Origin of the sequence: Acinetobacter sp. ACIN00229, assembly GCF_016106645.1 — a bacterium.
Classification (GTDB): Bacteria; Pseudomonadota; Gammaproteobacteria; order Pseudomonadales; family Moraxellaceae; genus Acinetobacter; species Acinetobacter oleivorans.
On sequence record NZ_JADWOM010000010.1, the window covers coordinates 1 to 115343 of the forward strand.

Below are 115343 nucleotides of genomic sequence, written 5' to 3' on the forward strand. Positions count from 1 at the left end.
TTTGGTGAGTGTTTTAATCAATTTTTAGGACGTGGATTTACGTTAAAGCAAATGCTACACTTGTGATTGATTCAGAAAGCTTAATATAAATAAAATTTTATAATTAAGGGAAATAATCAGATTTTAACTAATAGATATATTTTATTGGTGGTTAAATGTTCGATAGTTATTTGTTTTGATAGTTAAAATTAGAAATATATGAGTTAAAAGTTAGATCTTATTTTTTATTAATGGTTTGTATAAAAATGATTGACTAATTTAAATTTTATGAAAATTTTTTGTGTTAAATAAAAAGGTTAATATCATCAAAAATAGGATTAACTACTATAGAAATTATTATTGGAGAGAAAGCTGAATGAAATAAGTGAAATTTATTTATAAAGTAATATTGAAAATTTAAATAAAGGCTTAAAAATAAGTCTAATTTAAAAGTTTGTGAATGTATAAAGGAAATAAGGGTTTTTGTTGTGGTACAAATTTTAAATAATGATTTAATGTTAGCTGAGCAGATCGTAAAATTAATTTTTCATAAGCGACGTTTATTAGCAAATGACTCAGAGCAAGAGAACTTTCAAGAAGAAGCTTTTTTACATATTCAAAAAGTATTGAATTTTGTCAAAAATAAACAACCTATTCATATGATTTTACCTGCTTTTCCAGCTAAATCACCAAATAGGAAAAAAACTTTAGATATTTTTCCTGATAAAGGTGAGGAATTAGCTTTAGCAACATTGAATAAATTATGTGAAAAAATAAAAAATATTTATGCACCTGGAGCAAAGTTAACTATTTGTTCTGATGGAAGGGTTTTTGCTGAACTAGTACGAATCCCGGATGAGGCCATATCTTCTTATAAATATGATCTTATAGAGAGAGTGGGAAAACCTTATGCAGATAATATTGATTACTTTGATTTAGATGATGTTTTTCAAGATATACCAGAATATAGCACACTGCGTGAAGAGTTGATGGTTCAATATGGAGAGTCATTACTAAGCTTAAAACACCGATGTAAGCAAGAAAAACCAGCAGCTGAAATGTACCGCGGGATTTGTCGCTTTTTGACTGAGGATTTTTCAGGTCTTAATGAATTCAAAGGCTGGTCAAAAAACCAGATATTGAATGTAGCTCGTATGAATGCTTACCGGGTAATTCAAAGAAGTAATGCATGGACTAATTTATTGAAGGAGCAATTCCCAAATTCGGTTCGTCTTAGTATTCATCCACAACCTCGAGTTTCAGAAAAAATTGGAATATTTTTGATGGACTCGGATGACAATTGGCGTACACCTTGGCATTCGGTCGTTATACAAGATGATGATGGATTTACTTTAGTTCCACGACATAAAGCCGAAGAAGAAAATGCTTTATTAATCTTTAAAAACGGAAAAGCTAGCCATTATTTGCGTAATAACCAACAAGAAATGTAAGTAAATATGGTTTTATATGTAGAGATTTGAATAATGTTTAGTGTAAAAGATTTATCTCCATTTGGAGCATTAATAACGGCATCTGGTGATCATGACAATATTAATGAGATCGGTGCCGAGGTTTTAAATAACTTGTTGTCTCAATATAAAGTTTTAGTATTTCGTGGATTTAAAGCGTTACCAGATCCACAATATATTAACTTTTGTGAGTCATTGGGCAATCTGATGTATTGGGAGTTTGGTGCTTTACTCAATGTAAAAATGGAACAAGATCCTAAAAACCATATTTTCTCAAAAGGCAGAGTTGAATTGCATTGGGATGGAGCTTTTGCGAAACAAACTCCAAGAATTAATGCTTTTCAGTGTACCGTATCCTCAGAAGATGGACGAGGTGGGGAAACACTTTTTGTTGATACCACACGTATTTTGAAAGATATACCTTCTAGTCAATTAGAAGACTGGAAGAAAATTAAGCTATCTTATTCGACTGAAAAAAAAGCACATTATGGCGGCTCAATTGATGTAAACCTCATTGAAAACCATCCTCATAAAGGCCATTCAGTTATCCGGTTTATTGAAATCGAAAATGAAGATAATCAGGAAGTGAATCCTGTACAGCTCTCCATTAAAGATACAAATCATCAACCCGTAGAATCACAGGAAATTGTTCATTCAATTACAGAGATTTTATATGACCCTAAATACATGTACCAACATCAGTGGGTCAGTGGCGATTACATGTTGATTGATAATAATTCGGTATTACATGGCCGTGCAAAAGTTGAGGGTAATGTGAATCGACATTTAAAACGTGTCCATATCTTGTAACTAATCGATAGAAAACAAATCGATGGAAAATGTTAATCGATCAAGTGCTTCAGCTGAAGTTATTAGGACAGATTTTCCATTGAGTGGGTGGTGATTCTGCTTATCAGCAGAATCATTGCCTAGATTGCTCAAAGGTTTTTAGCTCAAATGGAATCACTAGGTGAAATTCTAGCCGGAATTATAATAGGACCTAGTATATAGGGACTCTTTTACCAAATGTATTTGTCTCATTTCTGAAATGATGTGTAGTAAAAAAATTAAAAATTTCCGTATGGGAGTTGCGGAAATTGAAAACTCTGTACAATCAGGTGTAGAAATTTTCTTAGCGGCTTATCTTGTCTAACACTATTTTTTCTTCTTATAAAATTTGAATAATGAGCTACTTCAAATTTACAAGTGACTCATCATTTTCCTCACTTTAGAAGTTTATAAACCATTAAAAAAGCACAAATAGAAAAATCTATTTGTGCTTTTAAGCTATAAATTTTTAGTTCTATCGAGCTAAATAAATTTAGCTTTTCACTCTAAACCAAGCGGCATAGAGTGCTGGGACAAAGAATAAAGTAAGTATCGTTGCTACTGCTAAACCCCCCATAATCGCAATTGCCATTGGGCCCCATAATGTGGAAAGTGTAAGAGGAATCATTGCTAAAATTGCTGCTAAAGCTGTCAATAGAACAGGACGAGTACGACCTACAGTGGCTTGAATAATCGCTTGTTCTGGCGTTTGACCGGTAGAAATATTTCTATCTATCTGATCAACTAAAATAACCGAATTACGCATAATCATACCAGCTAGAGCAATTACTCCTAATGTGGCCACAAAACCGAATGGTGCACGAGTAATCAATAAGGCTAGGCTTACTCCAATCATGCCAAGTGGAGCTGTTAATACCACCATAAACATGCGACTGAAGCTTTGCAGTTGTAACATCAAGAATATTGCCCAAAGTAATAACATCACCGGCATAACAGATTGAATAGCTGCATCTGCTTTAGCACTTTCTTCAATAGTTCCTCCAGTTTCAATACTGTAGCCAATGGGTAACATTTTACGAAGATCATTTAGCATCGGTTCTATTTGCTTTGAGACATCTGGTGCTTGAGCACCCGACACATCAGCACGGACGCTGAGAGTTGGTAAACGGTTACGTATCCAGATTCCTCCTTCTTCTAATACAGGTCTGAGTTCAGCGACTTGATCTAGAGGAATATTTTTTCCATTTGATGCACGAATCGTAATTTGGCCCATTTGAGCTGTATCAAGCCGATTATCTGCTTTGGCTCTTGCTACAACGTCAATTAACTCTGTGCCTTCTCGTATCTGGGTAACTGTATAACCACTTAATAACATTTGTAAGGTACGTGAAATATCTTGCGAGCTTACTCCTAAACTACGGGCACGTTCCTGATTAATGATAAATCTGATGGCTTTACTACGTTCGTTCCATTGAAAATTGACATCACGTACATTTGGATGCTGACGCATAATGTCGCGAACCTCAGCAGCAATTTCACGAACTTTTTCAGGATCTTTACCACGTACCCTAAACTGTACAGGGTAACCAACGGTGGGACCTAGCTCTAAACGATAAACCCGTGTTCGAATATGAGGAAATTGCTGAATGAGACGATTATGTAGATCAGAAGTTAATTGACTCGCTTGTTCAATATCTTTTGGATAAACAATTAACTGTGCATAATTATTTTTAGGTGTTTCTGGATCAAGAGATAGATAAAAACGAGGAGAACCACTTCCTACATAAGCTGTGTAATCTCGGACCCGTTGATCACTGGAAAGTAATTTTTCAACCTGTTTCGTTGCGTTTAACGTTGCCGTGTAACTAGCACCTTCTTCGAGCTGTACATCAATTAGAATTTCTGCACGCGGTGAATCTGGAAAGAATTGTTTAGGAACGAATTGAAATGCAACTAAAGCGAGAACAAAGCTGAGAACAGTGGTCAGTAAAACCCATTTCCTTTTTTTGACGCACCATGCAATTTTACGACTAAACCATTGAGAGAGTTTATCTCTGTATGAATTTTTCGAGGAATGAGAATGATGTGGCTGTACTTTGGGAAGTAAAATTGTGCCTAAAAAAGGAGTAAACAGTACTGCTACAAACCAAGATACAATTAAAGAAATCCCAACCACCCAAAAAATTGATCCGGTAAACTCACTTGTTGAAGATAAGGCAAAGCCAACTGGAACAAAGCCCGCCGCTGTAATTAAAGTACCAGTTAGCATAGGAAAAGCTGTATTACTCCATGCAAAACTCGCAGCTTTAAAACGGTCCAGACCTTCTTCCATTTTGACTTGCATCATTTCAACAGCAATAATCGCGTCATCGACTAACAAGCCCAAGGCAATAATAAGTGCACCTAAGGAGATTCTTTGTAAATTTATATCTAGGCGCCACATAAAGAAAAAGGTAATACCCAAAACTAGTGGAACAGATAAAGCAACCACAATCCCTGTCCGCACGCCTAAAGCAAATAAACTGACGGCAAGAACAATGCCTAAAGCTAGAATAAAGTGTCCGAGAAATTCATTAACTGAATGCTCAACGAGACTAGGTTGATCCACTACTTTTTCAATAAAAATACCCGCAGGTAAGTTTTCTTGTACCTCTTTAATACGTTGATCTAGATGTTTGCCCAAAGAAAGAATATCGCCTTTTTCTGTCATTGAAACAGCAAGACCAGTGACACGTTCACCATTTCGTCTCATAGACATTTGTGGGGGATCGATAAACCCTTTATCAATATGAGCAACATCCCCTAAATGAATATTGTGTGTTCCGACTTGAACTACGATATTTTTTAAGTCTTGTACGCTTTTTACATCTCCATCAACACGAGCATATATACGGGCATGAGGACCTTCAAAAGTTCCTGCTGGTTCGACTGCATTTTGTTTTTGTAATTCATTAACTAAGTCTAAGGGAGAAATACCCAATTGAGCTAACTTGGCATAATTGAATTCAATATAAAAGCGAGGTTCTTGAACGCCTAATAGAATGACTTTGGAAACATCAGGAACCTGAAGTAAATGGTCTCTTGTAGAAAGAAGAACCTGCTTCATTTGGACATCATCAAATCCATCAGCATGAAATGCGTAAATAGACCCAAAGGTATCTCCAAAGTCATCATTAAAAAATGGTCCTTGGATATCTTGAGGCAAATTTTGCCGTATGTCGTTTACTCGTTTACGTGCTTGATACCAACTTTCTTCAATTTGACTTTTACGTGTCCAGTCTTTCAGAACTAAAAAGATGGTTGCTTGTCCTGGGCGTACATAACTTTGTACATAATCATAATTCGGTACTTCTTGAAGTGTACGCTGAATTTTTTCAACAACCTGTTGTTCTAAATCTCGTGTAGTAGCGCCTGGCCAATTTACATCTATTGTCATGACCTTTATCGTTAAATTTGGATCTTCAGCGCGCCCTAATTTAAAATAAGCTACAGTACCTAAAAGAAGAGAAAGTAGCATCGCGAAAATAATTAATGTTCGATGCTGGAGTCCCCAACTGGATAAGTTAAATCCTTTCACGGTAACCTCCCATCCCATGCTTTTACAGCCATCTTGCTATCGAGACGATGGACGCCAGCCGTAACAATTTGTTCACCCACCTGAATACCATTGGCAACCGTAATAGTTTCAGTATTGATTTTGCTAAGTTTAACTGGACGAAGCTGAAGATTTTTTGCACCGTGGGGTAATATCCAAACGGCTGTTTGTTGTCCTTTTTGGAAGAGGGCACCAATAGGTAAAATAATCTGTTGATCTACATTCTTATTTAAAAAATGGACTGTTGCTGTCATACCTAATTTAGCTGCAGCTGGTAAATTTGATATTGAGATTCGAACACGATAAGTACGACTATTTGGATCTGCAACAGTCGCTATTTCACGTACATGACCCGTAAAAGTATGGTCAGATAAGCTAAGTAATTTGATGCTGACCGGTTGGTCTATTTTGATTTCATTAATCTGACTTTCAGGAACATCTATCTGTACTTCATTTTCACCATTTTGAGCTAATTTAAATATAGGCGTGCCAGCTGAAACAACCTGTCCACTTTCTGCTTGAACTTCTGCAATTGTTCCTACTGCTGGTGAACGTAAAGTCGTATAACTTAAATCGTTTTGTGCCCGATCAAGGCGACTTTGTGCTGCATTTACTTGTGCTTGAGTGTTTTGATATAAGTTTTCAAGACTATCGAGATCGGATCGTGAAATAGCGCCTATGTTCACCAGACTACGATTACGTTGAAGATCTCTTTGTAATCTTGTGAGAGTGCTTTGTGCTTGATGCAATTCAGCAGTTGCTTCCTGAATACTAAGTCTAAACGGAGTATCGTCTAACTGGGCCAAGGCTTGATTTTTTGTAATAGAAGCTCCTGTATCTACTAGACGTTTAATGATACGACCTGCTACCCGAAAAGAAAGTTGGCTTTCAACTCTAGGTACAATATTTCCTGAAAAAGATAAATTAGAGAGCTCACTGGCAGGATGGGCTGTGGTGAGTTGAACAGCAATAACCTTTTCTGGCTCTTCGGTTTTATTACTACAACCAACTAGGGGGAGAACACTTACAAAAAATAAAATTATAAAAATCATGTAGATATTTGTTTCTAATGATTTTAATTGATTTTTAAACTCAATTGGAGGCATTTCGTAGATCCTTAAAGGGATTTTTAAACAACTAAAGTTTTCAGAGGAATATTTTTGTACTGGTTCGCAAAATATTTGAATTTTGTACTGTTTTGTATAAAATAGTCAATAAATTTTTTATGGAGATCTCAAATGGAAATTAAATCTCGAGGCAGACCGCGCTCTTATGACCCTGAGCAAGTATTAGAGCGTGCATTACATGCATTTTGGAAAGGTGGATTTTCAGGAACTTCTCTTGATACTTTGGCATTGGCCACAGGTTTAAACCGGCCAAGTCTTTATGCTGGCTTAGGAGATAAACGCACAATTTATATTAAAGCGATGCATTATTTCCAAAAATATGCTCAAACAGAATTTGGCAAAGCATTGGAACATAAAGATACGGATAGGTCGTTTGCCGATGTTATTTTGAGATATTTGCGAACAGCTCTCGAAGTAGATGGATATCATGAAGATATCGATTTGAGTGGATGTGCAGTTATATCAACAGCCATGGCTGATGCGTTGGCTGATAATGAAATCCAAGCTGTATTAAAAGAAGTTTTAACAGAAATGAATGAACAGCTTTATCAACGCTTAAGTCTAGCTAAACAAAATCTAGAATTGCCTCATGATACGGATATTGATGCATTAGCTTTCTTAATGACTTCTGCCGCGCATAGTATTGGAATTCGTGCTAGGGCAGGTTTAGACTTACAGCAAATCGAAATATTACTACTTTCTGTGTCTAAAATTCTTTGCCCAACTTAAAGTAGAACTGTGTCTAAATTAAATAAAGCTCTCTAAAGTTTATCAATAATATTTTTAAAATTAGATAAATTGAGTTTTAAGGAGAGCTTGGATTTTGTTCCATTATCAAATTTAAATTTGCACTAGGCTTTAGGCGCTTTATTAATTAAAACAATGCCTGAAATAATGAAAATTGCACCATACAAAAATGATAAGGTCGGCTGTTCATGAATGAAAACCCAAGCCATCAGTGCAGCAAAAATAGGTTCGGAAAGTTCGGTCACTTGTACTTTTGCTGCGGGTAGATAGGTTAATGCTTTGGTTGTGCAATAAAATCCAAGAATGGTAGGCAGAACTGCCAAGCTAATTAAACCTAAAATAATATTGGAATTAAAACTAATGCTATGAAAATTAATTAAAAAGGGAACGGCAAGATAAACACTACCAAAAAGTAATAAATACTTCGTTAGGAATAAACCACCATTTAATCTGAATTTTTTAATTAATACTGAAAATAGCCCATAGCCAGTGCCTGCAATAGAGGCATTGATCAGCATTAATAAACTATTTTCACCTTTCCATGAAATTAAACTAATACCCGCTACAGCTAATAATGTTCCAGCAATAGAATGAATATAAATACTTTCTTTTAAAACTAATCTACCAAAAAATAAAGCTGAAATAGCGGCTGAAGCCATAAGTACTACAACTACATTGGCCGCAGCACCATGGTTGTAGGCAATGGTTTCGAAAAAGAATAGTGAAAAAATCCCTAAAAAAGCACATATCGCAATTTGGACAAAGACACTCAGTTTGCCTGGAGTATTGCTAATAAAAGCAATTTTTTGGCTAACAGGAACTTTAAATAAAAACACACTTAAAAAGAAGAATGCGATGACTGTTTTTAAAAAAGCAATGTCTTGTGGGCTTAAGCCACTGTGCATAAGCAGTTTACTGATCACACCAATAGAGGCATTGAGTGCAGCCGCACAAAGTGCAAATAGAGTCCCAATAATCAGATTATTCACTTTTCTAATACTTCCATATATTTAGCCATAAGGAGTCTACATTGTTTTTCTCAATATAGCCCTGTCAAATTCCTTCTTTTCCATGCAGTATAAATTATTTAAATTTTGTTGGTGATGGATATTAATTTGAATTAATCCATTTATTAAAAATTATTTGTTGTTTGATTGTTAATTGAAATATTTTATTTAATTTTAATTAGAAATTCTTAAAAATAATATTTTGTTGACATTTTTAAAAATATATTTAAACATAATATTTGATTGTTTTAAGTTTAATTAATAACAGTCTTAATTCTAGCTAAATAAGTATTTAATACTTAGATAATAATTTAAATATAATGGAGATAATTCGTGTTTTTTTCACAGGAAAGTTTGAAAAAATTAGAAAGTGCGGTTGATCATGCTATGCATAGCGAGTTTAAAAAAGATGAGATTATGCATAAATTTCATAATGAAGACTGGTTCGATGAAAATTATTATAAACGTCATATTTTAGAGTGTGTTATCCGCATTCATATGAATAATGAATTAGATGCAAATGCAGTGCGTGTTGCAGCCATCAATAATATCTCTGCCGCAAAACAGCTTTCATATTATTTATATGATGAATTTGGTCACGATGAAATGTTCGGTCAGGATTTGACTAAATATGGCTATTCTTCAGATCAGATCGTTTCAAAAAATGCATTTCCTGAAACATGGAAACTGATGGGGTACTTAAATTTCTGTGTAGAAAAATTTGGGGCATTACCAGCAGTCGTTTGGGACTGGTTCCTCGAATATTATGGTGACAAATTTAATAATTTTATTACGCAAAAAGCGGGTGTTCATATGGGGAATCAGGCTGTATCGGGTGCAGCTTCGCATGTTGCATTTGATGAAGCTGAAGACCATAGCGGCATGATGACAGAGATGCTTTCTTCTGTAATTAAAACACAAGAAGACTTTGATCTAGCAATCAAGCATATCAATAGCTTTGTTCCAATGGTGGGTGAGTATTTTCAGGCTGTACGTGCTGAAACACTTTCATAGCAATGGAATTAGAATATGCCAATGGTAAATATCCGCATTCAAGAGCATATTTACATTGCTGATTCTGAACAGCCTCTCATCGATGCGGTGCCAGATAGCGCCGTGATGAAAGGCTGTTTAAAAGGTGTGTGCCGGGTTTGTCGATGTAAGCTCAAAGGTGGAGTCGTATATGAATCAGGAAATCAGGTTGCCGTAGGACAAGAGTTCTTACCTTGTATTAGCTATGCTCATAGCGATGTCGAAATCGCACCATTGGTTAATAATTTTAGTGTGGCTCAACTTGTTGGTAGAAGTTTTCTTGCTGAAAATATTGTTGAGCTCACATTTAAAATTAAAAGGACGTTCTTTAGCTCTAAAGCAATTGTGAATATCAAACACCCATCAGAGCCTTTAATTCGAAGTTACTCTGTGGTTTCACTGGGTGTGAAAAATTATGATTTTTTTGTTTTGCACATAAAATTAAGACCAAATGGAATATTTTCTAACTTATTTGAAAAGCTAGCGATTGATGATCAATTAGAATACAACCTGAATAATCATATAGAACCTGAATACGAGAAAGATATTTCTACGCTCAATATTGTAAGCGGTGGAAGCGGCATGGGAGCTGCACTTACTCGTGGATTAGATCTCATCCGGAAAAATCCTATTTCTAAAGTAAATATCTATGCGATTAATCGGTCAGTTTTAAGTGATTATCATCAACATTGCTTCAATGTTTTTCGAGAACAAGTTGACGCTGAGGTCAATATTATAAATATCCCGTTTTGTACGTGGACGAATAATGGATTTGATTTTTCAAATTATTTGGACTCTCACGAGTTAACAGTGGGTGTTGGTTCTACCCCAATAATTAATAAAATTTTAAATCAGCCTCTGTGTGAGTTAGAAAGTTTTGGTCCCTAACGGAGACTGTAACAATGACAGTAGTAGTTATAGAACCTATTTCTTCAGGCGTCACTTATTTAAATGCCGCTCAAGAATTAGGGATAGATTTATATGTTTTTTCTACTGATGAAGGAGAGTGCAGCATTGATGGAACAATGCGCCAAAAAGCAAAAGAAATAATAAAAATAGATACCAGTGATTTTCATAGTCAACTCTCTAAAATTGTTGAGTTAAAGACCATAAAAGCCATATTACCTGGTGTTGAATATGCAGTACCTATGGCAGCACAACTCGGTAACTCATTTACCAAAAACTCACTTGAATATGTGGCAGCTCAAACAGTTCGAAATAAATTTAAATTTCGTGACAAGCTAACCAAGTCGGGTTTAAGCGATATTAAATATGCTTTGATTTCACAGGGTAAAGAAATTGACTTACCTCACGGCTTTAAATTTCCTGCTGTAGTAAAGCCAGTTGATATGGCGGGCAGTATGTCTGTTAAAAAAGTTGCAGATTTTGAGGAACTTTTGAGAACAGTTGAAGCGATCTGGAAAGCTAAGCCCAACGATATTGGTTTCTATGCAAGTGGGGATTTAATTGTTGAAGAATACATTATAGGTAAAGAATACAGTGTTGAAGGAATTATCCATACAGATGGAAAAATAACCTTTGCTTCGCTAACAGAAAAACTATTAGGGCCAGAACCTTACTTTGTCGAAATTGGGCATATTGTGGGTAATCAATATGACAGCCAATTTTCTGCACATGTTTTTGACTATGCCGAAAAAGTCATTAGAACCTTAGCGTTAAATATAGGGCCTTTTCACTTAGAACTGCGAGTTACACCTCAAGGAAAAGCAGTCGCAATTGAGTTAGCAGCACGTTTACCGGGTGACAATATTGTTGAGTTAATTAAACTGGCGACTAATTTTGACCTTGCTCAAGCGGTACTGAGTGAATACCTAGACCTGCCATATGCACCTTCAATAGAGAAGGATATGGTTTCTGCAATTGCCTTTATGCCCCAAGGTAATCACCGTCTGTTCAAAGGTTTTAGTGGTTTAGATCAACTGTTAGAAGCACCTGAATGTGTACATCATCACTTCTACTATGAAACAAACGATGAACTGGCGTGTAACCATGATTGGACCTCACGATTAGGTTACTTCATTTTCCGTTCCGAAAGCGAAGATAAGATTCGTAGTTTAGTCAAACATATACATGAGCAGGTGAAAGTCATATGAAACATGTATTAATCATCAATAGATATGACGATGAACTGTCTGATTATAATAAATATATAGATCACGATGCCGTGCATGTGTCTTATATTTCATTAACAGAAACGATGCGTTATATCACTTCTTCAAACTGTTACTGCATAGCTGGTTTAGAGCATTTACATGAAGAAGATGTTCTCGATCAGGCTAAAAAAATCTATAAGAAAAAACCTATAGATTATGTTATTGCCATCTCGGAATATGACCTCGACGCTGCCGCTCGTATTCGAACGGAATTGAATATTGTGGGTGCAACTGTCGAAGATAATTTGTTGTGCCGTAACAAGAAAAAAATGAAAGATGCTTTAGCTTACTCGACTGTGCGTTACCCTAAATATGCTGAAGTATCTTCATACCAAGATATTGAAAAGTTTTTGCTGGAAATTGGCTCAGCGATTATTTTAAAACCTCAAGTAGGCGCGGCTTCTGAAGGGGTAATTAAAATTAGTGAGTTGGCTGATATTCCCCGTTTATCTTCATATGCGGGCTATGAAGTAGAAGAATTTGTTGAAGGGGATATCTATCATGTCGATGCGATTATTTCAGACAATAAAATGCCTTATTTTAAAGTCTCAAAATATATTAATACCTGTTTAGACTTCAGAAATGGTGCGCCATTAGGTTCTGTAACGATTGATGATTCTGAATTTATTAACAAAGTAGAAAAATTTACTTTAGACGTATGTAAATTCTTAAAATTAAAAGATCAGGCGATACATCTTGAATTTATTGAATCTAAGGGCGAGTTGGTCTTTTTAGAAGTCGGTGGAAGAGTCGGCGGTGGAGAAATTCCATTCATCACATTACGCAATGAGTCTGTCGACTTATATGAAATGTGGATTAAGGCGGCCATGAAAATTCCACAAGAGCCAGTGAACACGAAAATTACGGGCTTTCTAATGATGCCTAATCCTTATAGTTCAGGCTTTTTATTTAATGGGATTAAAGAGTTAGAAAATGAAACCATTACCTATCAATTGATTCAGGAAAGTGGTGATCATAACAATTTTAGTTATGAAAATATTCCTGCCAAAATTCATTTCATGGGAGATAGCCAAATACAGGTCGAAAATGCGATTAAAAATAGTATGAAAATTTTGCAAAGCGCAATTTCTCAAAGCAGTCATTCTAATTTGAGTCTGAGTGAATCTTCTTAATTAAATTTTGGCTACATTCTAAAAATCAAAAGGCTTGGACTTAAAATGTTCAGGCCTTTTTGAATGGCGTAATAAAATTACCTAATTTAAATAGCATTGTAAGAGACTTTTGTTTCAGAGAATTGTGATTTATAAAACTTACTCATATTATATAATTAGTTAATTATTAAAGAATTTTAAAAATGATTAAATCTATTATTTCAGGTTGCGCGGTTCTCACACTTTCAGCTTTGGCGGTCACACATGCAGAGTTTTCTTTTGAACAAGAGCTACAGCAAGGTTGTAATAAAGTGAAGCAATATGCGAGCTTAGGTAAGAAAAACTACGACCAAAAACAATATAAAAAAGCACTCGAAAACTTCCAAAACCAAGCATCTTGGACTGCATTTTGTAAAGCCAATGAAGATGAAACTACAGTTAAATTTACTGATCGTGATATTGAAGTGGCAAACAATAACGTAGGCTTAGCCTATGCAAAATTAGGTCAGCCACTTTGGGCCAGAGCTTGGTTTATGCTCGATGAAAAATCAAAATCTAGTCAGTTTAATCTTAAGCAATTACCTGCACCTAAAGCCTCAAATGATTTGTCAGGTGAGTATGTACGTTATTCAGGTTTTGGTGAGTGGGATCACATCACGGTAAGCCGTGAGAAGAGCCAATATGCAATCAGCTATGCTGGTTTATATATGGGTCTTAGAAGCTTAATTTACGGCCCGAACATGGGTGAGTTCGAAACCAAAATGCCGACTAATAAAAAGCAAACAGTTTATAAAAATGAAGACTGCCGTATTCAACTCGAATTTAAAACCAACGCGAAATTAGGAAATTATATTCAAGCCAAACAAAATGAAGGTGAGTCAGGTTGTGGCTTTGGACATAATGTATATGCAGATGGCACTTATTTAAAAGTTGAGTCTGGGAAATAAAACTAAAAAATAGGGAATTGAATGATGAATATATTTGCACCTTTACTAATTCTTTCAACGGTTATTTTTTCTGCTCACATTTATGCCGAGCCAACTAGCACATGCAAAGAAGTGAAATTCCAAAAAACCGATCAGACATGGAGTGGGCACTATTATCTAAATGGTGTGATGGAAGTGGGTTCGGAGCTTTTACTTCAACCAGACGGCAAGTTTCAATGGATGCTCGCTGTTGGCGCTTTAGACCAATATGCCGAAGGCACATGGTGGAAAAATGGAGACTGTATTGGTTTAAAACCAGAGGCTAAATTTAAAAAGGATTTAAGTATATTCCCTGAAAGCCTAACAATTTCGGACAAATCATTAGACGCGATTTGGGAAGGGGGACGCCAGCAGGGAACATATAGCAAAAATTAAATTAAAAAGTCCGACACAGAGTCGGACTTTTTTATGGCTTAGATTTTAGTGATTTACCGCAGCAAGTTGCTGAGCGTTATAGCGTGCGCCCATGTTTGGATATCTCGCAATAATCGCGTCGATTTCTGCCAAATCTGCCGCTGTTAAATGAAGGTCTACAGCACCCGCATTTTCCACAAGACGTTCGATTTTACGCGTACCCGGAATTGGAATAATGTCGTCACCTTGCGCCAAAATCCAAGCCAAAGCCAGTTGAGCCGCTGTCGCATTTTTGCTTTGAGCAAAGTCGCTAAATGCTTGCGCCAAGCTTTGGTTATTTTTCCAGTTATCGCCTTGATAACGTGGTAACTGACGACGGAAATCACTTTCGTCTAGGTTGCTCACATCAAGCGTATTGGTGATTAAACCACGCGACAGCGGTGAATACGGCACAAGGCTAATACCTAACTCACGAATGGTTTGAAAGTGCGTATCTTCCAGTTCACGAGTAAGCAATGAATATTCGTGTTGAACCGCTGCAATTGGGTGAATCGCATGCGCTTTACGAATAGTTTCAGCCGACGCTTCACTGAGTCCTAAATAACGAACTTTACCTTGTTTGACCAAGTCAGCCATTGCGCCAATGGTATCTTCAACTGGAATGTTTGGGTCAATGCGGTGTGCATAATACAAATCAATCACGTCAGTATTTAAGCGTTTTAAACTGTTTTCGACCGCAACTTTAATCCACTCTGGAGAGCCGTCGATATAAGACTCTAAAGAATTTTGTGGGTTAAGGTTGTCTTCTTTATAGCGAAAGCCAAATTTGGTCGCCAAGAATACTTTGTCGCGGTGTTTTTCTAAAACTTTTGAGAGCAAAACTTCGTTTGCGCCGTTGCCGTACATGTCGGCGGTATCCCAAAAGTTAATGCCGAGGTCTAATGCCTTTTCTAGGGTTGCAATGCTTTGTGTGTCGTCTGAGGCACCATAGGCAAAGCTCATTCCCATGCAACCTAAACCAAGTGCTGATACTTTTTCGCCTGTTTGTCCTAAAGTTCTATATTTCATTTTTCACACTCTTTTTGCAAAATCACTTGAGTAGAAAAACTATAAAATGCTTTGGCTCAAACTGACGTATAACATTCAAACCAATAATTATAAAATTCAAACAATCTGTTTTTAGGTTACACAGTCTTCGCGGAATTTTTTAGGCGAAAAGCCAGTATTTTTCTTAAAGAAGTTGGTGAAATACGCTGAATATTCAAAGCCTAAGCTATAAGCAATTTCGGAAATGTTCCAACTGGTGTGTTGTAGCAATGCTTTGGCTTCTTGCGTAATACGCGAGCTAATATGCTCAGAGGTGGTTTTGCCTGTGGCTTCTTTTACAGCGCGGTTTAAATGGTTCACATGCACCGACAGGCCATAAGCATAGTCATTTGCAGTTTTGAGTTTAAGCTGAAAATGGGGTGAGTCGATGGGGAACTGGCGCTCTAATAACTCAAAGAATAAATGGCAAATCCGAACCGCAGCATTACTATGTTTTTCAAACTGTTGGGTCGGTTGTATTTTCATGGCTTCATGCACAATCAGGTGCAAATAGTTTCTTAAAACGTTGTATTTATGAATGTAGTCTGAATTTATTTCAGTCATCATCTTTTTGAAAATAAATGAAATTTCATCAACCTGCTGGTCGTTTAAAAAATACAGTGGGTCACCATCGACTTTAAACAGCGGTGAGTCTTTTAAAAAGCTTTGTCTCGATTCTTGGTTTACAAACTCTTCGGTAAATAGGCAAAACCAGCCTGCTTGTTCGGGTGAATTAATTTCCCAAGCGTAGGGAACCATTGGGTTTGAAAACAGTAAAGCAGGACGGTCGACTCGTATCCAGCGGTTAGCGTAGTGAAGTTCGCCTGTGCCTAAAACCAGTGAAATTTTATAATAATCGCGGCGGCTATAAGGTGTGAGAAACGAGCAGGCATCGCGTTGGAACACGTTAAAATGTCCAAACGAAGTTGATGGAACCGAGTAATCGCTATCTCTGGTTAAAGAAAAGCGGCGATAAAAATCATGTATGGTTTCCATGTCTTTGCCTGCATGTGTTATCAATTTATTTAAAGTTATAAAATTCAAACTTTATTTACTGTAGCTTTTATTTATAGCGCGATCAATCAGTTCATTTAAACCGTTTTGAAAATGAATGATAAATTAACAATGAAAAAATGAGCCGATAGAAATAAAAATATTTATAAATTAATAACATATGATTATTGACACTTAAAATCTTGAGAATTATTCTTTGCCTGCAAACTACTTTAGGGTAGAGCGATAAGGGGACACTTTCGGGTGTGCTGGTACTGTACCCAGTCTGCTAACCCCTTATCGATCTGCCACCATTCTACGGTAGAACGATAAGGGAACACCTTCAGGTGTGCTGGTTGCTTTTGTACCAGTCTGCTAATCCCTTTTCGTTTTGCCACCATTCTATGGTAGAGCGATAAGAGGACATCTTCGGGTGTGCTGGTTCTGTGTGTCCAGTCTGCTAACCTCTTTTCGTTCTGCCACCATTTGATATCTTTAAATTTAAGTTGAAGATCTTTTTAGCTTAAATATCTAATTGAATAAACAACAATAATTATTTAACCAATTTCTATTCAACCTTACATTGACACTCAAAAACGTGCGGATTATCCTTTGCGTGCTGGCCTACATTGCCAGTGAGCTTTTGACAGAGCTGGAACAAAAGGCGCACAACAACGTATTATTTCGTTTTGTGCGTTCTCTTAAGTCACGCCTTTATGGTGAGGCTAGGAGGGGCACGCTTGCGTGCGCTGGTTTCCTTTTGTACCAGTCTGTCAACCCTTCTAGTCTTGCCACCATTATTTGACAGTAATTGGTAAGACTCTTCTAAATCAAAAGGAGTCCGCCGTTATGCGTACTATTTCATCTCTCTCATTGGCAACCATTGCCAAAATCTTTGACTCGATACCTAACTGGTCTTTAAAACGGTTTAATCGACTCTAGGTTTTAAGCCATAGGTCATTACGACTAAAAAATCATAGCAACAATAAAACCTGAGATAGGCGAGCACACCATTTTTGTGCGGCTTTTACATGCCTGTTTTTAGCGCTCAATTTAAGAGTGACGGCATTTCTATCTCTTTTACATACAACAAAAAATTATTTTAAACGGTATAAAAATGCCAAATTTAGAAGCTTCATTTAGAGCATTAAGCGTGCTCCACACGGCAAAAGATTTATTTAATCAAAATGGGTTTTACATCGGGATAGATCGAATTATTGAGGAAGCCAAAATCCCTAAAGCCACTTTTTATAACTATTTTCACTCCAAAGAAAGGCTCATTCAGATGAGCTTAACCTTTCAAATAGATGCCTTAAAACATGAGGTATTTTCAATTATTCATTCGTACCGTGAACTCATGGCATTCGATAAACTCAAGAAAATTTATCTCTTACATGCAAACTTAGAGGGCTTTTATCGGTTGCCATTTAAAGCCATTTTTGAAATTGAAAAGATCTATCCAGCAGCATATAAGCTCGTCATTGACTATCGAAGCTGGTTCATTAAAGAAATTCTTAAACTGCTTTTAACTGTTAAAGCGACTGCTACAGTTGAAGATGCACACATGTTTTTATTTGTGATTGATGGAGCCATGGTTCAGCTTTTGGGGACCAATAACACTGATGAAAGGGATGCGTTACTTGAGTATTTTTTAAGTCGGGTTTGATGGGAGGAAGGCCCGACGAGAGTTGGGCTTTTATATTAAAAATTATATTCTTACTAAGAATTTCATATTTCTTTATCTTTAATAAAAATTATAGACTTATGTGAAATCAATAATTTTTTAATATAAATAAAATCCTTTTAAAAAGAGGAAAACATCTATGAAATTAAGTGGATTGAATCATCTAACTATTTCCGTAGAGAATGTTGATCGTAGTTTTAGTTTTTATAAAGATGTTCTAGGTTTTACTCCACGAGCTAAGTGGAATAAAGGCGCTTATTTGAGCCTTGGAGAGTTATGGCTTTGTCTATCACTTGATGAGGTGAGTATAAGTTCAGACTATACACATTACTGTTTTAGTATTGGTGAAGACTATATAGATGAATTCCGCCAGAAAATTAAATTGCTGAATATACGTGAGTGGAAAAATAATCAAAGCGAAGGTGAGTCTATATACTTTTTAGACCCTGATGGTCATAAGTTGGAGGTTCATGTAGGTAATCTATCTACTCGTTTAGAGAGCTGCAAAAAATATCCCTATGAAGGAATGGTTTTTTTTTGATGAATAGTTATTAAAGTACTTTGAGTCACTAAAATTTATAATTTCATTCGATAGTTTTGAGCTAACTCATGAGCTAAATTTAGAACATATTCTTCAGAATTATTTTTAATAAGGTCATCAAAAAGATTAAGACTGTTTTTTAGAGTTTCAGGTATTTGTGTTGTGTCAGACTGACGTTGTAGAGCTAATAAAATAGTTAGTAATTCATATGTATAGTCTGGTTGAGCGTCATATTTAAGAAGCTTTATAACATGTGAAGAAAACTTAAAAGCTTCTGCTGGTAATAGCGAATAAACATTCTCATCAATGAAAGTTGATAAATACCATTCATCCAATTCTTCTTTTGAGGCTAATTTTTCAAGCAAACTAGATAAAGCATTTATAAACATTTTTATCCTTTCTCACTTTATCTCTAGTATGAAAATTAAAGACTACCCTCTTTCAGAATAGTCTTTTCCTCTAACCTTTATTGCTCACTTAAAACCAACTGTTTAATCTTCACTGCCTTCTCGAAGTGATCTAATTTATGCTCCATAATCCACCAATGCGCTGCTTCCATCAGTAACTCAGGGTTATCATTCTTATTTTTAAAAAAAGCGTAAAAAGATAGACCGACATTGTCTCCCTTCTTTTCAATTTTATCGTCGCATCCCTTAATAAAAATTTCTCTTAATTCATTTCTCATATTTAGTATCACTTCAAGTCTATAAAACTAAGACGACTTATTACGTTCGCCCCAATCGCACATCATATCTAATAAAGGAATCAAAGACTGTCCTCTTTCTGAAAGGCGATATTCAACCTTTGGCGGAATTTGAGGATATTCCTTACGAATAATAAGCTCGTCTCTTTCTAACTCTTTAAGTGTATTGCTGAGTGTTCTAAATGAAATATTGCCAATGCAGCGTTGCATCTCATTAAAACGCATGACATTTTTTTCATACAGCCAATACATAATAATCATTTTATATTTGCCATTAATTAAAGAAAGGGTGTAGCCGAAACCTGTCTCTTCTAATGGCGTATGTGATGGAACGCATTCAGTCATTTTTAAAATCCACACTATCTTTTAGTATAGTATATAACACAAATTACCGTACTTATATTTAGGAAAGCACACTTCTATAATCGATTTATCAACTTTCCGATAAGAGTGTTTTCATAATGAAAAAGACATTAGTCATCGTTACGCATCCTCACATAGACCAATCTGTTGTAAATAACAGATGGGTAGAGGAACTAGAAAAACATCCAGATCAATTTACAGTTCACCAAATTTATCAAGCCTACCCAGACGGTGTGATTGATGTTGCCAAAGAGCAAGCACTGGTCGAAGAGCACGAAAATTTGGTATTTCAATTTCCAGTGTATTGGTTTAACTGTCCACCGCTTTTGAAACAATGGATTGATGAAGTTGTGACTTATGGTTGGGCTTACGGCTCAACAGGTGACAAGCTCAAAAATAAAAAGTTTATGTTGGCTTTGTCCGCTGGTGTAAAAGAAAAAGTTTATTCAGAGTCTGGTGAATACAAGCTTTCTTTAGAGCAGATTTTTACTCCATTTAAGCTAACGGCTTTATATGTTGGGGCGGACTATCAACCTCTTCATGCATTTTATGGTTTAGACACAAACCCTTCAGAAGACGACGATGTTCCGACTCAACAAGACATAGCGAATAATGCGGTTCAGTATGTTCAGAAGTTATTAGCGTTGTCTGAGTAAGTTAAAAAAGGGAGAGGCCTGAACGTGAGGTTTGGGTCTTTCGAAGTGAAAAATAGTTTTGATATATTTATGATTTATGAATAAATAGTTTGCAAAAATTGAATTTGTCTATAAGTTGAAAAATACAATAATACTTCTTTGGAAAAAATTATGAATATCGCGCCTTTTCCATTTCAAATTACAAACTGGGAAGAAATTGAAGTCACTGAATATAGTGGTGAAACAGGAAAAGCTTATTGGAAAACTCAATTTTTTGGTGAAGAAGGAAATAAAATTAGAGTGAGACTTGTCGAGTACTCAGCAAACTACTTGGCAGACCATTGGTGTGAAAAAGGGCACATATTATTTTGTCTAGAAGGTGAATTAGAAAGTAGATTGAAGGATGGTCGAACATTTACTTTAACTTCAGGTATGAGTTATCAAGTAGGGGATAATTCAGAACCACATCAGTCTTTTAGTCTGAATGGTGCGAAGTTACTTATTGTTGATTAAATTGATTTTATTTAAGTTAAATAAAAAGACCTAAATCAAAATGATTTAGGTCTTTTTTCAATTCTGGCGGTGAGAGAGGGAAATAACTTTTGGCATTAAAATTTTGATAATTAATAAGTAAATGAAATAGCATTTTGTGTTTTACCCCCAGTTTTACCCCCAACTGATAGGAGGTAGGTACGTGTTAACCGAGCTGTTAGGTTTTAGTTTAACATAAGTCATGTAAGAACTTATTTGCTTTTATTAGAATCATTATTTTTCTAATGAATGATCATTGCACTGTATGAATAGAACAAATTCACTATACTTTTGTTTAGATAAGCACATTCTTTAAGAACACCCTAATAGGGTGTTTTTTATGCTGTTCTTTTAGATTATATAATTTGATAGCTTATATATCTTGGAATAAGTAAGAAAAAACCATGGAATAAGTATAAAAAACCTTAGGAATTAGTGCCTTAAATGTATGGAATAAGTATACTAAAAATTAGTAATATTTTAGTTAGTAATAAGGAGTTTCACTTGGAGAAGGGTAGGGTGTATGGGGAAAAACAGTCTCAAGAATCTGAATTAAACTGGCAGAATATTAATCAGGAAGCTTCTCATGAAGAGTTAGCTAATTTGATCGTTGCAAAGTTATTAAGTAATGAAAGTATAAAGCACTTAACTTCTCTTACTAAGAAAGAAAAACATCAAACAGGCCGTGAAACCTCTAATATTTCGAACTCTGTTGAGCGCAGCAATAAGCGATTAAGTTTTTTATCTAAAGTCTCAGATGAAAAGCATTTAGTTATTTTTGAAAAAAAATTCAAATTTATCCAAAGCTATTTGGATGGAGTGGAGATAGCAAATCAAGAGCTTTATGAGGACTTTCAGTTATATGGCTTTCCTGAAAAGCGAATAATAAAAGAAGATCAAGTTGATTTAGCTCAAAAATTTTTTGATAGTTATAAAATAAGTTTGCTTAATCGTATAGAAAAATTCATGTTGGTACTAGCTTTAAAACCACTACCTGCATTTATTGAGGAAAATATAGATGAGCGGAGAGTATTGCAAGGGTTTGATAGAAGTATTACTTCTATCGGGAAAGAGTTCATTTATTTATTATCAAAATACGAAACGATTAGTAGATTTGATCATGAATATTTGACTATTAGTGTTAAAATTTTTGTCTCTTTTATTATAAATAGATTAAATCCAAAAAGTAGAAACTGTGAATTTTATTTGCATACAGATATCTCTAAAGAATCTATTTATGAATTAAATAATTTACTCTTTATGCTAAGAAAAGCTTTTATTCAAGGCCGTTATGATAGTGTTTCAGTCGGTGCTCTGAAAGGATTTTATAGGAATGGAATGGGGCCGCAATTTCGTAACTACGCGGAGCTTTATAAAAATCTTCAAAATATAGAAATTAAAGCAGAAAAGATGAGGCTAAGATTAAAACCTCACAAAACGAAGGATGTTGCAGTCTATAGATTTCAGCTAGAAATTTTCGAAAATAGCGAATCCGTTCGACATAATTTCTTTGGTGTTTTTCTTACCTCGTTAATTAAAAAAGCAAAACAGCCAAATGGTTTGATAGGATTGATTGACCATATCTACTTATGGAAAGAATTGGAGTCTTCAACATTACAATTGGACATTATTTTATTTTTTGATGCAAATGCACTGGCAGTTCATAAAGATGAATCTTATTTATTCGGCTCGATAAAAAATAATTTTGAAAAACTAATAGGCACTCTTCTTGATAAGAAAAATAGTGGTCAAGAAGCTAATGATCATATTAAGCATAATTTTAGTGTTACCCAGATTCCTATTCTGTACAAATTTTTACCAGAAAAAGTCTTATTACTGGAAAGTCGGAATCCAAGATGGAAAGAAATCGAAGGTAAGCTTATTCCCTATTTCCTTATTATGGCTGGCGTTTATGAACGAAGTTTTAAGGATAAAATTACAAATCGAATTGGTGGAGGCAGAAATATAACATAAGCTATTTTAGGCTAGAGAGAAGCATTTCCACTACATCTTAAAAAGTTTGTAGCATCGGATAACTGAACAAGCTTTAATTACTATTTTATAAGCTCGATTTGCTGATATATTGAATCTGAGCTTATAAAAAACTTCATTATCAAGAGAGGTATTCTTCCAGAAGGAGTTTTCACCTTGGTGTAATGACTAAGTTAATACAAACCAACATATTCAATATCCAATCTCTAAATCATAGCCTATATCCATAACCCTATTATCTATCTACTTAAAACCTATTAACCTCTCACCTTATTACTTAACCATGATCTTAAAACCTTTAGGTAATTAATAACACCATAGCCACTTTATGTAGTCCTAAACAACTACAGGTAAGTGAACATGAACGTAAGCCTAAACCAAAATGAAATCAACGAAGCATCATTACTGATCGAAATTGAAAGTTTTATCCAAACTAGTCTTGATGCTACAAGACAGCCAAGATCATTTTATGAAACCTTCAGAGACCTTCTCTTAGACTTTGATCAAGTTTATAACTCTGACTTTAGCTATACCTATTTAATTGATCTCTTTTGTAGTTTGCTCCATGACTACGACCTGCAATATGAAACCTCATTATCACTTTGCAATCGCTTGAAACGAACAACCTTTAAAGACTGGCAAGCTTATTTCAATCAAGCTAGAGCTGATCACCTGAATGAATTACGCCAACATCGTCATAACGAAAAATTAAATGCTGCCAAGCTTGATAACCGACTTAAAGAAATATTGAAAAGCTATTCTGCTGTGCTGGTGGTACGGGTTGATTTAGCCTATGTGGTTAGTCCAGATATTGAACAAGTGGATAATGATTTAGAAATGCTTAGAAGAAAGATCAAGCGTTCTGAATATGGAAAGGATGTATTGCTACTGGTATGGGCTTTAGAGCAGGGAGAAAAGAAAGGCTATCATTGCCATATTGCATTGATCTTTAATGAGCGTAAGCGCACGAGTGCATGGAAGATTGCTAAGGCTATAGGTGAATTATGGAAAGATATTACAGATGATGAAGGGAGTTACTTTAATTGCCATGATCGTAGGTACTTAAAGCAATATGAGGATCAAGATACTTTAGGGGTTGGCATTATCTATAGCGAGGTTGATTATCAGGTGCGAAGAATGCGTTCAACGCTATCTTATTTAGCACGACCTGAAAAAGAACAATACCTTCGAGTAAAAACAACGAGGAAGATGCGTACCTTTGGGATGTCACAGCGTTAATTGGAATCATATACAGATATGTACCATCTAGATGAGAAACATCTTCTCTTCAATGAGTTTGTTAGGTAGTGATTATCTCTAAGGCTAAGTCAAGCATAGGACTTGGGTTTAGCCTTGTAGTTCTAGAACTTTCCAATTTAGTTTTTTTATACCTAAAACCCGTCTCTTATGTAACACCCCACAAGTTAAATATAGGAGTCATAACCATGTCGAAATTGAATGAATTAAAATGGGATTTTGATGAGTTAAAGAAATGTATTAAAGGATTTGAAGACGGTTTAGAAGCTTTTGAAAATAATTTGGAGGAACAGTTAACTCTACTTCGTCAACGTCCTGCAGAATTTAAAGATGATTTGCTGGGTCTGGTGCATTTGATAGATAAATCTATTCCCCCAAATGGTGATGTTGAAATAGTAGAAGAGGAAATTATTATAACTCGGTTTTTTGAAGCTTCTTTTGAACGGGTTACTCTTATGTACGATTTGTTTAAAAAGAGTAGTGAGTTTGATCTTTCAACTTTAGTTAAAGATTTACGTAGCATAAATTCAATTATGAAGGGAGATCGATTGAATCTTGAAGAAGAACATAAAGGATGAAATCCTAATTTGAAAGAAGATCATTAATGCTTCTTTGACTATTTTTCACATATATACCATCTAGATGAGAACACATCGTTTTCAAGGGCTTACCAATATGGTAAGCCCTTTCTATTTTAGAGGTATATATTATGAACATTACTTGCCCAAACTGCCATTCAGAACATGTCATCCGTGTAGTGCAAAATAGCGGTTCGCAGACAGGTAATCAAACTTTGGCATCGTCAGCTTCGTTTGCCACGATGGGGGCAGCATTATCCAAGAGCTTGCCTATTTCACCTGTGGTGGGTGGATTAGCAGGAGCCGTAGTCGGTGGTTTGTTAGGTTCAATATTTGGGTCTGCTCCAACCCCGTCAGTGCAATCTCACTTTCAGTGTCAAAGCTGTGGAGGTGCTTTTTATTAAAGAAGAGAGAATAAGTTAGGGAGGGTAACCTCCCTTAGCGATGTATGCCACTGTAAATTACTTATGAAGCTACACATTGCACTATTTGTGGGTCAGTAATGTAGGTCTCAAAATACAATTGGTGATCATCATTCATGATAGGGGCATCTTTAGCACTAAACTGGATGCAGTCCCCTTGTTTTAACTTTTCAAGGATAAAGTTTTGAGCCACAGATGTGTACTGCATATCAAGCTTTATAGGACCTGCCTCGGTATCTAAAAATAAGGCATTATCTTTTTCTAAAACTGGATTTATTACTTTGAAAGTATAGCTGTGTTCATACTTTTCAGAAAAATGATCTGTCTGATTTTGTTCCGATGCAACATGAATAGATTCACCATTTTGAATTAGGTCTGCTGGAGTAGAATTTGATGAAGCTACATGTTGAGTATTAAGAAGCTTCTCAATTTCAGCATCAATATGGTCGCCAAAATCTACATCTTTATAATATCTGGAATCTCCCTGAAACCATCGTAAATAAAGGTTAGGGCGCTGCTTTTCGAGGTGTTCGATCTTTTGCTTCATCAAGCCAAGTAACTTTTCATATCTAGTCTGTCCAAGTTCTGATACAAACTTATTTTTTTCATCAATCATTTGTTGATATCCCATTTTGGTAGCAACGATTGCTCGTCGAACCCGAATATCATTACAACTGACAGAGTTATCGGCAGTACAAGACTGTGCTTGATAGTTTAATTTTGCAGAATTGACCTCGTTGCAGCCAGTCAACAATATGGCTAAGTAAATGGAGTAAGTAATTTTTTTCATAATCTTTCTCTACGGATATTCAGACATTAAGTTCATTTAAATTTTATTGAACCAATTGTTATGAGCCGAACTTCCAGTCTCCTTGATCTGTAGAAACGACAATCTCAATAATCTTTGCTCGACTACAATTGTTCGTATCTACGGACATTGTTTGCCCGAAGCCTAGTCGTCTTGGCGAAGTTATTTTTTGGTATAAAGGGCAATTACCACGATTGACCGTGACATTTGAAACAGATACATCATCTACAAGTGATTGAACCTTAATGATTGACATGAAAGAGTGATGTGGATTTTCTTCCACTACAACTTTTACAGGTGAGGTTTCTGGTACGTTGGAAGCTGTCTCATTTTGGTTTTGAGAATGATTGCCACGCTCAAGAATGTTAAAGCACTCGTCATTTAACGTAGATTCAATATCTTTGGTTTTCTTGTTCCATGAAAGTTGCTGGTTGTCACAGCCATAGACATCATCTGACTGATTGTCTAAGAATCGAATGCTCCATGTGTAAAGAAAAAGATCAGGAGATTGCTGGCGCAGGAATCTGACATTATCCACCGTAAAGGCTGTGTAACTGTCAGTAGATTTTTGATCAAGTAGGTACTGTAAAGTTTCTTTGCCATAGGTGGCAATGTCATTTTTGCCTTGTTCAATGAACTGTTGTGAATCAGTTGTATTGGCTTTAACTGCTTCAGTTTGAGCAGGATTTGAAGTGGCCTTGTCTGTCGATTCATTTTTGGTGCAGGCTTGCATTAAACAACTTACAAGCAAAGTAATAATGATTTTATTATTCATGATGATTCCTAAAACGTGTACTTCCATAAGCGCAGAAGTGATGGTTGTTATTGATGTGTCATGGAATGGCTTGATTACTTATGCTTTGGGTGATTCGCCATATTGATTTGCTGATGGATTACCTTCTTGGGCAGCCCAAAACAGCAGTAGTAGAACGCCTACAATGGGTACTAAGGCAATTAACATCCACCAACCTGAACGGTTAATGTCATGTAGCCGTCTTACATTGACCGCAATATTCGGAATCAATGTAATCAGCATGGCGAGTGTGGCTAAGTCTTCATTCATGAAGCTTAAAAGTAGGCTTAATAGCACACAGAATAGTTCGAAATACCAGAACTCACGTCGTCTTGCACGGCCTTTAAAATCTGCAAATTTCTTAAAGCAGGTAAATATGGCTTGTTGATAGTTGTCTTCACCTTGTTCCCATTTACTAAAAACTCCTGTGGTTTTATGTGAACTTTCGTGGGTAGTAGGAGAGGTGTATGAAGAGTTACTTTGAGCTGGTTTATTCATTGTCGCAGGAGTTGGGTTGGCTGCTATTTCAAGATAAACCCCTGTTGCTTGCCCCTCAGCATTGATTTCAAAATCAACTTCATAGCCACGGACAGGTGCTTGAGTTTCTTTCCACTCATTGCCTACAAAGTTATAGCGTTTGTGATCTTCGCCTGTAATGATTCCAGTATTGGTCTGGATTGAAAAATCAAGAATTCTACCTTTCATTGTTATGTCCTTGTTTTAGGTATTTAAGAAATTGATATAGAAGTGAAAGGTGCATTCACCTTGATTGGTTTAACCATCACTTCATGTCACAACACCAAACAGCTTTTATTTCTTGTCCAAGCTCTAGAAGAGAATTACTCTTACCCCACAAAACAAGAAGACTGGTAAGCTTCACAAGCTATTAAATCCCAACGCCTATAAGGTATAGAGAACATTTTCACAGGGCGTATTTATCCCTACTTCGTGAAGCATAAGCAGAATAAAAGTTGATTATGTTGGTGTATAAAAGTTTTGTTATTAGCCGAGTGGCTTACCTTTCAAGAGACAGGAGCGCAACGGTTTGCCATTGAATAGATCAGCAAAAGGAAGGAAAGATTTCTTAAAACAGGAATTGAAATTAGTCATGGTAACCACTCCTATATAGATAAGAAGTTCTACCAGACATGATTTAATGGTGGCAGAACGAAAGAGGGTTGACAGACCGGATTGGATTGACACCAGCACACTCGAAAGTGTCCCTCTCCCGTCCTACCGCTACGGGAGGAGACGAGATGTACCCTCAAAATTATCCCTCAGAAGGAATAACTCTGATGCAATCCAATAAAACGGCCTGTCAAAGCCGGCTGGCAATGTAGGCCAGCAGGGGAATGATAATCTGTGAAAAGGAAGGAGTCAATTTAGGTCAGGACTTATCTTTAGAGAAAATAAAAAATATTTCTGGAGCTTTTAATATCTGAATATACATGATTCTTTGTAAAAAATTTTTAATAACCATTATTAGGTTCAGAGCTAATTTATAATAGAAAAAAGTATTTGTTATTAGACCCATAAGGCTAAAAGCTTGTTTATTTTATTAAATAATAATTAATTATGATATAAAATTAATTAACAATTACCAAGAATTAAGATTGAGGGCTTATGACTGAATTAGTAGACAAGAATCATTCTAGTAATAAAGTAGCAGAGTTAAACTTTAATTCAGTCCAGTCAGTAGATTTGGAAAATAAAATAAAAGTAGATACAAAAAGCTTACCTCTATTCAATCAGCTTCTTCAATTTGCTCCTGAAATTGCTATAGCGAAAGAAATTTCTACTAATACATATATGCGAGTAATCGCTAATGGAAATTTAATTAATGCGAAAGACGGTAGTGGAAAACTTGGATTGGTACTAGGTGAAAAGGGAATAAACTCGCACGCGAGACTACTTGATCCTGAGCATTTGAAAAATCTGTTCACCGCTGGAGTTGCTTTTAAAGCAGTATCAATGGCAGTTGGTCAAGCACATTTAGCAGAAATATCCTCTCAATTAAAAAAAATGAATACTAAAGTTGCTGAAATTAAACAATTTTTAGATGATGAGCGGACTAGTAAAATTGCAGCAATAGACCATTATTTTGATGAATATTTTCTTTCAGCTAATAATTCATTTAACTTGTCATCTGTACGTAGAATTCAAATAGAGCAGGATAGTAGAGAAGTTGATGCGATCTTATTGCATTTAACAAAAGAAATTAAACATTCAATAAATGCATTGGAAAACTTTATTGATGATTCAATGTTTGGTAGCGATAAATGTTTTGAGGCTTTATCAAATAAGTTGGATTCACATTTAACCATTCTCGGGCAATGGTTCATGGTAGCTAGAGTTAAAGCTAAAGCGATACAAACTTTATTGCTTAGCAATGAATTTGATCTATTTAGCCAAAGAAAAAACGATTTTATAAATCAAATTAATAATCTTAATAAGTCTGAAATATCAGAATTGAGAGAAATTTGGATTAAAAGAATAAACTCTTTTGATGCAAAGTTTAGTTCTGACAAAGAATTAGCTTTAAAAAGAAACAAACTGAGAGCTAAATTAACTCTATTTTTAGAAAATATTAATGACTTCATTTCTTATATAAACTTAACAATAAATGACATGGACGGTAGTCATGATCAAGGTGAGGTTCTATTAGAAATAATTCATGGTGAAGTAGTTAATGCTTATTTACCTGAACCTAATTTAGAGTTGATGGCACAATTCAAAAATAGTTTTTTAAAGAATCTTGGTAAAAGTGATGATCAATTTGAGCTAGTTCCAGCTTCATTCAGTGACGATATTTTGGTTGAGAAAAAGGCAATTGAAGATTTAAAGGATGAACAAAGAAAAGAAGCAATTAAGAACTCTGTATCTGAGTCTTTAGAATCAACGAAAGAAATGGTAAATGATGTTGGTAATAAAATCGGTGGAGTATTAAAGAAGTTCAAATGGTAAATTGAGAAATGATTAATGAAGCCCTTTAAAAGCTAAAATCTTTCATCAGCATTTAAAGAGAATTTTTTAAAAAAGTTTGATAGATCTAAATAAATTTTAGTTATGTAACATCTATTTGAATCACCGTATTCGAAAGCAAATTAATACCTTTCTCACATCGGCCTGCTACTACAGCAGGCCTTTTTTATGCACGAAATCTGGATTGGAAAATATTCAAAACTATTCTCTATCAGGAAAACTGTATGGCACATTTAGTAGAAACAATGGCATTTGTTGGCGATACCCCGTGGCATCGATTAGGTAATTCACTCAGTCCAAATCAGCCGATAGAAGTATGGGCACAACAAGCAGGCATGGACTGGCGTATAGAGTCATCTAATGTCAGCTATATGGCAAAGAATGAGCGTGGGCAAAATATCCTTATGCCCTATGAAGAACAGCGTGTGTTATATCGCTCAGATACACACGCACCGTTATCCGTTGTAAGTCAACGTTTTCAAGAAGTACAGCCTAAAGAGATTTTAGAGTTTTATCGTGACCTGACTGAGCAATCGGGCTTTGAGCTGGAAACGGCGGGCGTACTCAAAGGTGGACGTAAATTTTGGGCATTGGCTCGTACAGGGCAATCGGCAGCACTGAAAGGCAAGGATGTCAGTAATGGCTATATTTTGTTGGCAACAGCATGTGATGGCACATTGGCAACCACGGCTCAATTTACCTCTATACGTGTGGTATGTAACAACACTTTGGCGATTGCTTTGAAAGGGCAGAACTCCAATGCAGGAGTCGTGAAAGTTCCACATAGTACCAAGTTTGATGCGGAGAAGATCAAGCAACAACTTGGTATTTCAGTGCGTGCATGGAATGAACACATGTATGAAATGAAACAACTCAGTCAACGTAAAGTTACTCAGAATGAAGCTGCTGCTTACTTCGATACGGTGTTTAATAACACGACGATGAGTGCTACAGATCAGGAGGAAAGTATTATTCAGTATTATCTTAAAGCAGCCTCTATGGATAAAAAATCAAACTCTAAATCTGAACCGAATGGACGAGCAATGTCTAAAGCTATGGAAATGTTTAACGGACAAGGGCGAGGAGCTGAGTTAGCTTCAGCTAAAGATACTGCTTATGGACTGCTTTGTTCAATAACCGAATTTGTAGATCATGAACGCCGTGCAATGAGTATTGACCACAGACTTGATTCGGCATGGTTCGGTGCAGGTGCAATGATGAAGCAACGTGGTTTAGAGCAAGCTTTACGATTGATTGCTTAAGGTCTTTAGCCTAAGGAGAGAGTGGTTTTTTACAGGAATGACCTATTGTTTGAGCGAAATGCGCTCGCTTCATTTATTAGGAGAAAAACATCATGAGTGCGTTCATAGGTCAAACTTTTCAGATGAACCAAATCATTAATATTAAGCATGTAGTTGAATTTACTGCTCTTAGTAAATCAAAAATCTACGAAATGATTAATAAGGATTCAAAATATTATGATCCTTCATTTCCTAAGCCTGTGCGATTAACAGAAATGCGTATTGGTTGGTCAGCTTGGGAAATTCATCAGTGGATTGAAACCAAATTGGAGCAGCGAAAGTAATGGGAGTTTTTGCTCCCTTATTTTTTGAGAAGGTACTCTAATTGCTCAGACCCCTTGTATATATACACTCACTATAGGTTAATATTCGTTTTAACTTTGATACTTATTTTTTTGGATTTAAAATGACCAGTACCCAACAACGTGCACTACTACAGCGCCAGATCTGGCAGATCGCCAACGAAGTCCGTGGCGCGGTTGATGGTTGGGATTTTAAACAATATGTACTAGGTACATTGTTCTACCGCTTCATCAGCGAAAACTTTGCTAATTATATTGAAGGCGGTGACGACAGCATCAAATATGCTGAGTTACCTGATAGTGTTATCACCGCAGAAATTAAAGATGATGCAATAAAAACAAAAGGCTATTTTATTGCTCCCAGTCAACTATTTAGTAATGTCGAAAAAAATGCAAATAACAATGAAAATCTAAATACAGATTTAGCAGCTATTTTTTCTGCTATTGAAAGCTCTGCAAATGGTTACCCATCTGAGAAAGATATCAAAGGTTTATTTGCTGACTTTGATACTACTAGTAACCGTTTAGGTAATACAGTTAAAGATAAAAATATACGTTTAGCTGCTGTACTTAAAGGTGTGGCTGAATTAGATTTTGGTAATGATTTTCAAGATAGCCAAATTGATTTGTTTGGTGATGCTTATGAGTTTTTGATCTCTAATTATGCCGCAAACGCGGGTAAATCAGGTGGTGAGTTCTTTACACCACAACATGTATCCAAATTGATTGCACAACTTGCGATGCATAAACAAACTAAAGTAAACAAAATTTATGACCCTGCTTGTGGTTCAGGTTCTTTACTTCTTCAAGCTAAGAAGCATTTTGACCAACATATTATTGAAGATGGTTTTTTTGGTCAAGAGATTAACCATACGACTTATAACCTAGCACGAATGAATATGTTTTTGCATAACATCAACTATGATAAGTTTAATATACAACTCGGTAATACTTTAACATCTCCGCACTTTGGTGATGATAAACCTTTTGATGCGATTGTCTCTAATCCACCTTACTCAGTGAAATGGATAGGTTCGGATGATCCAACTTTGATCAATGATGATCGCTTTGCTCCAGCGGGTATACTAGCACCTAAGTCAAAAGCAGATTTTGCTTTTGTGTTACATGCTTTAAGTTATCTTTCGAGTAAAGGTCGTGCAGCAATTGTATGCTTTCCTGGTATTTTTTACCGTGGTGGTGCTGAGCAAAAAATTCGTCAATATTTAGTTGATAATAACTATGTTGAAACAGTGATTTCACTTGCACCGAACTTGTTTTATGGCACAACTATTGCCGTGAATATTTTGGTGTTATCTAAACATAAAACTGATAATACAACTCAATTTATTGATGCTAGCAGATTATTTAAAAAAGAAACGAATAATAATATTTTGACCGACAAACATGTTGAACAGATCATGCAGGTGTTCGACAGCAAGGCGAATGTGGAGCATTTTGCCCAATCGGTATCTTTTGAGAAAATTGCTGCCAACGAATACAACCTGTCAGTCAGTAGTTACGTCGAAGCTAAGGACAACCGCGAAGTGGTGGATATTGCCAAACTTAATGCCGAGTTAAAAACTACCGTAGCAAGGATTGATCAACTTCGTAAAGAGATCGATTCAATTGTGGCGGAGATTGAAGGTGAGGAAGTAGCATGAGCTTTATAGAAAAGCTGTTAAGTGGAGTTGATGTTGAATGGAAAACTCTATGTGATGTAGCAACATTACGACGTGGCAGGGTTATGTCTAAAGAATATTTAGCTGATCATTCTGGCCAATATCCAGTATATAGTTCACAAACTACAAATGATGGTGAAATTGGTAAGATTGATACTTATGATTTTGATGGAGAATATATTACTTGGACAACTGATGGAGCGAATGCAGGTACCGTATTTTATCGAAAAGGTAAATTTTCAATTACTAATGTATGTGGTTCTATCAAAATTAATCAAGAAATTAAATTAGATCATAAGTATTTATTCTATTGGCTTACGATCGAATCGTATAAACATGTTTATTCGGGAATGGGAAATCCAAAATTGATGAGCCATCAGGTTGAAAAAATTCCTGTTCCTATCCCATGCCCAGATAACCCGAAAAAATCCCTTGAGATTCAAACGGAAATTGTTCGAATTTTAGATACTTTTAGCGCCATGACCACCGAGCTGACCGCCGAACTTAGCATAAGAAAAAAACAATACAACTATTATCGTGATCAGTTGTTGAGTTTTAAAGATGAAAAGTTTGAATGGAAAAAGTTGGAAGATGTGGCAGAGTACTCAAAAACACGGATTAGCTTTGAGTTGCTTGATAAAATGAATTATGTGGGTGTTGATAATCTCCTGCAAAATCGAGCAGGAAAAACAGAGTCAAATTACGTACCAACTTCAGGTAACTTAACTAGGTATAGTGAAGGCGATATTTTGATCGGAAATATTCGCCCCTATTTAAAAAAAATATGGCAAGCCGATCGAATTGGTGGAACAAACGGAGATGTGCTTGTGATCCGCTTAAAAGACGAAGCGGTAAATGCTCAATATCTTTATCAAATTTTAGCTGATGAGAGATTCTTCGAATACAACATGCAGTATGCCAAGGGCGCAAAAATGCCCCGAGGAAATAAAGATAAAATAATGGAATACCGCTTTCAAATTCCGAAAAATCTAGATGAACAAGCCCGTATTGTTTCAATTCTTGATAAATTTGAGAAATTAACAAATTCTCTTACCGAAGGCTTGCCTCGTGAGATTGAATTACGCCAAAAACAATATGAATATTATCGTGATTTGTTATACAGTTTTTCTAAGCCTGAAGAGGTAGAGGCTTAACATGGGTAAAACACTAACTGAGATAGCTCAACAACTCAAAGATTCTCAAAAAAAAGTACAATTGATTTATGCTTTTAATGGTACTGGAAAAACACGTCTATCACGTGAATTTAAAGAGCTGATTTCGCCGAAAGCTGATACTGAAGAAGCGCAACCTTATTCAGAATTAGGGCAAAAAAAGATTCTTTATTATAGTGCATTTACTGAAGATTTGTTTTATTGGAATAATGATTTAGCACTTGATACAGATCACACTCTAAAGATCCATTCAAACTCTTTTACTAAATGGGTGCTTGAAGAACAAGGACAAGATCAAAACATCACTGCAACTTTTCAGCACTATACGAATGAAAAATTAACACCACATTTTAATACGGATTTTTCTGAAGTTAGCTTTTCTTTCGAAAGGGGTAATGATCAACATGAGTCGAATATTAAAATATCAAGAGGTGAAGAAAGTAATTTTGTCTGGAGTATTTTTAACTCATTAATTGAGCTCTTGATTTCCGAATTAAATATTGTTGATGTAGCAGATCGATCTACAAATGTTTTTAATAATTTGGAATATATTTTTATAGATGATCCAGTGAGTTCTTTAGATGAAAATCATTTAATTGAACTAGCGGTGAACTTAGCAGCACTTATAAAATCAAGTCAGTCTCAAAGTCTTAAATTTATTATTTCAACACATAATCCACTGTTTTATAATGTAATTTATAATGAGTTAAAGCATAAAGAATGTTATATGCTGAGAAAATTCGATGATGGCAAATTTGATCTTGTTGATGCTTTCGGTGATTCTGATAAGAAATTTTCATACCATTTATATCTAAAGGAAACTATTGAGCAGGCAATCTTAGATAATAATGTTCAAAAATATCATTTCACTTTATTGCGTAATTTGTACGAAAAAACTGCAAATTTTTTAGGTTATCCTAAATGGTCTGATTTATTGCCTGATGATAAGCAAGCTTATTTAAGTCGTATCATTCAATTTACGAGTCATTCAACATTATCAAATTCAGTGGTCTCTGAACCAAGTGATGCAGAAAAGAACACGGTAGGATTGTTACTTAATCACTTAGTAAGCAATTATGGCTATTGGCAACAAGGGGAAACAAATGGTTAATAATACTAAACCCATCGTTGAATCAAACAATTTTATTGTTTTAGATAAATACAGCAAAGATTGGCAGGTAGTAGATAGCTACCAAAGTGAAAGCGATTTAGAGTGTGAACTGATTCAAGATTTAGTGAACCAAGGTTACGACTTTCAACCTGCATTAAACAATGCTAATGCAATGTTGGCTAATGTGCGTGTACAGTTGCAAACACTCAATAACGTACAATTTTCTGACGATGAATGGTCACGTTTTGTTGAAACTTATTTAGATAAACCAAGCGATAGTATTGTAGAAAAAACAAGAAAAATTCACGATGACTATATCCATGATTTTGTCTTTGACGATGGGCGTATTCAAAATATCTATTTATTAGACAAGAAAAATATTGCTCGAAATAAAGTACAGGTAATCAAACAATTTGAACAGAAAGGCAGTCATGCCAATCGTTACGATGTCACTATTTTGGTTAATGGCTTGCCTTTAGTACAGATTGAACTAAAAAAGCGTGGTATCGCGATACGTGAAGCCTTTAATCAGGTGCATCGTTACAGTAAAGAAAGCTTTAATAGCGAAAACTCCCTATATAAGTACTTACAGTTATTCGTCATTTCTAATGGTACAGATACACGATATTTTGCCAATACAACTGCACGTAATAAAAATACCTTTGATTTTACGATGAATTGGGCGAAGTCAGATAACAACCTAATCAAAGATTTAAAGGACTTTACAGCCACTTTTTTCCAAAGAAATACTCTGCTTAATGTATTGCTCAATTATTCTGTATTTGATGTAAGCGATACTTTACTCGTAATGCGCCCTTATCAGATTGCAGCGACTGAACGTATTTTATGGAAAATCAAAAGCTCGTTTGAAACTAAAAATTGGAGCAAGACTGAAAGTGGTGGCTTTATTTGGCATACCACAGGTTCAGGTAAAACCTTGACTAGCTTCAAAGCCGCGCGTTTGGCAACTGAGCTGGATTATATTGATAAAGTATTCTTTGTAGTAGATCGTAAAGATCTCGACTATCAGACTATGAAAGAGTATCAACGTTTTTCGCCTGATAGTGTTAATGGTTCTGACAGTACCGCAGGCTTAAAACGAAATTTAGATAAAGACGATAATAAAATTATTGTTACTACTATCCAAAAACTAAACAATTTGATGAAAACAGAAAGTGACTTGCCGATCTACAACAAACAAGTGGTGTTTATTTTTGATGAATGTCATCGTAGTCAGTTTGGTGAGGCACAGAAAAACTTAAAGAAAAAATTCAAAAAGTTTTATCAATTTGGTTTTACTGGCACTCCGATTTTTGCAGGAAAGAATGCCTTAGGTGCAGAAGATACGGCAAGTGTATTTGGTCGTGAATTACATTCGTATGTGATTACAGATGCAATTAGAGATGAGAAAGTATTAAAGTTTAAGGTGGACTATAATGATGTGCGTCCGCAATTTAAATCCATTGAAACTGAACAGGATGAGAAAAAGCTTAGTGCGTATGAAAATAAACAGGCTTTACTACATCCAGAACGTATTCGTGAGATTAGTCAGTACATCTTAAATAATTTTCGCCAAAAAACGCATCGTCTACAAGTGAGTAGTAAGGGCTTTAATGCCATGTTTGCGGTGAGTAGTGTTGATGCTGCAAAGCTGTATTATGAATCACTTAAAAAATTGCAGAAAAATACTGATAAGCCTTTAAAGATAGCGACTATTTTTTCATTTACTGCCAATGAGGAACAGGATGGTGTAGGTGATATTCAGGACGAAAGTTTTGATGTTTCAGCCATGAATAGCAGTGCTAAAGAGTTTTTAAGTTCGGCAATTGCAGACTATAACGCATTATTTAAAACCAACTTTAGTGTTGATAGTAAGGGTTTTCAAAACTATTACCGTGATCTTGCAAAGCAAGTGAAAGCAAAAGAAATTGATTTATTGATAGTGGTTGGTATGTTCTTAACAGGATTTGATGCCCCAACATTAAATACTTTATTTGTAGATAAAAATCTACGCTATCATGGGCTAATGCAGGCTTATTCACGTACTAATCGTATTTATGATGCGACTAAAACATTTGGTAATATTGTTACTTTTCGTGATTTAGAGCAAGCGACGATTAATGCTATTACTTTATTTGGTAATAGTAATACTAAGAATGTTGTGTTAGAAAAAAGCTATAAAGAATATATGGAGGGCTTTACCGATGTACTGACTGGTGAGGCACGACGTGGCTTTGTAGAGGTTGTGACGGAGTTGGAACAACGCTTTCCAAATCCTGATGAGATTTTTAAAGAATCAGATAAAAAAGCTTTTGCTAAATTATTTGGTGAATATTTACGTGTAGAAAATGTACTGCAAAACTACGATGAGTTTGCAAGTTTAAAAGAACTACAAACGGTGGATATGGATGATGCTGAGGCAGTTGAAGCATTTAAAAATAAGCATTATTTGAGTGATGAAGATTTAGTTAATTTGCAAACGATTCATATGCCAGCCGAGCGGAAAATCCAAGATTATCGCTCTAGCTACAATGATGTTCGTGATTGGTTGCGTAGAGAAAAATCGGCTGAACAAAAAGAGCAATCAACAATTGATTGGGATGATGTGGTTTTTGAAGTTGACTTATTGAAATCACAAGAGATTAATCTAGATTACATTTTAGAGCTAATTTTTGAAAATAATAAAAAAGTGAAAGATAAGGCAACCTTAGTTGAAGATATGCGACGAGTGATTCGTGCTAGCCTAGGCAATCGAGCTAAAGAAAGTTTAATCGTTGATTTTATTAATCAAACTGATCTGGATCAGATCGAGGATAAAGCGAGTTTGATTGATGCGTTCTTTACTTTTGCACAATCAGAACAACAGCGCGAAGTGCAGGAGTTAATAATTGATGAAAATTTGAATGAGGATGCAGCGAAACGCTACATTATGAACTCTTTGAAGAGAGAATTTGCCAGTGAAAATGGTACTGAGCTTAATGCAGTTCTGCCAAAAATGAGCCCATTAAATCCGCAGTACTTGACAAAGAAACAAAGTGTTTTTCAAAAAATTGCGATATTAGTTGAAAAATTTAAAGGTGTAGGTGGGAATATTTAAATTTCACATAGTTTTCTACTTAGTATCAAAATAAAAGATTCTGTAGATTGAAAATTCTACAGAATCTTTTATTATTAATAACTTATTTTTAATTGCAAGTTTTTTAAAGCAATAAATGAGTATGGAGTAAAAGGTTTGGATGATTTACAGAATTTAATTTTTAATGTTTTGTCAAAACATCCGAATTTAACGGGACGTGAGATTGCAAAAGAACTTGGTAAAGAGAAGCGTGAAATAAATTCATTTCTTGATAAGAATAAAGATAAATTTCATCAAGATGAAAATTTTAGATGGAGTAATTTAGAGCGAAACACAGTTATTATATTTCCATCAGGTTGGATCAATGCTGAAAAGTTTGAGAGTGTTCTAAAAGAACACTCTGATTTATTTAAATCTAAAAATACAGTTAAATTTGTATTTGAGAAAAAAACTAAATTTTTATTGGAATCAATAGCAAGATTTCTCGCATTATCTAATCAGCTTGTTAATAAAGGGATTAGAGTAATTATAGATCTCGGGAGCTGTAAAGATTCAATTGGATATTTAAATAGAGCTGGTTTCTTTGATCTATTACTAAATGAAATAAAAGTATTACCAGAAAAACCGGAGTCTTCAACTGCTGCTTTGTTTAAAGGAAATACATCCTCATTGGTAGAATTCGGTTCTATATCGCCAACTAGTAAAAATAAACATTTAATATTAAATCTTCATTCAAGCTTTGTTAGTAGAACTTCCAATGACTATGATTTAGCTGCTCTGACAATCTTTTCTGAGTTTATTGGTAATGTCAGTGAGCATAGTGAATCAAATTTGGATGGTTTCGCAGCTCTTCAAATTTATAAGCCAATGCATAGACCAAAACATATACAAACAGTCATTTCGGATAGTGGTCTTGGTGTGGTTAAAACATTAAGGCAAACATTAGAAAAAAACTATCCAAAGCTTCATTCAAAATTTCCAGATGATGGTGAAGACAGTGATATTGGTCTAGTCTTTGAAGTTTTTTCAAAAGGTAATATTACAAGGCATGGTAAGCAAAGTGGTAGAGGATTGGGGTTTAAGAGCAGTAGAGAGCAAGCAGCGAAATTTGATGCAGACCTAAGTATTCGTTTAGAAACATTTAATATTCAGTTAATGTACAGAGATGGTTTACTCGTAGATCATACGATTTCTAAAGGCTTAACCCTTGTGCAAGGTACCCATATATGCTTCGATTTTTTTATTGACTGATTCTGGTTAATTAGGTTAAATTTAACAGATGAATAAATCCAATTTAATTAAACTCAGAGATTTTCTTGAGGAGCCTATAGCTATAGGTAATCAAGAAGGCCGAGAAGTTTACCAAGCCCTGTTGAATGATATTGATAAAAATCCTCAAATATCAATATTTGAAATATCTCTAGCTGGTGTTGAGGCTACGGATGCTTCTTTCCCAAGAGAAAGTATTGTATCTCTAGCGAAAAATTTACGTGGAGAAAAAGCTTTTTATTTAACAAATTTTAAGAATAAGGATTTGATAGATAATTGGCAATACGGTGCAGAGGCTAAAGAGCAACCTTTATTAATTCACCATGAAAGTAAGAAGTTCTGGATTGGTCCAAAGGTTAATTCTGCAACACAGGAATTGTTGGATTTTATCTATGAACAACAGAAAGTTACAACTTCTTTGATTGCTAATCATTTTGATATTTCTATTCCTAATGCAAGTATGAAGCTAAAAAAACTGTTTAATCAAGGCTATATCTTAGGTGAAAAAGAAACAGCATCTTCTGGTGGATATGAGTTTGTTTATAGACCAATAAAAGATTAAATAAATCTGATTAAACTGGTTGACTTAATCAGATTTATTGGGCTATAGTACTCAAAAGGGCGGAACGCCCTTTTTGAAACACTCTGATTAATCAGGTTAACTTAAACAGAAAAGGAGGTTAGCTATGGCTACAAATCCTCCATCAGGTGATGGACATCGTAATGGAATGGTTAAAGGCCGTTCTCAGACTCAAACTCCAAGTGGTCATTGGGTTAAGCGTGACACAGATACGGGGCGTTTTATGGATGTTAAGACATCTGAAAAAACTCCTTTTAAAGGTGTACGTAAAGAAAAGTAAAAATAATCCTTCCCTGATCAATGGCTTTTCGAAGCCATTGATTGTTCCATTAATTTTTTAATTTTGAGACTTTTAAAATGGCGCGTAATCGTACGGTAAACTATGCTGTTGTTGATATTAAATTACTTCGAGAAGGTACAACAGTTGAAACTTATATTGAGCTTTTTGAAGAGCTTCGGAAGAATCCTCGACAGATCCCATTGGAACGTAATAATTATTTAAAATTTCGATTTATAAAGCCATTAAACGAAGATAATCTACTTAATGGTTTTAGTGGAGAAGTTTTTAAAAGTAATGGAATTACGAGCGATTGGTACGATGAAGAAAAAAATGAAAGAAATCGTAATAAGAACGTAGAGGAAAATTATATTCCATCTAATTTAAAAGCTAATCCAAGATTTTTTAAATTTATATTTTTTCCTTTACACCAGAAGCTAGTCTGTGAAGTAAAAGATCCTGAGAATGAAATACAAATTGGATTACTTGAAAAGTTTTTAAAGAAGCTGATTATAACAGACAAAATGCAGGATAAGTTTGGAAGAATTATAGTTAGTACTGTTCCTGAAGTAATTTCAGCAGAAAAAATTATTAATTCTAAAACTCTAAAGCGAATTCATATTTGTATTGAAAAGCCAGAAAATGATGCTTTTTTTGAATTAGATCAAAAGATTATTGCTCATATGGTAGATACGAATACGGACTCTTATATGCAGACTTATATCGCAGGGAAAAATGATTTTTTAAGCTTAAATGATGAAGTTAAAGAGCTTATTCAGTTCGCCACAGAACATGGAATTATTGAATACAAAACTGAAAATCATGAAGGGTTAATTGAGGATAAGAGTACTGCTGAATCGAATCCTTTAATTGTTAGGGTGCAGTATGATCCTGATGTGACAGATCAGCATTATTTAATCCAATCTAAAGCATTAGAAATTGTAACTAGTATTAACTAATCGATCTTAATTGAATAGTGTGAGGAGAAAGTACATCTCACACTTTAAATTTTGTTTAATTCTGGAGATTATCTGTGGATTTAGTCTTAAAATATTTGCCTCTTATTATTTTTATTTATCCAATTTTAACTTGGTTGGATAGTAGAAAGCGTTTTACTCATAATGCAAAATTTTATGCTGATAGAGCACTATCTGTAAAAAGATATGAAGAAGAATGTAGCCGAGAAGGTATAAAGGACCATGAAAAAAGTGCCTTTGCACAAGCTTTGGCTGGTACAGATAAGTTAGGATTTAGAGACATAGATATTATCAAATCAAAATTTCCAGACAGTCTTTTTGTCATGATTAACAACCTGTTAAAAATTAGGAAGAAAATTGCTATTGATACTTTGAATGGTGAAGATGTCTTTGTAGCTAAACAAACTTTGAAGACGTTACAATTAAGACCTATTTGGTATACTATTTTATACTTTTCTTCAATGCCTATTATTATTTCAAATACTTTATTAGTAATGTTATTTAATAACTTAGGTTGGAATTTAATACTGCTTGATGACAATACATTTTTGTTTACACAAGGGGCTTCAGTAATTATTGGAATTGCAGTAGCTGTAGTTGCAGCAATAAAATTTATTAACAATGAAGTGTTAGTTTCTTTGATCAAAGATAAAAAAATAGTAATAAGTAAAGATGAATTTGAAAATAGTTTTACCTCACATTATCTAGAATATGAAATTTAAAAAAAGTATTTAAAATCAATAACTTTTTTAATTTTAACTTTAAAACTGCTGGTGAGTGAAAAAGTTTTATTTTTATAATAATTTATCGACTACGTTTTCTTATCTCTTAAACTGTCAATAAAGTCAGACCATTCTTGCATCATCTTAATTCGATAATCTAAATGTTGGGCATGGTTGTATGCTTGTGATACTCCATTTCCAACTCTATGAGCTAATTGGATTTCAATCGCATCATGCATATAACCCTGCTCATGCAGAGTGGTGGATGCAAGTCCGCGGAATCCATGTCCAGTCATTTTACCGTTGTAGCCCATTGTACGAATTGCACATAAAAGAGCATTGCTACTAATTGGTTTAGCTGTACTGTAATTATAGAAAACATAAGGTTTTATGCCTGTGATTGGTTGTATTTTTTTCAGTATTTCTAAAGTCTGCTTTGATAATGGCACAATATGAGGCATAGCCATCTTCATTTTATGCGCTGGAATCCTCCATAAATGATTTTCATAATCAATCTCATTCCATTCCATCATTCTAAGTTCTGCTGTTCTGACAAAAGTGAGAGTCATCAATTGTAATGCTGATCGAATGATTAGATTTCCATGGTAACGATCCATACGTTCAAGAAAAGCAGGAAATTCGGAAATATCCAGTCGAGCCATATTTTTTACTTTACGTGGTTTAAGAGCTTCACCTAAGTGTGGGGTGGGATCATTCTCTATAATGCCTTTTCGAATCGCAAAGCGAAAAATACGGCCAGCTAAAGGAATAGAGCGTTTTGCCATTTCCAACGCTCCACGCTCTTCAATTCTCTTAGCGCAAGCGAGTACGTCTTTCCCTTTAATTTGATCAATTGGCATATTGCCTAGAGTAGGAAATAGGTCTTTTTCAAATACCGATAAATCACGTAAATAAGTCGTTCCTTTAATGACTGCTTTACGGTCTTGCATCCATTCCATTGCAAGTGCTCTGAAAAGTGTATTTTCATCGATCTGCAATTTTTTTTGTTTCTTCGCTTCGTTTGGATTAATTCCATCTTTTAAGTTTAAGCGTGCTTCATCACGAATTCTTCTTGCTTGGGCAAGTGTGGTGTCAGGATATGAACCAATACTAAAAATATTTTCTTTGCCATTGAAGCGAAATTTCATACGCCAGTGCATACCACCTGATGGCGTGACTTCCAGATACATGCCTTTTTCATCAGAATATTTGGTTTTCTTATCTAATGGTTTGATTTTTCTGACCTGAGCATCTGTAAGCATTATAATGGTTTCCGTAGAAATTTGGGGGTATAAAATATAGGTAATTTATTTATACCCCCAGTTATACCCCCAACTATCTCAGGATTCAATAGGGGGAATTGGAAAACATAAGGCAATAAAAAAAGCTTAAACCCTTTGGGTTTAAGCTTTTAGGACTCTATGAGATATCATAGAAAGTAAACTTGGCGGTGAGAGAGGGATTCGAACCCTCGATACGCGCAAACGTATACACACTTTCCAGGCGTGCTCCTTAAGCCACTCGGACACCTCACCAAGGCGTGCGATAGTAACTAAAAAATCGAGTCCTGCCAAGATTTAAGATGAGCATTACAGAAAAAAAATAATAGAGGTGATAAGATTGCGATAAAAATCATATTGGTTTAATTACACAATGCAAAATACGGCCAAAAAAGCAACCTTGCCTGCCACGGCTTTGGCAGCTCTTGGGGTAGTCTTTGGAGATATTGGAACAAGTCCACTCTACGCCTTAAAAGAGTCCTTCCATGCAGCGCATGGGTTGGGAATTCAGCCTGAAAACGTATTAGGAATTTTATCCATTATTTTTTGGTGCTTAATGCTGATCATCAGCATCAAGTATGTCGCTATTGTCATGCGTGCTGACAACAATGGCGAAGGCGGAATCATGGCCTTACTCGCATTGAACTTGCGTAAAGCCAAAATTGCCGATAACAAAAAAATCTACATGATTGCGATTGGTTTTATTGGCGCATCGCTATTTTTTGGTGATGGCATTATTACCCCTGCGATTTCGGTACTTTCGGCAGTAGAAGGCTTGTCTATTGCAACCGATGTATTTGACCCGTTCATCATGCCAATTGCGATCACCATTATCATCGCGTTATTTTTGGTGCAAAAACATGGCACGGCCTTTGTCGGTAAGTTTTTTGGCCCGATCACGATGGTGTGGTTCTTATCGTTAGGATTATTAGGCCTTCACAGCGTCATTCAGACTCCTGTGGTGTTGGGTATGTTTAGTCCACATTGGGCGATTCAGTTTATCTATCACCACCCCGTAATGACCTTTTTTGTTATGGGTGCTGTCGTTTTAACAGTCACTGGTGGTGAAGCACTGTATGCCGATATGGGACATTTTGGACCAGTTCCAATTCGTCTAGCATGGTTCTTTGTGGTGTTGCCGTGCTTGGTTTTAAACTACGCAGGACAGGGTGCATTACTATTAAGAGATCCAGCGGCGATTCAAAACCCATTCTATTTATTGGTTCCACAGTGGGCACTTTACCCAATGATTATTATGGCGACCATGGCAACCGTGATTGCTTCTCAAGCCGTAATTTCTGGAGTATTTTCACTTGCTCGCCAAGCGATTCAATTGGGTTATTTACCACGTTTAAGCATTAAACATACCTCTGAGTCTGAAGAGGGTCAGATCTATGTTCCTTTCTTAAACTGGTTACTTTTAATCGCAATTATTATCTTAATTTTGATTTTCAAAACCAGTTCAAACTTGGCAAGTGCGTATGGCCTAGCTGTAACTTTAACCATGCTGTGTGACACGATTTTGGTTGCTGTGTTCATCTATTCAGCTTGGAAATGGAGCATGCCAAAAGTGCTGCTCCTGATTATTCCATTCTTTATTTTAGAGTCGGTTTTAGTCGCAGCAACTTCACTTAAAATCTTGTCGGGCGGTTGGGTACCATTATTAATTGGTGCGATTGCAGTGACCATCTTAATGACATGGAAACGTGGTCGTGAGCTTACTTTTGCCAAGCTCGAACACGATACGTTATCGCTAGATTTGTTTGTGAAAAGTATTGGTAATAGTGTGCACTGGGTGCCGGGTGATGCTGTCTTTATGACGGGTACGCCGAACGTTGTGCCGCATGCTATGCTGCATAACATCAAGCACAATAAAGTGCTGCATCAGCGCAATATTTTGGTAACGGTAGTTATTGAAGATGTGCCATTTGTTGCACCAGAAGAACGTATTTCAACAGAAACCTTAGCTGAACATTTCTTCCGTATTAAAATCTTCTACGGCTTTAAAGATGAAATGAATGTACCAAAAGCGCTTATGCAAGCTTATGAGCAGTTAGGTCTTGAATATGACTTGATGCACATCAGCTTCTTTATTTCGCGCGATCGTATTGTTCATTCGGTGGGCGATGGTATGTCTCCATGGAGAGAAAAACTATTTATCTCTATGCAGCGTAACACCAGTCCGGTGAGTGACTTCTACCAAATCCCAACTAACCGTGTGGTTGAGTTAGGTAGCCAAATCGAAATCTAAAAATTTGATGTAAAAAAAACCAAGACAGATGTCTTGGTTTTTTTATGGCTCTGATTACTGAGCTTGCATAGGTGCATCTGCTGGCAAGCCACCATCTTTTGCCATCGGGTCTGCCGACTGAGTTGGATCTGCCGGAGGCGGTGGAGTGTTCGGATCTTGTGGCGCTGGAGGCGCTTGGTTTGGTGCAGGTGGTACTGCATCAGTTGGTGCAGCTGGAGGAGCTAATTCACCGCCTGCTGGAGGTGCTGGTGGAACATCTGCCGGAATAGGAGCACCAGTAGGCGCTGCATTTGTCGGTGCAGCAGAAACTTGCTGTACTTGTCCGCTATTGACTAAATCGCTAATTGAACCAGGTTGGCCATTTACCGTTGTCGTAACTTTCACTTTAGACAAACTTTCTAAAGTATCTCCTGGCTGGACTGCTGGCTCAGCCAAAGCGGCCATACTACATAATCCCGTGATTACGCCAATACCAATAATCTTTGAATGGATCATTAAGTGGACTCCGATTATATTTTTATCCAAATTTGTGGAGCTAACCATGTCATAAGCAATCAGTGTTTTTCAACGAAAGATACGCAATTGGCGTAATTCAATAGCCAAAGCATCTCATAATTCCAACAGATTGTTACGTAAGGGGAATTGGAGTTACAAAAAAGATGACCATGTTTTAACCATTTGAAAGATAAGAGATATACTTAAAAAAGCAGGATTGTTAAGCTGCGTGTGGACAGTGGTATTGATAGAAACATGGCAAGTAAAAAACGTAGTAAAGGTACAAACTCATTCTCTCTAAGTGAGCATTTTGGCAAGATTATTCTTGCTTGTATTGCTGCGGGAAGTTTTGCGATTGCATTTGGTAGTGAAAAGATTTCGCAGTGGTTTTCACCTTTAAGTACTAACTCAACTTGCCTTAATCAGTTCTATCGTGAAGTTCCCCCTGCTTTAAATAAAGATAGCTTAAAAAAAGATAGTTATCCGCTGTGTTTTAATGGCTTTAATGTCTTGTATTCAGGCATTTCTAAAACGCCGTTATGGTCGGCTGAGCATTTAAATGCAGAACGTTTGAGTGTCAAAATTAAGCGTGAAGACAACTTCCATGAAGAAACCCGTATTGATCAAAAGCATCGAGCATTATTAAGTGATTATCGTGGTTCAGGCTATGACCGTGGTCATATGGCACCGAATGGCGATATGCCAAATAAAAGCTCACAGTCTGATAGCTTTTCGTTAAGTAATATGGTGCCGCAAGCGCCTAAAAATAATCAGGAAGTTTGGCGTAAACTTGAAGAAGCTACGCGTGCTATCGCGACTAAGCAAAAACAAGATGTCTATGTAGTTACAGGCCCTGTTTTTGAGGGTAAACGCCTTAAAACGATTGGAAAGGGTGTGATTGTTCCTACCGCAGTTTATAAAGCGGTCTATATGCCAAAAACTGGCGCTATTGGGGCTTACTACGCACCAAACAATAACTCTCTACAAGTGAAAGTGGTGAGTGTTTGCTACCTTGAAGAGCGCTTAGGCGTTAACCTGTTCCCACAGTTAACTGAGCAACAAAAGCGTAATGTCTATCGCTTACCTTTAACAGCGAGTCAAGTTAAGCCAAATCAGAAGCTAGACTATTTACATTGGGATGGTGAGAGCCAATGTGAGCAGGATTTAAATGCCGATCAAATTAAAGCGCTACAAGACCAGTTTAAAAAACAAAAAAGCGGTTCATCAGAACCAATGGAAGCAAAAGTTCCAACGATTGACGAAGAAACACGCCAAGCGATTGTGAAGCAACTGGTCGAAGCATTGGTGAACTATTTCTTGCAAATAATGAAATAAGCAGCTTTTTGATTGTTATTGCAAAAGCGTAAATGTTTAAAATAGAATCCATAGACAGATCTGTCTATGGATTCTATTTTAATAAGGACAATAACAATGTTTGCCTCGATGTTTCTTTTTTCATTTGCAATGTCTATTACCCCCGGTCCAGTGAATACCGTCATTTTATCGACCAGTTTAAATCATGGTTTAAAAAGATCGCTTCCCTATATTTCAGGCGCAACCATTGGTTTTACCTTGCTTTTAATTTTTATGGCATTTGGTCTTCAGAGTTTATTAACTCAGTTTCCTGTTGTATTAAAGATTCTTGCGATTTGTGGAACGCTATTTGTTTGTTATATCGGCATAAAAATTATTCTTTCTGCTGCCAACATTTCTATTTCAAATGCTCCCGTAGACCAAATTATTATTCCCAATTTTAAAGATGGTTTTTTGCTACAGTGGCTTAACCCTAAAGCGTGGTTGGCTTGTGTGTCGGGCATTACCATGTTTACAAGCATTGAGAATCCGCAGTCATTGCCGATCTTTATCGTTATTTATTTCTTCACTTGCTATGTGTGTTTGTTCTTTTGGGGGTTCTGTGGTGATAAATTTTCAGTGGTGCTGAATCAGGGCAACCGTTTGAAATATTTTAATATATTGATGGGAGCATTCTTAATTTTATCGGCTCTTTTAATTTTGATCGATTTTTTTTAAATTGGTCGTATTACACTGTGAAGATATAACAACGAGACAAGACCTATGTTTAAGCCATTTGAAAAGGGTACAGAGTCTTCATCAATTGAAGATTTAACATTAGAAAATGATGTCGATTGCGTCAGCATTTATGGCAACTTGCAAATCACCAAAGACAAAATCGGATTAGAACAAGCGAAGGCTTTACAGAGCTTTTTAAACGAAGTGGTTGCGGCTTTGGAAAAAGAAGAATTGCCTGAGAAAATTGAACGTTCGGCTGAACAAGAAATTAATAATCCGTTTTTGTAATTTATGCATCCTATGTGTGATGTTTAGCATAGTCATGCTGCCATACAGTCTTTAGTACCACGTTAGGTCTTATTGAGTTTGTATAGACATTTCTTACTTTTGAAAGACCAAAAGTAAGCAAAAGTCTTTTGTTGATCAGAGGGTACTTCCGTGTACCCCTGCTCAACAGGTGACATCCATGTCACCCACCGCGATAGCAGATTAAGGCTATATATAAAGAATTAATCCTTCTCCCCAGCAACTACCTTATAAATAATCGCCCCAATCACAGCCCCTAAAATCGGCGCTACCCAGAACAACCACAACTGACTTAAAGCAGCAGTTTCAGCAAAGAATGCAACACCTGTACTACGTGCAGGGTTCACCGAAGTGTTGGTTACTGGAATACTGATTAAGTGAATAAGCGTTAAGCCTAAACCAATCGCAATAGGAGCGAAGCCAGCAGGTGCGCGGCGGTCAGTTGCACCTAAAATAATGATTAAGAAGAAAGCTGTAAGAACGACTTCAATAATGAAAGCTGAACCTAAGCCAAACTTGTTTGGTGATAAATCACCGAAACCATTCGAAGCAAAACCACCAACACCGCTAAAGCCCGCTTGGCCTTGAGCAATAATGTAGAGAACAAATGCAGCAGCAGTCGCACCGACCACTTGAGCAACAATATAGGGAATTAAATCTTTAACATCGAAGCGGCCGCCGACCCAAAGGCCAACACTTACCGCAGGATTAAAATGTCCACCTGAGATATGCCCTAGAGCATAGGCGCCTGTCAGTACGGTTAAACCAAAGGCAAGGGCTACACCTGCAAAGCCAATACCAAGTTCAGGGAAAGCTGCGGCTAATACTGCGCTACCACAACCACCAAAGACTAGCCAAAACGTACCTAGAAATTCAGCAAAATATTTATTCATTCTGATTACTCATTTATTTAATCTATTTTAATTAATGTGAATTGCGTCACATAAATTTGAAGCATGTGACTATATGAAATTTTTGTTTTCAGTGTTGTTTTAATCAAGAAAAGATTTGTAAGTTTTGGTTGGTTATTCTTTGTCTAAAAAATGATCCCTCCATTGCTGTGGTGTTTGATTGGTCCAATGCTTAAAAGCTCTTTGAAAAGCACTTTGTTCCGAGTAACAAAGCAGAAGGGCTATCTCTTGTAAACTTAAATGCGGGTCTTTTAGATACTCGGTTGCGAGCATAAATCGTACTTGCTGAACGCGTTCCTGAAAGGTGGTGTTTTGTTGTTGTAAGTGTCTTTGGAGTTGCCGCACGGACAGACCTAATTGAGCAGCAATATATTCAATTTGATATTGATTCTTTTGCAGTCCAGTCAAAATTGAATGCTGTAAACGCTGATCAAGTTGGGTCGAATTTGGTAATTGTTCTAACAGCGCTTGTGCTTGCTGAACTAATAGCTGCTGTAGGGTGTGGTCGGCACTGCTAAGCGGCTTATGAATTTCCGTAATTGGAATGAGCAACTCTGTACGCGGCTGGCTAAAACGAACGGGACATTGGAAGTATTGTTCATAAACCCTGATATTTTTAGGGGCAGTATTTAAGAAATGTACTTCATGTAAATGCACATCTTCATGAGACATAAAAAGACGTAAAAACTGAATGACCAGTGCAATCGCGATTTCATCAGTAAGCTGGGTAGGGTGTAACTCAGTCGCTTCCCAGCGAATAGAGCCATATCTTCCTTGTAGTTCAACGACTAAAGGGCTACCGTCATAAATCAGACGATGAAAATCATGATAGCGAATTAAAGCTTCCCCTAAGTTATCGCAAGAGAGCGCTAGGTAGGCAATAATCCCTAGATGTTTGGGTTGCACATATTTGGCAATTTCCAGACCTAATCCCGGCTTCGGGTCCAGTTTATAAATCACTTCTAATAGATCACGCCAAACGACGTAGTCAAAGCGTTCCAGATTTTGAATTTGCTCTAATTGTTCAGGAATAGCTAATTCGTTAGCTTCACAGTAAGCCTTTAATAGATGTCCCAGTCCTCCATATACTGAGCCTGTATAATTTTTTAGTTGTGGCATCCTTAACCACCTCTTTCTTGTCGTGATTTGTCAATGAAACCATAAATTCTGGTCAATATCTAGCATAACGAATTTTATATTCTGAATAAAAAGAAAAAGGAGTTAGGTGATGTTAAAAGGGTTCATTGCAGGAATTGCGGTTGCAAATGCATTTGAATGGGTGGCGCATAAATATATATTGCATGGTGTACACCGTGCCGGAAAACCGCGCTATAGCCCCGTACCAAAAAGCATGGAGTCTCATTGGGCACATCATCGTGAAGTCCGTAAACAGCAATTTCATGATGATTGCTATGTGGAAGGTGTTGGTAACTGGCGAACTAAAAATGAGTTAATTTCGCTTGCTGTGGTGGCAACTGTTTCAAGCGCAATTTTTTACCCGTTTTCAAAAGGTATGGCTCTCGCAGCTTGGTACAGTGCTGGTAATTATTATTATATTCATCGCCGTGCGCATTTAGAGCCCGACTGGGCAAAGCGTAAAATTCCGTGGCATTACGATCACCACATGAACTCTAATCAAGACGCCAATTGGTGTGTGACCAAACCTTGGTTTGATTATGTAATGGGAACACGGGTTGTTTCTTCGGCAGATTTAAAAGAGCAAAACCCTTTGGGGATACGGTTACCTACTACGCTTGCTAGATCGCTGTCTCAAGCTGTAGAAAAAATCTTTCCTGCAAAATGGGTCGAGAAAAAAGAAAAGCCTGAGCTTACTAGTGTGGTGAATGCTGTAGATGGCGCTGCATAAAAATAAAGGGGCATATCGCCCCTTTAAATATCAATAAACTTACAAGCGCATTTCGATGCCTTGATCAGCTAAATATTGTTTAGCTTCTGGAATCGTATATTGGCCAAAGTGGAAAATACTTGCTGCCAATACTGCGTCTGCACCACCTTGTAAAATACCGTCTGCAAGATGTTGTAAGTTGCCAACACCACCCGAAGCAATGGTTGGAATGGTAACGCGGTCATTAATGGCACGCATTAAAGCAATGTCGTAACCTGCTTTAGTACCATCGGCGTCCATACTGGTAATCAGTAACTCACCCGCACCGTAGTCAGCCATTTGTACAGCCCATTCAATGGCATCAATACCCGTTGGTTTACGGCCACCGTGAGTAAAGATTTCCCATTTGTTGTCGCCAGTTTTTTTGGCATCAATTGCAACCACAATACATTGCGCGCCAAAGTGCTGTGAAGCTTCTTGAACAAATTCTGGGTTAAATACGGCAGCTGAGTTAATACTCACTTTATCTGCACCTGCATTTAATAACGCACGAATATCTTCAACCTTACGTACACCACCACCGACAGTTAATGGCACAAATACAGTCTCGGCCATACGTTCAACAGTACGGTAAGTGGTATCGCGTCCATGATGTGTAGCGGTAATGTCTAAGAAAGTAATTTCGTCTGCACCTTGTTCGTTATAGCGACGTGCCACTTCTACAGGGTCGCCAGCATCACGAATATCGAGGAATTGAACGCCTTTAACTACGCGTCCGTTATCAACGTCTAGGCAAGGAATAATACGTTTAGCAAGCATAGCTTTTTCCAAAAATAATCGCCGTTGGTGAAAGTTCCTACACAGGCGCTACACCTTCATGGAGGGAAGAGGTATTCTATCAAACTTCACAGATGTTTTTTGCAGGTTTTCCATGTCGGTTTATACTCCGTTGAGTTTAGATGAAGTTCGCACCTTTGCTGCACCTTATGGATTAGAGGTGTTGGAGCTGAACCCAATTCAGGGAGGTATTCAAAACACCAATTATTTTTTGGTTGATGTAAACCGCAAACAATATGTACTAACAGTGTTTGAAGAGTTAGATGCACAAGGGGCAGGTGAACTTATTCCTGTACTTGAACAATTGGGGACTCATGATGTACCCGTTGCAGTGCCGTTAAAACATAGCGGACAAGCGGTTCATGTGATTGCAGAAAAGCCTGCACAGATTGCACCACGTCTCATGGGCCACCATCCCATGCAAACGACAGTAGCGCAAGTTGCCGCAATTGCAGACGCACAGGCGAAGCTACATGTGGCTTTACAAGATTTTCCGCTTGAGCGTGAGTATCGACGTGATCATCAATACTGGACAGGTGTTGCAGAACAGCTTAAGCCAAATATGACACAAGAAGACCAAACGTTACTTGAGCAGGTCTATCAAGCTTTTAATGCTAAAACAGCGCAGTATTCAAACCGACCAACAGGTTTTATTCACTCAGATTTGTTCCGTGACAATACTTTGTTTGAAGGTGAGCAATTACAAGGTATTTTAGATTTTTATGAATTAAATCAAGATGAGTTGCTATTTGATATTGCGATTACCATCAATGATTTTTGTACCGAATATCCAGCAGCACATTTAAACTCAGACAAAGTGGCAGCTTACTTAGCGGCATACCAAAAGGTTCGTGTGCTTACTTCAGATGAACTTGAGTGTTTAGATGTATTCTTAGCAATGGCAGCATGCCGCTTTTGGTCAATGCGTTTGCAAGTTGCTCAAAAAAATAAAGAAGAAGGACGTACCGGCGATGACATTTTGCAAAAAGACCCGCAGGAAATGCGAGCAATGATGCAAGACCGTTTAAGTCATGTAAAAGCATAAAAGGGAATAAAGATGCGAGATCAGGGGCGATTAGTCGAATGGTTCGACGAAAAAGGTTATGGCTTTATTCAGCCAGATGATGCTGAAAAAGAACGAGTCTTTTTGTATATTAAAGATTTTGCACGCCCCGGTCCTCGGCCAATTATTGGCTGTGCACTGGAATATCTGATTATTCTCGATGAGCAGGGGCGCTTTCGTGCCCAGCAGGTCACTTATTTAAAAGCATCTCAAACTCGTAAAACATCAAAACCAGTAAAAACACAATCTTCTTTTCAAGCCAGTCCATGGTCTGCAATGCAAATGGGGATCGTGTTTTATTTCGTTTTAATGGGAATTATGAGTTTTATCCATATTTTACCAGCCTATACCTTGTTGTTTGTTTTAATGATGAATGCCTTAAGTTATTGGCTTTATTCACAAGATAAAGAGGCTGCACAACTAGGCAATCGTCGTGTGCCTGAACAAACATTGCACATTGTTAGCTTTTTAGGAGGTTGGCCTGCTGCATGGTGGGCACAACAAAAACTGAGACATAAAACACAAAAACAACCATTCCGTAAGATTTATTTTTGTACCATATTCCTTCATTTACTTTTGATTTTGTGGCTAATTTCTCCCTTAAATGTGTTGCGGGGCTCATAAAAGTAAATTGTTTTATTAAACTTGAGAGGTATAAAAATGAATAGTTCTATCGACCAAGATCCAAATCGTACTTTAACGCTTATTTTATATGTACTTTATATTGTCGCTATTTTTACAGGCGGCTTACTTGCGGTTATTGCTTTAATTATTAACTATGTAAAACGTTCTGATGTGCAAGGTTCAATTTTTGCGAGCCACTTTACATGGCAAATCCGAACATTCTGGTGGTATCTCGCTTGGAATATTATTGCCTTTCTACCGTTTATTTTCTTGTTCTTTACAGGTGAAAATACTGACCTGTTTGCAGGCGTTGCAATCTCATCGACCGTATTTTGTGTGGGTGTAATTGGTGCTGCGTGGATCTGGATTGTATATCGTGCAATTCGCGGCTTGATTGCGCTAAATGATAACCGTCCGATGTATCAATAAATCATGATTATTGAACATGTACATTTGAATATAAAGTCTGGGCAAAGTGAAGCATTTCTTGAAGCTTTCGAGCAAGCTAAACATATTGTTTATCCAATGGAGGGCTTCAATGCTGTTCAACTCATTAGACATGCAACTGACCCACATCATTATATTTTAATGATCTTTTGGGATGAGATTGAAAATCATACAGAAGGGTTTAGAAAGTCTGAGGCTTATCAGGAATGGAAAGCATTGCTCCATCCCTTTTATGATCCAATGCCAACGGTTGAGTACTATCAGCCTTGTATTTCATTGAAGAAAAAATAATAGATAAAAAAGAGAGCATTAAGCTCTCTTTTTTATTCTCGAATTCTTCTAGTTTTTTTAATGGGTAACTTAAGTTTTAACTCACTCACTAAAACACCTAATACCACTAAAGCACCACCCAAAAGAGCAATAATTGGTAAACGCTCACCCGCAATTCGACCAATAATTCCTGCCCAAACAGGTTCTCCTGCATAGATAATTGCAGCACGGGAAGGATCAACCATACGTTGAGCCCAGTTCATCACAAATTGAATAAGTGCACTGGCTAAACCTAATGCAACAGCAAGGAGTACAAGTGGCCATGAAAATGCAGGAATTGCATGTTCCCTCACCGCAGGCATAATGGCAAAGGAAACCAGAGAGGCTACGCCGAGTTGAATGACGGTGACGCGACGTAAATTTACTTTTCCAGCAAAGTAACTAATAAAAATAATTTCTAAAGCAATCGCAAGTGATCCGAGTACTGTTACAAGCTGTCCAAAATTTAGAGAGATTTGTTCGAAACCATTACCTGTCAATAAAATAAGGCCAGCAAAAGCAAGGACTGCTCCCACCCAAGTCATAATGTGTGGAACTTTTCTAAAGATGAGCCACATTAGAATAGGTACAAGCGGAACATAGAGTGCTGTTAAAAAAGCCGACTCACTACTTGGAATGGTTTGAAGACCAATCGTCTGTGTGCCATAACCTGCTGCAATTACAAGACCAATCGTGCTGCCAGCACCTAGATCTTTTAAAGTAACGCCTTTCATACTCTTGAAAGAAATAAGCAGCAAGGTAAGCGCCGCGACAGCAAAGCGGCAGCCCACAAAAAACATAGGCGATGAAAAATTCAGTGCATATTGCACGGTAAGGAATGTTCCACCCCAAATGATCGTAATCAAAACGAGTGCTAACTGAGGGGCTTTGCTTGAACTCAAAGAAATTGGTGACATATTCAAATTAGAAAGAATTGTGCAATATACTGCACATATTGCGCTATTCTTCTATTTTGTGCAATATATTGCTCACATTTTATTTGCTGCGTTAATTTATGAGCCAGTCCAGTACCGTTTTACAGCATGTCGGCACAAATATTCGTTCCTTAAGAGATGAACGAGATTTAAGCCAACAGGACTTGGCCGATCAGGCAGGGGTGAGCAGACGGACAATCGCAGCTTTGGAAACAGGGCAAGTCAATATTAGCTTAGCTAAACTCGATGCAATTGCGGCAGTGTTGGGCGTCGATTTTAGAACGATTGTGAGTGCACCTGAGCACAAAGAACAAGCTTTGGTCAATGCACTGGCTTGGCAAGGTGAAAAAGAAGAAAGCAGAGCGACTTTTTTGGCTTCAGTTCCATCGCGTTCGCAAGTTGAGCTTTGGATATGGTCGTTAGCAATAGGGGAGTCTTATGTTGCCGAAGCAGACCCAGAAGGATGGCAAGAGCTTATTTACGTATTAGAAGGTGAGTTGACCATACAATTTGCAGATAGCTCAAAAACTATCGTTGCTGGTTCTTCATTTATATATGCCAGTTCAGTGACTTACACCTATATCAATAGTGGCAACCAAGTACTTAAATTTATTCGTAATGTGGTGTATTGATTAGGAATGTATTTGTCATATCAGTAATAAAAAAGAGCCTAAACAGGCTCTTTTTTTACATCTTAAAAATTAAAGACGGTTTTCATCTAACAGAAGCTGAGCTTCACGAAGGTTTAGAGTGCCTTCATAAATTGCACGACCTGTGATTGCACCTAAAATGCCTGGTTTGCCTTTTAAGTTACGAACGTCATCAAGGTTAGTTACGCCACCTGAAGCAATCACTGGTAAGCCTGAGTATTCAGCCAAGTTTACAGTCTGCTCAACGTTTACACCTTGCATCATGCCATCACGCGCAATGTCTGTATAAACAATGCTAGACACGCCTGCATCTGCAAAACGTTTTGCTAAATCAGTTGCTTTAACGTCAGTAACGTTTGCCCAGCCGTCAGTTGCAACCATACCATTCATGGCATCAATACCAACAATGATGTGGCCAGCAAAGCGCTTACAAGCTTCTTCTACAAATTCAGGCTCTTGAACTGCTTTAGTACCAATAATGACAAAAGTCACACCAGCTTCTAAGTAGTGTTCGATAGTCTCTAGTGAGCGAATACCACCACCAATTTGAATTGGTAATTCTGGCTGAGCTTTAGCAATTGCTTCAACAACAGGCTTATGAATTGGGGTACCTGCGAAAGCGCCATTCAAATCAACCAAATGCAAACGACGTGCGCCTTCATTTACCCAATGCTGGGCAGTTGCAACTGGATCGTCAGAGAAAACGGTATCGTCTTCCATACGCCCTTGTTTTAAACGCACACATTTACCATCTTTCAGGTCAATTGCTGGAATGATTAGCATGCTTCCGCTCCTTGCTTCATCATGATTATGAAATTGTGCACATCTTAGCAAAGTATTGATCAATCGCTAAGCCTTAGAAAAGACTTTTATAACTTTACGCTTGAAGTGCGGTTTGAATCGTTTGTGAAATGTGAGCTGGTAATAGTTCTTGCTTTCTTAGCTCTTCAAATACCAATAATGCAGCATACGCATCGGCGGCAGCGTAGCTTATTTGTTGTGATGTAAGTGGCTTTCGTGCCCAATTTGAAGTTCCAACTTTTTTCGACTTTGCAAGATATTGTCCAAATAGTAGTGCAATCGCTTTTTGTACTCCCATTTGCTGGGTAAAACCAAAGTGACTAAAGCCTTTGGCTAGGTCGACACAACTTTCCAGCTCAATGCCTTTTTTATGAAAAATGTGTTTGTCATTTTTAAGGCCAAAGCCAACTTTAATTTGCTGAGAGTTAGACAAAATGGGCTGTAAAAATTTTAAAGTTGATGAATTTACATGAAATAAATAGGCTTTTTTTGCTGTGGCCAGCTGAATCAAATGTGGACCTGTTGACACTTCACCCACTCGAAAAGTCGGTTTAGATTCAGAATCAAATCCCAAAACTACAGCGTTTTTTAATTCTTCTTCAATAGTTTTGCATTGCTCAATATTTTCAATCAAGACAATATTTTGATAGTTAAGATTTTCAAAAGGAGGAAGTTGCTGAATAGAGGCTTTATCAAGGAAGGGAGAGGCTTCGGACATATTTAACAGCATACAAATGAATTGAGCTATTAGCTTTATATATAAAGCCTAGAGAACTAGGCTTTATGAATGTCTTTAAAAATTATTGAGACTGAGAAGGGGTACCAATGACCACACTTTCACTTTTTTCAACATAACCTTCATAGGTGGGAGCCATGATTGTGGCAACAATAGCAAAAACAAAAGCAAGCGGAATCAGGATAATATAAATCCAGCCTAAAATGCGTTCCCAACCAGGGGTAGGGCGTTGTGGGCCGTAATCATTATTGCCTTCTGTACCTTTTGCCGCAAAGAGATAAATCATGAAAATGAGGTTTACGACAGGGATAAGCATCAGCAATGATAACCATCCTGTATTATTGCGGTCATGTAAACGACGAATTGTAAATACAAAGCTTACATAGAGGCAAACAATATAAAGAATGGCGATAACAATCATGCCTGCTGTAGAAAGGCCAGTTAGATCCTGACTAGATGTAAATCCAAAAGTGAATGCGATGGCAACAACAATGATGCCGATGACGAGTGAAAATAAGAATGTCCAAGCAGCATAAGAGAGTCGTCCAAAACGACCATTAGCTTTAAAGGGGGAATCTTGTTGAAGTGGCTGATTTTCGAAAGGTGAATTCATTTTGTTTTCCTGATCATTTGATTTTATTTAATAGTATAAATATTCAATATTTTGTTGAATAAAACATCATTCTATAAATGATTAGTTATTATTGTAAATAAAAAAAGATCAGGCCATCTAGACCTGATCTTTTCAGTTTTAAATCAGATTAAATATTCCATTCCACAAAGTTTTTAAGTAACTGCAAACCAGCAGTATGACTTTTCTCTGGGTGGAATTGGGTCGCGAATAAATTATCTTTGTGAATTGCTGTGCAGAAGTTCACACCATACTCACAAGTCGCAGCCACAACGCTTTCATCTTTTGGTTCGACATAGTAACTATGTACAAAGTAGAAGCGAGCATCTTGTTCGATGTTATTCCACATTGGATGGCTTGGGTCCATTTGGTGAACTTGGTTCCAGCCCATGTGTGGTACTTTTAAACCTTCCATTTGAGGGAAGTGCTTTACTACGCCGTCAAAAATACCGAGTGCGTCTACGCCGCCATTTTCTTCAGAACTTTGTAGTAATGCTTGCATGCCTACACAAATCGCAAGAACTGGCTTATTAAAAGCAGCTTTACGTACGACTTCATCAATACCTGCTTCACGCATGCCTTGCATACAGTCACGCATTGCACCAACGCCCGGAAAAACAATTTTATCGGCTTGTGCAATTAATTTTGGATCATTGGTCACATCGACTGTAGCGCCCACATGCTCAAGTGCTTTAGCTGCTGAGTGTAGATTGCCCATGCCATAATCAAGTAACGCGATACGTGTCATTAGAGGCTACCTTTTGTCGATGCAATCGTGTTTTCTGCACGTGGATCAACTTCACATGCCATACGTAAAGCACGAGCTAGCGCTTTGAACACACTTTCAATTTGATGGTGACTATTTTTACCTTTCAAATTATCAATGTGTAAGGTCATAAGCGCATGGTTTACGAAACCTTGGAAAAACTCAGAAAATAAATCGACATCAAAGGTACCGATGCGTGCACGGGTAAATGGGATATCCATGAATAAACCTGGACGACCAGATAAATCTACAACAACGCGAGATAAAGCTTCGTCTAATGGTGCATAAAAATGACCATAGCGTTTTAAACCTTTTTTATCGCCTAAAGCTTGTGCAAAAGCTTGTCCAAGCGTGATTCCACAGTCTTCTACGGTGTGGTGATCATCAATCTCGAGGTCTCCGTCACAATGAATATCGATATCAAATAAGCCATGTCGCTTGATTTGATCAATCATATGGTCTAAAAATGGAACTCCAGTGTTTAGTGTGCCTTGACCAGTACCGTCGAGATTTAATCGAACTCGAATTTTGGTTTCATTGGTATTTCTAACCACTTCACTGATACGTTGCGTCATGGACACGTTCCTCAAAAAACGTCAAAAATGATTGGATGTTAACGACAATTTCGCTGTGACGAATTCGTGACAGCATCATAGTTTGCTCAGGAGGGTTAATCAATGCCTATTACCGTACATGCTTATAGTTCTCTAGATAATTCAGAGATCCGCGATCAGCTTGAGCGTTTGTATGATACAAGTCCGGAGTTTGGTGACGGGCACGATGCGATTGAACAACTTGAACAAGATTTACAACAGTATACCACGCTATACACTGCTGAATTTAACACCAAAATTATAGGTGCAATCTGGTCTTCAGGACAAGGTGAAAGCAAGGTCCTTGAATATATTGTTGTTCACCCTGCTAACCGTGGTCGTGGGGTAGCTGAGCGCTTGGTTGAAGAAGCTTGTCGTATAGAAGAGTCAAAAGGCGTTAAAATTTTTGAGCCGGGCTGCGGCGCAATTCATCGTTGTTTGGCTCACATTGGTAAATTACATCATTAACAGCCTAGTCAGTATGTGATGGTGATTTAAAAATAATCACTTGTTACAAAAAATACGGAAGTTGCTTGACGTGGTCATATAAACATTGTTTAATACGCCCACTTCGGCGTGATAGCTCAGTAGGTAGAGCAACGGATTGAAAATCCGTGTGTCCCCAGTTCGATCCTGGGTCTCGCCACCATTATTTGTGTTTTCAATCCCTGATCCCATCAGGGATTTTTTTTAAGTATAAAAAATACTCAGTTAAATCAAAAACTCAGGATAATTGTTGACTATTGTTCTGAGATACGGCTTAATACAGGCCAACGGCGTGATAGCTCAGTAGGTAGAGCAACGGATTGAAAATCCGTGTGTCCCCAGTTCGATCCTGGGTCTCGCCACCATATTCGAAAAAGCCTCATACATAACGTATGAGGCTTTTTTCATGCTTGTGATTTTATCTGAACTATTATTTGTTTGGTTGTGGGTAAAATGAGATTTATCCACAAGCACACTTACTTATCCCCAAACTCAGTTTGTTCTCTGTGTTATGCCAAAATAATAATAAATAAGGCTCTAATCATGTGAAGTATCGTTAATTAGACGTTTTCCTAAACATACCGCTTCTACTTCGTCATAGCCGAGTTGTTCATAAAAATTCAGTACATTCAAATTATCTTTACGTACCAATAATTGAAGTTTTGGGCAGCCTCTAGCAATCAGTCGTTTTTCAAGCTGCTGAACAAGGGCTGTAGCTATGCCTAAGCGTTGTTGGTGGGGGTGAACAGCCAAATAATTAATCCAGCCTCTATGGCCGTCATAGCCGCCCATAAGCGTGCCAATCAGTTGCTCATCTTTAATCGCAACTAAAAACAAATCATCTTGTTGTGAGACTTTTCTAAAAATATCGGTTTCAGGATTATTCCAAGGTCGAGTCAGACCGCAGCTTTCCCATAAAATGACGACATCTTCCAGATCCGCATTTGTAAATTGACGAATGATAAACATATGGATTTCTACTTTTTGTTTTGATGTGCTCAAAAGATAAAATAAAAACTCGGGCTTGAGCAGTGTTTATTAATAATTTACACAAATAAAAAAGCACCCCCTTAGGAGTGCTTTAATTCAATTAGTGATTTAAGCTGATTTTGCAACTGGTGCTGCTTGAAGCATTTGACCAGTTTCTTCGAAGTTTGCATGCCAAGACAGTGCTTCACGAAGTAAATGAGGAGTATGTCCACCTTTAGCACATGCACGATCAAAGTAATCATTTAATGCATCACGATAAAGTGGATGTACACAATTGTCGATAACAGCGCGAGCGCGTTCACGAGGCGCTAGACCGCGTAAGTCTGCTAAACCTTGTTCTGTCACTAAGATATCAACATCATGTTCACTGTGGTCAACATGGCTCACCATTGGCACGATAGAAGAGATATCGCCGCCTTTAGCAATTGATTTGGTCACAAAAATTGCCAAGTGAGCATTACGAGCGAAGTCACCAGAACCGCCAATACCATTCATCATTTTAGTGCCACATACGTGAGTCGAGTTCACGTTGCCGTAAATATCGAACTCAAGCGCAGTGTTAATGCCGATAATACCTAAACGGCGAACCAGTTCAGGGTGGTTAGAAATTTCTTGTGGACGAAGTACTAATTTGTCTTTGTAAGCTTCGATATTGCCAAAAACTTTCTCCCCACATTTTGCAGAAAGCGTAATTGAGCTACCAGAAGCAAATTTCATTTTGCCTGCATCAATTAATTCAAAAGTACAGTCTTGTAATACTTCTGAGTACATGATGAGGTCTTCAAAGTCAGAATCTTTTAAACCTGTTAATACAGCATTCGCAATGGAACCGATACCCGCTTGTAATGGGCCAAGGCTCTTTGGTAAGCGACCTTCAGCAACTTCTTTATTAAAGAAAGCAATAAGGTGGTTTGCAATACCTTGAGTTTCATCATCTGGCGGAGTTACCGTTGATGGTGAATCGTGAGTATCGTTAAATACAATACCGACAATCTTTGCAGGATCGATTTGGATTGCTGTTGTACCAATACGCTCATCCACTTTTGTTAATGGAATTGGAGTACGTGTTGGACGATAAGTCGGAATATAGATGTCGTGTAAACCTTCAAAGCTTTCGCTTAAAGATGTGTTGATTTCAACAATAACTTTCTCGGCAAAAATAGCAAAACTTGCAGAGTTACCTACAGAAGTTGTTGGGATAATGCCACCATCTTCAGTAATTGCAATTGCTTCAATTACCGCAACATCAGGGCGTTTAAGTTGTTGGTTACGCATTTGTTCAACAGTTTCAGACAAATGTTGATCAATAAACATAACTTCGCCATTGTTAATGGCACGACGTAAAGTGTTGTCCACTTGGAATGGCATACGACGAGATAAAACACCTGCTTCCGTGAGTTGTTTGTCTAAGTCATTACCTAAGCTGGCACCCGTAATTAACGTGATTTTTAACGGATTTTTCTTTGCAAGTTCTACAAGTGCTTGTGGAACAGCTTTAGCTTCACCAGCACGAGTAAAACCACTCATACCTACAGTCATTCCATCTTCGATGAATTGCGCAGCTTGTTCAGCACTGATGACCTTGTCATGAAGAGAAGCTAGGCGAATACGACTTAAAGACATTGGACATCCTCAGAATTGTCAAAACATACGGGATTTTAGCTATGAAAAATTGAAAAGTGCATAGGTGTTAGGCTAAGGTCTAATTTTGTAAATAAATGGTGGTATAAATTATATTTATGGTTTTTATTTAATTGATTTTTATCGCTTTTATTTATCTTTAAAATGAGGCTTTTAATAACCAACTGGTTAAATTAAAAGCGCTCACTCAAAGTTTGTTTTATTTTTTCTAATGGATTGATCGAGCTATTTTCTTCAGGGACTGATTTTGGGATCGGTAAAGAAATAATAACTTCTAAACCGCCTTGTTCACGGTTGTGAATTTGAATTTCACCATGATGAATATCGACAATACGTTTGACAATAGCCAATCCAAGTCCACTCCCTTGGATCGTTCTTGCGGCGTCTCCGCGGACAAAGGGCTGCATTAATTCTTCAATTTGATCTGGTGGAATACCTTCACCATGATCGGCAACAGTAATTAAAATATTTTCATTTTCAACTTTTGCACTGAGATCTATAGGTTCAGCACCATAGCGTTTTGCATTATTAATCAGGTTAGCAATAAGCCGTTTTAAAGAAAGGCTACGTGCCGGAATAATAGGCACATCCTGCATCTCAAATTGAATATCAAGTGGTTTAAATTGCACAACAAGTTCTTGCAAAAGTATATTGATATTGGTGTCTTTCAACTCTTCATCTGAACCATCGCGCATATACGAAATGAACTGATTAAGAATTGCGTCCATATCATCTACGTCATAGACCAGACCTTCACGTAAGAACTCATCAGGTAGCATTTCTGCTGTTAAACGAATACGAGTTAAAGGCGTTCGCAAATCATGAGAGATACCAGCCAACATAATACGTCGTTCACGCTCGGTTTGATCGAGTGTATAGACCATGCGGTTAAAGGCTTGGTTCACCTGTCGAATTTCTAATGGACCATGATTGGTATCTAGGTAAGGCGCTGTCCCTGACTTACTATATTCATTGGCAGCATTTTGCAAACGACGCAAAGGGCGGTTCATTTGTCTGACTAGAATCAAAATAATGATAGCTGACAGTAAAGGTACACCAACGACCCAACCAATTAATAGCTCAGGGCTGTAGTTTGCATAGGTTTTTAAAGGTTCACGAACCCAGTTCCCATGCATTTCAGGTGTTTGAATCCAAATACGTGGGCTAGGCTTAAACTGGAAGTAAACCGTAACATCCTTAGCCCCAATCTCATTTGCCAGTTTTTGTTCGATTTGATTAGTAAAAAACTCAGCAATTACTTTATCGCGGACACTTGGATATTCTTTGGGATTGGTAATGTATTCAATTCCAACACGATTACGTAACCACTCATCAACATCGACTTCATTTTCGCGATGAAAAATTCGTATATCCGGATTGTTGACGAGCTCGAGTTCAACTGCAAGATAACGCGCGTGTTGTTGAATTTCAGGTAAGTAAAGAGTGCGCCAAAAGAACCATAACGACATAAATAAGCTAAAAAACACCACCAGCAATACCAGAATAGTGGTACGCATGGCAGCAGAGCGTGGCTTAATTTTGTCGAGAAAACGTTCCCACCGAGTTCGTTTCCGTTCTGAGTAGGTAGCGTAATCAGTAAAGTTTTGTGGCGCGATTGGATCTAAACTCACTCTATCTTATCTCAAACTTATTCCGCACCATCTGGAACAAATACATAACCCACGCCCCATACCGTTTGAATATAACGTGCACGTGCAGGATTATCTTCAATTAAACGACGTAGGCGAGAGACTTGAACGTCAATTGAACGTTCCATTGCACCCCATTCACGACCACGAGCTAAATTCATGAGTTTGTCGCGCGTTAATGGTTCACGTGGGTGTTGTACCAATGCTTTTAATACTGCAAATTCACCAGTCGTTAAGGTAACGATTTGTCCTTCGCGTGTTAGTGTGCGGGTAGACAAGTCTAGAGACCATGGACCAAAGCTCACAACTTCAACTTGTTGGCTTGGAGCACCAGGAACTTCACGAACTTGGCGGCGCAATACAGCACGGATACGGGCTAAAAGTTCATTTGGATTAAATGGTTTTGGCAGGTAATCGTCTGCACCAGCTTCAAGACCTGCAATACGGTCTGAATCGCTACCGCGCGCTGTGAGCATGATGATTGGTGTATCAATATTTGATTGGCGTAAACGACGGCAAATACTCAAACCATCTTCAACTGGCAACATAAAGTCGAGTACGATAAGTGAAAATAACTCACGTTGTAATAGACGGTCCATTTGCGAAGCATCGTGGGCAGTTTTTACAACAAAGCCTTTATCTTCCAAAAAACGTTGCAAGAGGGTACGTAAACGCACATCGTCATCGACCACTAAAATACGTTCGACACGATCCGTTTCGTTGTGTACGGTTTCAGGATGTTCAGCAGGTACAACTAAACTCATGATGTACTCCCTTTAAAGTCATAATTTATATATTATTGGGTCGGTGAGGCTTATTGCCAACAAGCCCTCAGTATAATGCTGATGTTCTTGTTAAGACTATGTATCAATTTGCTCAAAATTACAATTTTCAAGGTAGTTTGAAACCAAAAAACAACATCTTAAGCTCATAATTTAGCAAAGACTGATCTAAAAAAACAAATAGTTAAATCTTTGATAATTTTTTAATAATTAAATATTAATAACTAATTGTTTCAAATAAGTTATTTTAGGTTCGCTGACTTGTTTCTTTTGATTTTTTAATTGTTGAAATAAGCAGATAGTTGGGTTCGATAAAAAGTTAGACGAATAAAACCTTGTTGAATCTCTATATTTTTATCTTTTAAAGAGTGTACCAATATGTTCATTTTCTCATAAATTATAATAAAATTTTGTCAGATACATGACATAAGTCCTACGTTTATATTTTATAAAGATTAAAAGACAGAGCTCAGCCTCAACTTTTTCATAGTTGAACTCCTGTTTTTATGTGCTCTAGTAGTCGTAAAAAGTATAAATATTCAGAGTCAATACAAAAAAACGTTTTGAATACGCAAACAAGTGTGGATTTTATGGGCTTGGTCTTTATAATCAGTGCTTTTAAACTTTATCCTTGTGGGATCAAACACGATGACTGACTTAGTTCAGCAGTTGGCAAGTGAGCTTGCCGTACGTCCAAACCAAGTAGAAGCTGCCATCCGCTTAATTGATGAAGGTGCCAGTGTTCCATTTATTGCCCGTTACCGTAAAGAAGTAACACAAGGTTTAGATGATACGCAGTTACGCCAATTAGATACTCGTTTAGCGTATTTACGTGATTTATATGAGCGCCGTGAAAAGGTTATTCAGTCATTGCAAGAACAGAATAAATTGAGTGATGACTTGTTGGCGCGGGTGAATGCAGCCGAAACAAAAAATGCTTTAGAAGAAATTTATGCACCGTATCGCCCTAAGCGTACAAGTAAATCTTTTAAAGCAAAAGAAGCAGGTTTAGGACCAATTGCTGAAAAAATTATTGCAGAACAAGTTGACCCGACAGAAGCATTGGCTGGTTTTAGTCACGAAGACTATCCAGACGTTGAGAGTCAGTTAGATGCGATTCAGCATATTCTGATTGATGACTGGGCACAAAATATTTCACTTACTACAGAATTAAAAACAACTTTTGCAAAAACTGCGGTTTTAAAAAGTGCAGTTGCATCTGAAGAAAAGAAAGAAGTTGGTAAAAAATTCCGTGATTACTTTGAGTTCTCTGAAGGTCTAAACAAATTACCTTCACATCGTTTATTAGCGATGTTACGTGGTCGTCAAGAAAACGTATTGGGTTTGAAAGTAGATGGTGAAGATGATGCACCATTGGCACGCATTGAAACTGAATACAACCTTGAGCAAATTCAACCTCAAGCACGTCAGGATTTCTTAAAGCAAACTGCAAAATTATTCTGGTTAGGCAAGATTCGTCCTCAAATCGAACATTCATTATTAACAGAAAAGCGTCTTACTGCTGAAGCAGAAGCAATGCAGGTATTTGCTGAAAATCTTCGTCATTTATTATTGTCAGCGCCAGCAGGCAGCCGTACGACTTTGGGTGTTGACCCTGGTATTCGTACAGGTGTGAAACTAGCAGTGATCAGCGATGCAGGTGATGTACTTGCTCACAGCACGATTTATCCATTTGCACCAAAAGATGATAAAGAAGGTTCAATTGCTGAACTTGCACGTCTATGCCGTGAATATAACGTAGAGCTCATTGCAATTGGTAATGGTACAGCTAGCCGTGAAACAGAAGCTGTTGTTGCTGAAATGATGGCTGCGAATACTGATCTGAATTTAACACGAATCACTGTAAGTGAAGCGGGTGCATCTGTTTACTCTGCAAGTGAACTTGCATCGGCGGAACTTCCAGAGCTTGACGTTTCAATTCGTGGTGCAGTTTCTATTGCTCGCCGTTTACAAGATCCACTTGCTGAACTTGTGAAGATTGATCCGAAATCAATTGGTGTGGGCCAATATCAACACGATGTGAACCAGACTGGTTTGGCAAAAACACTTGATGCAGTGGTAGAAGACTGTGTGAATGCTGTAGGTGTTGATGTAAATACTGCTTCACCAGCAATCTTGGCTTATATTGCTGGTTTAAACAAAGCAATTGCTCAACAGATTGTTGAATACCGCAAAGAGCATGGCCGTTTTGACAACCGTCAAGCATTGAAAAGCGTACCGCGTTTAGGCGATCGTACTTTTGAACAAGCAGCTGGTTTCTTACGCATTCAAAATGGTTCTGAACCTTTAGATGCTTCTTCAGTTCACCCTGAAAGTTATGGCCTTGTTGAGAAAATTGTTGCAGCAAAAGCAACAACTGTTAAAGACATCATTGGTAATACTGAAATCATTCGCCAAGTAAAAGCTGATGAATTTGTTGATGACAAATTTGGTTTACCAACAATTCAAGACGTTTTAGCTGAACTCGAAAAACCAGGTCGTGACCCGCGTCCAGAGTTCCGTACTGCTAAATTCCGTGAAGATATTACTGAAGTTGGTCAGTTGACAGAAGGTATGCAACTTGAAGGTGTGATCACGAATGTCACAAACTTTGGTGCCTTTGTTGATATTGGTGTGCATCAGGATGGTTTAGTTCATATTTCTGAACTTGCAAATGAATTTGTATCTGATCCACATAAAGTTGTAAAACCGGGTCAGATTGTACAAGTACGTGTTATGCAGGTTGATGTTGAACGTAACCGCGTGAACTTAAGTATGCGTGCTGAAGGTTCTGCACCTGTAAAAGCTCAGCGTCCACCACGCCGTGAACAAAATACAGAACAACGTTTTGAACGTAAACCGCAAGGTAAACGTCCTCAACCACGTAAAGATCAAGCTGAACGTCCTCAGCGCGCCAAGCAAGAGAAACCTCAAGAACAAAAAATTGGTGGTTTAGGTGCATTGTTGCTACAAGCAGGGATTAAAGGCTCTAAATAAGCGTCTTTAATTAATAAAAAGGCCTCCAATCGGGGGCTTTTTTATTGGCAAAGCATTATTTCTAATCGATATTAAAGAGCGATTAAGGAAAAAATCGCAGTCCTAAAGATGAGGTGAATCTTAAGATCAACAAATCGTTGTTAAATACACAATTAAATATACAACGTTATAGCATAACTAAACTTTAATGATATTCAGTTGTTCGACATCATCAACCGAGCCTTGAAGCATTTACTCACTTTCAGGCTGTAATAGTACAACTTTGCTTATTTCTTTTTATTATAAATGGTTGTTTTATGTCGGTTTTAAACCTGAAAAATAGATTTCATTTAAAAGACCTCTTATCTGGAGTCGTCGTATTCCTTGTGGCATTGCCGCTGTGCTTGGGTATCGCTTTAGCCTCAGGTGCTCCCATCATCTCAGGTATTATTGCAGGTATTGTGGGCGGCATTATCGTAGGTTTGCTAAGTGGTTCCCACATTAGCGTTGCTGGCCCAGCGGCAGGGCTGACTGCCGTCATTCTTGTACAGTTAGAACAACTAGGCGGCAATTATGCCGCCTTTTTATTATGTATTATTTTTGCTGGTGTCCTGCAAATTCTATTTGGATTATTCAAGTTAGGTTTTTTTGCCAACTTTATTCCAAATAATGTCATCTTAGGATTACTAGCCGCTATTGGTGTCATCCTGATTGCGACACAATTGCCTTATCTGTTTGGACTTTCTGATTTTTCATTGAAACAGGTTTGGACATCAACCCCAGATGCATTTCTACAGCGTTTTGATGGCGGAGCTGCACTGATTGGTTTGCTCAGTTTATTCTTAATTTTAGCGTGGGATAGTAGCCCCCTCAAAAAACTAGCTTTACCTTCGGCATTGATTGCGGTTGTGCTCGCAGCAGTTTTAAATTTTGTTTTAGTGAGTATTGGCTCTGCATGGGCAGTGCAAATTGATAATCTCATTCAGTTACCGAATATCTTACAAGCACCTGAAGATGTATTAATTTTTCCTGATTTTAGCTATTTAGCTGAGCCTATGATTTACACAGGGGCAATTACTCTGGCTGTCGTGGCATCTTTAGAAACATTATTGAATCTAGAAGCGGCAGATAAGATCGATCCTCAAAAACGCTCTTCTCCTCCTAACCGTGAACTCTGGGCACAAGGTACAGGTAACATCATTTCTGGCTTAATTGGTGGAATGCCTGTGACCTCAGTGATTGTACGTAGTTCGGTAAATGCAAATACAGGCGCGCGTAGCAAATGTTCTACCATTATTCATGGCGTATTGTTGCTATTAGCAGTTTTGTTCTTCGTGCCATTAATGAACATGATTCCTCTGTCTGCATTGGCTGCGATCTTAATCGTGACAGGCTTTAAGCTGACCCATCCAAAACTCTTTAAGCAGCTTTATCAAAAAGGTTGGAAACAGTTTTTACCTTTTATTATTACCTTGGTTGCAATTTTACTGACCGATCTTTTAATGGGAATTTTAATTGGTCTGTTCACCAGTAGTGCTTTTATTCTCTATGGTAACTTTAATAAAGGTATTCGTGTTTATAGAGAGAAGCGCTTGCATGGCGTAGTGACTCGCATTGAACTTCCATCACAAGTGACCTTTCTTAATCGTTCTGCGCTTATTTCAGCATTGGAACATGTGCATAAACATCAGCAACTCATTATTGATGCGACTCAATGTGATTCGATCGATCCTGATATCTATCAAGTTATTCAAGATTATCAAAGTGAAACGGCCATTAAACGTCAGGTAAATCTTAAACTGGTCGGGTTCAAACAGCACTATCAAGACGTTGATGATGCAGTACTTGATATTGATATTAGTACACATGATTTGCAACAAAAGCTGAGTCCTCAACAGGTCGTCAACTTACTTAAAGAAGGGAACGAACGTTTTGTAAAAAATGAACGTCTACAACGAGATATTTATCGACAAATTCGTGTTACTGCAGATGAGGGGCAGCATCCAATTGCAGCAGTACTTGGTTGTATGGATTCACGTGCACCTACCGAAATGATTTTTGATGTGGGTATTGGTGATCTGTTTAGCTTACGAATTGCAGGTAATATTGCTGGGCAAAAAGTACTGGGTTCTCTTGAGTTCGCTTGTCAGGCTAAAGGCTCTAAAGTAATTGTGGTTTTAGGACATACCGATTGTGGTGCGGTGACGAGTGCATGCCAATTACGTCTAGAACAAAAGCAAGTGTCCGATGTGAAGGAAATGCCACACATTCAATATGTGCTTGGGCCATTAATGCATTCGGTTGATAGCGTATATGACATTATGCAGCCACGTGAATTAGGTAATGCTTTTATTAGCCAAGTAACAGCAATGAATGTTCACTACAATATCCAGTACATTATTAATAACAGCAGTGTGCTCAAAGACATGGTTGAGCGAGGTGACATTGTAGTGGTGGGTGCAATTTACGATGTAAAAACAGGGCATGTTCAGTTTCTTGACTAATAAGCTCTTTAATTAAAAAAAGCGCCTTATTTGAGGCGCTTTTTTTACTATGGCATCAACTCAAAATTACCAGTGTTCACCTGGGAAGATTCGTGCATAAGCTTTTTGTGCCCAGTTTAATTTCTCGGTTTTTTCACCTTTTGCGGCATCTGAACTTGGGAATAACCGGAAACCAATCGACATAAACATATTGTTAATGCCCGGTGCAACGGAATATGTCATTGAAGCTAAGCGGCCTAAGTTAGTTGCCATACGTTTCGGGCGTTTCACAATTGCATAAGCAATTAAGTCAGCAGCCTGCTCAGGTGAAAGTGTTGGTACATATTTATAAATTTTAGTCGGTGCAATCATTGGGGTACGAACTAATGGCATATAAATTGAAGTAATCGCGATTTTGTGCGCATGAACTTCAGCCGATAGACAGCGGCTAAATGCATCAAGCGCTGCTTTAGATGCAACATAAGCAGAAAAGCGAGTCGCATTTGCTAACACACCAATCGAGCTAATATTAATAATTTGCCCATCTTTACGCTGAATCATATGCGGCAAAATATTAAGAACTAGGCGTACTGCGCCAAAATAATTTAATTGCATGGTGCGTTCAAAGTCATGAAAACGATCATAAGACTCATGTACGGCACGGCGAATAGAGCGGCCTGCGTTATTAATTAAAATATCAATGTGATCAACGGTTGCTAGAATTTCTTTAGACACTTGATCAATCATGTCCATATCGTTGAGATCACACGGGAAAATTGATGCCTTACCGCCACGACTTTCAATATCTGCTTTCACTTCTTCCAAAGTTTCTTGAGTACGGGCAACCAGTAAAACATGGGCACCAGCATCAGCAAGCTTATTTGAAATCGTTAATCCGATTCCACTCGAGGCGCCTGTCACTAAAATGACTTTATCTTGTACCTTTTCCTGGAACAGAGCTTCTAATTTTTTATTCACAGCATTTTACCTAAGTAGGGGCAGGGACTATTTATTCCGGTATGTAATTTTTATTTTTTACAACCGTAGGTTCATCCAAATGAACTCATAAATATGGCTATTATCTTAATAGATGTTTAAAAATTGTCTAGTCTGTAAATATATGAAATTTAACAATTTATTTAGAGTAAAAACTCTAAAGTGGAGGTTGGAATATTTCATTCTTTATCCTAATCTTCTGAATAATATGATAATTGTTTAATACATTTTTATTGGCTAAAGAATAAACAGTAAGGTTATGGCTTAATAATGGCAAGAACGATAATTGAAATAGTACAGATAAAGATAATCAGTGTTGCCTGTTTTTTTCTAACATTTATACCATTTGCGATTTGTCGTAAAAGTTTAGCTTGAAAGCCATGGATAGCTGCCAAAATAAGTACAAATACAATTTTTGCAGGTAGCCATTTAGAGCTAAACCATTGGCCGTTAATTGCTAATATTAAACCAGACGCAAAAGTAATGAAGAGAGCTGGGGTCGTCATAATTTGATCCCATCGGTACTCACGCTCAGCCCAGATAGGAATACGTATATTCTCGTTAATATCAAACTCTATTTTAAGTGACATCGAAGCGGTAAGAACGCCACTTATAAAAATGGTCATTGAGACTATATGTATAGCTTTTAGCCATGGGCTTAAGGTTGTAAAAAGCTCTATCATGATGATTGAGCTTCATCTAACTTAGCTATTTTATTTTTTATAAATGATAAATTGAAGTAAACACCGAACGGGATGAGCGTAATCACTACTAATCTTAATATTTCTAATGGTGTCCATTTACTATCAGCTATGGTTTGTACTGCGAACCAGATATAAGTAAAAAAAGTAAGTCCGTGGATAGGCCCCATAAAATGAACACCAGTATCCCATCCATTAAAATATTTTAAAGGTACTGCAACAGCAACCAATAGCAGTAGAGAAACTGTCTCTAATAATGAAAAAAATTTCAATTTTTGAAATTGAGTAATATTGTGTGCTTTCGGATTAGCCATATTTATTGATCCGTATTTAGCCCATTTGAAGATTTAATTTATCGATACTAAGAATGGGGGGAGATAACTATTCATTCTATATTTTGAAAATAGACAAGCTGAGCTGAGGGAACAGTTTTTCCATTCATAGTTTTGACATAAAAATTACTACGAGTAATTCTGTCAGTATTAACCTATTGTTATGAGTGGCAGGAATGACAATAATCGTTCATTTACTGCCAATTTGATATCTGCCAAAATAAGAAAAGTTTATTAATAGAGCCTTTATCCATGCATACGATAGCTATTCTTGCTTTGCATGATTTCATCCCATTTGACTTGGGTATTCCATGTGAGGCCTTTGGCTTCGTACGGTTATTAAATGGTGAGGCGGGGTACTGTGTAAAAGTTTGTGGTGAAGCAGAGCATGTAAATACAGGGGCATTTACACTTCATGCCCATTTTGGGCTTGATCATCTTATTGATGCAGACACTATTATTATTCCCGGTATTAAAGATCCTAAAAAGACTCTTAATCCCAAGATACTGACAGCCATTCTCAAAGCGTGGAAAAAAGGAGCAAGAATTGCTTCAATTTGTTCCGGGGCATTTGTTCTAGCAGAAACGGGACTTCTTGATGGATATCGAGCTACAACCCATTGGGTTCTTGCAGAGGAGTTGGCTCTTCGATACCCCAAGATCAAGGTCGACCCAAATGTACTGTTCATTGATGAAGGACGTCTTATAACTTCAGCCGGAGCCTCATCTGGACTGGATATGTGTTTACATCTTGTGCGTCGGGATTATGGTCAAACAGTGGCTGCTCATGCTGCAAAGCTTGCCGTAGCTCCCTTAAATCGTGAGGGAGGGCAAGCACAGTTTATTCAACATGAATTACCAGAGACTCGTGATAGTTTGGCTCCAGTACTGGAATGGGTGAGGGCACATTTGAATGAGGAAATTGATATTAAATTACTTGCTTACAAAGCAAATATGAGCCCAAGAACATTCGCACGACGTTTCCGCGATCAGATTGGAACTACACCATTACAGTGGCTGCTTACCATGCGTATACAACGGGCTCAAGAGTTACTGGAGACATCCTCACAATCCATTGTAGATATTTCTTTAAGCTGTGGTTTTAATTCTCCTGTCACTTTCCGGACTCGGTTTAGAAATTGTGTAGGGCTTAGTCCTAGCACCTATCGGGCTAGATTTATTTCTCATTCTTTGCTTTGAATTATCTATCTTGTGCGAATAGATCAAATTATTATTGTAGATGAGTGCAGATTTAATCTGAATTTGAATAAAGACAAATAAAAAAGCCTCTATTTCCAGAGGCTTGTTGAATAGTTTAAAAGTTATACAGCTGAAAGTGCTTGGTCTAAATCGGCAATTAAGTCATCAATATGCTCAATTCCAATTGAAAGACGTACCATATCTTCGCTTACACCAGCAGATTTAAGTTCTTGTTCATTAAGCTGGCGATGAGTCGTCGTTGCAGGATGACACGCCAAACTTTTTGCATCACCAATATTTACGAGACGAGTAAATAATTGAAGAGCATCGATGAAGCGAGCACCGCCTTCGAGACCATCTTGCACTCCGAAAGATAAAATTGCAGAAGGTTTACCTTTTACATATTTTTGAGCAAGCTGATGCTGTGGATGATCTTTTAATCCTGCGTAGTTGACCCATTTTACTTTTGGATGAGTCTGTAAATATTCCGCAATTTTTTGAGCATTTTCAGTATGACGCTCTATGCGGAGGTTTAGAGTTTCGAGACCTTGTAAAATCAAGAAAACACTCAGTGGGCTAATTGCCGCTCCTGTATTGCGTAATGGTACAACGCGAGCTCGTGCTATATAGGCAGCCTCACCTAAAGCTTCGACATAATTAACCCCGTGATAGCTTGGGTCTGGTGTATTCAAAACTTTAAAACGTTCTGGATATTTACCCCAAGGGAATTTACCGCTATCTACAATTGCTCCACCAATGCTATTACCATGCCCACCAATATATTTAGTAAGCGAATGAATGACGATATCGGCACCATATTCAAAAGGTTTTAATAAAGCAGGGGTGGCAACCGTATTATCAACAATGACAGGTACACCATATTCATGTGCGATTTTTGCAATTGCTTCTAAATCGATGATATTTCCGAGCGGGTTACCAATTGACTCAACAAAAACAAGTTTAGTTTTATCATCTATTAAGTCACGTAAGCTTTCAGGCTTTTGATAATCAAAAAAGCGAACTTCAATGCCTTGTTTGGGTAAGGTATGGGCAAATAGATTATACGTTCCGCCATACAAGGTTGAGACAGAAGCAATATTGTCTCCAGCTTCGGTAATCGTCTGAATTGAGTAAGTAATTGCTGCCATTCCAGAAGCTAGAGCTAAAGCACCAATCCCGCCTTCGAGTGCAGCAAGACGTTGCTCAAGTACAGCAGTGGTCGGGTTCATAATACGGGTATAAATATTACCCTGAACTTTTAAATCAAAAAGATCGGCACCGTGTTGTGTGTTATCAAATGCATAAGAAGTGGTTTGATAAATAGGAACCGCGACAGCTTTTGTGGTTGCTTCTGGTGAATAACCAGCATGGATTGCTAAGGTTTCATCTTTATAAGTCATGATTACTTCATCTTCGTGAGTTAAATATTGAGCGAGTCTAGCCTAAAATTCATATTGAAAATTGCAGAAATTCTGGTTTGTTTTCTAATTTTAGGAATAAAGATAGAAAAATATACGCTGAAACGCTGTATAAATCTTATACATAAACATTTTGCAACTTATTGAAAAAGAAAATTGTTTGATAAATCCGTACGATGGAAATCATAACTTCAAGTCAATGAGGTTTTCAGCGTATAATACGCGCGATTATTTATCGCTTATGCGATGTATTGGTTTTTCAATTGAGGAGTCCTGCGTGGCCCAATATATTTATACGATGAACCGAGTGTCTAAAATGGTTCCGCCAAAGCGCGAAATCTTAAAAGACATCTCTTTATCATTTTTCCCGGGTGCCAAAATTGGTGTACTCGGTTTGAACGGTGCAGGTAAATCTACCCTGCTTCGTATTATGGCTGGCGTAGATAAAGATTTCTCTGGTGAAGCTCGTGCACAACCTGGAATTAAAATCGGCTATTTAGAGCAAGAACCACCGCTTGATCCAACTAAAGACGTTCGTGGTAACGTTGAAGATGGCGTGCGTGAAGCTTTAGATGCATTAGAGCGTCTTGATCAGGTTTTTGCAGAATATGCAGACCCAGATGCAGATTTTGATGCACTTGCAAAAGAGCAGGAAAAATTAGAATCAATTATCCATGCTTGGGATGCACACAACCTAAACAACCAGCTTGAAATTGCTGCAGATGCTTTGAATCTTCCAGCTTGGGATGCAGACGTAACATTACTTTCTGGTGGTGAGCGTCGTCGTGTTGCACTGTGCCGTTTATTGCTTTCGAAACCAGATATGTTACTTCTGGACGAACCGACGAACCATTTAGATGCAGAATCTGTAACTTGGTTAGAACGTTTCTTGAAAGATTTCCCGGGCACTATCGTTGCGATTACGCATGACCGTTATTTCTTGGATAACGTGGCTGAGTGGATTCTTGAACTTGACCGTGGTATGGGTATTCCTTATCAAGGAAACTATTCTTCTTGGTTAGAACAAAAGAATGCGCGTTTAGAACAAGAGCAGAAACAAGAAGAATCTTTTGCTAAAGCATTGAAAAAAGAACTTGAATGGGTTCGTTCAAATGCGAAAGGTCAGCAAAAGAAAAATAAAGCACGTATGGAACGTTTTGAAGAGCTTAACTCTAAAGAATTCCAACAACGTAATGAAACGTCTGAAATCTATATTCCACCTGGCCCGCGTTTGGGTAATAAAGTTGTGGAAGTTGACGGTATCAGTAAATCATTCGATGGCCGCTTGTTGTACGAAAACTTAACGTTTACCGTACCTCCAACAGCGATTGTTGGTATCGTTGGTCCAAACGGTGCGGGTAAAACGACTTTATTCCGTATGATGACTGGTGAACAGCAACCTGATACAGGTACTGTGACCTTAGGTGAGTCAGTTAAAGTGGCTTATGTTGGTCAGATTCGTGACACTCTAGATAATAATAAAACTGTTTGGGAAGAAGTTTCTGGCGGTTTAGATATCTTAAAAATTGGTGATTACGAAATCGCGTCACGTGCCTACATTGGCCGTTTTAACTTTAAAGGTCAAGATCAGCAAAAACGTGTAGGTGAATTGTCTGGTGGTGAACGTAACCGTTTACAACTTGCGAAGATCTTGCAGATGGGTGCAAACGTGATCTTACTGGATGAGCCATCGAACGACTTGGATATTGAAACTTTACGTGCGCTTGAGGATGCAATTCTTGTATTCCCAGGTACGGTAATGGTGGTATCGCATGACCGTTGGTTCCTCGACCGTATTGCGACACATATCTTGTCATTTGAAAATGAACAGCCAGAATTCTACGCAGGTAACTATGCAGAATACGAAGCATATCGTCAGTCACGTTTAGGTGATGACGCTGTTCAAAAACGTACGAAATACAAAAAAATTAGCGGTTAATCTCTGCTAATTGAAAAAACCAGCCTAAGGGCTGGTTTTTTGTTTTATGAGAAAGCTAGTTTACTAAAAGCTTCTTGTAAGCGATGCTCCGCATCGGGGTGACCTTGACTGGCTGCTTTTTTCAGCCATTTTTCAGCTTCACTATAATTTTTATCTAGGCCAAATTGACCATTAAGATAACCAATACCGAGTTTAAATGAAGCATCGGCGTTACCTCTTAAAGCTGCACGGAGATAGCACCACATTGCATTGCGGTCGTTTGGAGTAATATCTAACCAATTTTGCATACGTTCATGATCTTGTACGGCTAACTCTTCAAAGCGTAAGCCTTGTTCAATTTCATCTACAGCTTGCGAATGCATATCAGTTGGCAAGTTTTCAAAAGCAAACAAGTGATTAAGCCCATGCTTGATTGATTTCATATTCATGATAGTCTCCCTTGTTCCTCAATTTGATTGAATTGACTCACACTTTTAAGCTAGTCCCTTATATTGAAATCTTATGTTTTTTTTTGTAAATGTGATATAGCGACTTTGGATGAAAAATAATGAAGTTTTGGCTTACATAAAAGTTACACGTGTTTTTATATTAAGAAGATTAGTTTAGAGCTTCTCTTTATACCTAGCGTATGACCGAGTTTTCAAAAATAGAAAACTATATTTTTTAATTTTTTCTCCAATTTATTTTGACTAGAACATTTAATTAAAAGTTATAAATATCAAACAAAAGAAATTTTTTTAAACAAAACCAGCCTAAGGGCTGGTTTTTTATTTTAAGATTGAAAGATCTTATTTATTAAAGTCACCATGTAAATCTGACCATATTAATGATGGAGCTACCGTAATCACGTCAAAGGTCATTGCTAAAGGATATAACGCCATGCGTGTTACACGTTTAAACGGATGTTTCTTGGTTATTTCATCTTTTTGCTGTAAAGCGACTGGGCAGGGAACTGAGAGTTGCTGTTGAATCTTTTGATTCTCTGCTTTTTGGTAAATCTTTCCTTTAAAGCGGATGATGGTGAAAGGATAAAAAACTTGTTGTTGATTTTCCATTGCCATGAATTGATTTTTAAAACCTAAGGTCTTTAAAAGTTCCTTTTGCTTTTCATCCATTTGGGAGGTAGGGATATTATAACGAATCGTTATTTCTCCATGGAAATGGGTGGAACCATCCATCTCAAGTACAAGCGGTGATGGAGTCTTTATTGTTCTCTGCTCTGTTGGAATGCTTTTAATAATATTTAAAAGGTTTGAGCTACCGTCAGTCATTAAATAATTATAATCTTGACCGACAAATACAAAGCCTTGTTCTTGATCATTTTTAACTGCTTGACCTAAAGCAATAATTTGATCGGTTTTTAAAGTGGTTGTTTTAATTTCAGTTGTTTCATTTGGTAAAGCGGTGGACAACATATTGGTCGCGCAGCCCGTTAAGCCCAGACAAATTGTTAATATAGATGCAGAAAAAAGCTTGTACATAATGATTACTCAAAAGAAATTATTTTTGTCTCGTATAGAGTGAGATAAGTTCTAAATTAAAAAACGGAGATTTATGAATCGCGGTTTTGTAATTTTATTACATGCCTAGAGCCTGTTATAGTGCCTTTGTTCAACTTTTTAGTTTAATGGTGCGCTTTTGCCACGTTCCGCAATTTTTATGTCCGTCTTGTTTAGTTTGCTCATATTCCAGAGTTTATGGAATGTGGCAGCTGCATTTTGCGCGCATGAAAATCAGGAAAAAGCATTGCATCATTTCGGGCATCATGCAGCTTTAGATGTATATCAATCTTCACATCAAGCTCATACTGAACAGAAAGATGCTGGAAATATTTCTCATAAAGCACCTTTAAATTTGCAAGATCATCATGATCATTTGCCTTCATGTTTTCATGTGGTGATGACTGAAGTTGCAAAGCAAGCTGAAACACCTGTAGTGCATGTGCAGGAACTCTCACAAATTTATCACTGGTCTAATTCTTACCAGTCACCCCATCTTACTGCTTTAAAACCCCCTCCTGTTTTTACCCCGCTATAGGTGGGGTAGCCAAAACAAGCCCACCGCATCTCTTATTTATTGCGGGGCAAAAACATGTCTTCTATTTTTTCAACTCGAGTGAGTTCTACTTCTCACTTAAAGAGTAACGTTAAGATAACGTTAAAAAAGGTTTTAACAATCTCAAGCCTATCTGTTGCCATGCTATTGGCTGGACAAGTAACGATGGCTCAGTCTGAGATTCAACAAGAACGTTATATTCAAAAAGCAGCGTTTACTTTTGACCAAGCCTTAGAGCAGGTACAAAAATATCAAAGTCAGCAAGGTGTTTGGCAAGCACAGCAGCAAATGGCTGAGGCCAATTTAAAGCAAAGTCGTTTATGGGCCAACCCAAGTCTTTCCATTGAACAAACGGGCTTCCAAAGTGATCAAGAAAAAGAACTTGCGATAGGTATTTCTCAGCCTTTAGATATTTTTGGACAACGTAAGGCTGCGCAAAACTTAGCAAAAGTGGAAATATCAAAAATTGATTTGTCTGAGCAGCGTTATCAAGCTGAGCTTGGATTAATTGTTAAATATTTCTGGTCACAAGTGGCTTTGCTTGAGCTTGAAAAGTCTCTTATTGCAGAGCAGCTAGAAGTCAGCCAAGAAAATTTGTTGGCATCGGAAAAGCGTTATCAAGCAGGAAGTATTGCGCAAGTTGATGTAGACCGAGTGCGGATGTCTCACTTGGAAAATCAGCGTTTATACCAACAAGTTGATTTAAAACTTCAAGTTGCGAAACAACAATTGGTGAACTTATGGGGAGGTGGTTCAAGTCAGTTTCAGCTATTCCAAAGTCCAAATCAGTTATGGGCATTGGCAGCGAATGTGGAACCCAGCCAAGATGCACAAAATAATTTATTAGAGCGTTCTTTCCAGCTAGATGCTCTTGCTCAGCAAGCCAATATTCGACAGCTTAAAGCAAAAGCAAGACCGCAACCTACTGTAACTTTGGGTGTTAATAACACTCGTTCTCCAGAACAGAGTACAGATAACCAAATTCGTTTAGGTGTGGAAATTCCTTTAAATCTTTTTAATCGCCAGCAATACGGAATCAAGATTGCTCAGGCCAAACAAGAGTTATCTCAACGCCAGCAAAGCTTTTATCGACAGCAAAATCAGGTTGATATTGAAACCCTAATGTCAGAGTTAAAAGGTTTACGTATCCAGTTTAAACAACTGAATGATCAGCAAGTTCCTCTTGCTATTCAAGTTCAGCAAAAAACATTGCAAGGGTTCCGTTTGGGTAAGTTCGCCGTTACCGATGTTCAGCAAGCCACTCTGCAATTGCAAGACGTGCGCTTACGTAAAGTCGAGCTATTAAAACAAGCTTGGCAAAATTCAATTGAAATTCAAAGTTTACGTCTTGGGTTAGAACCAGAACAAATCATGGCGAAAGATGCCTTAATGCAGCTCAATCAACGTGCTTGGCAACAAAGTCAAACATTCCCAACTCAGACAGGAGAATAATAATGTCGACAAATTTAAAGAAAAATTCTCAATGGCTCTGGGTCGGGGTGATTGCTGCAATCACTGCACTATTAATTGGTTTGCTGGTTTTAAATTCAAAAAATAAATCTAATTCTTCCGAAGCATCGGAAGGTCACGGGCATGCTGAAGAAGAGGGTGAAGGACACCATGAAGAAGGTGAAAAATCACTGCTACTTACTGCTCAGCAAATGCAGGAACAAAATTTAAAAATTGAACAAGCTGAACTAGGCGAAGTTCCTCAACTTCAAACTTATCCAGCAAAACTGGTGGTGAATACAGACCGACAAGCCCATGTCTCGCCAAGTTTTAGTGGTCGTGTCGAAGCGGTATATGTTGAATTGGAGCAACAGGTTAAAAAAGGGCAGGCTCTCGCAAGCTTATTGGTTCCAGATCTGGTCGATCAACAAGCAAATTTGCAAATTGCGCAGTCTAATCTTGATTTAGCACGTCAGGACTATGAGCGTGAGCGTAGCTTATGGTCTCAAGGAATTTCTGCCAAACAAGATTATCAACGAGCTTATAACGCCTATCAACAAGCACAAATTCAAGTGAAAGCAGCTCGCTCACGTCTAAGTGCTTTCGGGGCGGGTTCAGGCTCAGGAGGACGCTATACCTTAACGGCGCCAATTGCTGGGATGGTGAGTAACAAAGATATTGTGGTGGGTGAAAACGTACAGCTAGCAGACCAACTTTTTATTATTAATCAGCTTGATCAGTTGTGGCTGGAGTTTATTTTACCAAGCACCGCAAATCTGAATTTACAGCCAAATCAGCAGATTGAATTTAAATCTTTACAAACTGGGAATGCATTTAACGCTCAAGTTCAAAGTTTAACAACTGAAGCCGATGCTCAAACGGGGCGTTTACAAGTACGTGCCAAGGTCTTGGCAAATAGTAGTGAATTGCGTCCAAACTTAATGGTTAATGTTGAGCTGAATTCTTCAGGCACAACGCAAAAAGTGACCCGTGTAAAAGCTCAGGCGATTCAACAAGTCGAAGGTAAAGACGTTATCTTTACCCCAAAAATGGTGAAAACAGGCTTTGAGTTTGAACCTGTTACTGTGCAGTTGGGGCAACGTTCTAAAGATGGTCAGTGGGTCGAAATTGTAAAAGGTATTAATCCAAGCCAGCGCTATGTGGCAGAAGGTAGCTTCTTGCTGAAATCCGAACTGGAAAAGGGAGAGGCGGAGCATGGACATTAATAAACCTGAGCTACCCAAACCAGAAGGGTTGTTTGATAGAGTTATTCAGTTTGCTATTCAAAATGCCATTTGGGTTATGTTATTTGTACTGACTTGGATTGGAGTTGGGATCTGGAGTTATCAAAAGCTTCCTATTGATGCAGTTCCAGATATTACTAATACGCAGGTCCAGATTAATACTCAAGCCAATGGATATACCGCTTTAGAGGTTGAACAGCGGATTACCTATCCTATTGAAAATGCGATGGCTGGAATTCCAAATCTGGAACAAACCCGTTCTATTTCACGTTATGGGCTTTCTCAAGTCACCATCATTTTTAAAGATGGAACCGATATTTATTGGGCAAGACAACTGATTAACCAGCGTTTACAAGAGGCGGACGGGCAACTGCCTGAATCAGTCGATCCAGTTATGTCTCCTGTTTCTACAGGTTTAGGTGAAATTTACCAATGGGTGGTAAAAGCAAAATCAGGCGCTAAGAAAGCAGATGGCACGGCCTATACAGCCATGGATTTACGTGAAATTCAGGACTGGATTGTGCGCCCTCAGTTGCAGCGTGTGAAAGGCGTAGCCGAAATTAACAGTATCGGTGGCTACAATAAAACCTATATTGTTTCACCTGATTTAAAACGTTTGCAGCAGCTTCAGATTTCAATCAATGAATTTCAAACTGCTCTGCAAGAAAATAATGAAAATCGTGGTGCAGGTTTCATTGAAGAAAATGGAGAGCAACTCACCGTTCGTGTGCCGGGCATGCTAAGTAGTGTTGAAGATATTCAAAATATTACTGTAAGCACCAAAAATGGGTTACCAATTCGCGTGGCCGATGTAGCAAATGTTTCTATTGGGCATGATTTAAGAACAGGAGCTGCAACTTACAATGGTGAGGAAACGGTTCTTGGCATTGCCATGATGATGATGGGAGAAAATAGCCGTACCGTTGCTCAGGCTGTTGATACCAAAATTAAGGAAATTCAGCCTACATTACCTAAAGGTGTGGAAATTGAAACGGTTTATGACCGAACGAGTTTAGTAAACAAAGCAATTGCAACCGTACAGAAGAACCTTGTTGAAGGTGCAATTCTGGTTATTGTGATTTTGTTTATTTTTCTAGGAAATTTTCGAGCTGCTTTAATCACAGCCTGCGTTATTCCCCTTTCGATGTTATTTACCCTGACAGGTATGGCTGAACAAAACATTAGTGCCAACCTCATGAGCTTAGGAGCGCTCGATTTCGGGATTATTGTAGATGGTGCAGTCGTTATTGTAGAAAACTGTATTCGACGTCTAGCAGAAGCACAGCATGCTTTACATCGGCCTCTTACACGGGCTGAGCGATTCAAAGAAGTATTCCTTGCAGCAAAGCAGGCCCGTCGACCACTTATTTTTGGGCAAATGATTATTTTAGTGGTCTATTTACCTATTTTTGCTTTATCTGGTGTTGAAGCCAAAATGTTCCATCCAATGGCAATGACTGTGGTGATGGCATTATTGGGTGCCATGATTCTTTCTGTGACATTTGTACCTGCGGCAGTTGCTCTTTTTGTTACGGGTGAAGTGAAAGAAAAAGAAACACGTTGGATGTTACTTTTAAAGCAGAAATACCGAGATATTCTTGATCAGGCTTATCAACTTAAGATTGTGGTTGTTAGTTTTGCATTAAGTATTTTAGTGCTTACAGGCGTGTTAGCTACCCAAATGGGCAGTGAATTTGCACCTCAACTTAGTGAGGGTGATTTTGCCTTGCAGCAAATGCGTTCACCGAGTACTGGGCTCGAGCAATCACTGCGAATGCAGGAAAATACTGAAAAACTCATTTTGAAAAACTTTCCCGAGGTAAAAGCTGTTTTTGCTCGAACAGGAACGGCTGAGGTTGCAACGGATGTGATGCCACCTAATATCTCTGATGCAGTTATTTTACTTAAACCGCATGATCAATGGCCAAACTCTAAAGAGACGCTTGCTGAGCTGCGTTCACGTATGGAAGCTTTTTTAGCGACATTACCCGGTAATAACAGTGAGTTCTCTCAACCGATCGAGCTGCGCTTTAATGAGCTAATTTCAGGGATCCGGAGTGATATTGGCGTCAAGGTTTTTGGCGATGATATGCAAGTACTCAATGAGCAGGCTCAAGCACTCGCTCAGAAAGTACAAAAAATTTCAGGCGCTACCGCGGTTAAGGTAGAACAAACTAGTGGTTTACCAGTGCTGAGTGTTGAAATTAACCGTCCTCTGGCTGCGCAATATGGATTATCTGCAAAAGCCATCCAAGATATTGTGGCGGCAAGTGTAGGTGGACAAAATGTTGGACAGATTTTACAAGGTGATAGACGATTTGATTTTGAAATTCGCCTAGAAGACCAGCAGCGTACCATCCAAAACTTAGCTCAACTTCCGATTCAGCTACCAAATGGTGGACTGATCCAGCTTCAAGATGTCGCTAAAGTTGAACGTACCTCAGGTTTAAATCAGGTGGGGCGTGAAAATGGTAAGCGCCGTGTCATTATTACTGCAAACGTAGAAGGCCGTGACTTAGGATCATTTGTTCAAGAGTTAAGAACAACACTCGCAAAAGAGCAACTACCAGCTGGGTATTGGTTGGAATATGGTGGTCAGTTTGAAAATCTAGCTTCAGCTGCTGCACGAATGAAAATTGTTGTGCCATTGGCGCTTGCTATGATTTTCATTCTACTCATGGCTGTATTCCATAATGTTAAAGAAAGCCTGTTAGTGTTTAGCGGTGTGCCGTTTGCTTTGTCGGGTGGTCTCATTGCCCTTTGGCTAAGAGATATTCCGCTGTCCATGTCGGCTGGTGTTGGGTTTATTGCTTTGTCGGGTGTCGCTGTTTTGAATGGTCTGGTGATGCTGAGCTTTATTAAAGAGCTTAGAGAAAAATTTGATATTCAAACTGCAACATGGAATGGAGCAATCTTGCGTTTAAGGCCCGTACTCATGACGGCTTGTGTCGCGTCACTTGGCTTTATTCCAATGGCTTTGGCAACTGGAACTGGTGCAGAAGTACAGCGACCTTTGGCAACTGTAGTAATCGGTGGCATTATTTCATCTACGATATTAACGCTGGTTTTATTACCAGTTATTTATCGATGGATGAATGAAGTTAAGACGAAAAGTGTTGAGCATTCATAATGTCATCGATTTGAGATATCTTTTTTGATGACAGAGTCAATTCAAAAAAGTGTTTGAAAGAGTTAAAGGTAATGGTGTCTTCATCGTTACTTTTAACTCACCATAAAGATAAATAAAAAGGAGTCCGCAAAATGGGTGGACATCATGGTCATGATCATAGTCATGCTGTAGTGACTGAAGGTAATGCTAAGAAATTAACAATTGCTTTAGCGCTTACGACAACGTTTTTAATTGTTGAGGTCATTGCAGGTTTAATCACACAAAGTTTGGCATTGCTTTCTGACGCTGCGCATATGTTTACAGATGCAGCTGCTTTGGCAATTGCTTTGGTGGCCATTCAAATTTCCAAACGTCCTGCCGATAATAAACGTACTTTCGGTTATCAGCGCTTTGAAATTCTGGCTGCTTTATTTAATGCACTCATGCTTTTTGTGTTGGCAATTTATATTTTATATGAGGCCTATATCCGCTTCTCTAAGCCACCTGAAATTCAAAGTATGGGAATGCTCATTGTGGCGACCATTGGTTTGGTGATTAATCTCATCTCAATGAAAATTCTCATGTCGAGTGCCAATAGCAGTTTAAATGTGAAAGGTGCTTATCTGGAGGTATTGAGTGATGCGCTAGGCTCAGTCGGCGTTATCATCGGAGCACTCATCATTTACTTCACCAATTGGTACTGGGTCGATACGATTATTGCGGTACTGATTGGCTTTTGGGTATTACCAAGAACATGGGTTTTACTTAAACAAAGTATTAATATTTTGCTCGAAGGCGTGCCAGAAGAAGTGGATATTGAGAAGTTACGTACAGACCTACTTTCTTTAAATGGTGTGGAGAGTATTCACCAACTTAAAGTATGGGCGATTACTTCTAAAAATATCCATTTAACAGTGCACTTATTTGCACCGCAAGTGGATCGTACCAAGCTCTATCAAGATGCTGTTGAAATGCTTTCCCATGAACATGGTATTGGCGAAGTAACCTTGCAAATTGAAGACGATGCCGAGATCAATTGCCAGCATATTGCTCAACATGCTTCACACGAGCATGATGATAAAGAACATTCACATCAGCATTAAGCTGATGTGAACACTTTTTTAAATTTCCCATTCGTGATTGCAGTCACGGCATTTCCAATGTTTTTGTGACTGCATAAATGCTTGCATAGACAGTTTAAAGTCCGGCAAATCACGCCAAAACATAAAACCTGCTCCTACAGTCACAACAAAAACAACTACTGTTGCAATTTGAAGAGTGCTACCTGCACCATTGCCAAAAATCCACATAAAAATGCTAATCACAACCAAGAGTAAAAGCATAAAAAGTGCAGGAATTAAGATAGCGAGGCTTTTAGGAACTGCTGGTTTTACGCTGTTCATGCCTTGGCTTACAGGCATGATTTTAACACTTTGACATTGAGGGCAACGATATTGCATGAGAACTCCACATTTAGTTTGAATCTATTCTAACGGAAATGTCGGAAAAGAAAAAAATTTGTAAGATATCGATGAAGTGCTATGAGTTAGCAAAAAAAATTACTTATGAATAAACAAAGAAATATAAAAAACTGATGATTTATCCGTACACATAAAAATTAAAATAATATTGTAGAGCATGCTAATCTACAGAAAAATGAAGTGTGATTAGCACTATAAATGAGCTTAAATACTCGTAAATAGGACGTGGAATAAATATAAAAAGGAGAGAGGGACTTGGGTCAACAAGATGACAATAAGTCGCAGCCTACAACGACAGCATCGGTTTTAGCTACCCCAGATACCGCAAAACCGTCATTATCTCGTCGATTACTGCATAAGACATTGCAACATGCCCAAGATGCAGTTGGGTTTGCTAGCGACACAACACGTAATATTGCAGAGGTTGCAGATGCGGCTTTAGATGCGCTCGATCAAGTGACTACTCATACGCGACGTGGAGTTGTTGGAATGACAAATCTGGCGGCCGGCACTGTACGAGATATGGTGTCTGAAACCAGTGAAACCGCACGCCAAGTTGCATTGATAATGGCACGTACATTTTTGGGGAAGAGTACCTTAACGTTGTACTTACCTGAAATGTTATTAAATAATCAAATCCGTAAGCGCATAGATCGCTCTGAAATTGATGATATTAAAATTAAGTGCGGCAATGATAGTTTCCAAGTCGAGATCGATGGGCATTATCATCGTTTCATGTACCGTTTAAGTTTAGATTTTAAAGTATTGGAATGTCGTATTGGGCAGGAAAAGTTTTTGCGCCTACGTCAAATGGATGAGAGTCTTGATGTCCAGATTCGTCATGGAGGAACGCTGTCAAACTGGGCTGTGCGCCGTATTGGTCGAGTTGGTTTTGAAGTCGTAAATATGTTACCCATTCCATCACTTATTAATCATTTGATTGGTGATATTCCGGGTATCCAACGTGATGGTCACCGTATGTGGTTTATTGACCTAGAGCAGGCAGGATTTATTGACTTTATTAATAACCGATCTTGGATGGTTGAAAAGCTTTTGAGTCTGACAGATTTTAGTATTTTACCTGGTTTGAATATTTTGAGAGAAAGTCGAGAGTTGGTCCAGCAATTAGTAGATCAATTTGAAATTAGAGGACTACGGGTACAGTCAGGTCGCCTTGAAGTACAAGTGGGAATTGCAAGCTCATAGAGCATAGTAAAAGCTGATCATTGATTGGCTTTTTATTTTTTTAGGCAAAAAAAAGCCACTGACGTTATTTATGCAGTGGCTTTTTAGAATTTGGCGTCCCTACGGGGATTCGAACCCCGGTTACCGCCGTGAAAGGGCGATGTCCTAGGCCTCTAGACGATAGGGACATATGTGAGGCATACATCTGAAAAAATTATTGGCGTCCCTACGGGGATTCGAACCCCGGTTACCGCCGTGAAAGGGCGATGTCCTAGGCCTCTAGACGATAGGGACGTTTCAGAGGTGGGCGTATATTAGGTCGATTTAATAAAAGTGTCAAATAGTTTTCTGAAGAAATATTAAAAAAAACAGTCAACCGATTAAAAATAACTCTAATTGTAGAAAATATATACATTTATCCTTCATTTTTCTGAAAAGGCTCAATAATTGCCTTTATAACAGACGGATGTTGTAGATAACCTAAAATCTCATGCGGCTGGTTGGCAAAGGTATAAATTTTCTGATTAATAATTGGAGGATCAAAATTAAATGGGGCCTCACATAGTGGAAATGCAGTTAGAAAATCGTCTTGAGAGTAAAAATTAAACCAATCACCGTGAATACATGATGGCCTAACAATTGGAATCGGAAGCTTACTTTGAATTACGCGAAAAGATAAAGGAGAAGCTAACGTTATAAATCGTTTAATTGAGAACCGATATGCAGGATTTGAAAGAAGGTTAAAGGCAATAACCGAGCCGAGAGAGTGCGCAACGACAATATAATCTTCATTTTCTCGCATTTTCTTTAAAATCCGTTCATTTACTTCCTCCATAAATTCAGGATTAGATAAGTACATATAAGTCTCAATCAGAAACTGTTGTATCAAGCTCTCATGTAATTTAGGGAAGTTATTTAACAGAACAACCAACTCTTTGAGTAGGCGGTCTTTTACGAGCTGAGAGGTCAGATAGATTCGTTCTGAAAAGCTTTTTTCAGCGGAGTCAGTTGCTGGTAGCAATAAAGGAACAAATGGAGTGTGCTCTTTAGTAGGGGGATTATGGGGATGTAAATGAATGGGTAAATAATTATTTAAAAATGACTTAGGTAATAACGTGTTGAGGTCTAATTGGTTGCTTAATCGATATTTAGTCATTAGGTCGCCATAAAATGGCATATGAATATGAAGATCGCGCACGTTAACTTTGCAAGGCATTTGTTTTAGGCCAAGCTTAAATACTTTTAGCCAATGCTCTTTTAAGCGATGAGCAGTGTAATTCTGTTGATTCATCCCGTGGATAAATATAATTTTCATTCTATACAAGGAATTGTTTTTAATATAAATTTTAATCTACAACGGTACGTTATATAAAGCCAGTATGTAGGCAAAAAAAAGTGTAGCTTTTTGCTACACTTTAATTCATTCAAAGCGAATTAGGCTTTATTGCGGTAAAAAATAAAATAGCTGACATAACATAAAGCTGTAAAAATAAGACAGCCCACAAAACCAGCACGCATTTCAGGGTCTGCAGCCATACTTAAGCAAGTAATAAAGCAGAAAATAAAACCTAAAATTGGAACGATAGGGAATAATGGAGCGGCATATTGTAAGTCTTTAACCGTATGGCCAGATTTGTACCATTGGCGGCGGAAATTGAACTGACTTAAACAAATGCTCATCCAGACAATAACCATGGTAAAAGCAGCTACACCGAGTAGATTCTTAAAAATAGTCTCTGGTGCAAATTGCTCTGATAACAAACCAGGAATTGCTCCAAACATTGTTACAACTAGAGCAACAATAGGTGTTCCACTTCTTGAAAGTTTAGAAAATACGCTAGGTAATAATTTTTGTTCCGACAGTGACCACATCATACGTGAAGCAGCATAAAGTCCTGAGTTTGCTGCTGAAAGCAGAGCTGTAATAATTACAAATCGAATAATATCATCCGCATATGGAATGCCAATATAATTAAATACAGTAACAAATGGACTGCTACTTACGCTTTCACCGCCTAGACCTGCAAGCTGGAAGGGAAGCAAGGCGCTAATAACAATAATGGTACCTACAAAGAAAATAAGAAGACGCCAAATCGCGGCATTAATTGCTTTGGGTACATTCTGAGCTGGATCTTTGGTTTCACCTGCTGCTACGCCAATTAATTCTGTGCCTGAGAAAGCAAAGTTAACAATCAGCATGGTGGTGAAAATAGGAATTAAACCATGTGGGAACCAGCCTTGCGCTGTAAGGTTACTAAATAGCGGTGCAGTTTGGCTGCCATGAAAAGGAATTAAACCAAAAATTGCTAGCAGGCCAAGCACAATAAAAGCAATCACGGTAATGACTTTAACAAGAGCGAGCCAAAACTCAGACTCAGCAAAAATGCGAGTTGAACTAATATTTAAGCCAAAAATAGTGATTGCAAAAACAATTGTCCAGATCCACATTGAAATATGTGGGAACCATTCCTGCATGAGTAATGCCGCAGCTGTGAACTCAGTTCCAAGCGTTGCAGTCCAGGTCAGCCAGTACATCCAGGAAATCATATAGCCAGTACTAGGACTAATATATTTTTTGGCATAAGCACCAAAAGAGCCTGAAACAGGCATGTGTACAGCAAGCTCTCCTAGGCAAAGCATGACCATATAAGCGATCGCGCCACCAAGTATATAGGCAATAATTGCGCCAATAGCTCCAGTTTGTGAAATGACTTCCCCTGAACCTAAAAAGAGACCAGTTCCGATAGCTCCGCCTAGTGATAACATCACAAGATGGCGAGTACTCATGGCTCTTTTTAAAGGTGCAGTACTGTTCTGATGCTGAGCATCTAGTTGATTGTCAGATGGCTGCATATTACACATTGAGAGAATTAAGAAAGACGTTATTTTAGATAAAATAGACAAATGTGCAATCTAGAAAGAGATAAAGAATAAACAGTAAGGTGACGATAGAGTCTTTTTATAATTTTTAAAGCAGAATATGGCGTCCCTACGGGGATTCGAACCCCGGTTACCGCCGTGAAAGGGCGATGTCCTAGGCCTCTAGACGATAGGGACTTGATGAGGCAAACACAAAGGAGCGTGGTGGAGTCAAGCGGGATCGAACCGCTGACCTCTACAATGCCATTGTAGCGCTCTACCAACTGAGCTATGACCCCAGTTTGTGTGAGCGCAATATTAGGGTGGATGCGCTCACACGTCAACAAAAAAATGAATTAAGCTTCGCTAGTTGCTTCATTTTTAGGCAATTTTAAGCTCTCATTGAGTTTTTCCCAAATTTTAACTTCTTTCTTGCTTGGTCCACCCACAACTTCTAAGGCACGGCGTAAACGAGCAAAAGTTAAATCAGGCCCAAGGGTCACCATCGACTGCATTACAGGTGTTGAACTCGTTGAACCTGCAATTGCGATAAAGAACGCTGGCATGAAATCGCGTAATTTAATCTCCATCTGGTTCGCAAGATCCATTAGAGTTTGGCTAACAGTGTCATTGTTCCAAGTAAACTGACCTTCAAGACGCCAAATTGCAAATTGCAGACTTTGACGAACCTGTTCTTGAGTCAATTTTTTGCTTTCAAACATTTCAGCAGTAATTTGTGGCATATGGTTAAAATAGAAACCAGCCCAATTCACAGCTTCTGAAAGTAAATTAATACGTGGTTGAATGGCAGCTGCAATATCTTCTAAAGTGCTGCGATCACTTTTCCATGTTAATAAACGGTCTAATAATTGGCCAGGTGTTAAACCTTTGATCCATTGACCATTTAACCAATTCAGTTTTTCAACATCGAAAATTGGTCCACCTAATGAAACACGTTGAATATCAAAGCTATCCATCATGTCTTGTAGCGTAAATACTTCACGCTCATCTGGCATTGACCACCCCATACGGCCTAAATAGTTTAATAAGGCTTCTGGTAAAACGCCGATATCGCGGTAGTAGTTAATTGATGTCGGGTTCTTACGTTTAGATAATTTTGATTTATCTGGGTTACGCAACAATGGCATGTGGCAAAGTGTCGGCATTTCCCAACCAAAATATTGGTAAAGCAATTGATGCTTCGGTGCAGATGGAAGCCATTCTTCACCACGTAATACATGAGTGATTTCCATTAAATGGTCATCTACAACATTCGCTAAATGATAAGTCGGTAAGCCATCATTTTTAAGAAGAACTTGCATGTCGACTTGCGCCCAAGGAATTTCAACTTCCCCACGTAATAAGTCATTAAATTTACAAATACCTTCTTCAGGTACTTTCATACGAATGACGTGGGGTTCGCCCGCTTCTAAGCGACGAGTCACTTCTTCTTGAGAAAGTTTTAACCCGCGACCGTCATATTTTGGTGTTTCACCGCGTGCTTGTTGTTCAGCACGCATTTGGTCTAGTTCTTCAGCTGTAGCGAAACAATAAAAAGCATGACCTTTTTCAACAAGTTCTAATGCGTATTGCTTATAAATTCCCATACGTTCAGATTGGCGATACGGCGCATGAGGGCCACCTACATCTGGACCTTCAGACCAATTTAGGCCTAACCAACGCAATGAATCCAAAATCATTTTTTCAGATTCTGGTGTAGAGCGAAGTTGGTCTGTATCTTCAATTCTTAGAATAAATTCTCCGCCATGTTGTTTCGCAAAACACATGTTAAATAAAGCGATGTAAGCGGTGCCGACATGAGGAAAACCGGTAGGAGAAGGTGCAATACGAGTACGAACTTTCATAGGTAATGGGTCAAAATAAAAATTGAAACTATTATAACGAAAAAGCCCAGTATTCTGACGTTTTATTTAACGTCAGTCTGGGCTAAAACTGAAACGAAGAGGGGGTGTTTCAGATTTTAAGAAGCATGCGGCTGGAAGATTGCCTGAACAAAACGTGAAAAACGTTCGTGTTGTGCGGCAAGAAAATTTTGAGTCGGTGTAACGCGAATAGTATTGAGTACTTTAAGCTCATCATCTGAAGAAGGTAATACAATAGGATTACGTTTCTGTTGATCTAAAGCTTTTTCAATAAGCGAAGTCTGCTTATCTGACCCAGTTTTATTTGGGGTATCTTTAAGTACTGCTGCTGCAGAAAATTGTGATGCTAAACCCAGCACCAAACTTAAGCTTAACGCTTTTCCATAATGAATTTTCATTATTAATCATCCCCTCTGTTCATTACATTTCAACTATTTTTTGAGTTTAACGAAATGTAAAATTACGGTAATGCTACGATTTAAACATAAATCTTAATAAAAAAGTGGAACTGTGTCACACTTTTTACAAAAATTATCTATATTTTAATCTGGTCGACCCCAATGTAGGTCATATGTATTCTTTACGCTTCATTATTTAACAAATTAATGTGTAGATAAAGTGAAGGCCCTCATTAAGTTGTAAGAATAATTACAAAAAATTTCAAAAATGAAATGATTTAGGCATTTTAAGCTATATATTTTAAAGAGATTAATAAAAAATATATTAATATAAGTAATTGATTGTAAATTATAAAATTAAAAATATAGTAAAACTAAAACCAATGATGGATTTTGTAAATGAAAAAAATATCAATAATGGCTGTAGCGGTGTACTTGGGAATGGCAACAGCGGCTCAGGCAGCTACTTCTTTTTTAAATGTTTCTTATGATCCGACCCGAGAATTTTATCAAGAATATAATCAGGCTTTTGGGAAGTTCTGGAAACAGCGTACAGGTCAGGATGTTGAGTTTAAACAGTCGCATGGTGGGTCTGGTAAACAAGCTCGGGCAGTGGCTTCGGGCCTCGAAGCCGACGTTGTAACGTTAGCGTTGGCGAATGATATTGATGAGATTGTGAAAGCAGGTTTTATCCAACCGAATTGGCAAAAAGAATTTCCAAACAATTCTGCACCTTATACGTCTACGGTTGTGTTCCTAGTACGAAAAGGTAATCCAAAAAATATACGTGACTGGAATGACTTAACAAAACCAGGTGTGGAAATTATCACCCCTAATCCTAAAACAGGGGGCGCACCGCGTTGGATCTATTTGTCGGCATGGGGTTATGCTTTAAAGCAACCAGGTGGAAATGATGCCAAGGCTCGTGAGTTAGTTAAAAAACTTTATCACAATGTAAAAGTACTTGATTCGGGAGCACGTGGTTCGCTAACAACATTTGCTGAGCGTGGAATTGGTGACGTTTTATTATCATGGGAAAACGAAGCTTTATTGGCGACAAAAGGACCTGATAAAGATAAGTATGAAATCGTTTACCCATCAATTTCAATTTTGGCAGAGCCTTCCGTCGCAATTGTAGATAAAACCGTAGATAAAGATGGCAACCGAACATTAGCAAAGGGCTACTTGAACTTTTTATATTCACCATTAGGGCAAGAGTTGGCGGCTAAACATTATTTCCGACCACGCAATGCGCAAGTGGCTGCTAAATATGCAGCACAATTCCCAAAAATTAGATTATTTACCATTAATGATGTTTTTGGTGGCTGGGCTAAAGCTCAAAAAACTCACTTTGCAAATGGGGCTGTCTTCGATCAAATTTATGATGGGAAGCAATAATTAATTAAGTTTTTTAGAGCCGTTTATTTAATCATTAAGCGGCTCTTTGTATTTTTTAGGTCTTTTTTTTAATTGATTTAGATAGTGCCCAATCTTTTTAATAAAGTATTGATAAAAATATTAATGTAGTGGTCTATATCATCTTTGAAAATCATATATTGTAAAGCTAGCCCATAACTTAATGATACAAGCTCTATGACAATAGAATCATAGTCATTAGGCTCAGTTATCTCCGTTAAAGAAAAGAATTGCTTCATAATCTTCGTTACTTCTTGTTGATGAGTTTTCCAAACCTTTTGATACTCCTCGGCGAAGGTAATATCACGTGCAGCAAACAGTTGTAGTTCTATTGATATTTTAAGCCATTCATCGTTTGTAAAAAAAGCGGTCAGCCATTGGCGCAATGAATCAATTAATTGTTCCGTATTTGAAGGGGCACTGGTAAAGATTTCTTGTAGCTGTAAATTTTCTTTAGCGAATTGAAGCTGCATTAGCTCAAGTAAAAACTCTTCTTTATTGTTGAAATTCGAATAAAAGGCACCTTGAGTATAGCCTGCCTGTTTGGAAAGATTCCTGATAGATACCGCGTTATAACCAAATTCAGAAATGAGAGCAAACCCAGCGTCAATGAGATGTTGCCGAGTTTGTATCTGTTTTTCATTGCGAGAAAGAGTCATAAGAACCGGATAAAATAATAATTGAGATATCACTTGATATCTTAATTTTTATGAGATATTTTTGCTACTCTTTTATTTCAGATATCAACTGATATCTGATTGTGCGACAATAAAGGCGCTATATGTCTCAAGTCTCTAAACGTATTGTAGTTATCAATGGTCATCCATCCGACACTAGTTTTAATCATGCATTAGCTCACAACTATGTAGAGCAGGCAAAAACATTAGGTATTCACGTAGATCTAATAGAAATTGCCAAATTAGGTTTTGAACCTAATTTAAAATATGGCTATGAGAAACGAATGGAATTGGAACCTGATTTAATGAATGCGCTGGAAAAAATTCAGGCTGCCGATCATTTGGTATGGTTCTTTCCAGTATGGTGGGGAGGACTTCCGGCTATCGCTAAAGGTTTTATTGATCGACTCTTTTTACCGAATCTTGTCTTTAGTTACCGAGAAAATAGCAATCGTGTTATTGGTCATTTACAGTCAAAAACAGCACGACTGATTACGACTTTAGATCAGCCGGGTTGGTTTTATCGTTGGTACTATGGTGAGCCAAGTACTCGACAACTTAAAAAAGCGACTTTGCAATTTTGTGGGGTTAGTAAAGTTAAAGTTAATTATGTTGGAACAGTGCGGGGCGCTAGTTCAGACCAACGGCAAAAATGGTTAAATCAAATCGGTAAATATGCAGAAAAAGATTGCCAGCTCATTTCGTCCTAAAGTAAATCGGCGAGGGTTTTTAACAAAATAAGCGTAAAGGAAAAGAGAGTTTTTTAAATAAAGAATTTAATAAAAAAGTTTTATTAATTCGTATTTAACTCTAGAAAATTATTCTTACTTTCTTATTTTGCTTAAAAAGTGCTAACAAAACGGTTTTATCTATGAAAAATTAATATTTTCCTACAAAAAGCCGTTTGGCGTTGGTCATAAACAAGGTGATAATGTGCAGTTACATTTTTACGCAATGATTTAACACCTATGTCGCATATTTCTGTCTTACTTTTTGAGACCGTTGAGAGCTTATTGGCAGATCGCACAACAGGGGTGTATATCGATGCAACCTTCGGAAGAGGTGGGCATACACGTTTATTGCTCTCTAAACTTGATGAAAATGCACGAGTGTATGCATTTGATAAAGACCCTCAAGCACTGGAAGTTGCTGCTGCTTTGGCACAAGAAGATCCAAGATTTACGATCATTCATGCGAGTTTTGCTGATATCAAAGAGAAGATGCAGGAAATTGGCGTGATGAGTGTTGATGGCATTATGGCTGATCTGGGAGTGTCATCTCCTCAACTTGATCAGGCAGAACGTGGTTTTAGTTTCATGCAAGATGGTCCGTTGGATATGCGAATGGATAATTCTAAGGGTTTAACTGCGGCCGAGTGGTTACTTGAAATTGAAGAAGAACAATTAGCAAATATTATTTATCAATATGGTGAAGAGCGTTATAGTCGACGTATTGCTAAAGCCATTAAAAATGCTGGAAAACTAGATACAACTGCTCAATTGGCGGAACTTGTAAAAACAGCTCATCCAAAATGGGAAAAACATAAACATCCAGCGACACGTACATTTCAGGCTATTCGTATTGCTATTAATAAAGAGCTCGAAGATATTGAAGTGTTTTTGCCGCAAGCTGTAGACTTACTCAAACCGGAAGGACGTTTGTCTGTTATTAGTTTCCATTCTCTTGAAGACCGACTGATTAAGCAGTTTATTCAAAAAGAATCTACGTTAGCAGAAGATTTCGGTTGGGGAATGCCAGAACAGCGGGTAGATACAAGAAGATTAAAGAAAATTTCACGGGTTCGTGCGAGTGAAGAAGAAGTAAAAGCGAACCCTCGATCACGTAGTGCATGGCTTCGGGTTGCTGAACGCTTGGAAGAAAAAGGCGCGTAATGAAAAGCAGTGATGAAATCGCAACCACAGAAAACAAAGTGGTGAAAAAAGTTGTGGTGTATACAGTCTTGGTGGCACTTGTTTTTATAAGCGCCATGATGGTGGTATTTCAAGTATTTGAATATCGTCATGATTATAGAGAGCTTAGCTCTTATATGCGTGAACGTGATGATCTCAATGCTGAATGGGGGCGTTTGCTCATTGAGCAACAAACCTTTGGTGCAACGGCACAGATTGGTACACGTGCTGTAACTCAGCTACGGATGTTTTCTCCACCGGCTGCAGAAACGGTGGTAATTTCTTTACCAATGACCTCAGAGCAAAATAAGTAAGGCCTTGCTGTATGGTAGATAAGCGAACAAAACAAACACGGAAAAAACAGCAGTCTATTTCGGAAAAACCAACTCTTGCCTTTGATATGTGGCGGTTTTATCTGCTTTGGGCAGTAGTGTTACTCTGTTTTGTTGTTTTAATTGCACGTGCATTTTATGTACAGGTAATTAATAAGGATTTTTTACAAAACAAGGCCAATGCCAATATTTTGCGTACTGAGCGTGTGGAAGCTATGCGTGGCGTGATTAGTGATCGCCATGGTGTGCCTTTGGCAATTAGTACACCGATCATGAAAATCGTAATGGATCCGCGTGATTATTTCGATACAAAGCATTTATATGACCAAATTACAGCGGAATTGAAGAAAGATCCGAACAATCGTAAATTAAAACGACAATTACCCGATAAAAACTTGAATCTTGATGAGTTGGCGGATGTCGTTGGTTTAGACCGTGCCGATCTTAAAAAGCAGATGAATGCACGACCGCGTTCTCGTTATCTGGTTTTGAAAAAAGAAATACCGCCGCAACAGGCAGACCTTATTACGAAAGGTAACTTTCAAGGCGTGTATGCCGAGAAAACCTATAAGCGTTATTATCCTCAACCACAGCCAAATGCCCAGATTATTGGTTTAACCAACAGTGAAGGCCAAGGGATTGAAGGCTTAGAAATGCAGCTCAATAAACAGCTTTCGGGTGTGGATGGTGAGCAAAAAATTATTCGTGATAAGCGCGGCAATCGCTTAAAAGTTTCAGAGGTTATCCGTGAGGGTGAGCCAGGCGAAAATATCACTTTAAGTATCGACTCTCGTTTGCAATACATTATGTATAGAGAGCTGACCGCAGCTGGTGTTGCAAATAATGCCCGTTCGGCAACGGCAATTGCTGTAGATGTTAAGACTGGTGAAATTCTGGCAATGACCAGTTGGCCGTCATATAACCCGAATGATAAAAATGGTTTGTCTAATAAAGATGCCATGCGTAACCGTGGTGCGATTGATATGTTCGAACCGGGTTCAACCATGAAGCCATTTACAATTTCTTCTGCATTAGAAACTGGGCAATATACGCCTAACACGATTGTAAATACTTCTCCAGGTTCAATGCGTTTAGGTTGGCATACGATTCGTGATACCCATAACTATGGTGCTTTAACTGTTAGTGGCGTCATTATCAAATCTTCAAACGTGGGTTCTGCAAAAATTGCATTGTCACTTCCAAAAGAAACACTACCAAGCTTCTTTAATCGTGCCGGTTTTGGTAAACGCTCGGCTGTGAAGTTTCCGGGGGAAAGTTCAGGTTTAGTGCTTCCAGTAAGTAAATTGAACTCTTCTCAAATTGGTACCATGGCTTATGGTTATGGCCTAAACGCAACTATTCTTCAGTTGGCGCAAGGCTATGCAATGCTTGCAAATCATGGCGTAAAAATGCCTCTAAGCTTGCATAAGCTCGATCAAGCACCTAAAGGTGAGCAAGTTCTTGCTCCAAAAATTGCTGACCAGGTTTTGCTTATGTTAGAACAGGTTACGATGCCTGGTGGTACTGCAAAGCAAGCTAATATTCCGGGTTATCGCGTTGGTGGTAAAACAGGTACGGCTCATAAACTTCGTGCAGACCGTAAAGGTTATTCAAATAATGAATACCGTGCTTTATTTGCTGGTGTTGCGCCAATTAGTGACCCACGTTTAGCCGTTATAGTCGTTGTTGAAAACCCACAAGGCCGTTATTACGGTGGTTTGGTTGCGGCCCCTGTTTTTGCACGCATTATGCAAGAATCATTACGTTTAATGAATGTGCCGCTTGATAAGCCCCTTGATACTTCAGTAAATCCTATTCGCAGGTAAGCTATGTCTGTTTCTTTTCAAGAAATTAATCCAGTCGAGATTAATGCACAGTGGTCTCAGCAGCCTTTCCATGGCTTTAGTCTAGACAGCCGTAAGGTTGAATCAGGCCAAATTTTTATTGCTTTGACCAGTTATAGCCAACCTGAAAAAACACGTGCTTTTGCTGAGTCAGCTTTAGCTAATGGCGCACTTGCGATCATTAGCGAGACTGAGCTGGGTGTGGCAAATGAATGGGTATGCCCTGATGTACGTCAGCGCATGGGCGAATGGCAAGAGCGTTATTTGCAACATATTGACCCTTTTACACCAGTACGTATTGTTGCAGTAACAGGCACAAATGGTAAAACGACAATTTCACGTTTAGTTGCTGAATTAATTAGTTCGCAGCAACAGCGCTGTGCGGTGATGGGCACAACTGGTAATGGTATTTTGCCTGATCTGACGCCATCAACTCATACTACGCTCGATGCTTTACAACTACAAAATGCATTACATGATTATGCTAAACAAGGTGCAACTTTCGCTTCTTTGGAAGCAAGCTCACATGGTTTAGAGCAAGGTCGTTTAAATGGTTGTGCGATTGAAATTGCTGTTTATAGTAATTTGAGTCGTGATCATCTGGATTATCATGGCACTTTAGAGGCTTACGCTGAAGCAAAGGCTCTCTTATTCCGTTTTAATTCTTTAAAAGTAGCTGTTATTAATCTTGATGATGAACATGCTGCTCTTATGATCAATGCAGCAAAACAAAATCCTGCTCAGCCAAAGATTTTGACGTATTCACTTACCCAAAATACGGCTGATTATTATATTAGTGACTTAAGTTACAGTTTGGCAGGGGCGACTTTTAATTTAGTCAGCTCTCAAGGTTCTTTTGCTGTTCAAAGTCCATTATTGGGGCATTTCAATGTCGAAAACCTGATTGCAGCGCTTATTGCTGCTGAGCAAGCAGGTTTTGATTTAGACGCTTTAGTCGCTTTTGTTCCTAAGCTGATTGGTGCGCCGGGACGAATGCAGGTCATTCGTGATGGCGAACGTTTATTTGTTGTGGATTATGCACACACACCTGATGCTTTGATTCAGGTGCTTAAGACTTTAAAACGTCACGTATCTAATCAGCTTTGGGCCGTATTTGGGTGTGGTGGAGATCGTGACCGCGGTAAACGTCCACTCATGACTCAAGCAGCATTGGATGGAGCGAATCCGATTATTCTGACTTCGGATAATCCAAGAACTGAAGACCCTGAACAAATTTTTGCTGATATGAAGCAAGGAATTGATTTCTCTGGGCATCGCATGCAGGAAATTCATGATCGCCGTGAAGCAATTAAATTTGTTGCACAGCAAGCTCAAGCTGGTGATATTGTGGTTATTGCTGGTAAAGGTCATGAAAATTATCAAGAAATTAATGGTGTGCGCCACTGGTTTGATGATGTAGTCGAAGTACAATCAGCAATTGCTGCGCAATACCATACTGTAGACGCTGCTTACCCTGCACAATAGGATTATTTATGCATACTTCAACCACCAGTACCGTGCCTTTGGAACCGTGGACAGCTCAACAATTACAACAGGCAACGCAGGGTTATTGGCATAAAGACCAGATCCCTCAAACTGAAATTAAACGTATTTTGACGGACTCTCGTCATGCGGAAACTGGGGATGCCTTTTTAGCACTAAAAGGTGAGCGTTTTGATGCACACGACTTTGTAGCTCAGGTTGCCGCGAATGGTTGTCAAATAGCCATTGTTGAACGTCCTTTATATATAGAAATTGCACAGTTAGTTGTTGCCGATACTCGCTTGGCTTTGGGGCAACTTGGCGCTTATCGCCGTGAGCAAAATACCCAATTAAAAGTGATTGCTTTAACAGGCAGTAGCGGTAAAACCACAACTAAAGAAATGTTGGGAAGTATATTATCGCGCTTAGCTCCGACATTAATTACCCGTGGTAATTTAAATAATGACCTTGGTGTGCCCATGATGCTGCTAGAGCTTCGTAAGGAACATCAATATGCGGTGATGGAGTTGGGTGCAAGCCATCAAGGTGAAATTGACTATACTTCTAAATTAGTTCAGCCTCATGTTGCAGGCATTTTAAATATTGGTACAGCTCATCTGGGCGAATTTGGTGGACGTGAAGGTATTTGCCGAGCTAAATCGGAAATTTATCGTCATATTTTGCCAAATGGCGTTGCAATCGTACCGCAACAAGATGATTTCACTGCTGAGATTCTTGACGCCGCAAAAGCGCATCGTATTTCTACATTTGGTGTAGGTGGCGATGTGTATGCAACAGATATTGAATTATTACCTCAATCAACAAATTTTACGCTACATACGCCGCAAGGCGTCAGTGCCGTTAAACTCCCTTTTGCAGGTGAGCATAATGTTCAGAATGCGACCGCAGCTGTAGCCTTTGCTTTAGCAATTGGTATTGGACTAGAAGATATTGTCCAAGGCCTAGAGCAAGCTCAGGGTGCTAAAGGCCGTCTTAACTTTATTCAAAAGTCACCTTACCTATTTATTGATGATACCTATAATGCCAATCCGACTTCAATGCGCGCTGCTGCACAAGTGTTGTTGCAACAACAAGGCGTAAAAGTGATGGTCATGGGGGATATTGGTGAGTTAGGTGATAGCAGTTGGCAAGAGCACCACGATTTAGGTCGTGATCTTGCTGAACTTCCTTTAGATCATATTATTGCAGTTGGGCAGTTTGCTCCAGCCGCTCTCGAGGGTGCACACTCTCATTCCAATAAAGTGAAAGCATTTCAGACACAAGCTGAGGCGCTTCCATTTCTAATCAATCTAATCCAAACACATCAACCACAGTCCATGAGTTTCCTGTTTAAAGGTTCTCGCTTTACTCATATGGAAACGTTGATGGCTGATTTGATGGAGAAACTTTAAATGCTGTTATGGTTGTTTGAACACCTTGCGGGCTATCACAGTTCGTTTCAGGTCGTTCGTTATTTAACATTACGTTCTTTACTCAGTGTATTAACTTCACTGACCATTGGTTTGGTCCTCGGACCGATCATGATTCGTAAATTACAAGCGTTAAAATACGGTCAGGCAGTAAGTTCATTTGCTCCTGAAAATCATGCTAAAAAGATGGGTACACCAACCATGGGCGGGATTTTAATTCTGCTTTCAATTGGTATTAGTACTTTACTCTGGGCTGATTTATCTAACCCTTATGTTTGGATTGTGCTTGGTGTAATGGTTGTGTTCGGTGCTGTGGGCTGGGCAGATGACTGGATTAAAATCCGCTATAAAGACAATGCTGGTTTACCTGCCCGTAAGAAGTTTTTCTGGACTTCTGTTGCATCGCTTGGAGCGGGTATTGCTTTATATTTAATTGCAACCCAACAGTCGAATGCTGAACATACTGCAAACATGCTGGATTTATTGATTCCATTCTTTAAGAATCTTTCAATTCCACTCTCTATGGTTCCTTTAGGCTTGGCATTTATTGTATTTACCTATCTGGTTATTAATGGTGCCTCTAACGCCGTTAACTTAACGGATGGTTTAGATGGTTTAGCAATCATGCCTGTTGTAATGGTCGCTACGGGCTTAGGTGTATTTGCTTACTTGTCAGGTGACATTCGTTTTGCTAATTATTTGCATATTCCATATGTGAAATATACATCTGAGCTTGTTGTAATCTGCTCTGCGATGATTGGTGCAGGTTTGGCATTTCTTTGGTATAACGCACACCCAGCTCAAATCTTTATGGGTGATGTTGGTGCATTAGCTTTAGGCGCGATGCTTGGAACAATTGCTGTTATGGTACGCCAAGAAATCGTATTTGCGATTATGGGTGGTGTATTTGTAATGGAGGCAGTTTCTGTATTCTTGCAAATTGGGTCGCTGCGGATGCGTAATAAACGCGTGTTCTTAATGGCGCCGCTACATCATCATTATGAAAAGCAGGGCTGGAAAGAAACCCAAGTTGTGATTCGTTTTTGGATTATTACAATTATATTAGTAGTTTTAGGTCTAATGACTTTAAAATTGCGATAGATCTTATTTTAGTGTCAATATAAAGCCAGTTCTACTGGCTTTTTTTATTGGAGAGATGAATGACAAAAGTTGCTGGTCTAGACCAATTATCTGTAATTAATCAGAAAGTAGTGGGAGAGGGCGAAGTATTACCTCAAGTTGTGCTTAAAGATGGAAGTCAGGTGCAAACAGGAACTGTCGCTACAATGCTGCATAATATTGAATTATATAATGCAGGCCAAAGAGGCCAGATTGAGGAAGAATTAAAGATTGCTATTCCAACTTTAGTCAAAGTGGGGCTATTTGATTTATTTGAGGTAGATGAATGGATTAAGGGAGCAAATGCAGGGCGTACATTTGTAGGAATGCATGCAAAGTCTTATTTACAACATAAAGAACAAGAGAATAATTAAAAGTGACTAAGCAAATTTTAATGTGTCCTGTGTGTCGTCAGTCTCTCGATTTAAATGAAAAAACTTGGCGATGTGGACAAGGGCATAGTTATGATGTCGCTAAACAAGGTTATGTGAACTTACATGTTGTGCAGCATAAACATAGTAAGAACCCTGGAGATACACCAGAGTCAGTCGATGCACGAAGAGCTTTTTTACAAGGTGGTTATTATCAGCCTTTACAACATGCTGTAGTCGCTTTATTAAAACAATTAGATGTAAAAACCGTACTTGATATCGGGTGTGGTGAAGGTTACTACACCAGTGCTATGCAGCAAGTTGTTGAGCAGTGTGTTGGTGTTGATATTGCAAAAAATGCGGTACAACGCGCAGCAAAGCTCAATAGTGAGGTGACTTGGGTTGTGGGAACTGGTGCGACTTTACCTGTGCTTGATCAAAGCATGGATGCATGTACCAGTTTGTTTAGCCCAATTCCACAAGCAGAAATTGCACGTGTTTTAAAGGATGATGGATATTTAATTGTTGTCACTCCTGCATCTGAGCATTTATATGCAATGCGTGAAGCTTTATTTGAACAGGTTAACCCTCATACACCAGAGAAGTTTGTGGAGCAGTTGCAAGATTTGTTTGAGCTCAAACAAGAGCAAATTATTAATGCCCCTTTTGTGCTTGATCAACAGGCTTTAAAAAATCTGATTGCTATGACACCTTATGCTTATAAAGCTTCTCCTGAGCGTCGTTTGCAGTTAGAGCAGCAGTCGCAATTAGAGGTAATGGCATCTTTTCAAATCTATGTCTTTCAGAAACGTAATAAAATAGCTAGTTAGCAGTCTATTTTTAAAAGCATAAAAAAAGCCATCTGATGATTTATTTTTAAGAGCGCAAAAAAAGAAGCCATCTGATGATGGCTTCTTTTTTTGCTATTCAATCTGATTAATCAGATTTTCTAGTTCATCTTTCTCACGCTTCGGCGCTGCTCCCTGTGAAGGCTTCATCGCAGGAGGTGCAGCTTTTGATGGAATAACAATTTCCTCACCTGGTAAATCGGAAAAGTCATTGTCATTGCTTAGTTTCGGTTGTGGTGGTGCTGGGCGATATAGCGGGCGTGCTAATGGTGGAGCTGCACGATAAGTTTTCTTATCGCCTACCTCAGTAACAGTTTGTTGTTTGTCACGTGAAATAGGACCTTGAGCATCTTTATCTAAACGAACCCAAGATGCTGGCGTACCTTGCAAAGCTTGACCCATAAAATTAATCCAGATCGGTAATGCAGCAATACCACCATACTCACGTCGACCTAATGTTGTCGGTTGGTCAAATCCAACCCACGTTACAGTCACTAACTTGCCGTTAAAACCTGCAAACCATGCATCTTTTGCATCGTTGGTTGTACCTGTTTTACCGCCTAAATCACTACGGCCAATTTTAAGTGCGGCACGGCCTGTACCATGCTCAATTACATCACGTAAAATGTTCGCCATATCGTAAGCAGAGCTTGATTTTAAAATACGTTGAGCTTGGCGATATTCGCTATTCGCTTTATCAGTTTGTTTAAGATTAAGTTGCTTAGCTGCCTTTTCTTTCTGCTCTACGTCTTTGTTAGTAACTTCAATCACTTCATCATCTGTTGTCGTAGCTTTCTGCTCGTCATCAGTTGTGTCTGGCGCATTAATACATGGAATACATGCATATTCTGGTTTAGCTTGATAAATCACTTTACCGTATGCATCTTCAATACGCTGAATAAAGTGTGGTTGAACGCGATAACCGCCATTTGCAAAAGTTGCGTATCCAGTTGCCATTTGAATTGGTAACACTTGAGGTGTACCTAGAGCAATGGTGTAGTTACGTGGAATTTGATCTTCTTGTAAACCAAAATCCATGAATAACTGGCGAGTACGTTCAATTCCCACAGTTTGCAAAAGGCGTACCGACACGGTATTACGAGACAAATACAAAGCACGACGTAAAGGGATCATCCCTAAATAACGACCGTCTGAGTTTCTCGGTGTCCACTTACCAATCGTGATAGGACTATCATTCACCATGCTGTACGGCGTCATACCGCGTTCAAGTGCCAATGCATAGACAAACGGTTTAATCGTTGAACCGGGTTGGCGCCAGCCTTGTAAGGCACGGTTAAATTTTGATTGATAGAAGTTATAACCACCTACAATTGCTTCAATTGAACCATCATTCGGGTTAATCGCAATAAGTTGACCTTGAACTTTTGGAACCTGAACTAAAGACCATGCTGTTTTTGCCTCATTTGGACGTAAGCGAACAATATCTTTAACTTGAACAATTTGAGATGCACGTGAAGGAGCACCACCTACACTATTTGCATTGCGATAGGGGCGAGCCCATGACATACCTGACCACTGTACAGTAACGGTTGTACCATCTTGCATGAGTGCATCAAAAGAGCTGCTATTTACCTTGGTAACTTGTGCCGGGTAGGTATTGGCATATGCTCTAAATTCATTTAATGGTTTATCGTGTGCTTCCGCACCACGCCAGCCATGACGACGGTCGTAAGCTTCAAGACCATCTTGTACAGATTTTTCTGCAATCGCTTGGCGTTTAGCATTGATGGTTGTATAGACTTTATAGCCAGAATCAATGGCTTGTTCACCAAAATGCTTAACGAGTTCCGAACGAACCATTTCGCCCGCATATGGGTGAATATTATTTAAATCCCGATTGGGCATGTTTAGATTAATCGGTTCAGCTACAGCTTTTTGATATTCTGTTTGAGAGATATAACCCAGCTGTAACATACGGCCTAAAATCCAGTTGCGGCGTTCAAGTGCACGTTCAGGATTAACCACAGGATTGTATTTAGAAGGTGCTTTTGGCAAACCTGCAATCATTGCCATTTGAGCAATACTAAGCTCATTAATACTTTTGTTGTAATAAATTTTGGCTGCCGCTGCGATACCGTAGGCATTTTTTCCTAAGAAGATTTTATTCACATACAGACTGAGAATTTCTTCTTTAGATAAGTTTTGCTCAATTTTTCGAGCTAAAAAGATCTCGGTTATTTTGCGTTTTAAGGTTCTTTCTGGACTTAAATAATAGTTCTTTGCAACCTGCATGGTAATGGTTGAACCACCAGTTTGCACATCAGAACCAGTTACACTTTCACTTAAAGCACGCCCTAAACCTTTAAAACTGATCCCGCTATGTTCAAAGAAAGAAGAATCTTCTGCTGCTAAAAATGCATGAATAAAAGCAGGAGGAATTTGTTTGTATTCAACTGGAATAGAAAGCTTACCACCATACTCGGCAATCAGTTGATTATCCGAGGTATAGACCTGTAGAGGTTTTAAAAGCGGAGCTTTTTTTAGTGAACTCATTTCAGGGAGCGATGGGGCGATATAGAGATACATGCCATAAAAGCCCATCGGAAGTGAGACTAAGATAATAATAATGATCAAAAAAATTGGACGCACGAAGCCCAAACTGGATAGCTTTTTCATGATAAGTAAGCTTTAATAAGATCGAATACAAACTAATTGTGGTCAGTATAGCCTTTAGACATGCGGATTGTTAGATGAGATATTGTATCCGTGTAAAAATAAAGACCTAGATTATTGGTTTGTAATTTTTTTTGGGGATAAAAAAATAATAGGACAATAGTGTGCTCAGGTTATATCGTAAACCGAATAAGGGGTTAATGGGTGTCGATATTAGTTCGACTTCTGTTAAGTTGTTAGAGCTCTCTGTTAAGAACGGTAAATATTGGGTAGAAAGCTATGCTTTGATGCCTTTACCCGAGAACAGTGTAGTTGAAAAAAATATCTTGAATCCAGAGGCAGTAGCAGAAGCTTTGGAACGGGCGATGAATTTAGCAAATCCCCAAACCAATAACGCTGCAATTGCTGTTCCAACATCGACGGTTATTCATAAAACCATCGAAATGGATGCAGATATGAATGATGATGAACGAGAAATTCAGATTCGTTTAGATGCGGAGCAGTATATACCGTTCCCTTTGGATGAAGTGAGTCTTGATTTTGAGGTTTTACCAGATCGACTGCCTAATCCAAACCGTGTAAATGTACTTCTAGTTGCAACAAGAACAGAAAATGTTGAAACACGAGTAGAAGTGCTGGAACTAGTAGATCTAACGCCTAAGCTTGCTGATGTCGAAAGTTATGCTGTCGAGCGTGCTTTTAGTGTATTTGCTGATAGTTTACCCATGGGTGCAAATACCATTGGTATTTTAGATATCGGCCATACCATGACTACATTATCGGTTATGCAAAGTGGCAAAATCATTTATACCCGTGAACAAGTCTTCGGCGGCAAGCAGCTTACTCTGGAAATTCAAAGCCGTTATGGTTTGTCATTGGAAGAAGCGGGACGAGCTAAAAAAGAACGCTCTTTACCCGATGACTATGACATCGAAGTTTTAGAGCCATTTTTAGATGCGGTCGTGCAGCAAGCCGCTAGATCTCTACAATTTTTCTTCTCTTCTTCACAATTCAATGAAATAGACCATATTTTATTAGCGGGTGGGAATGCCAATATTCCTGGGCTTGCCAAATTGTTGCAGCAAAAACTTGGTTATCGTGTGACCATTGCCAATCCATTTTTACAAATGGGTTTTTCTCCTCAAGTCGATATTCAAAAACTTGAAAATGATGCTTCATCATTAATGGTGGCATGTGGTTTGGCTTTAAGGAGTTTTGATTAATGGCAACAATTAATTTACTTCCTTGGCGTGATGGGCTTAGGGAACAACGCAAAAAACAATTTATTATTTTCTGTTTTGGGGTCGTTGTACTGGGGATCACCACTGTATTTTCTGGGTGGTTTTATTTGAATCAAAAATTAGATGATCAAGAACAAGCTAATCAACTCATTACCAGTACAAACCAGAGTCTAGATCAACAGCTTAAAACCTTAAATGGCTTGCAAGAACAGCGTGATGCCATTATCGAACGTATGAAACTTATTCAGGGATTGCAAAGTCAACGTCCTGTTGTTGTGCGTTTGGTGGATGAATTGGTAAGGGGCACTCCGGCAGCGATGTATTTGACTAAATTTAGCAGAACTGGAGATAAATTTACCATTGAAGGTAAAGCAGAAAGTCCAAATACGGTCGCGGAGTTATTACGTAATCTCGAAGCATCACCATGGTATCGCAATGCTTTTATGAACTCTTTCTTGGCGACCGAAGAGAAAAAAGATAAGACGGCGAGTTCACTACTTCCTAGAGTAGAAGATAGTTATGGCAGTTTTGTTGTGACTGTTGATTTAGGAGAAATGGGGGTGACTACAACAGATGATACCGCCAATACGTCTGTAAGTGCGGATAAGGGGGCGGTTAAATGAGTCCGGATGAACTTCATGAGTTGTCGTTAGAACAAGCTCCATCTAAGAAAAAACAGATTACTTTAGAAAAATTTCTTCAGCAATTTAACACACTAGATATGAACAGTTATGGTAGCTGGCCATTATCTGTGAAAATTACGTGCTGGGTTTTTATTTTCTTTGCTGTATTGGCTTTAGGATACTTTGTTGTTATTCAGCCAAAGTTACAAGCAATTGATAATGCACAGGCGCAAGAAAGTAATTTGTTGAATGAGTTTCGCGAAAAGGATTCAAAATTACGTAACTTGCAGCAATATCAACTTCAACTTCAAGAGATGCAAGCAAACTTTAATCAGCAGTTAGAACAACTCCCAAAAGAAACCGAGATTCCAAGCTTGGTTGAGGATATTAACTTAACTGGTGTGAGCTCTGGTCTGAAGTTTAAAAATATTCGTTTAGAAGATGAAGTGAAGCAGGAAATCTTTATTGAACAGCCTATTACGATGGAAGCAACTGGCGATTATCACGCTTTTGGTGCTTTTGTGAGTAGTATTGCGGCATTACCACGTATTGTGACGATGCATGATTTTGTTGTAGAAGCTGCACCTGTTAAAGATAGTAAGTCAGATATTCCTGTCCTTAATTATTCTATTAAAGCAAAAACTTATCGCTATATGGGCGCCGTAGAAAATGCTGAACATTCGGAAAACAACGCTTCGGCTTCAGTAGCACCTGTTTCCTCTACTGCTAATACACAGTCGAAATAGGAGCATTACAATGAAACTTAAGCAAATTTCTTTTTCTATTTTGGCATGTTTAGTTTTAGTTGGATGTGACTCGAGAATTGATGCTGTAAATCAGCAAATGGCAAATATACGTAATCAGCCACCACAGCAGATAGATCCAGCACCTGTTTTCACGCCTGTACCACAATTTAACTATGCGGCTCATCAGCTAAAGAGCCCATTTTTACCAAGCTCACTTGCTGCTGAGCTCAAAATTATGGCAGGAAAACGGGTATATCCGAATTTCTCACGTGCACCTCAGCCTCTAGAAAGTTATGCATTAGAATCCTTAAACATGAAAGGAAGCATACGTAATAACCGTGGGCAAGTATTGGCTCTTATCCAATCACCCGATCAGCAAATTGAACGGGTACAGGTGGGGAACTATATCGGGATGAATCAAGGGCGTATTACCCATATTGGTCCAACCCAGATTGATCTGGTGGAGATTGTTCCTGATGGGCGCGAAGGCTATGTGGAGAGACCAAGAACCTTAGTGTTAATTGGACCCGCACCCTAAAATTTAGGGAATAACAAAGAAAAAGTATTTTTAAAGATTATTTAATTGGGGATGGTCAGACAATGAATCACGTATTCCGTCAGTTTTCTATGGGGGCTGTAGCCATTGCACTTATGCAGGTTGCCTCTGCACAGGTCAGCATGACCAATATTGTACCAACGCAAATTGCAGGTCAGGGTACAGAAATTCGAGTTATGTTTAATGGTTTGCCACCACAACCACAGGCATATCAACTTGAAAATCCTTCACGTTTGATTTTGGATTTTAATAAAGCTCAGCAGACTTTAACACAGTCAAAAGTGGCAATTGGTACAAATGAAGCAAGCTCAGTTGATGTAAGTTCTGATGATCAGCGCTCACGTTTAACTGTAAATTTAAAAGAGGCAGGTGCGTTTACAACGCGCATTGAAGGCAATACTTTTATTCTAAAGATTAATTCAGCTCAAGCAGCTATTAAGCCTTTACCAACCACTACAGTACAGCCGCAAGGTGTCTCAAATATTGGCTTTCAGCGCGGTGGTCAAGGTGAAGGATTAATTGTTATTGATTTATTGGGAAGTAATACCCCTGTTGATGTTCAGCAACAAGGTAGCAAAGTCGTAGTGAGAACTCTGGGCTCTAAAATTCCTACCCATTTGGCTAAACGTTTAAATGTGAACGATTTTGCAACTCCTGTTTCTACCATTGAATCTTATAACGAAAAAGGCAATGGTGTTATTACGATCCAATCTACTGGTAGCTATGAATATATGGCTTATCAAGCGGAAAATAAACTCACCATTAGCTTAAAGCGCCCTCAGGATAAAAACGTAACTTCTTTATATAAGACACCTAATTACTCTGGTAATAAGCTTTCTCTTGATTTCCAAGATATTGAAGTCCGTCGCGTTTTACAATTACTTGCCGATTTTACTGGCATTAATATGGTGGCCGCCGATAGTGTTCAGGGTAATATTACTTTGCGCTTGAAAGATGTTCCGTGGGATCAGGCACTTGATATTATTTTAAAGACTAAAAATCTGGATAAACGCAGAAATGGTAACGTTATTTGGATTGCGCCTGTTGCGGAATTGATTAAGGCTGAAGAAGAAGAAGCAAAAGCTGTCGCACAGAGTGTCAAACTGGCTCCCTTGCAAACTGAGTATATTCAACTTAAATATGCACAAGCACATGATATTATGGGTTTAATTACTCAAGGTTCAAATAATGGCAATGGTTTGCAGCATACTTCAGGTGGAGGTACTTCAACTTCAACTAACTTAAATACGGGTGTTGATAGTTTAGGAAATAACGTAGGAAGTTTATTGAGTCCACGTGGAACAATTACTCAAGATGATCGCACCAATACTTTAATTATTAATGATACAGCTCAGTCGATTGATCAAATTCGTAAAATGATTGATTTACTGGATGTACAAGTTAAGCAGGTCATGGTTGAGGCACGTATTGTTAGAGCATCTACTTCTTTTACCAAAGAACTTGGTGTTAAATGGGGGATCCTATCTCAAGGAATTACCAATAATAATAACTTGCTGGTTGGTGGTAGTGAAACAACCTTATGGAATTTAAGAAAGCCAGAAAAAGACAGTACAACAGGTGGTTATACATATACGATTGAACGTCCAGATAACTTAAACGTCGATTTAGGGGTAACCAATCCGGCTGGAAGTATTGCCTTTGGTTTGATTAGCATGTCTGATTTTATGCTTGATCTTGAACTTTCAGCATTACAAGCCGATGGCTATGGTGAGGTTATTTCTACACCTAAAGTCATGACGGCAGATAAACAACCAGCGAAAGTTGCAACAGGTCAGCAGGTCCCTTATCAATCTACAACGAACTCTGCTGCAGGCTCGACTGCTACAACCTCATTTAAAGATGCGCTGCTAAGCTTAAATGTGACACCAAGTATTACACCTGATGGTAAGATCCAAATGAAATTAGATATTTCGAAAGATTCTGTTGCTGGTGCTGCTCCTAATGGTGAGTTAATTTTAAATAAAAATCAGATTAACACCAATGTATTGGTTAATAACGGTGAAACAGTCATTTTAGGAGGGGTATTTGAACAGACGACATCTAACTCACAAACCAAGGTTCCTTTCTTTGGTGATATTCCTGTACTTGGGCATTTATTCAGAAAAGATGTGAAATCTGATGATAAACAAGAGTTACTGATTTTCGTTACTCCACGAATTGTTAATGACACTTTGGTGAGAAATCATTAATATATTTTTTAATGAAAGCAATTGAAATAGGTGGCGCCTTGCCAAGCAAAGCGTTTGAAACCCTGCCAAATATTTATTTGGTGGGGCCCATGGGGGCAGGAAAAACAACCGTTGGACGTCATTTAGCCGAAATATTAGGGCGTGAATTTTTAGATAGTGATCATGAAATTGAACGCAAAACAGGGGCTACTATTCCTTGGATTTTTGAAAAAGAAGGGGAATTCGGATTTCGTGCTCGTGAAACCATAGTGTTGAATGAGTTAACTTCCCGTAAGGCTTTGGTTTTAGCAACAGGTGGCGGTGCGATTACTCAAGCACCCAATCGTGAGTTCCTAAAGCAGCGTGGTATTGTTGTTTATCTTTACACTCCAGTGGAACTACAATTACAACGAACTTATCGCGATAAAAACAGACCTCTATTACAAGTTGAAAACCCTGAACAAAAATTGCGAGATTTGTTAAAAATACGTGATCCTTTATATCGTGAAGTTGCTCATTACACGATTGAAACCAATCAGGGTGCTGCACGCGATCTTGCTCAAAAGATTCTGCAACTTATTTTGTCTAACACGCTAAAATAGCCAAACTTACTCGTGGTTTAATAAACTCATGCAAACTTTACATGTTGAATTAGGCGAACGCCGTTATCCTATTTTTATTGGCAGTCAACTTGATCCTAAACAGTTGCTTGAACCTTATATTCATGGTCAACAGGTCATGATTGTGAGTAATGAAACGGTCGCACCTTTATATTTATCTCACTATCAAGAAGCATTAAAAAGTTTGGGTAAAACTGTAGCTACGTGTATTTTGCCCGATGGTGAAAAATATAAAGATATTCAACATTTAAATTTAATTTTTGATGCACTACTTGAAGCTGGTTTTAACCGAGATTGTACGGTTTTAGCTTTAGGTGGTGGTGTGATTGGTGATATGGCTGGCTTTGCATCGGCGTGTTTTCAGCGCGGTGTTTATTTTGTTCAGGTTCCAACTACGCTCCTTTCACAAGTAGATTCAAGTGTAGGTGGTAAAACTGGTATTAATCACCCACTGGGTAAAAACATGCTTGGCGCATTTCAGCAACCTCAAGTTGTTTTGGCTGATATGGCTCAACTCAACACCTTACCGGATCGAGAGTTGTCTGCTGGATTATCAGAAGTCATTAAATATGCTTTGTTAGGCGACGCTGATTTTCTGGTTTGGTTAGAGCAAAATATGGATGGGTTGATTGGGCGAGATGCTGATCTTTTAGCAGAAGCTGTTTACCGTTCATGTGCTCATAAAGCCCGTATTGTTGCAAACGATGAAAAAGAGCAAGGCGAAAGAGCCTTGCTCAACTTAGGTCATACGTTTGGTCATGCTATTGAATCTTATCTAGGTTATGGAACTTGGTTGCATGGCGAAGCAGTAGCTACCGGCATGGTTATGGCAGCTGATTTATCACAGCGTTTAGGCTGGATTTCAAGTGATGATGTAGAGCGTACAAAAAAAATTATTCAACGCGCTAATTTGCCGATATCATGTCCAAAAATTCCATTGGATGAATTCCTTGGATATATGGCACATGATAAAAAAGTCCTCAATGGTCAATTACGTTTAGTGTTGTTAAAGCAACTTGGACAAGCGGTAATTACTAAAGACTTTGATGTTGAATTCATGAAACAAGCTATTTTGGCAAATCAACACGGATAATAAATTAAGGTAACACATGACTGTATCACGTACACTTTGGCAGAATGTTCAACAATATATCTGGTTGGTGGGTGGTATCGTCTGCTTGTTTCTGGCTTTTCTTTTCTGGGTAATGACGGATAGTAAGAAGCTTGTAGAAGTTGAAAAAGCTGCCGATTCAGAAGCACCTGTACAAATTCAGCCAGAAAAAGTGGCAACAACGGCTAACTTAGGGGCTTTAGCCGATGAGGTTAGGCCTCTTGATTTAACGACTCGCACAGTTGCTTCAGGTCAGCATGAAGCAGAGTTTCGCGGTACAAAATTTATTAACGAAAACAAGAAACAGTGGACGCTTGAGTTATTCCGTGCATCTGACGAAGATATTATTAAAAACTTTTTAAAGAATCGTTCAGACCGAAATAAATTTATCTACTTCCGATTAAGTGGAGAGAAGCAATCTGAACAATATGTTTTGACATATGGTGTATTTAAGCGTTCTGAGGATGCAATTCAGCAGTTAACGCAACTGAATCTTGATTTGCCTGAATCAATTAAGCCACAACCACAACAATTTTCTACTTATGTACCACTAGTTAATGACTTGGGTGCAGATGAAATGAAAGGTGGCATTAGCCAAACTTATGAAGTGCGTCTACGTCCAGCTGCATTGCCTAAAATTGATGAGTCTTTGCTCATGGGTGCAGGTGTAAACGGTGCGATAAGTACACAGCCGAAAGTGACTGCTCCAGCAACGAACTCTACAACCCGGACGACCATTATTCGCCGGGATGCTGAAGGAAATGTTGTAGATGTACATCAGTCAAATTCTGCAGATGCTTCTAAAAAGACTCAGCAAAATCGTGAAATTGAAGCTACTCCTAAAAATGCAACAAATGAGGGCACAAGAGGAAACTAAGGATAAGAATAATGTGCACAAATATAGTGCAATAACAAAAGATATATATAATTTTTGATCAAGTGTGGTGCATATTTGGTCATTTATTAAAATGATAGCCTGAATAAAACTCATCTATTTTTAAGAAATATAAACACTTAAGCTACGAAAATTATATTGGCATAGTTTTTGCTTTATTCTTGTGCTTATTAATGTACTGCTAACTATTTTGGCGCTCTAAAGAGTGAAGTCTATGCAGAGTCGTGGGGTCGAGCTGCTTTAAAAGAGTGCGAAATAAGTCAAAACATTTTTCTAGCAAAAACCAGTGTACGTAAAAATGGAACAGCGTATATTGGCTTATCAGC

108 protein-coding genes and 7 tRNA genes are annotated in these 115343 nt (G+C 38.0%); 70 read left to right on the forward strand and 45 right to left on the reverse strand.

The annotated features are described in order from the left end of the window. Positions 1 to 467: 467 nt before the first annotated feature. Both I7H67_RS10645 and I7H67_RS10650 read left to right on the forward strand, forming a co-directional pair. Complete coding sequence (locus I7H67_RS10645) at positions 468 to 1430, forward strand: isocyanide synthase family protein (protein WP_013196634.1); 963 nt, start codon at positions 468 to 470, stop codon at positions 1428 to 1430. Positions 1431 to 1463: 33 nt separating this feature from the next. Next, positions 1464 to 2258 (forward strand): TauD/TfdA family dioxygenase, encoded by a 795-nt coding sequence (locus I7H67_RS10650; RefSeq protein WP_198307810.1) that lies wholly within the window; start codon positions 1464 to 1466, stop codon positions 2256 to 2258. Between the two features lie 511 nt (positions 2259 to 2769). On the opposite strand, the gene I7H67_RS10655 is transcribed toward I7H67_RS10650, so the two are convergent. Then, positions 2770 to 5814 carry an efflux RND transporter permease subunit gene (locus tag I7H67_RS10655; RefSeq protein WP_320158870.1) on the reverse strand — a complete coding sequence of 1015 codons (3045 nt, stop codon included), beginning with the start codon at positions 5812 to 5814 and terminating at the stop codon, positions 2770 to 2772. Continuing rightward, the gene (locus I7H67_RS10660; protein ID WP_198307812.1) at positions 5811 to 6938 is read right to left on the reverse strand and encodes an efflux RND transporter periplasmic adaptor subunit; all 1128 of its coding nucleotides are present in this window, start codon (positions 6936 to 6938) and stop codon (positions 5811 to 5813) included. The genes I7H67_RS10655 and I7H67_RS10660 overlap by 4 nt, the downstream gene beginning before the upstream one ends. Before the next feature lie 132 nt (positions 6939 to 7070). Between I7H67_RS10660 and I7H67_RS10665 the strand changes: the two genes are divergently transcribed. Further along, positions 7071 to 7688: a TetR/AcrR family transcriptional regulator gene (locus I7H67_RS10665; protein ID WP_013196638.1), complete on the forward strand. Its 618-nt coding sequence runs from the start codon at positions 7071 to 7073 to the stop codon at positions 7686 to 7688. 122 nt (positions 7689 to 7810) lie between these two features. Here the strand turns inward: I7H67_RS10665 and I7H67_RS10670 are convergent, their stop codons facing one another. Then, positions 7811 to 8695 carry a DMT family transporter gene (locus I7H67_RS10670; RefSeq protein WP_198307813.1) on the reverse strand — a complete coding sequence of 295 codons (885 nt, stop codon included), beginning with the start codon at positions 8693 to 8695 and terminating at the stop codon, positions 7811 to 7813. 351 nt (positions 8696 to 9046) lie between these two features. Between I7H67_RS10670 and I7H67_RS10675 the strand changes: the two genes are divergently transcribed. The 6 genes from I7H67_RS10675 (at position 9047) to I7H67_RS10700 (ending at position 14392) form a co-directional block, all read left to right on the forward strand. Further along, complete coding sequence (locus I7H67_RS10675; RefSeq protein ID WP_004789949.1) at positions 9047 to 9727, forward strand: hypothetical protein; 681 nt, start codon at positions 9047 to 9049, stop codon at positions 9725 to 9727. A gap of 15 nt (positions 9728 to 9742) precedes the next feature. Further along, complete coding sequence (locus I7H67_RS10680; protein WP_198307814.1) at positions 9743 to 10633, forward strand: FAD-binding oxidoreductase; 891 nt, start codon at positions 9743 to 9745, stop codon at positions 10631 to 10633. Positions 10634 to 10647: 14 nt separating this feature from the next. Next, positions 10648 to 11859: an ATP-grasp domain-containing protein gene (locus I7H67_RS10685; RefSeq protein ID WP_198307815.1), complete on the forward strand. Its 1212-nt coding sequence runs from the start codon at positions 10648 to 10650 to the stop codon at positions 11857 to 11859. Beyond that, a complete protein-coding gene (locus I7H67_RS10690; protein WP_198307816.1) occupies positions 11856 to 13052 on the forward strand; it encodes an ATP-grasp domain-containing protein in 1197 nt (398 codons plus the stop codon). Before I7H67_RS10685 ends, I7H67_RS10690 begins: the two co-directional genes overlap by 4 nt. A 182-nt stretch (positions 13053 to 13234) precedes the next feature. Continuing rightward, complete coding sequence (locus I7H67_RS10695) at positions 13235 to 13978, forward strand: hypothetical protein (protein WP_198307817.1); 744 nt, start codon at positions 13235 to 13237, stop codon at positions 13976 to 13978. A gap of 21 nt (positions 13979 to 13999) precedes the next feature. Beyond that, a complete protein-coding gene (locus I7H67_RS10700) occupies positions 14000 to 14392 on the forward strand; it encodes a hypothetical protein (protein ID WP_198307818.1) in 393 nt (130 codons plus the stop codon). A gap of 45 nt (positions 14393 to 14437) precedes the next feature. Here I7H67_RS10700 and I7H67_RS10705 read toward each other — a convergent pair whose 3' ends face one another. After that, positions 14438 to 15439, reverse strand: a complete 1002-nt coding sequence (locus I7H67_RS10705; RefSeq protein WP_198307819.1) for an aldo/keto reductase — start codon at positions 15437 to 15439, stop codon at positions 14438 to 14440. A 111-nt stretch (positions 15440 to 15550) separates the two neighbouring features. Continuing rightward, positions 15551 to 16453 (reverse strand): helix-turn-helix domain-containing protein, encoded by a 903-nt coding sequence (locus I7H67_RS10710; RefSeq protein ID WP_198307820.1) that lies wholly within the window; start codon positions 16451 to 16453, stop codon positions 15551 to 15553. 1114 nt (positions 16454 to 17567) lie between these two features. Here I7H67_RS10710 and I7H67_RS10715 point away from each other — a divergent pair. After that, positions 17568 to 18116, forward strand: a complete 549-nt coding sequence (locus I7H67_RS10715) for a TetR/AcrR family transcriptional regulator (protein WP_198307821.1) — start codon at positions 17568 to 17570, stop codon at positions 18114 to 18116. 157 nt (positions 18117 to 18273) lie between these two features. Then, on the forward strand, positions 18274 to 18675 hold the full coding sequence (gene fosLL, locus I7H67_RS10720; protein ID WP_198307822.1) for a fosfomycin resistance glutathione transferase FosLL: 402 nt from the start codon (positions 18274 to 18276) through the stop codon (positions 18673 to 18675). A 35-nt stretch (positions 18676 to 18710) separates the two neighbouring features. On the opposite strand, the gene I7H67_RS10725 is transcribed toward fosLL, so the two are convergent. From I7H67_RS10725 to I7H67_RS10735, 3 genes are all read right to left on the reverse strand, one after another. Beyond that, the gene (locus I7H67_RS10725; protein WP_198307823.1) at positions 18711 to 19064 is read right to left on the reverse strand and encodes a hypothetical protein; all 354 of its coding nucleotides are present in this window, start codon (positions 19062 to 19064) and stop codon (positions 18711 to 18713) included. A 77-nt stretch (positions 19065 to 19141) separates the two neighbouring features. Next, positions 19142 to 19360 (reverse strand): DUF6500 family protein, encoded by a 219-nt coding sequence (locus I7H67_RS10730; RefSeq protein ID WP_005066974.1) that lies wholly within the window; start codon positions 19358 to 19360, stop codon positions 19142 to 19144. Positions 19361 to 19387: 27 nt separating this feature from the next. Next, positions 19388 to 19723, reverse strand: coding sequence for a winged helix-turn-helix transcriptional regulator (locus I7H67_RS10735; protein WP_005066976.1), 336 nt, complete (start codon positions 19721 to 19723; stop codon positions 19388 to 19390). A 116-nt stretch (positions 19724 to 19839) separates the two neighbouring features. Between I7H67_RS10735 and I7H67_RS10740 the strand changes: the two genes are divergently transcribed. From I7H67_RS10740 to I7H67_RS10765, 6 genes are all read left to right on the forward strand, one after another. After that, positions 19840 to 20397, forward strand: a complete 558-nt coding sequence (locus tag I7H67_RS10740; RefSeq protein WP_198307824.1) for an NAD(P)H-dependent oxidoreductase — start codon at positions 19840 to 19842, stop codon at positions 20395 to 20397. A 150-nt stretch (positions 20398 to 20547) separates the two neighbouring features. Further along, the gene (locus I7H67_RS10745; protein ID WP_001017478.1) at positions 20548 to 20889 is read left to right on the forward strand and encodes a DHCW motif cupin fold protein; all 342 of its coding nucleotides are present in this window, start codon (positions 20548 to 20550) and stop codon (positions 20887 to 20889) included. A 462-nt stretch (positions 20890 to 21351) separates the two neighbouring features. Then, on the forward strand, positions 21352 to 22881 hold the full coding sequence (locus tag I7H67_RS10750; RefSeq protein WP_198307825.1) for a hypothetical protein: 1530 nt from the start codon (positions 21352 to 21354) through the stop codon (positions 22879 to 22881). A 378-nt stretch (positions 22882 to 23259) separates the two neighbouring features. Beyond that, a complete protein-coding gene (locus I7H67_RS10755; RefSeq protein WP_198307826.1) occupies positions 23260 to 24138 on the forward strand; it encodes an inovirus-type Gp2 protein in 879 nt (292 codons plus the stop codon). A gap of 206 nt (positions 24139 to 24344) precedes the next feature. Then, entirely contained in the window at positions 24345 to 24734 is a 390-nt protein-coding gene (locus tag I7H67_RS10760; protein WP_198307827.1) for a hypothetical protein, read from the forward strand. Between the two features lie 131 nt (positions 24735 to 24865). Continuing rightward, a complete protein-coding gene (locus tag I7H67_RS10765) occupies positions 24866 to 25138 on the forward strand; it encodes a hypothetical protein (RefSeq protein WP_198307828.1) in 273 nt (90 codons plus the stop codon). A 61-nt stretch (positions 25139 to 25199) separates the two neighbouring features. Here the strand turns inward: I7H67_RS10765 and I7H67_RS10770 are convergent, their stop codons facing one another. From I7H67_RS10770 to I7H67_RS10780, 3 genes are all read right to left on the reverse strand, one after another. Further along, entirely contained in the window at positions 25200 to 25946 is a 747-nt protein-coding gene (locus I7H67_RS10770; RefSeq protein ID WP_198307829.1) for a hypothetical protein, read from the reverse strand. A 58-nt stretch (positions 25947 to 26004) separates the two neighbouring features. Beyond that, the gene (locus I7H67_RS10775) at positions 26005 to 26739 is read right to left on the reverse strand and encodes a hypothetical protein (RefSeq protein WP_198307830.1); all 735 of its coding nucleotides are present in this window, start codon (positions 26737 to 26739) and stop codon (positions 26005 to 26007) included. A gap of 78 nt (positions 26740 to 26817) precedes the next feature. After that, entirely contained in the window at positions 26818 to 27462 is a 645-nt protein-coding gene (locus I7H67_RS10780; RefSeq protein WP_198307831.1) for a DUF805 domain-containing protein, read from the reverse strand. A gap of 918 nt (positions 27463 to 28380) precedes the next feature. On the opposite strand from I7H67_RS10780, the gene I7H67_RS10785 reads away from it, so the two are divergent. From I7H67_RS10785 to I7H67_RS10840, 12 genes are all read left to right on the forward strand, one after another. Further along, positions 28381 to 29721 (forward strand): hypothetical protein, encoded by a 1341-nt coding sequence (locus I7H67_RS10785; RefSeq protein WP_198307832.1) that lies wholly within the window; start codon positions 28381 to 28383, stop codon positions 29719 to 29721. Positions 29722 to 29963: 242 nt separating this feature from the next. Further along, entirely contained in the window at positions 29964 to 31001 is a 1038-nt protein-coding gene (locus I7H67_RS10790) for a DUF932 domain-containing protein (RefSeq protein ID WP_198307833.1), read from the forward strand. A gap of 92 nt (positions 31002 to 31093) precedes the next feature. Continuing rightward, on the forward strand, positions 31094 to 31324 hold the full coding sequence (locus I7H67_RS10795) for a helix-turn-helix transcriptional regulator (protein ID WP_198307834.1): 231 nt from the start codon (positions 31094 to 31096) through the stop codon (positions 31322 to 31324). Positions 31325 to 31446: 122 nt separating this feature from the next. Next, positions 31447 to 33003, forward strand: a complete 1557-nt coding sequence (locus I7H67_RS10800; RefSeq protein ID WP_198307835.1) for a type I restriction-modification system subunit M — start codon at positions 31447 to 31449, stop codon at positions 33001 to 33003. Continuing rightward, positions 33000 to 34175 carry a restriction endonuclease subunit S gene (locus I7H67_RS10805; protein ID WP_198307836.1) on the forward strand — a complete coding sequence of 392 codons (1176 nt, stop codon included), beginning with the start codon at positions 33000 to 33002 and terminating at the stop codon, positions 34173 to 34175. The genes I7H67_RS10800 and I7H67_RS10805 overlap by 4 nt, the downstream gene beginning before the upstream one ends. 1 nt (position 34176) lies before the next feature. Beyond that, entirely contained in the window at positions 34177 to 35304 is a 1128-nt protein-coding gene (locus I7H67_RS10810) for an AAA family ATPase (RefSeq protein ID WP_198307837.1), read from the forward strand. Next, entirely contained in the window at positions 35297 to 38401 is a 3105-nt protein-coding gene (locus I7H67_RS10815; RefSeq protein ID WP_198307838.1) for an HsdR family type I site-specific deoxyribonuclease, read from the forward strand. The genes I7H67_RS10810 and I7H67_RS10815 overlap by 8 nt, the downstream gene beginning before the upstream one ends. 135 nt (positions 38402 to 38536) lie before the next feature. Further along, positions 38537 to 39631 (forward strand): ATP-binding protein, encoded by a 1095-nt coding sequence (locus tag I7H67_RS10820; protein WP_198307839.1) that lies wholly within the window; start codon positions 38537 to 38539, stop codon positions 39629 to 39631. Between the two features lie 28 nt (positions 39632 to 39659). Next, on the forward strand, positions 39660 to 40211 hold the full coding sequence (locus I7H67_RS10825) for a DNA-binding protein (RefSeq protein WP_077168898.1): 552 nt from the start codon (positions 39660 to 39662) through the stop codon (positions 40209 to 40211). Positions 40212 to 40335: 124 nt separating this feature from the next. Beyond that, on the forward strand, positions 40336 to 40509 hold the full coding sequence (locus tag I7H67_RS10830) for a hypothetical protein (RefSeq protein WP_171262329.1): 174 nt from the start codon (positions 40336 to 40338) through the stop codon (positions 40507 to 40509). Between the two features lie 77 nt (positions 40510 to 40586). Then, positions 40587 to 41465, forward strand: a complete 879-nt coding sequence (locus tag I7H67_RS10835; protein ID WP_077168899.1) for a DUF4747 family protein — start codon at positions 40587 to 40589, stop codon at positions 41463 to 41465. Between the two features lie 74 nt (positions 41466 to 41539). Continuing rightward, positions 41540 to 42205 carry a hypothetical protein gene (locus I7H67_RS10840; RefSeq protein WP_198307840.1) on the forward strand — a complete coding sequence of 222 codons (666 nt, stop codon included), beginning with the start codon at positions 41540 to 41542 and terminating at the stop codon, positions 42203 to 42205. An 89-nt stretch (positions 42206 to 42294) separates the two neighbouring features. Here the strand turns inward: I7H67_RS10840 and I7H67_RS10845 are convergent, their stop codons facing one another. Both I7H67_RS10845 and I7H67_RS10850 read right to left on the reverse strand, forming a co-directional pair. After that, on the reverse strand, positions 42295 to 43467 hold the full coding sequence (locus I7H67_RS10845; RefSeq protein ID WP_198307841.1) for a tyrosine-type recombinase/integrase: 1173 nt from the start codon (positions 43465 to 43467) through the stop codon (positions 42295 to 42297). Positions 43468 to 43650: 183 nt separating this feature from the next. Beyond that, a tRNA-Ser gene (locus I7H67_RS10850) sits at positions 43651 to 43740 on the reverse strand. Positions 43741 to 43858: 118 nt separating this feature from the next. Between I7H67_RS10850 and I7H67_RS10855 the strand changes: the two genes are divergently transcribed. Then, positions 43859 to 45736, forward strand: a complete 1878-nt coding sequence (locus tag I7H67_RS10855) for a potassium transporter Kup (RefSeq protein WP_005300825.1) — start codon at positions 43859 to 43861, stop codon at positions 45734 to 45736. Positions 45737 to 45790: 54 nt separating this feature from the next. Here I7H67_RS10855 and I7H67_RS10860 read toward each other — a convergent pair whose 3' ends face one another. After that, a complete protein-coding gene (locus tag I7H67_RS10860; RefSeq protein ID WP_005300829.1) occupies positions 45791 to 46231 on the reverse strand; it encodes a hypothetical protein in 441 nt (146 codons plus the stop codon). A 255-nt stretch (positions 46232 to 46486) separates the two neighbouring features. Between I7H67_RS10860 and I7H67_RS10865 the strand changes: the two genes are divergently transcribed. The 3 genes from I7H67_RS10865 (at position 46487) to I7H67_RS10875 (ending at position 48550) form a co-directional block, all read left to right on the forward strand. Further along, positions 46487 to 47566, forward strand: coding sequence for a DNA/RNA non-specific endonuclease (locus I7H67_RS10865; protein WP_013196657.1), 1080 nt, complete (start codon positions 46487 to 46489; stop codon positions 47564 to 47566). A 96-nt stretch (positions 47567 to 47662) separates the two neighbouring features. Then, positions 47663 to 48262, forward strand: a complete 600-nt coding sequence (locus I7H67_RS10870; protein ID WP_198307842.1) for a LysE family translocator — start codon at positions 47663 to 47665, stop codon at positions 48260 to 48262. Between the two features lie 45 nt (positions 48263 to 48307). After that, positions 48308 to 48550, forward strand: coding sequence for a hypothetical protein (locus I7H67_RS10875; RefSeq protein WP_198307843.1), 243 nt, complete (start codon positions 48308 to 48310; stop codon positions 48548 to 48550). A 221-nt stretch (positions 48551 to 48771) separates the two neighbouring features. Here I7H67_RS10875 and aqpZ read toward each other — a convergent pair whose 3' ends face one another. Together aqpZ and I7H67_RS10885 are read right to left on the reverse strand one after the other, a co-directional pair. Further along, positions 48772 to 49461 carry an aquaporin Z gene (aqpZ, locus tag I7H67_RS10880; protein ID WP_005300839.1) on the reverse strand — a complete coding sequence of 230 codons (690 nt, stop codon included), beginning with the start codon at positions 49459 to 49461 and terminating at the stop codon, positions 48772 to 48774. A gap of 132 nt (positions 49462 to 49593) precedes the next feature. Then, complete coding sequence (locus tag I7H67_RS10885; protein WP_198307844.1) at positions 49594 to 50598, reverse strand: AraC family transcriptional regulator; 1005 nt, start codon at positions 50596 to 50598, stop codon at positions 49594 to 49596. Between the two features lie 109 nt (positions 50599 to 50707). Between I7H67_RS10885 and I7H67_RS10890 the strand changes: the two genes are divergently transcribed. Then, positions 50708 to 51346 carry a hypothetical protein gene (locus I7H67_RS10890; RefSeq protein ID WP_198307845.1) on the forward strand — a complete coding sequence of 213 codons (639 nt, stop codon included), beginning with the start codon at positions 50708 to 50710 and terminating at the stop codon, positions 51344 to 51346. Positions 51347 to 51385: 39 nt separating this feature from the next. Here the strand turns inward: I7H67_RS10890 and hisF are convergent, their stop codons facing one another. Then, complete coding sequence (gene hisF, locus I7H67_RS10895) at positions 51386 to 52144, reverse strand: imidazole glycerol phosphate synthase subunit HisF (RefSeq protein ID WP_049837475.1); 759 nt, start codon at positions 52142 to 52144, stop codon at positions 51386 to 51388. Positions 52145 to 52256: 112 nt separating this feature from the next. Between hisF and I7H67_RS10900 the strand changes: the two genes are divergently transcribed. Genes I7H67_RS10900 through I7H67_RS10915 form a run of 4 tightly spaced genes read left to right on the forward strand, consistent with a single transcriptional unit; the run spans position 52257 to position 54587 of the window. Further along, positions 52257 to 53207, forward strand: a complete 951-nt coding sequence (locus I7H67_RS10900) for a homoserine kinase (RefSeq protein ID WP_198307846.1) — start codon at positions 52257 to 52259, stop codon at positions 53205 to 53207. A gap of 12 nt (positions 53208 to 53219) precedes the next feature. Beyond that, positions 53220 to 53849, forward strand: a complete 630-nt coding sequence (locus tag I7H67_RS10905) for a DUF1294 domain-containing protein (RefSeq protein ID WP_198307847.1) — start codon at positions 53220 to 53222, stop codon at positions 53847 to 53849. A 36-nt stretch (positions 53850 to 53885) separates the two neighbouring features. Then, positions 53886 to 54278 carry a DUF4870 family protein gene (locus I7H67_RS10910; RefSeq protein WP_005300857.1) on the forward strand — a complete coding sequence of 131 codons (393 nt, stop codon included), beginning with the start codon at positions 53886 to 53888 and terminating at the stop codon, positions 54276 to 54278. Positions 54279 to 54281: 3 nt separating this feature from the next. Beyond that, entirely contained in the window at positions 54282 to 54587 is a 306-nt protein-coding gene (locus I7H67_RS10915) for an antibiotic biosynthesis monooxygenase family protein (RefSeq protein ID WP_198307848.1), read from the forward strand. A gap of 32 nt (positions 54588 to 54619) precedes the next feature. On the opposite strand, the gene I7H67_RS10920 is transcribed toward I7H67_RS10915, so the two are convergent. Next, a complete protein-coding gene (locus I7H67_RS10920; RefSeq protein WP_198307849.1) occupies positions 54620 to 55522 on the reverse strand; it encodes a DMT family transporter in 903 nt (300 codons plus the stop codon). A gap of 98 nt (positions 55523 to 55620) precedes the next feature. Here I7H67_RS10920 and I7H67_RS10925 point away from each other — a divergent pair, with 98 nt between their 5' ends. Then, the gene (locus tag I7H67_RS10925; RefSeq protein WP_198307850.1) at positions 55621 to 56172 is read left to right on the forward strand and encodes a helix-turn-helix domain-containing protein; all 552 of its coding nucleotides are present in this window, start codon (positions 55621 to 55623) and stop codon (positions 56170 to 56172) included. Between the two features lie 69 nt (positions 56173 to 56241). Here I7H67_RS10925 and hisA read toward each other — a convergent pair whose 3' ends face one another. The 5 genes from hisA to hisB all read right to left on the reverse strand — a co-directional run bounded on the left by hisA (position 56242) and on the right by hisB (position 59699). After that, complete coding sequence (gene hisA, locus I7H67_RS10930; protein ID WP_032049901.1) at positions 56242 to 56973, reverse strand: 1-(5-phosphoribosyl)-5-[(5-phosphoribosylamino)methylideneamino]imidazole-4-carboxamide isomerase; 732 nt, start codon at positions 56971 to 56973, stop codon at positions 56242 to 56244. 94 nt (positions 56974 to 57067) lie between these two features. After that, entirely contained in the window at positions 57068 to 57709 is a 642-nt protein-coding gene (locus I7H67_RS10935; protein WP_198307851.1) for a 3'-5' exonuclease, read from the reverse strand. Positions 57710 to 57791: 82 nt separating this feature from the next. Next, on the reverse strand, positions 57792 to 58340 hold the full coding sequence (locus I7H67_RS10940; RefSeq protein ID WP_198307852.1) for a DUF805 domain-containing protein: 549 nt from the start codon (positions 58338 to 58340) through the stop codon (positions 57792 to 57794). Between the two features lie 148 nt (positions 58341 to 58488). Then, positions 58489 to 59106 carry an imidazole glycerol phosphate synthase subunit HisH gene (gene hisH / locus I7H67_RS10945; protein WP_002116911.1) on the reverse strand — a complete coding sequence of 206 codons (618 nt, stop codon included), beginning with the start codon at positions 59104 to 59106 and terminating at the stop codon, positions 58489 to 58491. After that, positions 59106 to 59699: an imidazoleglycerol-phosphate dehydratase HisB gene (hisB, locus tag I7H67_RS10950; RefSeq protein WP_002116767.1), complete on the reverse strand. Its 594-nt coding sequence runs from the start codon at positions 59697 to 59699 to the stop codon at positions 59106 to 59108. The genes hisH and hisB overlap by 1 nt, the downstream gene beginning before the upstream one ends. 102 nt (positions 59700 to 59801) lie before the next feature. On the opposite strand from hisB, the gene I7H67_RS10955 reads away from it, so the two are divergent. The 3 genes from I7H67_RS10955 (at position 59802) to I7H67_RS10965 (ending at position 60568) form a co-directional block, all read left to right on the forward strand. Then, a complete protein-coding gene (locus I7H67_RS10955) occupies positions 59802 to 60185 on the forward strand; it encodes a GNAT family N-acetyltransferase (RefSeq protein ID WP_004789887.1) in 384 nt (127 codons plus the stop codon). 105 nt (positions 60186 to 60290) lie between these two features. Then, positions 60291 to 60366: transfer RNA gene (locus I7H67_RS10960), tRNA-Phe, on the forward strand. Positions 60367 to 60492: 126 nt separating this feature from the next. After that, positions 60493 to 60568: transfer RNA gene (locus tag I7H67_RS10965), tRNA-Phe, on the forward strand. Between the two features lie 172 nt (positions 60569 to 60740). Here the strand turns inward: I7H67_RS10965 and I7H67_RS10970 are convergent. The 5 genes from I7H67_RS10970 to ompR form a co-directional block, all read right to left on the reverse strand. Beyond that, positions 60741 to 61172 carry a GNAT family acetyltransferase gene (locus I7H67_RS10970; protein ID WP_049837467.1) on the reverse strand — a complete coding sequence of 144 codons (432 nt, stop codon included), beginning with the start codon at positions 61170 to 61172 and terminating at the stop codon, positions 60741 to 60743. Between the two features lie 129 nt (positions 61173 to 61301). Further along, complete coding sequence (locus I7H67_RS10975) at positions 61302 to 62816, reverse strand: acetyl-CoA hydrolase/transferase family protein (RefSeq protein ID WP_192834124.1); 1515 nt, start codon at positions 62814 to 62816, stop codon at positions 61302 to 61304. A gap of 35 nt (positions 62817 to 62851) precedes the next feature. Next, positions 62852 to 62971: a hypothetical protein gene (locus tag I7H67_RS10980; RefSeq protein ID WP_144733065.1), complete on the reverse strand. Its 120-nt coding sequence runs from the start codon at positions 62969 to 62971 to the stop codon at positions 62852 to 62854. Between the two features lie 36 nt (positions 62972 to 63007). Next, positions 63008 to 64465 (reverse strand): ATP-binding protein, encoded by a 1458-nt coding sequence (locus I7H67_RS10985; protein ID WP_151988697.1) that lies wholly within the window; start codon positions 64463 to 64465, stop codon positions 63008 to 63010. 17 nt (positions 64466 to 64482) lie between these two features. Next, complete coding sequence (gene ompR / locus I7H67_RS10990; protein ID WP_000060753.1) at positions 64483 to 65247, reverse strand: two-component system response regulator OmpR; 765 nt, start codon at positions 65245 to 65247, stop codon at positions 64483 to 64485. A gap of 666 nt (positions 65248 to 65913) precedes the next feature. Here ompR and I7H67_RS10995 point away from each other — a divergent pair. Together I7H67_RS10995 and I7H67_RS11000 are read left to right on the forward strand one after the other, a co-directional pair. Further along, the gene (locus I7H67_RS10995) at positions 65914 to 68262 is read left to right on the forward strand and encodes a Tex family protein (RefSeq protein WP_144732749.1); all 2349 of its coding nucleotides are present in this window, start codon (positions 65914 to 65916) and stop codon (positions 68260 to 68262) included. A gap of 296 nt (positions 68263 to 68558) precedes the next feature. After that, positions 68559 to 70745, forward strand: a complete 2187-nt coding sequence (locus I7H67_RS11000; RefSeq protein ID WP_107880537.1) for a bifunctional SulP family inorganic anion transporter/carbonic anhydrase — start codon at positions 68559 to 68561, stop codon at positions 70743 to 70745. A 66-nt stretch (positions 70746 to 70811) separates the two neighbouring features. Here I7H67_RS11000 and I7H67_RS11005 read toward each other — a convergent pair whose 3' ends face one another. From I7H67_RS11005 to I7H67_RS11015, 3 genes are all read right to left on the reverse strand, one after another. Further along, positions 70812 to 71702: an SDR family NAD(P)-dependent oxidoreductase gene (locus tag I7H67_RS11005; protein ID WP_005300894.1), complete on the reverse strand. Its 891-nt coding sequence runs from the start codon at positions 71700 to 71702 to the stop codon at positions 70812 to 70814. 275 nt (positions 71703 to 71977) lie between these two features. After that, positions 71978 to 72403: a CopD family protein gene (locus I7H67_RS11010; RefSeq protein ID WP_151766978.1), complete on the reverse strand. Its 426-nt coding sequence runs from the start codon at positions 72401 to 72403 to the stop codon at positions 71978 to 71980. Continuing rightward, positions 72400 to 72735 (reverse strand): DUF3817 domain-containing protein, encoded by a 336-nt coding sequence (locus tag I7H67_RS11015; RefSeq protein ID WP_151988696.1) that lies wholly within the window; start codon positions 72733 to 72735, stop codon positions 72400 to 72402. The genes I7H67_RS11010 and I7H67_RS11015 overlap by 4 nt, the downstream gene beginning before the upstream one ends. A gap of 270 nt (positions 72736 to 73005) precedes the next feature. Here I7H67_RS11015 and I7H67_RS11020 point away from each other — a divergent pair, with 270 nt between their 5' ends. Continuing rightward, positions 73006 to 73953 carry a GlxA family transcriptional regulator gene (locus tag I7H67_RS11020; protein WP_198307853.1) on the forward strand — a complete coding sequence of 316 codons (948 nt, stop codon included), beginning with the start codon at positions 73006 to 73008 and terminating at the stop codon, positions 73951 to 73953. A gap of 122 nt (positions 73954 to 74075) precedes the next feature. Here I7H67_RS11020 and I7H67_RS11025 read toward each other — a convergent pair whose 3' ends face one another. After that, positions 74076 to 75353 carry an O-acetylhomoserine aminocarboxypropyltransferase/cysteine synthase family protein gene (locus I7H67_RS11025; protein ID WP_198307854.1) on the reverse strand — a complete coding sequence of 426 codons (1278 nt, stop codon included), beginning with the start codon at positions 75351 to 75353 and terminating at the stop codon, positions 74076 to 74078. A 295-nt stretch (positions 75354 to 75648) separates the two neighbouring features. On the opposite strand from I7H67_RS11025, the gene ettA reads away from it, so the two are divergent. Further along, on the forward strand, positions 75649 to 77310 hold the full coding sequence (gene ettA, locus I7H67_RS11030) for an energy-dependent translational throttle protein EttA (RefSeq protein ID WP_198307855.1): 1662 nt from the start codon (positions 75649 to 75651) through the stop codon (positions 77308 to 77310). Between the two features lie 44 nt (positions 77311 to 77354). Here the strand turns inward: ettA and I7H67_RS11035 are convergent, their stop codons facing one another. Both I7H67_RS11035 and I7H67_RS11040 read right to left on the reverse strand, forming a co-directional pair. Beyond that, positions 77355 to 77738, reverse strand: a complete 384-nt coding sequence (locus tag I7H67_RS11035) for a tetratricopeptide repeat protein (RefSeq protein ID WP_013196678.1) — start codon at positions 77736 to 77738, stop codon at positions 77355 to 77357. A gap of 360 nt (positions 77739 to 78098) precedes the next feature. Next, on the reverse strand, positions 78099 to 78791 hold the full coding sequence (locus I7H67_RS11040; RefSeq protein ID WP_198307856.1) for a hypothetical protein: 693 nt from the start codon (positions 78789 to 78791) through the stop codon (positions 78099 to 78101). A 157-nt stretch (positions 78792 to 78948) separates the two neighbouring features. Between I7H67_RS11040 and I7H67_RS11045 the strand changes: the two genes are divergently transcribed. The 5 genes from I7H67_RS11045 (at position 78949) to I7H67_RS11065 (ending at position 86270) form a co-directional block, all read left to right on the forward strand. After that, positions 78949 to 79347 (forward strand): cation efflux protein, CzcI-like, encoded by a 399-nt coding sequence (locus tag I7H67_RS11045; RefSeq protein ID WP_198307857.1) that lies wholly within the window; start codon positions 78949 to 78951, stop codon positions 79345 to 79347. Between the two features lie 54 nt (positions 79348 to 79401). Further along, positions 79402 to 80817 carry a TolC family protein gene (locus I7H67_RS11050; protein WP_198307858.1) on the forward strand — a complete coding sequence of 472 codons (1416 nt, stop codon included), beginning with the start codon at positions 79402 to 79404 and terminating at the stop codon, positions 80815 to 80817. A 2-nt stretch (positions 80818 to 80819) separates the two neighbouring features. Then, positions 80820 to 82040 (forward strand): efflux RND transporter periplasmic adaptor subunit, encoded by a 1221-nt coding sequence (locus I7H67_RS11055; RefSeq protein WP_198307859.1) that lies wholly within the window; start codon positions 80820 to 80822, stop codon positions 82038 to 82040. Further along, positions 82030 to 85188 (forward strand): efflux RND transporter permease subunit, encoded by a 3159-nt coding sequence (locus I7H67_RS11060; protein WP_198307860.1) that lies wholly within the window; start codon positions 82030 to 82032, stop codon positions 85186 to 85188. The genes I7H67_RS11055 and I7H67_RS11060 overlap by 11 nt, the downstream gene beginning before the upstream one ends. 131 nt (positions 85189 to 85319) lie before the next feature. Continuing rightward, the gene (locus I7H67_RS11065; RefSeq protein ID WP_198307861.1) at positions 85320 to 86270 is read left to right on the forward strand and encodes a cation diffusion facilitator family transporter; all 951 of its coding nucleotides are present in this window, start codon (positions 85320 to 85322) and stop codon (positions 86268 to 86270) included. 18 nt (positions 86271 to 86288) lie between these two features. Here I7H67_RS11065 and I7H67_RS11070 read toward each other — a convergent pair whose 3' ends face one another. Continuing rightward, positions 86289 to 86627, reverse strand: a complete 339-nt coding sequence (locus I7H67_RS11070) for a membrane protein (RefSeq protein WP_005300922.1) — start codon at positions 86625 to 86627, stop codon at positions 86289 to 86291. Positions 86628 to 86903: 276 nt separating this feature from the next. Here I7H67_RS11070 and I7H67_RS11075 point away from each other — a divergent pair, with 276 nt between their 5' ends. Continuing rightward, complete coding sequence (locus tag I7H67_RS11075; RefSeq protein ID WP_005300925.1) at positions 86904 to 87854, forward strand: hypothetical protein; 951 nt, start codon at positions 86904 to 86906, stop codon at positions 87852 to 87854. 91 nt (positions 87855 to 87945) lie between these two features. On the opposite strand, the gene I7H67_RS11080 is transcribed toward I7H67_RS11075, so the two are convergent. The 8 genes from I7H67_RS11080 to I7H67_RS11115 form a co-directional block, all read right to left on the reverse strand. After that, a tRNA-Glu gene (locus I7H67_RS11080) sits at positions 87946 to 88021 on the reverse strand. A gap of 30 nt (positions 88022 to 88051) precedes the next feature. Next, positions 88052 to 88127: transfer RNA gene (locus tag I7H67_RS11085), tRNA-Glu, on the reverse strand. 121 nt (positions 88128 to 88248) lie between these two features. Then, the gene (locus I7H67_RS11090; RefSeq protein ID WP_151827028.1) at positions 88249 to 89148 is read right to left on the reverse strand and encodes a hypothetical protein; all 900 of its coding nucleotides are present in this window, start codon (positions 89146 to 89148) and stop codon (positions 88249 to 88251) included. Positions 89149 to 89267: 119 nt separating this feature from the next. Next, complete coding sequence (locus tag I7H67_RS11095; RefSeq protein ID WP_198307862.1) at positions 89268 to 90686, reverse strand: amino acid permease; 1419 nt, start codon at positions 90684 to 90686, stop codon at positions 89268 to 89270. 128 nt (positions 90687 to 90814) lie between these two features. After that, positions 90815 to 90890 (reverse strand) — tRNA-Glu (locus I7H67_RS11100). Positions 90891 to 90915: 25 nt separating this feature from the next. Next, positions 90916 to 90991: transfer RNA gene (locus I7H67_RS11105), tRNA-Ala, on the reverse strand. A 57-nt stretch (positions 90992 to 91048) separates the two neighbouring features. Next, the gene (gene gltX, locus I7H67_RS11110) at positions 91049 to 92557 is read right to left on the reverse strand and encodes a glutamate--tRNA ligase (RefSeq protein WP_151822082.1); all 1509 of its coding nucleotides are present in this window, start codon (positions 92555 to 92557) and stop codon (positions 91049 to 91051) included. Positions 92558 to 92673: 116 nt separating this feature from the next. Further along, positions 92674 to 92973 carry a hypothetical protein gene (locus I7H67_RS11115; protein ID WP_005300933.1) on the reverse strand — a complete coding sequence of 100 codons (300 nt, stop codon included), beginning with the start codon at positions 92971 to 92973 and terminating at the stop codon, positions 92674 to 92676. 399 nt (positions 92974 to 93372) lie between these two features. Here I7H67_RS11115 and I7H67_RS11120 point away from each other — a divergent pair, with 399 nt between their 5' ends. Next, complete coding sequence (locus tag I7H67_RS11120; protein ID WP_198307863.1) at positions 93373 to 94371, forward strand: sulfate ABC transporter substrate-binding protein; 999 nt, start codon at positions 93373 to 93375, stop codon at positions 94369 to 94371. A gap of 77 nt (positions 94372 to 94448) precedes the next feature. Here I7H67_RS11120 and I7H67_RS11125 read toward each other — a convergent pair whose 3' ends face one another. Continuing rightward, the gene (locus I7H67_RS11125; protein WP_198307864.1) at positions 94449 to 95048 is read right to left on the reverse strand and encodes a TetR/AcrR family transcriptional regulator; all 600 of its coding nucleotides are present in this window, start codon (positions 95046 to 95048) and stop codon (positions 94449 to 94451) included. A 122-nt stretch (positions 95049 to 95170) separates the two neighbouring features. Here I7H67_RS11125 and I7H67_RS11130 point away from each other — a divergent pair, with 122 nt between their 5' ends. The 9 genes from I7H67_RS11130 (at position 95171) to I7H67_RS11170 (ending at position 104384) form a co-directional block, all read left to right on the forward strand. Continuing rightward, positions 95171 to 95776: an NAD(P)H-dependent oxidoreductase gene (locus tag I7H67_RS11130; protein ID WP_013196688.1), complete on the forward strand. Its 606-nt coding sequence runs from the start codon at positions 95171 to 95173 to the stop codon at positions 95774 to 95776. Positions 95777 to 96034: 258 nt separating this feature from the next. Further along, positions 96035 to 96958 (forward strand): 16S rRNA (cytosine(1402)-N(4))-methyltransferase RsmH, encoded by a 924-nt coding sequence (gene rsmH, locus I7H67_RS11135; protein ID WP_005300940.1) that lies wholly within the window; start codon positions 96035 to 96037, stop codon positions 96956 to 96958. Then, the gene (gene ftsL, locus I7H67_RS11140; RefSeq protein WP_004789835.1) at positions 96958 to 97290 is read left to right on the forward strand and encodes a cell division protein FtsL; all 333 of its coding nucleotides are present in this window, start codon (positions 96958 to 96960) and stop codon (positions 97288 to 97290) included. Before rsmH ends, ftsL begins: the two co-directional genes overlap by 1 nt. Before the next feature lie 11 nt (positions 97291 to 97301). Beyond that, positions 97302 to 99134 (forward strand): penicillin-binding protein PBP3, encoded by a 1833-nt coding sequence (gene ftsI, locus I7H67_RS11145; protein WP_005300944.1) that lies wholly within the window; start codon positions 97302 to 97304, stop codon positions 99132 to 99134. Between the two features lie 3 nt (positions 99135 to 99137). Continuing rightward, positions 99138 to 100637, forward strand: coding sequence for a UDP-N-acetylmuramoyl-L-alanyl-D-glutamate--2,6-diaminopimelate ligase (locus tag I7H67_RS11150; RefSeq protein ID WP_198307865.1), 1500 nt, complete (start codon positions 99138 to 99140; stop codon positions 100635 to 100637). Between the two features lie 8 nt (positions 100638 to 100645). Continuing rightward, the gene (locus tag I7H67_RS11155; protein WP_198307866.1) at positions 100646 to 102046 is read left to right on the forward strand and encodes a UDP-N-acetylmuramoyl-tripeptide--D-alanyl-D-alanine ligase; all 1401 of its coding nucleotides are present in this window, start codon (positions 100646 to 100648) and stop codon (positions 102044 to 102046) included. Continuing rightward, positions 102047 to 103165, forward strand: a complete 1119-nt coding sequence (gene mraY / locus I7H67_RS11160; protein ID WP_198307867.1) for a phospho-N-acetylmuramoyl-pentapeptide-transferase — start codon at positions 102047 to 102049, stop codon at positions 103163 to 103165. A gap of 59 nt (positions 103166 to 103224) precedes the next feature. Continuing rightward, positions 103225 to 103557 (forward strand): hypothetical protein, encoded by a 333-nt coding sequence (locus I7H67_RS11165; protein ID WP_198307868.1) that lies wholly within the window; start codon positions 103225 to 103227, stop codon positions 103555 to 103557. Between the two features lie 2 nt (positions 103558 to 103559). After that, positions 103560 to 104384, forward strand: coding sequence for a putative RNA methyltransferase (locus tag I7H67_RS11170; protein ID WP_198307869.1), 825 nt, complete (start codon positions 103560 to 103562; stop codon positions 104382 to 104384). 93 nt (positions 104385 to 104477) lie between these two features. On the opposite strand, the gene ponA is transcribed toward I7H67_RS11170, so the two are convergent. Then, positions 104478 to 107039, reverse strand: coding sequence for a penicillin-binding protein PBP1a (gene ponA / locus I7H67_RS11175; RefSeq protein ID WP_198307870.1), 2562 nt, complete (start codon positions 107037 to 107039; stop codon positions 104478 to 104480). A 161-nt stretch (positions 107040 to 107200) separates the two neighbouring features. Between ponA and I7H67_RS11180 the strand changes: the two genes are divergently transcribed. The 8 genes from I7H67_RS11180 to I7H67_RS11215 all read left to right on the forward strand — a co-directional run bounded on the left by I7H67_RS11180 (position 107201) and on the right by I7H67_RS11215 (position 114999). Then, a complete protein-coding gene (locus I7H67_RS11180) occupies positions 107201 to 108259 on the forward strand; it encodes a pilus assembly protein PilM (protein WP_198307871.1) in 1059 nt (352 codons plus the stop codon). Further along, a complete protein-coding gene (locus tag I7H67_RS11185; protein WP_198307872.1) occupies positions 108259 to 108900 on the forward strand; it encodes a PilN domain-containing protein in 642 nt (213 codons plus the stop codon). The genes I7H67_RS11180 and I7H67_RS11185 overlap by 1 nt, the downstream gene beginning before the upstream one ends. Then, on the forward strand, positions 108897 to 109646 hold the full coding sequence (locus I7H67_RS11190) for a type 4a pilus biogenesis protein PilO (protein ID WP_013196696.1): 750 nt from the start codon (positions 108897 to 108899) through the stop codon (positions 109644 to 109646). Before I7H67_RS11185 ends, I7H67_RS11190 begins: the two co-directional genes overlap by 4 nt. A 10-nt stretch (positions 109647 to 109656) precedes the next feature. Beyond that, positions 109657 to 110184 (forward strand): pilus assembly protein PilP, encoded by a 528-nt coding sequence (locus I7H67_RS11195; protein WP_198307873.1) that lies wholly within the window; start codon positions 109657 to 109659, stop codon positions 110182 to 110184. A 62-nt stretch (positions 110185 to 110246) separates the two neighbouring features. Next, complete coding sequence (gene pilQ, locus I7H67_RS11200; RefSeq protein WP_049837444.1) at positions 110247 to 112412, forward strand: type IV pilus secretin PilQ family protein; 2166 nt, start codon at positions 110247 to 110249, stop codon at positions 112410 to 112412. An 11-nt stretch (positions 112413 to 112423) separates the two neighbouring features. Beyond that, the gene (aroK, locus tag I7H67_RS11205) at positions 112424 to 112993 is read left to right on the forward strand and encodes a shikimate kinase AroK (RefSeq protein ID WP_004789808.1); all 570 of its coding nucleotides are present in this window, start codon (positions 112424 to 112426) and stop codon (positions 112991 to 112993) included. Between the two features lie 28 nt (positions 112994 to 113021). Then, on the forward strand, positions 113022 to 114104 hold the full coding sequence (gene aroB, locus I7H67_RS11210; RefSeq protein WP_151826491.1) for a 3-dehydroquinate synthase: 1083 nt from the start codon (positions 113022 to 113024) through the stop codon (positions 114102 to 114104). A gap of 16 nt (positions 114105 to 114120) precedes the next feature. After that, complete coding sequence (locus I7H67_RS11215; protein ID WP_198307874.1) at positions 114121 to 114999, forward strand: hypothetical protein; 879 nt, start codon at positions 114121 to 114123, stop codon at positions 114997 to 114999. Positions 115000 to 115343 lie beyond the last annotated feature (344 nt).

What these genes read in the sequence shown, in the direction of transcription:
- I7H67_RS10650 (WP_198307810.1), top strand. Translation starts at nt 1,464, where the DNA reads ATGTTTAGTGTAAAAGATTTATCTCCATTTGGAGCATTAATAACGGCA.
- I7H67_RS10660 (WP_198307812.1), bottom strand. Translation starts at nt 6,938, where the DNA reads ATGCCTCCAATTGAGTTTAAAAATCAATTAAAATCATTAGAAACAAAT.
- I7H67_RS10665 (WP_013196638.1), top strand. Translation starts at nt 7,071, where the DNA reads ATGGAAATTAAATCTCGAGGCAGACCGCGCTCTTATGACCCTGAGCAA.
- I7H67_RS10680 (WP_198307814.1), top strand. Translation starts at nt 9,743, where the DNA reads ATGCCAATGGTAAATATCCGCATTCAAGAGCATATTTACATTGCTGAT.
- I7H67_RS10685 (WP_198307815.1), top strand. Translation starts at nt 10,648, where the DNA reads ATGACAGTAGTAGTTATAGAACCTATTTCTTCAGGCGTCACTTATTTA.
- I7H67_RS10690 (WP_198307816.1), top strand. Translation starts at nt 11,856, where the DNA reads ATGAAACATGTATTAATCATCAATAGATATGACGATGAACTGTCTGAT.
- I7H67_RS10695 (WP_198307817.1), top strand. Translation starts at nt 13,235, where the DNA reads ATGATTAAATCTATTATTTCAGGTTGCGCGGTTCTCACACTTTCAGCT.
- I7H67_RS10700 (WP_198307818.1), top strand. Translation starts at nt 14,000, where the DNA reads ATGATGAATATATTTGCACCTTTACTAATTCTTTCAACGGTTATTTTT.
- I7H67_RS10705 (WP_198307819.1), bottom strand. Translation starts at nt 15,439, where the DNA reads ATGAAATATAGAACTTTAGGACAAACAGGCGAAAAAGTATCAGCACTT.
- I7H67_RS10710 (WP_198307820.1), bottom strand. Translation starts at nt 16,453, where the DNA reads ATGGAAACCATACATGATTTTTATCGCCGCTTTTCTTTAACCAGAGAT.
- I7H67_RS10715 (WP_198307821.1), top strand. Translation starts at nt 17,568, where the DNA reads ATGCCAAATTTAGAAGCTTCATTTAGAGCATTAAGCGTGCTCCACACG.
- fosLL (WP_198307822.1), top strand. Translation starts at nt 18,274, where the DNA reads ATGAAATTAAGTGGATTGAATCATCTAACTATTTCCGTAGAGAATGTT.
- I7H67_RS10725 (WP_198307823.1), bottom strand. Translation starts at nt 19,064, where the DNA reads ATGTTTATAAATGCTTTATCTAGTTTGCTTGAAAAATTAGCCTCAAAA.
- I7H67_RS10730 (WP_005066974.1), bottom strand. Translation starts at nt 19,360, where the DNA reads ATGAGAAATGAATTAAGAGAAATTTTTATTAAGGGATGCGACGATAAA.
- I7H67_RS10735 (WP_005066976.1), bottom strand. Translation starts at nt 19,723, where the DNA reads ATGACTGAATGCGTTCCATCACATACGCCATTAGAAGAGACAGGTTTC.
- I7H67_RS10740 (WP_198307824.1), top strand. Translation starts at nt 19,840, where the DNA reads ATGAAAAAGACATTAGTCATCGTTACGCATCCTCACATAGACCAATCT.
- I7H67_RS10745 (WP_001017478.1), top strand. Translation starts at nt 20,548, where the DNA reads ATGAATATCGCGCCTTTTCCATTTCAAATTACAAACTGGGAAGAAATT.
- I7H67_RS10750 (WP_198307825.1), top strand. Translation starts at nt 21,352, where the DNA reads ATGTATGGAATAAGTATACTAAAAATTAGTAATATTTTAGTTAGTAAT.
- I7H67_RS10755 (WP_198307826.1), top strand. Translation starts at nt 23,260, where the DNA reads ATGAACGTAAGCCTAAACCAAAATGAAATCAACGAAGCATCATTACTG.
- I7H67_RS10760 (WP_198307827.1), top strand. Translation starts at nt 24,345, where the DNA reads ATGTCGAAATTGAATGAATTAAAATGGGATTTTGATGAGTTAAAGAAA.
- I7H67_RS10765 (WP_198307828.1), top strand. Translation starts at nt 24,866, where the DNA reads ATGAACATTACTTGCCCAAACTGCCATTCAGAACATGTCATCCGTGTA.
- I7H67_RS10770 (WP_198307829.1), bottom strand. Translation starts at nt 25,946, where the DNA reads ATGAAAAAAATTACTTACTCCATTTACTTAGCCATATTGTTGACTGGC.
- I7H67_RS10775 (WP_198307830.1), bottom strand. Translation starts at nt 26,739, where the DNA reads ATGAATAATAAAATCATTATTACTTTGCTTGTAAGTTGTTTAATGCAA.
- I7H67_RS10780 (WP_198307831.1), bottom strand. Translation starts at nt 27,462, where the DNA reads ATGAAAGGTAGAATTCTTGATTTTTCAATCCAGACCAATACTGGAATC.
- I7H67_RS10785 (WP_198307832.1), top strand. Translation starts at nt 28,381, where the DNA reads ATGACTGAATTAGTAGACAAGAATCATTCTAGTAATAAAGTAGCAGAG.
- I7H67_RS10790 (WP_198307833.1), top strand. Translation starts at nt 29,964, where the DNA reads ATGGCACATTTAGTAGAAACAATGGCATTTGTTGGCGATACCCCGTGG.
- I7H67_RS10795 (WP_198307834.1), top strand. Translation starts at nt 31,094, where the DNA reads ATGAGTGCGTTCATAGGTCAAACTTTTCAGATGAACCAAATCATTAAT.
- I7H67_RS10800 (WP_198307835.1), top strand. Translation starts at nt 31,447, where the DNA reads ATGACCAGTACCCAACAACGTGCACTACTACAGCGCCAGATCTGGCAG.
- I7H67_RS10805 (WP_198307836.1), top strand. Translation starts at nt 33,000, where the DNA reads ATGAGCTTTATAGAAAAGCTGTTAAGTGGAGTTGATGTTGAATGGAAA.
- I7H67_RS10810 (WP_198307837.1), top strand. Translation starts at nt 34,177, where the DNA reads ATGGGTAAAACACTAACTGAGATAGCTCAACAACTCAAAGATTCTCAA.
- I7H67_RS10815 (WP_198307838.1), top strand. Translation starts at nt 35,297, where the DNA reads ATGGTTAATAATACTAAACCCATCGTTGAATCAAACAATTTTATTGTT.
- I7H67_RS10825 (WP_077168898.1), top strand. Translation starts at nt 39,660, where the DNA reads ATGAATAAATCCAATTTAATTAAACTCAGAGATTTTCTTGAGGAGCCT.
- I7H67_RS10830 (WP_171262329.1), top strand. Translation starts at nt 40,336, where the DNA reads ATGGCTACAAATCCTCCATCAGGTGATGGACATCGTAATGGAATGGTT.
- I7H67_RS10835 (WP_077168899.1), top strand. Translation starts at nt 40,587, where the DNA reads ATGGCGCGTAATCGTACGGTAAACTATGCTGTTGTTGATATTAAATTA.
- I7H67_RS10845 (WP_198307841.1), bottom strand. Translation starts at nt 43,467, where the DNA reads ATGCTTACAGATGCTCAGGTCAGAAAAATCAAACCATTAGATAAGAAA.
- I7H67_RS10855 (WP_005300825.1), top strand. Translation starts at nt 43,859, where the DNA reads ATGCAAAATACGGCCAAAAAAGCAACCTTGCCTGCCACGGCTTTGGCA.
- I7H67_RS10860 (WP_005300829.1), bottom strand. Translation starts at nt 46,231, where the DNA reads ATGATCCATTCAAAGATTATTGGTATTGGCGTAATCACGGGATTATGT.
- I7H67_RS10865 (WP_013196657.1), top strand. Translation starts at nt 46,487, where the DNA reads ATGGCAAGTAAAAAACGTAGTAAAGGTACAAACTCATTCTCTCTAAGT.
- I7H67_RS10870 (WP_198307842.1), top strand. Translation starts at nt 47,663, where the DNA reads ATGTTTGCCTCGATGTTTCTTTTTTCATTTGCAATGTCTATTACCCCC.
- I7H67_RS10875 (WP_198307843.1), top strand. Translation starts at nt 48,308, where the DNA reads ATGTTTAAGCCATTTGAAAAGGGTACAGAGTCTTCATCAATTGAAGAT.
- aqpZ (WP_005300839.1), bottom strand. Translation starts at nt 49,461, where the DNA reads ATGAATAAATATTTTGCTGAATTTCTAGGTACGTTTTGGCTAGTCTTT.
- I7H67_RS10885 (WP_198307844.1), bottom strand. Translation starts at nt 50,598, where the DNA reads ATGCCACAACTAAAAAATTATACAGGCTCAGTATATGGAGGACTGGGA.
- I7H67_RS10890 (WP_198307845.1), top strand. Translation starts at nt 50,708, where the DNA reads ATGTTAAAAGGGTTCATTGCAGGAATTGCGGTTGCAAATGCATTTGAA.
- hisF (WP_049837475.1), bottom strand. Translation starts at nt 52,144, where the DNA reads ATGCTTGCTAAACGTATTATTCCTTGCCTAGACGTTGATAACGGACGC.
- I7H67_RS10900 (WP_198307846.1), top strand. Translation starts at nt 52,257, where the DNA reads ATGTCGGTTTATACTCCGTTGAGTTTAGATGAAGTTCGCACCTTTGCT.
- I7H67_RS10905 (WP_198307847.1), top strand. Translation starts at nt 53,220, where the DNA reads ATGCGAGATCAGGGGCGATTAGTCGAATGGTTCGACGAAAAAGGTTAT.
- I7H67_RS10910 (WP_005300857.1), top strand. Translation starts at nt 53,886, where the DNA reads ATGAATAGTTCTATCGACCAAGATCCAAATCGTACTTTAACGCTTATT.
- I7H67_RS10915 (WP_198307848.1), top strand. Translation starts at nt 54,282, where the DNA reads ATGATTATTGAACATGTACATTTGAATATAAAGTCTGGGCAAAGTGAA.
- I7H67_RS10920 (WP_198307849.1), bottom strand. Translation starts at nt 55,522, where the DNA reads ATGTCACCAATTTCTTTGAGTTCAAGCAAAGCCCCTCAGTTAGCACTC.
- I7H67_RS10925 (WP_198307850.1), top strand. Translation starts at nt 55,621, where the DNA reads ATGAGCCAGTCCAGTACCGTTTTACAGCATGTCGGCACAAATATTCGT.
- hisA (WP_032049901.1), bottom strand. Translation starts at nt 56,973, where the DNA reads ATGCTAATCATTCCAGCAATTGACCTGAAAGATGGTAAATGTGTGCGT.
- I7H67_RS10935 (WP_198307851.1), bottom strand. Translation starts at nt 57,709, where the DNA reads ATGTCCGAAGCCTCTCCCTTCCTTGATAAAGCCTCTATTCAGCAACTT.
- I7H67_RS10940 (WP_198307852.1), bottom strand. Translation starts at nt 58,340, where the DNA reads ATGAATTCACCTTTCGAAAATCAGCCACTTCAACAAGATTCCCCCTTT.
- hisH (WP_002116911.1), bottom strand. Translation starts at nt 59,106, where the DNA reads ATGACACGTATCGCGTTACTTGATTATGGCATGGGCAATCTACACTCA.
- hisB (WP_002116767.1), bottom strand. Translation starts at nt 59,699, where the DNA reads ATGACGCAACGTATCAGTGAAGTGGTTAGAAATACCAATGAAACCAAA.
- I7H67_RS10955 (WP_004789887.1), top strand. Translation starts at nt 59,802, where the DNA reads ATGCCTATTACCGTACATGCTTATAGTTCTCTAGATAATTCAGAGATC.
- I7H67_RS10970 (WP_049837467.1), bottom strand. Translation starts at nt 61,172, where the DNA reads ATGTTTATCATTCGTCAATTTACAAATGCGGATCTGGAAGATGTCGTC.
- I7H67_RS10975 (WP_192834124.1), bottom strand. Translation starts at nt 62,816, where the DNA reads ATGTCTTTAAGTCGTATTCGCCTAGCTTCTCTTCATGACAAGGTCATC.
- ompR (WP_000060753.1), bottom strand. Translation starts at nt 65,247, where the DNA reads ATGAGTTTAGTTGTACCTGCTGAACATCCTGAAACCGTACACAACGAA.
- I7H67_RS10995 (WP_144732749.1), top strand. Translation starts at nt 65,914, where the DNA reads ATGACTGACTTAGTTCAGCAGTTGGCAAGTGAGCTTGCCGTACGTCCA.
- I7H67_RS11000 (WP_107880537.1), top strand. Translation starts at nt 68,559, where the DNA reads ATGTCGGTTTTAAACCTGAAAAATAGATTTCATTTAAAAGACCTCTTA.
- I7H67_RS11010 (WP_151766978.1), bottom strand. Translation starts at nt 72,403, where the DNA reads ATGATAGAGCTTTTTACAACCTTAAGCCCATGGCTAAAAGCTATACAT.
- I7H67_RS11015 (WP_151988696.1), bottom strand. Translation starts at nt 72,735, where the DNA reads ATGGCTAATCCGAAAGCACACAATATTACTCAATTTCAAAAATTGAAA.
- I7H67_RS11020 (WP_198307853.1), top strand. Translation starts at nt 73,006, where the DNA reads ATGCATACGATAGCTATTCTTGCTTTGCATGATTTCATCCCATTTGAC.
- I7H67_RS11025 (WP_198307854.1), bottom strand. Translation starts at nt 75,353, where the DNA reads ATGACTTATAAAGATGAAACCTTAGCAATCCATGCTGGTTATTCACCA.
- I7H67_RS11035 (WP_013196678.1), bottom strand. Translation starts at nt 77,738, where the DNA reads ATGAATATGAAATCAATCAAGCATGGGCTTAATCACTTGTTTGCTTTT.
- I7H67_RS11040 (WP_198307856.1), bottom strand. Translation starts at nt 78,791, where the DNA reads ATGTACAAGCTTTTTTCTGCATCTATATTAACAATTTGTCTGGGCTTA.
- I7H67_RS11050 (WP_198307858.1), top strand. Translation starts at nt 79,402, where the DNA reads ATGTCTTCTATTTTTTCAACTCGAGTGAGTTCTACTTCTCACTTAAAG.
- I7H67_RS11055 (WP_198307859.1), top strand. Translation starts at nt 80,820, where the DNA reads ATGTCGACAAATTTAAAGAAAAATTCTCAATGGCTCTGGGTCGGGGTG.
- I7H67_RS11060 (WP_198307860.1), top strand. Translation starts at nt 82,030, where the DNA reads ATGGACATTAATAAACCTGAGCTACCCAAACCAGAAGGGTTGTTTGAT.
- I7H67_RS11065 (WP_198307861.1), top strand. Translation starts at nt 85,320, where the DNA reads ATGGGTGGACATCATGGTCATGATCATAGTCATGCTGTAGTGACTGAA.
- I7H67_RS11070 (WP_005300922.1), bottom strand. Translation starts at nt 86,627, where the DNA reads ATGCAATATCGTTGCCCTCAATGTCAAAGTGTTAAAATCATGCCTGTA.
- I7H67_RS11090 (WP_151827028.1), bottom strand. Translation starts at nt 89,148, where the DNA reads ATGAAAATTATATTTATCCACGGGATGAATCAACAGAATTACACTGCT.
- I7H67_RS11095 (WP_198307862.1), bottom strand. Translation starts at nt 90,686, where the DNA reads ATGCAGCCATCTGACAATCAACTAGATGCTCAGCATCAGAACAGTACT.
- gltX (WP_151822082.1), bottom strand. Translation starts at nt 92,557, where the DNA reads ATGAAAGTTCGTACTCGTATTGCACCTTCTCCTACCGGTTTTCCTCAT.
- I7H67_RS11115 (WP_005300933.1), bottom strand. Translation starts at nt 92,973, where the DNA reads ATGAAAATTCATTATGGAAAAGCGTTAAGCTTAAGTTTGGTGCTGGGT.
- I7H67_RS11120 (WP_198307863.1), top strand. Translation starts at nt 93,373, where the DNA reads ATGAAAAAAATATCAATAATGGCTGTAGCGGTGTACTTGGGAATGGCA.
- I7H67_RS11125 (WP_198307864.1), bottom strand. Translation starts at nt 95,048, where the DNA reads ATGACTCTTTCTCGCAATGAAAAACAGATACAAACTCGGCAACATCTC.
- I7H67_RS11130 (WP_013196688.1), top strand. Translation starts at nt 95,171, where the DNA reads ATGTCTCAAGTCTCTAAACGTATTGTAGTTATCAATGGTCATCCATCC.
- rsmH (WP_005300940.1), top strand. Translation starts at nt 96,035, where the DNA reads ATGTCGCATATTTCTGTCTTACTTTTTGAGACCGTTGAGAGCTTATTG.
- ftsL (WP_004789835.1), top strand. Translation starts at nt 96,958, where the DNA reads ATGAAAAGCAGTGATGAAATCGCAACCACAGAAAACAAAGTGGTGAAA.
- ftsI (WP_005300944.1), top strand. Translation starts at nt 97,302, where the DNA reads ATGGTAGATAAGCGAACAAAACAAACACGGAAAAAACAGCAGTCTATT.
- I7H67_RS11150 (WP_198307865.1), top strand. Translation starts at nt 99,138, where the DNA reads ATGTCTGTTTCTTTTCAAGAAATTAATCCAGTCGAGATTAATGCACAG.
- I7H67_RS11155 (WP_198307866.1), top strand. Translation starts at nt 100,646, where the DNA reads ATGCATACTTCAACCACCAGTACCGTGCCTTTGGAACCGTGGACAGCT.
- mraY (WP_198307867.1), top strand. Translation starts at nt 102,047, where the DNA reads ATGCTGTTATGGTTGTTTGAACACCTTGCGGGCTATCACAGTTCGTTT.
- I7H67_RS11165 (WP_198307868.1), top strand. Translation starts at nt 103,225, where the DNA reads ATGACAAAAGTTGCTGGTCTAGACCAATTATCTGTAATTAATCAGAAA.
- ponA (WP_198307870.1), bottom strand. Translation starts at nt 107,039, where the DNA reads ATGAAAAAGCTATCCAGTTTGGGCTTCGTGCGTCCAATTTTTTTGATC.
- I7H67_RS11185 (WP_198307872.1), top strand. Translation starts at nt 108,259, where the DNA reads ATGGCAACAATTAATTTACTTCCTTGGCGTGATGGGCTTAGGGAACAA.
- I7H67_RS11190 (WP_013196696.1), top strand. Translation starts at nt 108,897, where the DNA reads ATGAGTCCGGATGAACTTCATGAGTTGTCGTTAGAACAAGCTCCATCT.
- I7H67_RS11195 (WP_198307873.1), top strand. Translation starts at nt 109,657, where the DNA reads ATGAAACTTAAGCAAATTTCTTTTTCTATTTTGGCATGTTTAGTTTTA.
- pilQ (WP_049837444.1), top strand. Translation starts at nt 110,247, where the DNA reads ATGAATCACGTATTCCGTCAGTTTTCTATGGGGGCTGTAGCCATTGCA.
- aroK (WP_004789808.1), top strand. Translation starts at nt 112,424, where the DNA reads ATGAAAGCAATTGAAATAGGTGGCGCCTTGCCAAGCAAAGCGTTTGAA.
- aroB (WP_151826491.1), top strand. Translation starts at nt 113,022, where the DNA reads ATGCAAACTTTACATGTTGAATTAGGCGAACGCCGTTATCCTATTTTT.
- I7H67_RS11215 (WP_198307874.1), top strand. Translation starts at nt 114,121, where the DNA reads ATGACTGTATCACGTACACTTTGGCAGAATGTTCAACAATATATCTGG.